The sequence below is a fragment of the Rhodoferax saidenbachensis genome, assembly GCF_001955715.1.
Lineage (GTDB): Bacteria > Pseudomonadota > Gammaproteobacteria > Burkholderiales > Burkholderiaceae_C > Allorhodoferax > Allorhodoferax saidenbachensis.
Genome location: NZ_CP019239.1, coordinates 54,260 through 165,625 on the forward strand (window position 1 = coordinate 54,260; position 111,366 = coordinate 165,625).

Consider the following 111,366-nt stretch of genomic DNA (forward strand, 5'->3'; position numbering starts at 1 on the left):
GGATCACGCTGCAGACCACACCGCGCCACTACCCGTTCTGAGTGCGGCGCGCTAGTTTGCTATTAAAACAATAGCTTCTTACGCACAACCCATGCGGGATAGAGCCCGGCTTGACACTTAAACCGGGTGCAGACGGGCGCTGGCCCACAGCACCTGGTCGACTACGGCCTGGGCGCTGTGGCGATGGGCGTCGGACTTCAGCGCGCCCTGTTCGTCAAAGGCGTCACCGGCGCGGCCCAGTGCGAATTGCTTGGGGCAGATCCAGCACTGCAGGTTTTGCAGCAGCGGGTTCAGGTGGCTCAGCGAACGCAGTCCACCCAGCGCACCGGGCGAAGCACTCAACAGGCCCACCACTTTGCCGGCAAACGGATCACGACCGCCCCAGACTGGGTGGCCCTTGACCGGGCTGCTGGCCCAGTCGATCGTGTTTTTCAACAGGCCGGTGTAGCTGCCGTTGTACTCGGGCGAGACGATGATCCAGGCCGGGTGCGCGTCCATGATGTCCTTGAGGCGCATCACGTCAGGCGGTGTGCCCGTCGCTTCCAGGTCGGCGTTGTACAGCGGAATGTCCAGCGTGGACAGCTCCAGATGCGTCACGTCCGCACCGGCGGCACGGGCCAGATCGGCGGTGGCGTGGGCCAGGCGGCGGTTGAAGGAATTCTGGCGGGTGCTGCCTGCGAAGATGAGTAATTTGGTCATGTGTCTATTGTCACCAAGATGGGCCATGGCGTCTCGTTCTCCCGCAGCAGGCGTGGGGTGTGCGTTTTGCTCCGTGTCCCCCGCCCGCTGCGCGGGCTCCTCCTTTACCTGCGCAAAACGCACACCCCACGCCTGCCGCTCGAAGCTTTTTTGCACAGGGGAGAGCCAACCCATTGCTGGATTCAGTGGATGGGGTGTTCTGCAAAGTGAGGTAAAGGAGGAGCCCGAAGGGCGGGGGACACGAACGGCGCAGAGCACCCCGTCCACTGAATCCCGAAGCAACGCAGCCCAACAAAACCGGAGCGTGCCAAAAAATCAGGCACCCGGTAAAATCACTGCCTTCCCCCTCACTTGGCGCACACCTTCTGTCTTTGGTGCGCCTGAATAGAACACCATGCTGTATCCAGAACAATTCGATGTCATCGTCGTTGGCGGTGGCCATGCCGGAACCGAGGCCGCGTTGGCCGCGGCCCGCATGGGCTGCAAGACCCTGCTGCTCTCGCACAACATCGAGACGCTGGGCCAGATGAGCTGCAACCCATCCATCGGTGGCATTGGCAAGGGCCACTTGGTCAAAGAGGTGGACGCCATGGGCGGTGCGATGGCGCTGGCCACCGACGAGGCAGGCATCCAGTTTCGTATTCTCAATTCCAGCAAGGGCCCGGCCGTGCGCGCCACGCGGGCGCAGGCCGACCGGGTTTTGTACAAGGCGGCCATCCGCCGCATGCTGGAGAACCAGCCCAACCTGTCTCTGTTTCAGCAGGCCGTGGACGACCTGATGATTGAGGGCGACCGTGTGGTCGGCGCCGTGACCCAAGTAGGCATCCAGTTCCGCGCCAAGACCGTGGTGCTGACCGCGGGCACCTTCCTCGACGGCAAGATCTATGTGGGCCTGAACAACTACGCGGCGGGCAGGGCAGGGGACCCGCCTGCAGTTTCATTGAGCGCACGTCTCAAGGAACTCAAGCTGCCGCAAGGCCGCCTGAAGACCGGCACACCACCGCGTCTCGATGGCCGCACGATTGATTTCAGCAAACTGCAAGAGCAACCCGGTGATGGCGTGGCCGGTGGCATGAGCCCGGTGATGCCGGTATTCAGCTTCATGGGCCGGCTGGACATGCACCCGCAGCAGATGCCCTGCTGGATCACGCACACCAACGAGCGCACGCACGACATCATCCGCAGCGGCTTCGACCGCAGCCCCATGTTCACCGGCAAGATCGAGGGCGTGGGCCCGCGCTACTGCCCCAGCGTGGAAGATAAGATCAACCGCTTTGCGGACAAGGACAGCCACCAGATTTTCCTGGAGCCCGAAGGCCTGACGACCCACGAGTACTACCCCAACGGCATCTCCACCAGCCTGCCGTTCGACGTGCAGTACGACCTGGTGCGCAGCATGACCGGGCTGGAAAACGCCCACATCCTGCGCCCGGGTTACGCCATCGAGTACGACTACTTTGACCCGCGCAGTCTGAAGAGCAGCTTTGAGACACGCCAGATTGGCGGCCTGTTCTTTGCCGGACAGATCAATGGCACCACCGGTTACGAGGAGGCTGCGGCCCAGGGCATGTTCGCCGGTATCAATGCCGCACTGCAGGCCGGTGCCAAAACCCAATGGACCGGTGACACCTGGATGCCCGGCCGGGACGAGGCCTACCTGGGCGTGCTGGTCGACGACCTGATCACCAAGGGCGTGACCGAGCCGTATCGCATGTTCACCAGCCGGGCAGAGTTCCGCCTGCAACTGCGCGAAGACAATGCCGACGCCCGCCTGACCGAAACCGGCCGCAAGCTGGGTCTGGTGGACGACGCCCGCTGGGACGCTTTCTGCCGCAAGCGCGATGCTGTTTCACGTGAAACAGAACGCCTGCGCAGCATCTGGGTGAACCCCAACAACCTGCCGGCCACCGAGTCCGAGCGCGTGCTGGGCAAGGCGATTGAGCACGAATACAACCTGGGGGATCTGCTGCGTCGCCCAGATGTCGACTACGCCGGGCTGATGTCGCTGGACGGTGGCAAGTACGCGAACCGCGATTTGCCTGCCCCTGTTTCACGTGAAACACCGGATGCAGCCGTCCTGGCGCAAGACGTGTTTGTTGCGTCGGTGATCGAGCAGGTGGAGATTGCCGCCAAGTACTCGGGCTACATCACCCGTCAGAAAGACGAAGTTGAGCGCTCCGCCCATTACGAAAACCTGCGTCTGCCGGCTGAGCTGGACTACATGCAGGTCTCGGCCCTGAGTATCGAGGCCCGCCAGCGCCTGAACAAATACCGCCCCGAAACCCTGGGCCAGGCCTCGCGCCTGTCGGGCATCACGCCCGCCACCATCTCGCTGCTGTTGATCCACCTGAAGAAGGGCAACTTCCGCGGCTTCGCCGATAAGTTGGCCGACAAGGCCGAGGCTGCTGCGGAGCTGTCCGCGTGACGCGCCCGTTGCAGGCGGAGTTGCAGCGCGGCTTGGGGCAACTGGGCCTGGCGCCGACCGAGGCCCAGGTGCAGCAACTGCTGGATTATCTGGACTTGATCCAGAAATGGACCAAGGTCTACAACCTGACGGCGGTGCGCGACCCGGCCGAAATGCTGACGCACCATTTGCTGGACAGTCTGGCGGTGATCGCGCCACTGCGTCGGCAGATTGCCGAGTTGGGCTTGCTGTCTGCCGAGAGTTCGGCGCTGCGTCTGCTGGATGTGGGTTCCGGTGCTGGTCTGCCCGGCGCGGTGATCGCCATTTGCTGCCCGGACATCACGGTGCATTGCGTGGACACCGTTGCCAAAAAGGCGGCGTTTATCCAGCAGGTGGCGGCGAGCCTGAAGCTGCCGAATCTGCGCGGCATCCATGCGCGGGTGGAAAACTTGACGGACAAATACCAGGTCGTCAGCTCCCGCGCCTTTGCTTCCCTGGTGGACTTCACCACCTGGTCAGTCGGGGCGTTGGCAGAGCAGGGCATCTGGATGGGGATGAAGGGCAAAAACCCGGTGGACGAGATGGCTGCCTTGCCGTCTTCGGTGTCGGTGTTTCACGTGGAACAACTGGCAGTGCCGGGGCTGGATGCGGAGCGGTGCATTGTTTGGATGCGCCGGGCAGAGCTCCCCTGATTGCCTGGGTTGCTTCTGGCTCAGGCGTGTCGGGCACTCTTTCCCGTACGTGTCCCCCGCGCCGTGAGGGCGCTCTTCCTTAACCTCCCGGAAAAGAGCACCCAACCCACCTGGTCCCATGAGGTGTTGGCGTACCGATGTCTTGGCCCCCTTTACCTTGCCACTCTCTAGCAGCAGGTGTGGGGTGTGCGTTTTGCGTAGGTAAAAGGAGGAGCCCGCAAAGCGGGCGGGGGACACGGAGCAAAACGTGCACCTCGCAGCTGGTGCGAGTCAGCGCGGTGTCTTAAAAACCGCACGTCCCAAAAAGACCAAAAAGTCGGGCCAAAAATCCAACGTAAACTCAACTCCTTCCCCTGAAAGAAATTCACCATGCTCGGCGTCACCGATTACGGCACTTTTGTCATCACCATCATCGTGTTTCTGGCCATTCCCGGCCCGGGCAATCTGGCCTTGGTGACTTCCACCAGCAAGGGTGGAATCACGGGCGGGCTGGCGGCTACGCTGGGTGTGATCTTGGGTGATCAGGTGCTGATGTGGTCGGCCGTGGCCGGAGTTGCCGCGCTCTTGGCCGCCTACCCCGATGCCTTCCATGCCGTGCAGTGGGCCGGTGCGGCTTACCTTGCGTACCTGGGTTTCAGGATGCTGACCGCCAAACCCGGCGCGGCGCCCGTGCTCAACATCAAGGCCGGGCACTACCTGCGCCAGGCCATGGTTATCACCTTGCTCAACCCCAAGGCCATTTTGTTTTACATGGCCTTCTTCCCGCTGTTTGTCGATCCCGCGCGCCAGCAAGGTCTGGTGACCTATGCCTTCATGGCGGCCACGATTGCCTTCCTGACTTTTCTGTATGGCCTGGGCGCGACCCTGCTCACGCACTACCTGGCCGAGCGCATGCGCGCCAATCCCAAGATCGGTCGCGTGCTCGAAAAAGTCGCCGGCCTGTTCCTGATTGGCTTTGGCATTCGCCTTGCGATCTCCCGCTAAATCTCTCCGTCTTCCGTTCCCCAGTCTCCTCACGTAAAGCGCGTTATGGCCAAAATTTTCTGTGTTGCCAACCAAAAGGGTGGGGTGGGTAAAACCACCACCACGGTCAATCTGGCGGCGGGCTTGGCCAAAGTGGGCCAGCGTGTATTGATGATTGACCTGGACCCACAAGGCAATGCCACCATGGGTTCGGGTGTGGACAAACGCAAGCTGGAACTCACGGTGTATGACGTGTTGCTGGAGTCCGCATCGATTACCGAAGCGCGCGCCCAGAGCGACAAGCTCAAGGAGGCTGGCTGCAGCTACGACATCCTGGGCGCCAACCGCGAACTGGCGGGTGCCGAAGTGGAGCTGGTGGAAGTGGAGCGGCGTGAGAAGCGTCTCAAGCTGGCCATCGCCGCCGTAGACCATGAGTACGACTTTGTGCTGATCGACTGCCCGCCGTCACTCTCGATGCTCACACTCAACGGCCTGTGCTGCGCGCACGGCGTGATCGTGCCCATGCAGTGTGAGTACTTTGCACTCGAAGGTCTGACCGATCTGGTCAACACCATCAAGCAGGTCAAGGCCAACCTCAACGACGACTTGCAGATCATCGGCTTGCTGCGCGTGATGTTCGACCCGCGCATCACCTTGCAACAGCAGGTCAGCGACCAGCTCAAGGCGCACTTTGGTGACAAGGTGTTCGACTCGGTAATCCCGCGCAATGTGCGTCTGGCCGAGGCGCCCAGTTATGGGCTGCCGGGCGTGGCATTTGACCCCAACTCCAAAGGCGCCCAGGCCTTCATCACCTTCGCCCAGGAGATGGTGGATCGTATCAAGGCCATGTAGGTTTTATAAGCCAAATAGGCCTGTAGCCTCCGTCAATATTGTGCAAGCTGCTCCTGAATTCATAGCAAAATGGTCTCTCCTGTACCCACTGTCCTGATCTTGCCCGGCTGGCAAAACTCCGGTGACGCCCACTGGCAAAGCCGCTGGGAGGCGCTGTATGGCTACACGCGTGTGCAGCAGCACGACTGGATGCAGCCGCTGCGTGGTGACTGGATGGCACAGCTCGAAGAATATGTACTGGCCGCCCCCACGCCCGTGGTGCTGGTGGCGCACAGCCTGGGCTGCATGCTCACCGCCGCGTGGGCAGAGCACTCGCAAAACACCCACAAGGTGCAGGCCGCATTTTTGGTGGCGCCCGGTGACCCGGAGCGTGAAGAGTTGCGCGCGGCATTGAAAAGCTGGTCGCCGGTGGTGAAGCAGCGCTTGCCATTCACATCGCAATTGTTCGGCAGCACCAACGACCCGTATTGCAGCTTCGCGCGTGCGCAGGAGTTTGCAACGGCTTGGGGCGCCGAATTTGTGGATTACGGCGCGTGCGGACACATCAATGGTGAGTCCGGCTTGGGCGACTGGCCCGATGGCCACGACAGATTGCAGGCGCTGATCGCACGGGCGATCTGAGCCACAGAGTTTTTAAGGAAAAGAATGATGGTCACGAAGAAACCCAAGGGACTGGGCATGGGATTGGAGGCGCTGTTGGGCCCCAAGGTCAAGGACGCGCCCGCTGCCGATGCGACGCCTGCCAACCCCGGCCTGCCCAGCACGCTGCTGCTGAGCGACATGGTGGCCGGTGTCTACCAGCCGCGCACCCGCATGGACGAGGGCGCACTGTACGAGCTGGCTGAGAGCATCAAGGCGCAAGGCATCATGCAGCCCATCCTGGTGCGCCAGCTTTCCGACGTGGATGCTGCCAAGCACCGCGACGGCAATTCCAAACGCCCGGTCTATGAAATCATTGCCGGCGAACGCCGCTTTCGCGCTGCCAAGCTGGCCGGCCTGGACAGCGTGCCGGTGCTGGTGCGCGACGTGCCCAACGAGGCCGCCGCCGCGATGGCGCTTATCGAAAATATCCAGCGCGAAGACCTCAACCCGCTGGAAGAAGCGCAGGGCCTGCAACGCCTGATCAAGGAATTCGGCCTGACGCACGAAACCGCCGCCCAGGCCGTAGGCCGTTCGCGCAGCGCCGCATCCAACTTGCTGCGTTTGCTGAACCTGGCCGACCCGGTGCAGACCATGCTGATGGCGGGTGATCTGGACATGGGCCACGCGCGTGCACTGCTGGCGCTGGACCGCGCCACACAGATCACCGCTGCCAACCAGATCGCCACCAAGAAGATGTCGGTGCGCGAAGCCGAAAGTTTGGTCAAGAAGCTCAGCGCCGAGTTCTCGCTGACACCGCAAAAGCCGACCAAGGAAAAGTCCCGCGACCTCAAACGCGTGGAAGAAGAGCTGTCGGACCTGCTCATGGCGCAGGTCGAAGTGCTGGTAAAAAAACGCGTCAAGCGCCATGGCCGCGTCGAAGAAATGGGCGAGGTGGTGATCCAGTTCGGCTCCCTCGACGAACTCAATGGGCTGATCGAGCGGCTCTCGCCCGGCACAAGTCGCTGAACTGTGCGCCCCCACGCTCCACCGCTGCGCGGGTCGCTGCCCCCCAGGGGGGCTAACCCGCCTTGGGGCGGCCCGGCGGCGGGTTGTGCCCTTAGACGCTATACAAGTGATAGCTGTTTGCGCACATTCCATAAGGGTTTGAGGTCAAAATGGCATTAAACCCTGTGCAAAAAATCCTGCAAAACTGGCCGCTACCCGCCGTGGTGGCCTGGCTGGCCTGCTGGCTGGTGTTTCGCCTGGCCACGGCGCAGGGCGCGGACCTGGCTCTTGCGCTCGGTCTGGCCAGTGGTCTGGGCGTGTTGCTGAGCCTGTGGGGCAATAGCTGGTGGCGGCGCCTGTTCATCGCAGCGGGTTTCCCGCTCTCGCTGGTACTGTCTTCTCCCACGCTGGCCCAATTGCCGGCCTGGGGTTGGCTGATTCCGCTGGGCTTGTTGCTGCTGGTCTACCCGATCAACGCCTGGCGCGACGCGCCGCTGTTTCCTACGCCGCTGCATGCGCTGGACGCCTTGCCCGCGCAGGCGCCGCTACCGACTGGCGCGCGGATCCTCGATGCCGGATGTGGTCTGGGCCACGGCCTGCAGGCCTTGCGCCGTGTTTATCCGCAGGCACAACTCCACGGGCTCGAATGGAGCTGGCCGCTGCGCGCGTGGTGTGCGCTGCGTTGCCCCTGGGCGCGTGTGCGCCAGGGCGATATCTGGCAGGCCGACTGGTCGGCCTACGACATGGTCTACCTGTTCCAGCGCCCCGAGAGCATGGCGCGTGCGGCCGAGAAGGCGCGCGCCGAGCTGCGCCCCGGTGCCTGGCTGGTGAGTCTGGAATTCGAGGCCACCATGCTGGCGCCCACGGCGCAATTGCTCGCCGGGCCGCAGCGCCCGCTCTGGGTGTACCAGGTGCCGCTGACGCCGCGATAGGCATTAATTCCGGAAAAGCCGCTCTTGGTCGCCACCGCGCGCAACAAACGGGACGCCACAGTCTGCCGGTGGCAAAATGCTGCGGATTACCAGTCGCCCTTGGGCGCGACTGCAGGAGATAAGCATGGATTCTGAATTTTCCCAATCGTCGCTGGATGTCGCGGAGTCGCTGCACGCGAACCGGGTGATTGTGTTTGCCCTGGCCACACTGGCCGAGCTGCGCGAGTCCGACACCGAGAGCCATATCCTGCGCGTCCAGCACTACGTGCGCGTGCTGGCCAACAAGCTCGGTCCCCACCCCAGTTACGCCGCGCTGCTGACGCCGGACTACATTGAAAGCCTGTGCCGCAGTGTGCCCATGTACGACATGGGCTCGGTGGGCATACCGGACCGCATTTTGCTCAAGCCCGGACGCCTCACGCCCGAAGAAGTAGCCATCATGCGCACCCACACCACCCTAGGGTATGAGTCGATCGTGCGCGCCGAAAAGACGCTGGGCCGGGCCTCGCCGTTGTTGACGATTGCCAAAGAGATCACGCGCTCGCACCAGGAAAAGTGGGATGGCAGCGGTTACCCCCAAGGCCTCTCGGAAGGTCAAATTCCGGTGTCCGCCCGCATCGTGGCGCTGGCCGATGTGTACGACGCGCTGATCAGCAACAAGGTCTACAAGGACGGCGTGCCGCATGACAAAGCAGTACAGATCATCTTCAGCGAACGGGGCACCCATTTCGACCCCGACATCGTCGATGCCTTCATTGAAATCCACGAAGAGTTCGCGGCCATCGCCCAGCGTTATGCCGACACCGATGCCGACATGCAGCAGAAGATCGAATACATGGCCAATGCGATTGCCGAAGTCGCGGTGCTCTAGGCGCATTGCGCGCGGCGCTAGCCCTGCGTACCGGGGAATAGCGCTATCGGTTTGGCCGGCGGAGTTTTGGCCGGTGCTTCGTTGGGGAAGGGGCTTGCGAGCGGAACCTCTTCCACAGGCGGAAACGCGGGGATAGCGCTTTCGCGGTTGTTCACGGTGTCCAGCAGCGCCAAGCCTGCGGTATGGACCCATTCCCGCACCTGCGTCTCAAAGCGGCCGCCGCTGGGCATAAAGTTGGCGGGCAGGCGTGCGTAGACCGCGTAGTTCAGGCTTCTGCCCCTGTCCCGGCGTGCGCTGAGGCGGATGGCGGCATGGGCGTTTGGCATCTCCTTCGCATAGGGGGTGAGCCCGCCAAAAATGGTTTGTATGTTTTTTTGCGGCTGGCTTGCCGCCGATGCAATCCAATTCCGGAATCCACTGGCATACCACTGCCCCTCAGCGCAGGCACTGGCGATGCTGGTGGCTTCGGTGCCGAGGTTGTCCACGATGGGAAACTGCTTGTTGGGGCAATACTCGCCCAGCCAGCGCACGGGGGTGGAGTCCGGCGTAAACCCCACCAGCATGGCGGCAATGCCGTTGCCCGCATCCGTGCTTTTCAGGGTCAGGGTGACCGAACCGGTGGTGGGTGGCGACATCTCGGCCCGGCCCCCGGTCAGCCCCAGGGCCTCGTCGTTGCGCGACACCACTAGCCAATGGCCTTGCGGCAAGGGCAGCGGCTTGATGAATGCACCAATCCGGATGCCCTTGCCGTCCAGCAGCGTGCCGGCCTGGATAGCGTTGTAGTCCACCTGCGCCTGGCAGCTGCCAGTCGCCACCAGTACGCCCAGGCCCACGCAGGCCGCAATGTTGTGTCTCATCCCTGAACTCCTCTTTGTCATAGTGCTCTGCGGCACCGTGAAAGCATAGCAGTGCGATCAGGCCCAGGCCATCTCCCATTCGGGTGAAAACAGGCGGCCTAGCGCAGGTGGCGAATCCAGAGGACCAGCACCACCAGCGCGGCGCTGAGGTGCAGGGCACTCCACAGCAAGTAGCGGCGGCGCAGGGATTGGGGTGACAGCGGCGAGAGCAGGAACAGCCGCCCGTCCTGCGGTGCGCGCAGAACATGCACGCCGGGTTGCTGGCGGATGGCGCGGTGCTCCTGCTCCACCATGCGTGTGGCCAGGCGGCGCGCCAGCTCCCACTCCTTGAGGTCAATTTCTCCGTCGTGGTTCAGGTCGAATCGGCGGTGCAGCGCCGCCGGGTCCTTTTTCCAGGTGTTGAGCAGCGCGCCCACATCGTCGCGCAGACTCAGGGCGGAGTTCACGCCGCCCTCGGTGCGGAACTCGCCCAGCACGTACAGCGTGCGCCCGGCATGCAGCAGTTCTTCCACATGTTTATGGTCGTTGCGCACGCGGGTGGTCACCTCGGCGCCCATCACCTCTGCATGGTCCGGGTCCACGGTGCACTGGCCGGTGCTATCGGTGATGTCAAAGGTGGCGTCGCTGGTGCCGCTTTCCACCTCCCGCCATTCCTTCTCGTCGTTGTCGCGGGCGTAGATGCGGTAGCGGTACCAGATGCAGGGGGTGTTGGTCAGTGGGCTGGTAATCAGCTGCGTGACTGTGGCGCGCCCCTGCAGTTCCACATAACCCTGCGCGGCGGACCCGATGCGGGAGGTAGCGATATCGGCAATGGCGCGGGCCCGACGCAGCGCGGCCGCCCAGGCCAGCAGCGCCACGGCCACCAGACCTGCCACGCACCATTGCTGCGTGCGCCCTGGGCCGGCGTGCAGTGCCATGCCTGCCAGTGTGGCGTAGGCACCGGTCAGCAGGCCATTGGCACTTTGGCTGCGCAGCCAGCGCAGGCCCTGTACTTGGAGATCCACAGTCGCGTGTTGCAGACGGGAGCAGGGCTTAGCCCTTGAAGCGCGCGCCGATGTCGACGTCCTGCACTTCCTCAGCGGCAAACTTCAGCAGCGCAAAGTCCTTGAAGTTGAAAAAGCGCGCCACCAGCACGCCGGGGAACTGCTCGATGGCCACGTTGTTGATGTTGACGGATTCGTTGTAGAACTCGCGCCGGTCGGCAATGGCGTTCTCCAGCCCGCTGATGCGCGACTGCAGGTGCAGGAACTGCTCGTTGGCTTTCAGGTCGGGGTAGTTTTCGGCCAGCGCAAACAGTTGGCCCAGTCCGCTGCGCAGCGCGCTTTCGGCGGCGCCCAGTGCGCCCACGTTCTGCGCTTCGCGCGCCGATGACACGCGTGAACGCGCCTGGATGACCTTTTCCAGCGTCTCCTGCTCGTGCTGCATGTACTGCTTGCAGGTGTCCACCAGCTTGGGAAGTTCGTCGTGGCGCTGCTTGAGCAACACGTCGATATTGGCCCAGGCTTTGCCCACCGCGTTTTTCACGGTGACCAGGCTGTTGTAGACGGTGACCAGGTAGACCACCAGCACACCCAAGACAATCCAGAAGACCAGACCCATACGTTTACTCCCTTGAAGTTGAGATGTTTCTCTCGCAGTCCGCACTGTAAAGCACGCCCGTTTGCTGGCAAGACTTGCTGCAGATTTACTGTAAAAACGTGCCCCGGCCCTTATGTGGTGTGCGCAAGCAGCTATGTAATTTATAGCGAAAAGATCTTGCCGGGGTTCAGGATGTTGTCCGGGTCCAGCGCGCGCTTTAGCGTGCGCATCATGTCCACCGCACCGTTGCCAGTTTCTTCCAGCAGGAAGCCTTGCTTGTGCAGGCCCACACCGTGTTCGCCCGTGCAGGTGCCGCCCAGTTGGAGCGCGCGCTGTACCAGTTGCGTGTTGAGCCGCTCGGCGGTTTCCCGTTCCTCGGGGTTGTCAGGGTCTATCAGGTAGCCCATGTGGAAGTTGCCGTCACCCACGTGGCCGACCAGGAAGTAGGGGATGCCGGCTTCCTGCGCTTCGGTCACGGAGTCTAAGAGCGCGTCGGCCAGGTGCGAGATCGGCACGCAGGTGTCGGTGGTGATGGCCTTGCAGCCGGGGCGCGACTGCACGCCGGCAAAGTAGGCGTTGTGCCGTGCGGTCCACAGCTTGGTCCGCTCTTCGGGTGTCTCGGCCCACTCGAACGTCTGGCCGCCGAATTCGGCGGCAATCTCCTGCACGGTTTCCACCTGCTCTTTCACGCCAGCGGGCGAACCGTGGAACTCCATGAGCAACATGGCCCCTTCGCGCAGCGTGAGTTTGGAGTGCGCGTTGACCATGCGGATGGTGTTGGCGTCCAGCAGCTCACAGCGCGCAATCGGCACGCCCAGCTGGATCAGCTGGATGGTGGTGTTCACCGCGTCGGCCAGGCTGCCGAACGAGCAGGTGGCCGCCATCACGGCTTCGGGCAGCGGGTAGAGCTTGACGGTGACCTCGGTGATCACGCCCAGCGTGCCCTCAGAGCCCACCATCAGGCGTGTGAGGTCGTAACCCGCGCTGCTTTTCTTGGCGCGTGTGCCGGTGCGGATGATGTCGCCACTGGCCGTGACCACTTCCAGTGCCAGCACGTTCTCGCGCATGGTGCCGTAACGCACGGCATTCGTGCCGCTGGCGCGTGTGGCGCTCATGCCGCCAATGGTGGCGTCGGCGCCCGGGTCAATCGGGAAGAACAGGCCGGTGGATTTGACCGCTTCGTTGAGCTGTTTGCGGGTCACGCCGGGTTGCACGGTGACCGTAAGGTCGTCAGACTGGATGGACAACACTTGGTTCATGCGGCTCACATCCAAGCTGATGCCGCCTTGCACGGCCAGCAGATGCCCTTCGAGCGAGGAGCCCACACCAAACGGAATCACTGGCACTTTGTACTGCGCGCAGAGTTTCACCGCATCGGCCACATCCTGCGTGCTCTGCGCAAACACCACCGCGGACGGTGGCGGCACGGTGAAGGCAGACTCATCGCGCCCATGCTGTTCCCGCACGGCCATGGCGGCGGAGAACTGGTCGCCAAAGCGGGTCTTCAGGGCATCCAGCAGGGCTTGCGGCACGGTGCGCAGTGTGATCTGGGGCAACAAATGGTTCAGTGAGGCGGGGGCGTTCATGGGGTGGGGGTGTTCCTGGTGAAAGCAGCGCCTATCTAGGCGCGGACCGGATTGATCAGCGGCCACTTGGCCGTCTGGGGGTTGCGAAAACCGCATTCGGTGTAGGCACGGCGCAAGCTGCCGTCCTGCACCCGCGCGGCCAACGCGGGAAAAATTTTGTCAGCAATCTGGCGGCCTGCCGGGGTGTGGGCAGCGGCCAGATGCCGCGAGCCGATCAGCGCCACCGACACGCCCTTGACGGGCACCAGGGTGTTGCCTTCGTGGACCAGCTCCAGCGACGGCTTGGCAGGAAAGGGCGCCAGCAGCAGGTCAGCGCGGCGATTCGCCACCATCAGCACCATCTGGTTCCAGGTCTTCACGTCCATCACCTGTTTGAGGCCTAGCTTGCCCAGCGTATTCCAGTCGGCCGTCCAGGCGCTGTTGGACACCACCGTGAGGTCCTTGAGCTGCGCCCGTTTGCGCACGGCCAGCGCCGCCTGGTTGCCCGGTGCGGTGTACATGCCGACGACAAACTCGCCGTTGGCCAGCAGCGCGCTGGAGCGGGTGATGGTGGTACCGGCCTGTGCCAGGTCCAGTTGCCAGGCACTGGTGCCCAGTGCATCGACGCGGCCCGCGCTGAGTTCGATCAGCAGGCGTTCGTAACTGTCAATGCGCACCAACTCCACTGCCAGCGCGGGCAGAGCGCGGTGCATTTCGCGCAACAGAAAGGCCAGCTCCATCACATCCCGCCGCGCATGCGGGCCACGAAAGTGCTGCAACGTGGCGACATCGCGGCCCTCCAGAAAACGCGGCAGGTCGTCGGCCACGTCACCCGGCACGGCAATGCGGGCGATGCTCAGAGCGGCATGTGCCATCAGGGGGCTGGCCAGCGCGACCGCCATGCCGCCCAGCACCTGTCTGCGGGGTAGCATGGGTGGGGTGGCTTGGGGAAGGCGGGAGGAGCCCGGAGGCAACAGGGTCATAAATGGGAAGGGTGTTTCAAACCGTCAATAATCCCATTTTGATCCAAGGACGCCGCCATGGGAAACCGCCTGACACAAATTGCCACCCGCACCGGGGACAACGGCACCACCGGCCTGGGGGACAACACACGCGTGTCCAAAGACAGCCTGCGTGTGCACGCCATGGGGGAGGTGGATGAACTCAACTCCCACATTGGTGTGTTGCTATGCGAAGCCATGCCCGTTGGCGTGGCCGCAGTGCTGGTGGAAGTGCAGCACCAGCTCTTCAATCTGGGCGGCGAGCTGTCCATCCCCGGGTACGAGCTGCTCAAGCCTGAGGCGGTGCTGGCGCTCGACGAGGCCCTGGCCGACTACAACGCCGACTTGCCGCGCCTGCAGGAGTTCATATTGCCCGCCGGCACACGCGCCGCGTCGTTGGCCCATGTGTGCCGCACCGTAGCGCGCCGCGCCGAACGCGCCGTGGTGGCATTGGAGGGCCAGGAAACGTTGAAAGACACGCCGCGCCAGTACCTCAACCGCCTGTCGGACCTGATGTTTGTGCTGGCCCGCGTGCTCAACCGCCACCGCACCGATGGTTCGGTGGGTGACGACGTGTACTGGAAGAGCGAGAGATTGCTATCAAATAAGTAGCTGCTTGCGCATAACCCATGCGGGCTGCGGGCTGTTTTCTCTTGTATTTAAGCTCTGCGCCTGAATTGGGCGGCCTTGCGTCGGCACATGGCCGCAGGCATGGGAAGCCGTCACATCGCGCCGAAATACATACGATTCTTCGGTTCTAGGTATAAATCCTAGGTAAACAATGCAAATAAATACCGGATTGAACAATCCGCGTATTAGTTTTACATGAGGGTTTCACTATCTTCATGGTGTCAGTGTCTGCACAAGAAAGGCATTGAACAAGGCATTCGATTCCATAACCAAAGACACCAGGAGACTATCGATGAAATTCAGAACCCGTGTTGCCGTCGCCGCAGCGCTCGCAGCATCGTTGTGCGGACAGTCGCAAGCCGCGACCGAGCTCGTGATTGCCACCGTGAACAACGGCCACATGATCGAAATGCAGAAGCTCAGCAAGAACTTCGAAACCGCCAATCCCGACATCAAACTCAAGTGGGTGACGCTGGAAGAAGGCGTGCTGCGCCAGCGCGTCACCACCGACATCGCCACCAAGGGCGGCCAGTTCGATGTGATGACCATCGGCATGTACGAAACCCCCATCTGGGGCAAGAAGGGTTGGCTGCAAGAACTCAAGACCGACGCCAAGTACGACGCGGACGACCTGCTGCCCGCCATGCGCAACGGCCTGTCGGTGGACGGCAAGATGTTTGCCGTGCCCTTCTACGGCGAATCCTCCATGCTGATGTACCGCAAGGACCTGGCTGACAAGGCCGGCATCAAAGTGGCCGACAAGCCCACCTGGACCGAGGTCAAGGAACTGGCGTCCAAGATCCACGACCCGAAGAACGGCGTCTACGGCATCTGCCTGCGCGGCAAACCGGGTTGGGGTGACAACATGGCCTTCCTGACGACGCTGGTCAACACCAATGGCGGCCAGTGGTTTGACATGAACTGGAAACCCCAACTGGAAAGCAAGCCCTGGAAGGACTCCATCAACTTCTACGTGGACCTGCTGAAAAACTACGGCCCACCCGGCTCCTCGGCCAACAGCTTCAATGAAATCCTGGCGCTGTACAACGAAGGCAAGTGCGGCATGTGGATTGACGCCACCATTGCAGCGTCTTTCATCACCGACCCCAAGCAGTCCAAGGTGGCTGACAAAGTGGCGTTTGCACAAGCACCGACTGCCGTGACCCCCAAGGGTGCCAACTGGCTGTGGGCCTGGGCGCTGGCCATTCCATCGGGCTCCAAGAAAGTGGACGCTGCGACCAAGTTCGTGACCTGGGCGACATCGAAGGAATACATCGAGCTGGTGGCCAAGACCAATGGCTGGGCCCACGTGCCCACCGGTACCCGCAAGAGCACCTACGCCAATCCTGAGTTCACCAAGGCGGCCAAGTTTGCTGCGGCTGAAAAAGCCGCCATCGATTCGGCCAACCCGAACGACAGCACCTTGCCCAAGAGCCCGTATGTCGGTGTGCAGTTCGCTGCCATCCCCGAGTTCCAGGCGATTGGTGCGACCGTGGGCCAACAGATGAGCGCTGCGCTGGCTGGCAAGTCCACGGTGGACGCAGCCCTGAAGGCTTCGCAAGTGGCGGCTGACCGTGAAATGAAGAAGGCTGGCTACTACAAGTAGTCGTCCGACCAAGACAAGCAAGCATCTCTCTCCGGTCGCTTGACTTTAGGCGCGCGAGGCAACTCGCGCGCCCTTTTCCGCAAATTTGCCCGCGAGGCTCTCCATGAACCGCTTCATACCCCGTGCCCTCATGGCACCGGCCGTCATCTCACTCTTCCTGTGGATGATCGTGCCCCTGGTGATGACCATCTACTTCTCGCTGATCCGCTACAACTTGATGCAGCCGGACCAGACGGGGTTCATTGGCCTAGAGAACTTCGAATACTTCATGACCGACCCGTCCTTTGGCACGGCTGTCATGAACACCCTGTTGCTGCTGGGCAGCGTGATCCTCATCACCGTGGTGCTGGGCACGTTGCTGGCATTGTTGATTGACGAACCGTTTCCGGGCCGTGGCCTGGTGCGCATTCTGTTGATCTCTCCCTTCTTCGTCATGCCCACGGTCAATGCGCTGTTGTGGAAACACATGATGATGAATCCCATCTACGGCGTGCTGGCGCAGGTCTGGATCTTCTTTGGCGGTACGCCGGTGGACTGGCTCACCGACTTCCCGCTCTTCAGCGTCATCGTCATCGTGTCCTGGCAGTGGCTGCCGTTTGCCACGCTGATCTTCATCACGTCGCTGCAAAGCATGAACCGCGAGCAGCTCGAAGCCTCGCGCATGGACGGCGCCAATTACCTGCAGCAGCTGCGTTACCTGTACCTGCCGCATCTGGCGCGTTCGGTGGCCATCGTGGTGATGATCGAAATGATCTTCCTGCTCAGCGTGTTTGCCGAGATCTACACCACCACCGGTGGCGGACCAGGTGATGCGAGTACCAATGTGGCCTTCCTGATCTTCAAGCAGGCGCTGCTGAATTTCGACGCCGGTGTGGCCTCGGCCGGTGCCCTGTTTGCCGTGGTGCTGGCCAACATCGCGGCGGTCTTCCTGATTCGCATGGTCGGCAAGAACCTGGATAAGTGAGCACATTCCCATGACACAACGCAAAACTTTCTCCTGGCTGTTCTGGCTGCGCACGCTCACGGCCTGGGGCGTGACCTTTCTGCTGTTCTTCCCGCTGGGCTGGCTGGTGCTCACCGCGTTCAAGACCGAGTTGCAAGCCATCTCGGTGCCGCCGCTGGTGTTCTTCACCCCCACGCTGGAGAACTTCGAGATCGTGCAGGAGCGCAGTGACTACATGCTCTACGCCACCAACTCGCTGATCACCAGCGTGGCCTCCACCATCCTGGGGCTGGCACTGGCGTTTCCCGCGGCTTACGCCATGGCTTTCTTCAAAGGCAAATACACCAAGGACATCCTGATGTGGATGTTGTCCACCAAGATGATGCCGGCCGTGGGCGCGCTGGTGCCGGTCTACGTGATGGCGCAGACCAGCGGCCTGCTGGACACGCGCACCGGCTTGGTCATCGTGTTCACGCTGTCCAACCTGCCCATCATGGTGTGGATGTTGTACTCCTACTTGAAGGAGATTCCGGCCGAAATCCTGGAAGCCTCGCGCATGGACGGTGCCACGCTGTGGAACGAGTTCCGCTACGTGCTGTTGCCACTCACCATGGGCGGCCTGGCCTCCACCGGCCTGCTCACGCTGGTGCTGAGCTGGAACGAGGCCTTCTGGTCCCTCAACCTGAGTGCTGCCAAGGCTGGCACGCTGGCCACGCTGATCGCCTCCTACTCCAGCCCTGAAGGTCTGTTCTGGGCCAAGTTGTCGGCGGCCTCCTTCATGGCCATCGCACCCATCGTGGTGTTTGGCTGGTTCAGCCAGAAACAACTGGTGCAAGGCCTGACCTTCGGCGCAGTGAAGTAAATACATCCATCAAGAGAGAGACAAATCCCATGGCATACCTTCAACTGCAGGGCATCGAAAAAGAGTTTGGCAATGTGCGCGTGATTCGCGGCATTGACCTTGAAATCAGGCAGGGTGAGTTCATCGTTTTTGTCGGCCCCTCCGGCTGCGGAAAGTCGACGCTGTTGCGTCTGATCGCCGGGCTGGAAGAGACCAGCGCCGGCACCCTGATGCTGGACGGCCGCGACATCACACACCAGCCCTCCAGCAAGCGCGATCTGGCCATGGTGTTCCAGAGTTATGCGCTGTACCCGCACATGAGCGTGTTTGAGAACATGAGCTTCGCGCTCAAGCTGGCCAAGGTCGACCCGGCCATCATCAAGGACAAGGTCGATCGCGCGGCGAAGATCCTCAACCTGACGAACTACCTGGAGCGCACACCCAAAGAACTGTCGGGTGGGCAGCGCCAACGTGTCGCCATTGGCCGCGCCATCGTGCGTGCACCCAAGGTGTTTTTGTTTGACGAGCCGCTGTCCAACCTGGACGCGGCATTGCGTGGCCAAACGCGCATCGAGATTGCCAAGCTGCACCGCGACCTGGGTGCCACCACCATCTACGTCACCCACGATCAGGTCGAGGCCATGACGCTGGCCGACCGCGTCGTGGTGTTGCGTGACGGCCAGATTGAACAGGTGGGCACACCGCTGGAGTTGTATGACCGCCCGGCCAACCAGTTTGTGGCCCAGTTCATCGGTACGCCGCAGATGAATGTGGTGCCTGTCAGCGAACTCCCGGGGCTGGATGCGCAGTTTGGCCTGCCGGTCGCAGCCGGTGGCGCCATCGGCTTGCGCCCGGAAAACATCACGCTCTGCGCAGCAGCCCAGGGGCAGTTCCAGGGCAAGGTGGAACTGGTCGAGGCCCTGGGCGCAGAGACGCTGGTTTACATCGGGACTACACACGGTGCACAACTGGTAGTCCGCCAAACCGAGCGCACGGATTTGCAGGTTGGCGCTGCCGTGGGCGTGCAACTGGACGTTGACGCCGCCCACCTGTTTGACGCGCAGGGACGCATCACCCGCACCGGCAAAGCCCGCGCGGTATTGGCGAACTGACACATCCATATTCTGATTTCCGGATTTCCATTTCATGCAAGTTGCAGCACCTCCCTTTGTCATGCTCCATCTGGGGCTGGGTTCTTTTCACCGCGCGCACCAGGCGCTGTATCTGCACCAGCTGCAGCAAGCGGGTGACCGCAGCTGGGTGCTGGCGGGCGGCAACATCCGCCCCGACATGGCCGACACCATGGCAGCGCTCATCCAGCAGAACGGCGCCTACACACTGGAAACCGTCACGCCCCAGGGCGAGCGCACCTACACGCGCATCACGTCCATCCAGACCGTGGTGCCGCACGATCCCGCGCTCTCCGGCCTGGTGCAATTGGGCGCGGATGCGAATACCCGCATCATCTCGTTCACGGTGACCGAGGCGGGCTATTACCTCGATGCCCAGGATCGGCTGGACCTCGATTTTGTTGATCTGCAGGCGGATGTGCAGGCGCTCAAGGCGGGTGGCGCAGGCAGCACCATTTACGGCGCGCTCACTGCCATCCTGCGTGCCCGCATGCAGGCCCAGGCGGGCGCAGTGACGCTGCTCAACTGCGACAACCTGCGCCACAACGGCGACCGTTCGCGCAGCGGCCTGCTGCAGTTCATTGAACTGCTGGGTGACACCGCGCTGCTGGCCTGGGTGCAGACCCATACGAGCAGCCCCAACGCCATGGTCGACCGCATCACGCCCCGGCCCACGCCCGATGTGCGCGCGCGGGTCCTGGCCGCCACCGGCGTAGACGATGCCGCTGCGCTGATGGGTGAGAGCTTCATCCAGTGGGTCATCGAAGACCGCTTTGTCGCCGGGCGTCCGGCGTGGGAGCGGGTGGGCGTGGAGATGGTGGACTCGGTGCAGGCGTATGAAGAGGCCAAGATCCGCCTTCTCAACGCCACACACAGCTGCATCGCCTGGGCCGGCACGCTGGTCGGCTACACCTATATCCACGAAGGTACGCAGGACGCGCGCATCCGCCGGATGGCGTTTGACTATGTGACGGATGACGTCATTCCCGTGCTGGACACACCAGAGCACCCCAGCCCGATCAACCTGGCGCAGTACCGCGATGTGGTGCTGGACCGTTTTGGCAACCCGGCCATTGCCGACACCAACCAGCGTGTGGCCATGGACGGCTTTTCCAAGATACCCGGCTTCATCGCGCCGACCATCCGCGAGCGGCTGGCGCACGGTGACTCCATCGCCAGTGTGGCGATGCTGCCGGCGCTCTTTCTGGCCTACTTGCAGCGCTGGCACACGGGGCAAATCCACTACACCTACCAGGACCAGGCCATGGACCCAGCCGTGGCGCACGCCATCTGTGAGGCCGCAGACCCGGTGGCGGCGTTCTGTGCTGACGCAACCCTGTGGGGCCCGCTGGCCAACCACCCGCGCCTGGTCGCCGCTTTGCGTACTGCGTCTGCGCGGGTCGCCCAATTCGTGAAGGATGCTGCCCCATGAGCACCCGCCTGAAAGACAAACACGCCGTGCTGACGGGTGCCGCCGGTGGCATTGGCCTGGCCGTGGCGCAAGCCTACCTGCGCGAAGGCGCACGCTGCACAGTGGCCGACATCGGTTCCCAGGCCACGCCGGAGCTGGCGGCGCTGCTGGCCGAGTACCCTGCGCAACTGCAGTACCTGCCTACCGATGTCACCCGCATGGTGGACATCGATGCGTTGGTGGCCCAGGCCAGCCAGCGCTTTGGCTCCATCACCACGCTGTTCAACAACGCGGCGATCTTCGACATGGCGCCGCTGCTGGAAAGCCACGAGGCCATGTACGACAAGCTATTCGCGGTCAACGTCAAGGGCGCGTTTTTTGCGATGCAAAAGGTGCTGGCGCACATGGTGGCGGGCGGCGTGAAGGGTGGGGCGATCATCAATATGGCGTCGCAGGCCGGGCGCCGCGGTGAGGCCTTGGTGTCGCACTACTGTGCCAGCAAGGCGGCAGTCATCAGCTACACCCAGAGTGCCGCATTGGCGATGGCGCCGCACGCCATCCGCGTCAACGCCATCGCTCCCGGCGTGATCGCCACGCCGATGTGGAAGAACGTGGACGCCCTGTTTGCCAAATTTGAGAACCTGCCACTGGGTGAGAAACAAAAGCGGGTGGGCGAGGCCGTGCCGCTGGGCTATATGGGCAGCCCTGGCGACATTTGCGGCGCCGCGGTATTCTTGGCCAGTGAAGAGGCGTCGTACATCACTGCGCAGACCCTGAATGTGGATGGCGGCAATGTGATGTCCTGACGGCGCCTGCAGCAACCTGAGAATTAAACCGAACACCATGGCCGCGAAACCGCGTCAGCTCAAGCCCGAGCTGGAACACGACTACAGCCGCTCCCCCGAGCTGGGTTATGAGCGCCCGGAAGAGGTGGGCATCATCCGCTGCCTGTCGCACGGCTTCCCTACGCCGCTGGCACGCTGGCACTACCACGACGAATACGAACTGCACCTGATCACCACGACATCGGGCAAGGCCTTTGTCGGCGACTGGATTGGCCAGTTCCAGCCCGGCCATCTGGTGCTGACGGGTCCGCGCTTGCCGCACAACTGGGTCAGCATGGACCTGCCCGAGGGCGGTGTGCCCGAGCGTGACCTGGTGATCCAGTTCCCGCACGCACCGATTGAAGAAAGCAGCCGCCACGTGCCCGAGTTGCGCGCCGTGTTGCCGCTGCTGGAGCGGGCCAAACATGGCATCGAATTTTTTGACCTGTTTCCCCAGGCGCTGGACTACTGGCACGGCATCAAGGCGGCGCAGGGGCTGGCCCGCTTCGGCATCTTCTGCGAATTTCTGGGTGCGCTGGCAGAGTGCAACGACTACCGGTTGTTGTCGAACGCACAGATTCAAAGCATAGACAACGACGACCAACTGGACCAGATCAACGCCATCCTGAGCCGCATTACCGACAACATGGGCGAGACGCTGTCGGCGGCCGACCTGGCGCGGGAACTGGGCATGAACGAGAGCCGGTTTTCGCGCTTCTTCCGCCGCGCTACCGGCAATACCTTCACCGACTTTGTGAACCATGTCCGTGTCAACCGGGCCTGCCAGTTGCTGATGGAGTCAGACCGGCAAATTACCAACATCGGCTACGAAGTGGGCTTCAACAACATCGCCAACTTCAACCGCCGCTTTCTGGACATCAAGGGCATGACCCCACGCGAATACCGCCGCCAGGTGGCCAACCGCTTTGGCCTGAAACACTGAATATGACCGCACCGTTTTCCACCCGCACCGTCCGCGTCGCCATTGCCGGCGAAGCCCTGATTGATCTGATCATGCGTCCCGATGGCGCGTACGAGCCTTGCCTGGGGGGCGCTTTGTACAACCTGTCCCGGGCGCTGTCGCGGCAAGGGGTGGGCGTGGTGTACCTCAACCCGCTGTCATCGGACCGTTTTGGACGCGCGCTGGCCCAGCAGTTGCATGACGACGGCGTGCACCTGGCCCATGAGGCACTGGTGCAGCAGGTCACCTCTCTTGCGGTGGTCAGCCTCAACGCATCCGGCCACCCCGATTACGCTTTCTACCGCGAAGGGGTTGCCGACCGGCAGGTCAGCGCAGAGGGTCTCAACCACGCTTGCGCACTGCAACCCGATCTGCAAATCATCTGCACCGGCGCACTGGCGCTGGACGCGCGTGATGCCGACGTCTATGTGCCGTGGCTGCAGGCCCAGCGGCAGGCCGGGCACTGCGTGGTGGTCGATGCCAACATGCGGCCCTCGGTCATGCCGGACCTAGCGGCCTACCGGGCCCAGGTGCAAATGGCGCTGATGGAGGCGCACATCATCAAGGTCAGTGACGAAGATTTGTCCTGGTTGGGTTATGCCAGCACCGACGCGTTGGCCAGCGCCCGCGAACTGCTGGACCGCTCCAACGCATCTCTGTTGGCCTTGACATTGGGTGCCGACGGCGCATGGCTGCTGACGCGGGACGGCCAGTGGTCCGGAAAAGAGGCACAGGCCTTGTCGGTGGTGGACACGGTGGGCGCAGGCGACAGTTTCCTGGCGGGGCTGCTTGCGGCGCTGCTGGATTCTGCGGGCCCAGTCGGGTTGCTGCACGGGCTGGACGCAAACCGCTGCACGGGCGTGCTGCGCCACGCGCTGTCCAGCGCCAGCCTGTGTGTGCAGCAGCGTGGCTGCGTGCCGCCCAGTTGGGATGAAACCCTCGCCTGGTCGCAGGCGCATCCGGCAGTCACTGCCGCGTCTGCGCCATAGCGGTTTAGCGCGGTGCCAGGATGGCCATGGTGATGCGCGACACGCAGGTCAGATCACCCGCTTCGTTGCGCATATCAATCTGCCAGACATGGGTGGTGCGGCCGATGTGGACTGCACGCGCGGTTCCGGTCACCCAGCCGCTGGTGGCGCTGCGCAAGTGGTTGGCGTTGATGTCCAGCCCGACCGCGCTGTAACCCTCTGGGCACGCGCAGTAGGCGCCGTTGGAACCCAGGGTTTCCGCCAACACGACAGACACACCGCCATGTAGCAGGCCGTAGGGCTGGCGCGTGCGCGCGTCTACCGGAACACGGGCCGTGATGGTGTCATCGCCGACTTCGAGAAATTCGATGCCCAGATGGCTGGTGGCGGTGTCTTTGGCGAAGGCGGTGAGCGCCTCTACCGAGATGGGTTTTTTCCAGATACGCATGGTGCCTTGGGTCCTGTGATGTGGGTCTGGGTCTGACTATAAACAAAGCCGTACGCTTATGTTGGTGATGAGGGCCTGTGTCAATATGTGGGTTCGGACAACACACAGACTCCCTTGGGGAAACCGCATGGAACACAACGTATCCCTTATCACTACGATTGCCGCAGGCTTTGGCATGGCGCTGATATTGGGCTTTGTGGCCGAGCGCATGAAGATACCTGCGCTGGTGGGTTATTTGGTGGCCGGCATCCTCATCGGCCCGGCCACGCCGGGTTTTGTGGCCGACGTGCAAATTGCCGCGCAGCTGTCCGAGATCGGCGTGATGCTGCTGATGTTTGGCGTGGGCCTGCATTTCTCGCTCAATGACCTGCTTTCGGTCAAGCGCATCGCATTGCCGGGGGCGGTGCTGCAGATGGGGGTGGCCACCGCATTGGGCATGGCCATGGCCTGGTACATGGGCTGGAGCCTGGGCAGTGGTTTGATCTTTGGCCTGTCGCTCTCCTGTGCCAGCACCGTGGTGCTGCTCAAGGCGCTGGAGTCGCGCGGGGTGCTGGACTCCATGAACGGCAAGATTGCTGTGGGCTGGCTGGTGGTGGAAGACCTGGCCTGCGTGCTGGTGCTGGTGCTCATGCCGCCGTTGGCGGGTGTGCTCGGCGCTAACGCGGCCGACGCGAGCAGCAGCAACGGGCTGTGGCTCACGATTGGCAAGACCCTGCTGCAGGTGTCGGCCTTTATCGCACTGATGTTGGTGGTGGGGCGGCGTGTGTTGCCCTGGCTGCTGTGGCAGGTGGCGCGCACCGGGTCACGCGAGCTGTTCACCTTGTCGGTGGTGGCCACGGCCATTGGGGTTGCCTATGGTGCATCGGCGCTGTTCAGCGTCTCGTTTGCGCTGGGCGCCTTTTTTGCGGGCACCATGATGCGTGAGTCCGAGTTGAGCCACCGCGCGGCGCAGGAGTCGCTGCCGTTGCGCGATGCGTTCTCGGTGCTGTTCTTTGTTTCGGTAGGCATGTTGTTTGACCCCGCCATCCTGTTGAAGCAGCCATTGCAGGTGCTCGGCGTGGTGGCCATCATCATGCTGGGCAAGGCACTGGCCGCCATGGGGCTGGTGATTGCGCTGCGTTACCCGCTCAACACCGCGCTCACGGTGGCTGCCAGTCTGGCGCAGATCGGCGAGTTCTCTTTCATTTTGGCGGGCCTGGGCCTGTCGCTGGGGCTGTTGCCGCCCGAAGGTGTGAGCTTGGTGCTGGCCGGCGCGCTGATTTCCATTGCGCTGAACTCGGTGCTGTTTGCGGCGGTGGAGCCGCTGCGGCGCTGGGTGCTGAAGCATTCGGACTTTGCCCGGCGCCTGGAGCAGCGCCAGGATCCCTACGCCGAACTGCCCATGAGCACCGAGCGCAAGTACCTGCAGGGGCAAGTGGTGCTGGTGGGTTACGGCCGGGTGGGCCGGCGCATTGCCCACGCGCTGGAAGCACGGGCCATTCCCTACGTGGTGGCCGAGCAAAACCGCGAGCTGGTGGAAGACCTGCGCCGTGCCGGCAAGGCTGCGGTGTCGGGCAACGCGGCCGACCCCGCGGTGTTGATCCAGGCCCACATTGCCCACGCGGCCATGCTGGTGGTGGCCACACACGACCCGTTGAATTTCCGCCAGATGGTGAGCACCGCGCGTGCGCTCAACCCCGGCATTGAAGTCGTGTTGCGCACCCACACAGAAGACGAAACCCAGTTGCTGCGCAACGACGACATAGGGGCTGTCTTTTACCGCGAAGAAGAACTGGCCAACGCCATGACCCGCCATGTGTTGCAGCGCTTTGCGCCCGAGGGCGTACACGCCTGATTGGCGGTTGCGGGTGCCTGCAGCGCAGGGACGTTACCCGTACAAACCCCACTGCTGGACTGGCACGGAACTCGCTAGTATTTGCCCATAAGTTGACCGATTGGTTAACTTATGGGCTTACCATGCCGGGCGCCAACCCCAATTTGGTGCGCCCTGCTCCAACCCATCTCTGTGCCCATGAACTCCACTGTCGTGTCCAGCCCTGCCGCCACTTCCAGCACCGCCCCGCCACCGCGTCTTGCCGTGGAAGTGCGCAACGCCAGCGTGGTCTACCAGACGGCCGATTCGCCGGTGCATGCGCTCAGTGACATTGACCTGAACATTGGCGAAGGCGAATTTGTCTCGCTGATCGGCCCCTCGGGCTGCGGCAAGACCACGCTGATGCGGGTGATTGCCGACCTGGAAAAAATCAGCGCAGGCGAGGTACTCGTCAACGGCGTCACGCCGCACGATGCACGCCTGGCGCGGGCCTATGGTTATGTGTTCCAGGCCCCTGCGCTTTTTCCCTGGCGCAATGTGCTGGCCAATGTGACGCTGCCGCTGCAGATCCAAGGCAAAGGCAGGGCCGAGGCCAAAGCCACTGCACTGGAGCATCTGGCGCGTGTGGGCCTGACCGGTTTTGAAGGCAAGTACCCCTGGCAGCTCTCGGGCGGCATGCAGCAGCGTGTGTCGATTGCGCGCGCGCTGTCGTTCGAGCCCAAGATTCTGATGATGGACGAGCCCTTTGGCGCGCTCGACGAAATCACGCGCGACCGGCTCAATGAACAGTTGCAAGAGCTCTGGCAGCGTGAGCGCCGCACCGTGGTGTTTGTCACCCACTCCATCGCCGAAGCGGTCTACCTCTCCACCAAGATCGTGGTCATGTCGCCGCGCCCGGGCCGCATCGTCAAGGTGATCGACTCGCCTTTGCCCAATGAGCGCCATCTGGGCCTGCGCGACACGCCTGCCTTCATGGAGCTGGCCCACGAAGTCCGCGAAGCCCTGGCGGATGGCCACCATGGCTGAAGTGAAAAAGAGTTTGCTGCAACGCGCCGCGCACGACTGGCTGCCAGTCGTTGTCGTGTTGCTGGCCGTTGTCATCGCCTGGTACGGGGCGGCCTGGGCGCTGAATGCGCCGGGCGCCATCGAGCGTGTGCTGGATGAAGAAGCTGGCTACACGCAGAGGGAGCTGTTTGAAGCCACCATGACCATGGAGCGCCCGCTGATGCCCGCGCCGCACCAGGTGGCCATGGATTTTTACGAGAGCCTGACCGAGTGGCCGGTGGACTCGCCACGCAACCTGATTTACCACGTCGTGGTCACGGGCCAGTCAACGCTGCTGGGCTTTGTCCTGGGCACGGCACTCGGCCTGCTGCTGTCGGTGCTGATCGTGCACAGCCGAACGCTGGACAAGGCGCTGTTGCCCTGGATCGTCGCTTCGCAAACCGTGCCCGTGCTGGCGATTGCGCCCATCGTGCTGGTGGTGCTGGGCAGTCTGGGGTTTTCGGGCACCGCGCCCAAGGCATTTATCGCCATGTATCTGTGCTTCTTTCCGGTCACCGTGGCCATGGTGCAGGGTCTGCGTTCGCCGCAGAAGATTGAGACCGAGATGATGCACACCTACGCCGCAAACCGCTGGCAGTCGCTGTGGTTGCTGCGCTTGCCGGCGGCCTTGCCCTTCCTCTTCCCTGCGCTGCGCGTCGGTGTGGCGGCGGGTCTGGTGGGGGCCATGGTGGCCGAGCTGCCCACCGGTGCGCAGGCCGGTCTGGGCGCGCGCCTGCTCACCGGTTCGTACTATGGCCAAACCACCCAAATCTGGTCCGCATTGGTCATGTCTGCCCTGCTGGGGCTGGCTTTGACCGGCATCGTGGCGGGTGTGGAGCGGATGGTGCTGCGCAGCAGGGGGGCGAAATGAGCGAAACAGCCGCAATCGACGCAGTCGCTGGTGCGACGGGTGTTGCCCCATGGTTCTGGCCTGGCCTGGTTCTCCTCGCCCTGGTGGCCGGTTACAGCGTGTACCGGATGGCGGCCGTCAACGGCAGCCGCTGGGTGGGCATGGCGACGGCGGCGCTGTTTGGCGTGTGGGTGGTGGTGTTCTGGGAAATCCTGGTGCGCGCACTCGATGTGCCGCGCGTGCTGCTGCCCGCACCCAGCCTGGTCATTGGCTCCCTGTTCGACAACGCGCCCAAACTGTGGGGCGACTTTGTGCAGACCGTGGGCAAGGCCGTGCTGATCGGTTGGGCGCTGGGCTGTGGCCTGGGGTTTGCCGTGGCGGTGGCGATTGACCGCATGCCCTTCTTGCAGCGCGGCCTGCTGCCCGTGGCGTCGCTGACCAGCGCGATCCCGCTGGTCGGTGTGGCGCCGATTGCGGTGATGTGGTTTGGCTTTGAGTGGCCGTCCAAAGCCGCCGTGGTGGTGCTGATGACCTTCTTCCCCATGCTGGTGTCCACCCTGGCCGGTCTGCAGGCCGCGGGCAAGCTGGAGCGCGAGCTGATGTACAGCTATGCCGCCAGTTACCCGCGCACGTTGCTGGCGCTGCGTCTGCCTGCAGCGCTGCCGTTCATCTTTGGCGCGCTCAAGGTCAATGCCACGCTGGCGCTGATCGGGGCCATCGTGGCCGAATTTTTTGGCTCCCCCACCTCGGGGCTGGGCTTTCGCATTTCCACCGAAGCGGCGCGCATGAACATGCCGCTGGTGTGGGCCGCCATTGTGGTGGCGGCCGTGACTGGTTCACTGGCCTACGCCCTGTTAGTTGCTTTGGAGCGCCGGGCGGCGTTCTGGCATCCCTCGGTGCGCGAAGGGTGAGCCCGCGCTGCTATGTGTATTTTCATTAACCCCTAGAAGGAGCTTTCCATGATTCGTTCTTCCCAGTTCACCAAGGGCCTGTTGGCCTTGGCGATGGCTGCTGCCGGCTTTGGTGCTATGGCGGCTGACAAGGTCACCGTGCAGCTCAAGTGGGTGCCCCAGGCCCAGTTTGCCGGCTACTACATGGCTGCGGCCAAGGGCTTCTACAAGGATGCCGATCTGGACGTGACCATCAAGCCCGGTGGCCCCGACATTGCCCCTACACAGGTGATTGCCGGCAAGCAGGCCGACATCGTGGTGGACTGGATGCCCTCGGCCTTGGCCGCGCGTGAAGCGGGTGTGCCGCTGGTCAACGTGGCCCAGGTGTTCAACCAGTCCGGCCTGATGCTGACCTGCAAAAAGGCCAGCGGCGTGGCCAGCCCCAAAGACTTCAAGGGCAAGACCCTGGGCGTCTGGTTTGGCGGCAACGAATACCCCTTCCTCAACTGGATGAGCAAGCTCGGTCTGAAGACCGACTCCGACATCAAGATCCTCAAGCAGGGCTTCAACGTCGACCCACTGCTGCAAAACCAGGCCGCCTGTATTTCCACCATGATTTACAACGAGTACTGGCAAGTGGTGGACGCGGGCGTGAAGGAAAAAGACCTGGTCACTTTCTTCTATGAAAAAGAAGGCGTGGCCACGCTGGAAGATGGTCTGTATGTGCTCGAAGCCAACCTGAAAGACCCCGCCTTTGTTGCCAAGATGGGCAAGTTCCTGAAGGCCACGCTCAAGGGCTGGGACGCTGCCGTCAAAGACCCTGAAGCTGCTGCCAAAGCCGTCGTGGCCGCCGACACCTCCGGCAGCGCCAGCATGAAGGTGCAGAAGCGCCAGATGGAAAATGTGGCCAAGCTGATCACCAACGCCGGTACCAAGAAGATTGGTTACCTGGAACCTGCAGCCTACGAGCGCACCGTGAAGGTCCTGCTGGCCGGCGGCAGTGACCCCGTGATCAAGAAAGATCCGGGCAAGGCCGCGTATTCCCACGCCATCTGGGAAGCGGCGCAGAAGTAACTGAATAATTGGCGACATGAACAAAGTTGCCGATGCTTCCAAGGGCCTCATTCGCCAGACGAATGAGGCCCTGATTCTTTCCGCGGCCGAAAAGGTGTTTGCGCGCGCCGGATTTGCCGGTGCCACCATGGCCGCGATTGCCGAGGGCAGCGGTCTGCCCAAGGCCAATCTGCATTACTACTTTGGCTCCAAGGACGTGCTGTACCGCGAGGTGTTGGCACGCATCCTCAATGACTGGCTGGTGCCGACCCATGGCATCACGCAGGACGCCGATCCGCGCGCGGCGCTGGAGCAGTACATTCGCGCGAAGATGGCGTTGTCCGCCCAGCGGCCCGATGGCTCCAAGGTGTTTGCCAACGAACTGCTGCACGGCGCCCCCGTGGTCAAGGCCCTGCTGGCCACCGAGCTGCGCCGCCTGATCCGCGAGAAGGCCGCCGTGGTGCAGGCCTGGGTGGAAGCCGGGCGCATGGCGCCGGTGGATGGCATACACCTGTTCTTCACCATCTGGGCGGCCACGCAAACCTATGCTGACTTTGACGTCCAGGTGGGCGCGGTGCTGGGGCGCGAGACGCTCACCGCCAAAGACCATGCGCGCGCGACCGAACATGTGGTGTCGCTGATCCTTAGGGGTTGTGGCTTATAGATTAAGGCCGCATCCGGCGTCACAATCCGGGGACTTTGCATCCCCGGAGCTTTTTTGCAGTTACCCCATCGCCGTCTGTTGCACACCTTGCTTGCCGCCTGTCTGGCTGGCCCCGCATGGTTGTGGGCCCAGCCTCAGGTGTTCACGCTGACGGCGCCGCAGACGGGTAACACGAACCGCATTCCCTTCAACCAGGCGGTGCTGACGCTGGCATTGGAGAAGACGCGTGCGGCGGAGGGTGACTACCGCATCGCGTTCACGCCGCGCATGAACACCGCGCGTGCGCTGGAAGAGGCCAAGCGCAAAAACTACCCCAACCTGCTGGTGCTCACCACCTTCCAGAATGCGTTGCTGGACGCGGGGCTGGACTATGTGCGTTTCCCGGTGGATCTGGGGTTCACGGGTTATCGCATCTGTTTTGTCTCGCCCCAGGCGCGCGATGCAGTCGCCAAAGCCACCAGCCTGGAGCAGTTGCGCCAGTTCAGCGTGGGCCAGGGCATCGGCTGGGCAGATGTGGGGATCCTGCGCTACAACCAGTTCAAGGTGGTCGAGGTGCCGCTCAAGGACAGCCTGTTCCGCATGGTGGCGCTGGGCCGCGTGGACCTGTTTTGCCGTGGCATGGACGAACTGGAGCCCGAGTACGTGGCGAACAAGTCGTTGCCGGGTTTGGACTATGACCGCTCGTTTGCACTGTCGTACAAACTGCCGCGTTTTTTCCTGGGCCACCAGAGCAATGCGGATGCGCTCAAACGCGTCACCCGTGGGCTGTTGCTGGCCTACAAGGACGGGTCGCTCAAAACTTTGCACCTGCGCTACTTTGGCAGTGCGCTCCAATTTGCCAAGCTGCCCCAGCGGCGCCTGGTGAAGCTGGAGACCCCGAACATCGACCGCATCGATTTTGACTACCAGCGCTACTACCTGGACCCGTTTGCCAAGCCTTGACCACCGGATTGATGCATCAAAGTGGCCTCTAGCCCTCGTGGAATATGCGCAAACAGCTATGAAAACAGGAGCATCTGAGGCTGCTGGGCGCGTTCCACCCGGTTGCGTCCGCCCTGTTTGGCGGCGTAACAGGCGCTGTCGATGCGGGTGTAGGTGGCGTCCGGCGTGCCGTCGCGGTGGGGCAGCACCTCGCCTACACCAAAGCTGGCTGTCATGGTGTGGATCTGGCCTTCCAGCGTGCAGGGCGAGGTTTGCAGCAAGGCCCGGAATCCTTCGGCCATGGCGTGGGCCTCGTCGACCGTAGTGTCGGGCAGCAGCACCACAAACTCTTCACCGCCCACCCGCGCCACAAAGTCGTTGGCACGGCGGAAGTAAGAACGCAACAGGCCTGCAATATGGCGAAGGCAGGCATCACCGGCCAGGTGGCCGCGGGTGTCGTTGATCAGTTTGAAGTGGTCGATATCCATCACGATCAGCGACAGGGACTCCTTGCGGCGGCTGTGCTGGTTCCAGGTAGCGGTGTAGACGGACTCGTAGGCGCGCCGGTTTGCCAGCAGGGTCAGTGCATCGGTGCGGGCCAACACGTCGTTATTGGCCTGGCTCACGATCAGCGCATGTTCCAGCCGGATCTGCGCCTCGTATTCCTTGCAGTAGTTGCGGCCCGACATGCCGGCCCATAGCCAGATGATCATGTAGGCGTAGACCAGGGTGCGCAACTCCGGCACCAGCGGCAGCCATACCAGTACAAACGGCGCCAGCAGCAACAGCAGCAGGTAGGCCTGCAGCCGCGCACTCACCGTGAACGCAATGCAGGCAGCCGCCGTGTAGACCCCGCCGGCCATGACCACCACCACAACAACCGTATTGGCCCAGCCCTGCTCCACCCCCATCAACGCGACCAGGGCAGACCACAGGCCGTAGCCGGTGTAGATCAGGGCCCATTGGCGGCGGTACCAACGGGTGAACTGCGCGTCGTCGGCAGACTTAGCGGGCAAACGGTTGCGCCAGCGCAGCCACCACAGCAGTGTGAACGCTGCCGCAGCAGCGCCCAACAGGAGGGACGTGAGCGGCGTGAACTGGCCGACCAGCCACAGGGCCACACAGGTTACGACGTAAAACGCCGGGCCCACCAGCGCGCGCCGGTACAGGTCCGAGCAGGTACGCCAGCGCCAGTACGCCGCATATTCAGGAACGGTCTCTCCTGGAGACCAGTAGATCAAATCCACGGAGCGGCTTCGGTGGTGCGGGAGTGCATTGCAATGAGGATAGGGGGAAGTGCATGGCCTGCCTATCCCCCATTCGGGTGATTTATCAGTGGCACACGCGTTACCATTGCACCCCATGAAAACTACCTACATTTTTGGCGCGATCCTGGCCTGCAGTGTTGCCGGAACCCTGATCGGCGCACGCGCCACCAAAACCGCTCTGCTGGTCGTGACCGGTGTGCTTTCCGGCTACGGCCTGTTCCGCATGTTGGGCTGATAGACAACGAGATAACCATGACCGACACCACCACACCCCGCCCCGAACTGCCCGACCATCTGTCTGCCGACCCGCGCAGCCCGCACCACATCGCTGCTGTGTTTGAACACGACATCGGCATCCGCTTCAACGACAAGGAACGCTCGGACGTCGAGGAGTACTGCATCAGCGAAGGCTGGGTCAAGGTACCGGCGGGCAAGACCCTGGACCGCAAGGGCAAGCCGCTGTTGCTCAAACTCAAGGGCAAGGTTGAAGCGTTTTACCGCTGACCCTTCCCCCTCATAGAGAAAGGCCCGTAAGGGCCTTTCTCTTTATGGTGCGACGAAGACCCGAGCCTTGCGCGGCGTGAGCACCACCACTTCGCCTTCTTGGAGTGCCAGAGCGGCAAATTCCTGGGCGCCGATTTGCGCTTCGATGATGTCGCCACTGCCGGCCGCCGCCGTGTCCTGTGGCAACAACTCCAGACGTGCAATGGGCCCCACCACAATGGCACGCACCAGCTTGGCAGGAATGCCGCGGGACTGGTCGGTGCCGGCTTTGTAGCGCTGCACATCCAGGTCGTGTGGGCGCACATAGGCGAAAGCCTTGGAGTCTTGCGTGGTGGCGTGTTCGGGCGTCGCCAGACGCACGCCGTATTGCGCTTCACCAATCAGCATTTCACCTTCGTGCGCACGGCCATGGAACAGATTCACATCGCCCAGGAAGCCGTAGACAAAGGGGCTGGCGGGGTGGTCCCACACCTGCTGGGGCGAACCGATCTGTTCAACCTGTCCTGCATTCATGAGCACTACGCGATCGGCCACTTCGAGGGCTTCTTCCTGGTCGTGGGTCACAAAGATACTGGTGACGTGCAGGTCGTCGTGCAGACGGCGCAACCAGCGGCGCAGCTCCTTGCGCACCTTGGCATCCAGCGCGCCAAAGGGTTCGTCCAGCAGCAGCACCTTGGGCTCCACGGCCAGGGCGCGCGCCAATGCAATGCGCTGGCGCTGGCCACCGGAGAGTTGCGCGGGGTAGCGGTCCGACAGCCAGTCCAGTTGCACCAGGCCCAGCAGCTCATGCACCTTCTGCTTGATGACCGTCTCGCTGGGGCGACTGGCGCGCGGCTTCATGCGCAGGCCAAAGGCCACGTTGTCAAACACGGTCATGTGCCGGAACAGCGCGTAATGCTGGAACACAAAACCCACATTGCGCTCACGCACATGCACGTCGGTGGTGTCTTCGCCGCTGAACAGGATGTTGCCCTGGTCGGCGGTTTCCAGTCCGGCGATGATGCGCAAAAGGGTGGTCTTGCCGCAGCCCGAAGGGCCCAGCAGGGCGACCAGTTCACCGGACTCGATGTCCAGGCTCACATCGCGCAGGGCCTTGAAGGTGCCGAAGTCTTTGTTGACGTTGCGGATTGCAATGCTCATGGTGCTTTTCTCGAAATAGGGGCGCTTACGCCAGCGGGCGCTCGGGTGGGAGTTCGGCGGCGGCCTTCTGGTCGCGCTCAAACTGCCATTCCACAAAGGACTTGATGACCAGGGTGACCAGTGCCAGCAGGGCCAGCAGCGAAGCAATGGCAAACGCGGCGACCGACTGGTATTCGTTGTACAGAATTTCCACGTGCAGGGGCATGGTGTTGGTCTGGCCGCGGATGTGGCCCGACACGACCGACACCGCGCCAAACTCACCCATGGCGCGTGCGTTACACAAAATCACGCCGTAGATCAGGCCCCACTTGATGTTGGGCAGCGTGACGTGCCAGAAGGTCTGCCAGCCGGTGGCGCCCAGCACCTGCGCGGCCTGCTCTTCTTCGGTGCCTTGCGCCTGCATCAGCGGGATCAGCTCGCGCGCGATGAAGGGAAAAGTCACAAAGATGGTGGCCAACACAATGCCTGGCACGGCAAACACGATCTTGATGTCGTGCGCCTGCAGCCAGGGCCCCATCCAGCCGTGCGCGCCAAACAGCAGCACGTAGATCAGGCCTGCGACGACGGGAGACACCGAAAACGGCAGATCCACCAGCGTGGTGAGGAAGGCCTTGCCACGGAACTCGTATTTGGCAATGGCCCAGGCCGCGGCCACGCCAAACACCAGGTTCAGCGGCACCGCAATGGCGGCGGTAATGAGGGTCAGGCGGATGGCGCTCCAGGCGTCGGGTTCCTTGAAGGCTTCAAAGAACGCATCGGCGCCCTTGCGCAGCGCTTCGGTAAACACCGCTGCCAGTGGCAGCACCAGAAACAAAAAGATAAACGCCAGTGCGATGCCTATCAGCGTCCACTTGACCCAGGTCGGCTCGGTGGTGCCAGCCTTTGCGCGGCGGATGGTACGGGAGTTACTCATGGTCAGGATCCCGAACGCTTGCGTTGCCAAGACTGCAGCCCATTGATGACCAGCAGCATGAAGAAGGAGGCCAGCAACATCACGGTAGCCACCGCAGTGGCGCCGGCGTAGTCGTACTGCTCCAGCTTGCCGATGATGATGAGGGGCGTGATTTCAGACAGCATGGGCATGTTGCCGGCGATAAAGATGACGGAGCCGTATTCACCCACGCCACGTGCAAACGCCATGGCAAAGCCGGTGAGCAGGGCAGGGCCGATGGTGGGGAAGATGACAAAGCGAAAGGTCTGCCAGCGCGTAGCACCCAGGCAGGTGGCGGCTTCTTCGAGTTCTTTCTCGGCGTCTTCCAGCACGGGCTGTACGGTGCGCACCACAAACGGCAGGCCAATGAAGATGAGGGCAATCACCACACCATTGCGGTTGAAGGCGAGCTGGATGCCGTAGGGCTCCAGCAGGCTGCCGATCCAGCCGTTGCTGGCGAGGAGGGCGGTGAGCGAAATGCCGGCCACGGCGGTGGGCAGCGCAAAGGGCAGGTCCACCAGCGCGTCGATGATCTTTTTGCCGGGGAACTGGTAGCGCACCAGCACCCACGCCACCAGCAGGCCAAACACGGCGTTGACAACGGCCGCCAGGAACGAGGCGCCAAAGGTGAGCTGGTAAGACGCGATGACGCGCGGGCTGGATACCGCGGCGACAAACTGGTCCCAGGTCAGCGTGAAGGTTTTGAACACCAGTGCCGACAGGGGGATCAGCACGATCAGGCTCAGGTAAAACAGCGTGAACCCGAGCGTAAGCTTGAAGCCAGGCAACACCCGTTTGGCCGGGCGTTTGGCAACAGAAGGGGCAGCAGGGCTGTGCGGCCCCGCTGCCGAAACAGCAGCTGTCATTTACTTGACCGTGTAGAGCTTGTCGAACTGGCCACCGTCGTTGAAGTGGACTTTTTGTGCCTCAGAGAAGGAGCCAAAGTAGTCTTCCACGCGAAACAGGCTGATCGGCTTGAACACGTTGCTGTACTTCTTCAGGATGGCCTGGTTGGTCGGGCGGATGGCGTGCTTGGCGGCAATTTCCTGGCCTTCTTCGGAGTAGAGAAAGTTCAGGTAGGCCTTGGCTTGTTCGGCAGTGCCCTTTTTGGCCACGGTGCGCTCCACCACGGCCACGGGGTTTTCAGCCACCACGGAGCTGCTGGGATGCACGGCGTCGACCTTGCCGGCGCCGAACTCGTTGTCCACGCTCACCACTTCGGATTCAAACGTGATCAGCACGTCGCCAATATTGCGTTGCAGGAAGATGGTGGTCGCATCGCGGCCACCCTTGGCCAGCACGGGCACGTTTTTGTAGAGCTTGGTCACATAGTCCAATGCCTGGGCGTCACTGCCGCCCTTCTTGCGCACTTGGCCCCAGGCCGCCAGATAGGCCAGACGCCCGTTGCCGCCCGTCTTGGGGTTCACGACCACCACTTGCACGCCGGGTTTGATCAGATCGTCCCAGTCCTTGATGCCCTTGGGATTGCCATTGCGTACCAGGAACAGCATGGTGGAGCTGGTGGGGGCGGCATTGTTGGGGAATTTCTTGGCCCAGTCCTTGGCCACCACACCGGTGCTGGCCAAAAAGTCCACATCGGTGGTGGTGTTCATGGTCACGACGTCGGCGTCCAGGCCATCGTTCACGGCCCGTGCCTGGGCGCTGGAACCCGCGTGGGACTGGTCAATCTTGATGTCCTTGCCCGTGGTTTTCTTGTAATTGGCGATAAAAGCGGTGTTGATGTCCTTGTAGAACTCACGTGCCACGTCATACGAAACGTTCAGCAGCGTGGTCTGGGCTGCTACCAAATTGCTAGCTGTCAGCGCAAATGTGGCAAGGGCTAGAGTGGCTTTTTGCTTGAAATTCATCGGGTGCTCCAGAGCGGGTGTGGGGAGGCGTCACAAGACACAGAACCGCGATTTTGAGGAACTACCCATCAAACCACAACGAATACTTCGTTGTTTGTATATGCGGCATTCCGTCTAAGCGGCGCCTAATTCTCGGCTTTCGCGGCAGAACGGCTCAAAGTCCAATGCAGTCCCAGCCCGGCCGAGGTGCCGGTGGACTGCTGGTAGAGCGGGCTGGCCGCGTTGGCCGAGCCTGCATAACTCTCGGCCCGCACATAGGCAAACACCCGCACATCGGGGCCCAGGCGACGCGACGCATTCAATGTGAGCCGCGTGGCAATCAGACCGGCCTGGGCCGTGTAAGCGGGGCGCTGCGGCGTGGCCAGGTCGGCGGGCACGCCATAAAAGTACTGGTTGAGCCGGCTGTCGCCCAGCACCAGGCTGGCATTGGTGGACAGGCTCCAGCCTGCGCCCACATCGCGCACCTCGTAGCTCAGTTCCGGTTCCATCGCAAAGCCCTGGGTGCGCACGCCGTTGTTGATCTCCAGCACCGTGCGCAGCGGTAGCTCGTAGCGCAGGCGGCTGCCCGGCGTGGGACGCGCCAGCGTGCCCTTGAGTCGCGGCCCAAACTCGATCAGCGTGCCCAGGTCCGACATGCCCTGGCGGGCCGGGATGTCCTGCGAGCTGGCCGGCAGCGACGCGGCAAAGCCGATGTCCAGTTCAGTGTCGTCGGTGTGCAGCAGGCGTGCGCCCACGCCGCCCCGGTCGGAGCGGAACACCTCGCCCCGGTAAACCAGTGTCGGCAGCACCAACGCACGCGTGCTGCGTTCGCTGGACGCCGGGTAGGCCGGGCTGGACAAGGCGCCGGCGAATAGGCCCACCTCCCACAGTGGCAGGCCTTGTTCCTGTGCCTGGGCGGACAGCGCCAGGCTGCTGCCCAGCACCACTACCGCGGCCCACGCCGCGCTGCGCAGGTGCCGCGTGCCAGGTCTGGCGTGCATCAGCGCACCAGGCGCACGGCAGCGATGGCCACCCAGCCCAGGACAAAGTTGGCAAGCACCAATGTGTGGATTTGCCCCGCTGCCTTGGCGGCCAACGGCCATTCAGCCGCCGCTACGGCACGTTGAAACTTGCGAAAACCGGCAAAGTAGATGTGACCAAAGACCAGCATCATGGTGATGCCCAGCACCAGCATCAGGTTCCAGCCCAGAGGCACACTGCCCACGCCGCTGGCCAGCTTGCTGGCCTTGAAGGCGGCGGTGTAGAGGTGCGTTCCGCTGAAGAACAGTGCCGCAATGGCAATCAGCACGATGGCAAAAAACCGGCGCCACACCTCACCCATGAGGCGCGCACGGGGCTGGGCCTCCATCAGTGCCATGGCGGCCGGGCGCAGGGCCAGCAGCATGAAGGTCATGCCCCCCATCCACACGATGCCTGCAACCAGGTGAATGAGTTTGGCGATGTCGTACATAAAACCCTTTTGGCAGCGTTTAAAAGAAGGAGCAGGCCCGGATTGTCGGCTCAAGTGAAGAGCTGGTCGCGCGCCGCGGTGGTAATGGCCACCACACATGGGTGGGTAATGCGCCGTTCCACCGATACGGCAAAGAACTCTTCCACCAGTTCGTCGCTGCGGCCAATCACCTCCACACCAAACTGCTCCGCAATATCGTCCTCCATGACAGAGGGCGCCATGAACACGCCGCGCCCTTTGCGGCCAAAGGCGTTCATCAGCGCACCGTCGTCAAACTCGCCAATGGTTCTGGGGTGAATCTGGTGGTGGCTGAGCCAGCCTTCCCACTGCTGGCGCACCGAAGCTTGGGCACCCTGCAACAACATGGGTGCGCCATTCAGACAGGCCGGAAACGGCCCTTTCAGTTGTGCCTTGAGCCCCGGCGTGCAGAAAAAACTCATGGGGCTGCGCCCCAGCGAATGGTTAAAGGCCTTGACGCTGATGCGCTTGGACATGGGCTCGTCGGCAATCACCAGGTCCAACTGGTTCAGCGCCAGCTTGGCCAGCAGGTCGGGGAACTTGCCCTCGCTGCAAATCATGCGCACCGGGGTCGTTACCTCCAGCGCTGGCTCCAGCAGCCGGTAGGCCAATGACTTGGTGACCGAGTCGGCGACGCCCACCTTGAAGTCCAGCACCTTGTGTGCGCCATGTTGTTGGCGCACAGCTTCTTCCAGCTCGATCCCCAAGCTGAAGATCTGGTCGGCATAACCCAGCGCCAGGCGGCCATCTTCGGTCAGTTCCAGGTGGCGCCCACTCTTGCGAAACAGCTTGCGACCCAACCATTCCTCCAGCAATTTGATCTGTCCCGATAGGGTTTGTGGTGTTGTGTGTAACTGCTCACCTGCGCGCATGATCCCGCCCGCCTTGGCTGTAACCCAAAAATAGTGCAGGTGTTTGAAGTTCATGGCATCTCCAGTCTGGGTACAAACACTTCGATTTAATCGAAGTGAGAAAGTAAAAAATACGAATTTACACGAAGCATAACTTTTCCTACAGTGCAAGTCTCACCTTAAGGAGAGTAGCTATGCGACTCAGTACCCGCGGCAGATTTGCCATCATTGCCATGATCGACCTGGCCCTGCGTGCGCCGGACCAGCCGGTGCCACTGCAGGATCTGGCCCTGCGCCACCGGATTTCCCTGTCGTACCTAGAACAGGTGTTTGCCAAGCTGCGCCAGGCCGGTCTGGTGGACAGCACACGCGGCCCCGGCGGCGGTTACGCGCTGGGCTACCGTGGCGACGCCATTACCGTGGCAGACATCATTGGTGCGATTGAAGACGATGAGTTGGAAGCCGGCCCGCCCCAGACCGATGGCACCCAGGACATGACACGTGACCTGTGGAACGCTTTGCACAACGCGGTCGTTGCACACATGCAGACCATCAGCCTGCGCAGCCTAGCGGCCGAACAGCAGGCCAAGGGTTTTCAGGTGCAGGAACGCAAGCCCAGCAAGAAGGGCGTGTTGCAAAAGCCCAAGGTCAAGCCCGTGCACACCACGGCGCCCAACTCGGTGTTTGCGCTGGCACAGTCGCTGGGTTTGCGCACCAGCAGTTAAGTGCCAAACCGGGCTCTGGCCCGCACGGAGTATGCGCAGGCAGCTACTAATTCAATAGCTGTCCTGCTGCGGGGGTGGACGGAATGCCGCGTGCACGCTTTGAAACACCCGCCCTTGCAGGCGCTGGCCCAGGGGCGTGGACTGCAGGCGGTCCATCACCGGGCCTTTCACTTCGGCCAGCTCCAGCGTGATACCGCGCCGGGACAAGCTTTGTTCCATGGCGGTCAACACCCCCAGTGCCGTGGTGTCGATCTGGTTCACGGCCGAACACACCACCAACACCCGGCGCACTGTGGCATCGGCACGCAGCAAATCTTCAATGCGGTCTTCCAGTGCCGTAGCATTGGCAAAAAACAGGCTTTCGTCCACCCGCAGCGCCAGCAGGCCTGGCACGGTTTCCACCGCATGGCGCGCCACATTGCGGAAATGCTCGGTGCCGGGGACCCGACCCACCACCGCCATGTGCGGGCGGCTGCTGCGCCACACCAACACGCCCAGCGACAGGGCCACGCCCATCAGAATGCCCACCTCCACCCCCATGGTGATCACGCCCAGAGCTGTGGCCATCAGCGAGAGGGCATCGGCCCGGTCGTAGTGCCAGGCTTCTCTCAAGGTTTCAAAGTCCACCAGCGACACCACCGCCACGATGATGGTGGCGGCCAGCACGGCGTGGGGCAGGTAGTAGAAAGCGCCGGTCATGAACGCAATCACCACCGCCATCAGCGCAGCGGACACCACCCCCGCCAGCGGGGTGTGGGCGCCCGCGGCAAAGTTGACCACCGAGCGGGCGAAACCACCGGTGACCGGATAACCACCCGACAAGGCGCTGACCACATTGGCAGCGCCCAGGCCCAGCAGTTCCTTGTCGGGGGCGATGCGTTGCTGGCGTTTGAGGGCCAGGGACTGCGCCACCGACACACTCTCCACAAAACCGACCAGCGAGATCAGCAAGGCAGGCAGCCACAGCTGGCCCAACGTAGTGAAGCCGGGCAAGGCCAGCCCCAGATGTGGCAGGCCTTGTGGCACCACACCGACGACGCTGACCTGGGCAGACATATCCAGCCGCAGCCACGCCACCACCGCGGTCGACACCATTACCGCCGCCATGGGCGCAAGTTTGGCCAGAATGTCCGCCGTTTTGGCAGTGACGCCCACAGCGATCAACCAGCGTGCGAGGTAGCGCCGCGCGACGATCAGAAACACCAGACTCCCCAGCCCCAGGGCCAAGGTGGCCACATTGGTTTTCGGCAACGCATGGGCCAAACCCACCAGCGTGTCCCAGGTAGAGCCCGATGGCGCACGCACGCCCAGCACATGCTTGAGCTGCCCCATCGCGATGACCACCGCAGAGCCGGTGATGAAGCCACTGATCACGGGATGGCTCAGAAAGTACGCGAGAAAGCCCAGGCGCAGCGCGCCAAATACCAGAAGCATCACGCCCGATAACAGCGAGAGTTGTACGGCCAATGCGGCGTATTCCACCGTGCCCGCCGTCGCCAGGGGAGCCAGCGCACTGGCTGTCATGAGTGACGCCACAGCCACCGGCCCCACGGCCAGCGTCATGCTGGAGCCCAGCAGGGCATAGGCCACGATGGGCAGGATGCTCGCGTACAGCCCCACTTCGGGCGGCAACCCCGCCAGCAAGGCATAGGCCAGGCTTTGCGGAATCAGCATGACCGTGACGATCAGCCCCGCGGTCAAGTCACCGGCCAGCCACGCCTTTTGGTAGTGGCGCAGCCACAGGGGCAACGACGCTGCGAGTGAGAAAGTGCGTGCGGTCATGGGGTGCTTGGCAGCGGGTGATCAGGCCAACTGGGCCAGCGCGTACAGCTGCGCAGAGCGTGCGCCCGAGCGGCAGAACGCCAGCACCGGCTGCGGCGCGGCCTGCAGTGCAGCCCGCATCGCCACCGCCTGTTCGGACGTAATGGCGCCGCTGACCACGGGCAGGTAGACGTAGTGCAGGCCCTGGGCCTGCGCTGCGGCAGCGAGGGACTGGCTCTGGGGCTGGTCAGGGCCACCCTCGCCATCGGGGCGGTTGTTGATCACGGTTTTGAACCCTTGGGCGGCGGCATCGGCCATCTGCTGCACGGTCAGTTGTGCGGCGACTGCGAAGCCGGGGGCCATGGTTTGGACAGGGATAGGCATGTCAGTGGGCGCCTGCCGATTGACGCGCTTGCTTGCGCTCGATGATTTCAAACACCGCCATACCCACCAGCATGGCGGCCACAAAGGCGGCTGCCTTGGGTTGGCCTGCACCCAGTGACACGATGGCCGGGCCGGGGCAAAAACCGGCTAGGCCCCATCCCGCACCAAACAACAGGCTGCCGCCGATCAGGCGTTTGTCGATCACGGCCGACGTTGGCAAATGCATGGCACCGCCCAAGAAACTGGTGGTGCGTTTTTTGGCCATGGCAAAGGCACCCAGCCCTACCAGAATGCCGCCGCCCATGACAAAGGCCAGCGACGGGTCCCAAGTACCGGCCAGGTCCAGAAAGCCCAGCACCTTACTGGGGTCGGTCATGCCTGCCAGGATCAGGCCCACACCAAACAGCAGGCCCACGAAAAATTCAGTCACACGGTGTTGCATATCAATGCTCCTCGGATAGGGGGAAGTCAGCGCTTAGGCGAACACGTGGCGCATGACAAAAACAATGGCAAAACCCGCACCCATAAAGGCCAGCGTGGCTGCCAGCGAACGGGGTGACAGGCGCGACAGACCGCAAATGCCATGGCCGCTGGTGCAGCCCGAGCCATAACGTGTGCCCACACCGACCAACAGGCCGGCCAGCACCACGGTGCCCCAGCCTGCATCGATCGTGGCGGGCACGGGGCCCGCCACCAGCAGGTACAACACGGGCGCGGTCAACATGCCCAGCACAAAGGCAATGCGCCAGCCGGTGTCGCCCGCCTTGGGGCGCCCGATGTGTCCCATGAGGCCGCCCACAATGCCGCTGATGCCCAGAATGCGGCCGTTGGCCAGGATGAAAAGGGCCGAAGCCAGCCCCAGCAGAATGCCGCCGGCCAGCGAGGCCCAAGGCGTGAAATGGTTCCAGTCAATGGTCATGGTGTTGCTCCTTGCGCTCTATTCAGGGTGCGCAGAATTGCGCGTACAGCACTTCCATGACCGCCAAGGCCTGGGGACTGGCGACGCAGTAGTAAATGTTTTTGCCTTCACGGCGGGTGCTGACCAGGCCCTCTTCACGCAGTACGCCGAGCTGCTGCGACAGCGTGGGCTGGGATATGCCCACCAGCGCTTCGAGTTCCCCCACGTTTTTCTCGCCCAGGCTCAACTGGCACAGCAGCAGCAGGCGGTCGGGGTTGGACAGCGTCTTCATCAGGCGGCAGGCGGCATCGGCAGACTGGCGCAGTACGGCCAGATCCAGGGCGGGTGCGGGCAATGGGGACGGTTCGGCAAGCATGGGCGGGCTCCAGTTCAGTGGGAAGCCCATAGTTTATTGACAGACAATATATATGTCAATAAACTATCTGAATTGAAATTGAAACAACGCCCTTTACAAGGAGTTTTCCATGACAGCCGCTGGCCCAGCCATCCCTTTCCCCTTGCCTGCCCCCCAGGTGAAAGCCTTCTTTGACCCCGCCACCTGGACCGTCAGTTATGTGGTGTACGACCACGATGGCGGCCACTGCGCCATCGTCGACGCGGTGCTGGACTATGACCCGAAGTCTGGCCGCACCAGCACCACGTCGGCCGACGCCGTTGCGGCTTTTGTCCAGGAGAAGGCGCTGACTGTGCAGTGGATTCTGGAAACCCACGCCCACGCCGACCACCTGTCTGCAGCCCACTACCTGCGCAAACACCTGGGCGGCCAGATCGCCATTGGTGCGGCTATCACCGATGTGCAAAACGTGTTCAAGGGCATCTTCAACCTGGAGCCCGCGTTCCATCCCGACGGCAGCCAGTTTGACCATCTGTTCCATCCCGATGAAAGCTTTGCCATTGGCGAACTCCGCGCCCAGGCACTCGCCGTGCCCGGCCACACGCCCGCGTGTATGGCGTACCAGGTCAGCGACGTTGTGTTTGTGGGTGACACCCTGTTCATGCCTGACGTGGGCACCGCGCGCTGTGACTTCCCTGGCGGCGACGCGCCCACGCTGTATGCCAGCGTGCGCAAGCTGCTGAGCCTGCCGGGTGATACCCGCCTTTACATGTGCCACGACTATCCGCCCGATGCACGCGAACCCGCGTGGGAAAGCACCGTGGCCGAGCAGCGCGCCAGCAACATCCACATCCGTGACGGCGTGTCCGAAGCGGCTTTTGTCTCTATGCGCCGCAAGCGCGACGCGGGGCTGGCCATGCCCAACCTGATCCTGCCCGCGGTGCAGATCAACATCCGCGCCGGCGAGATGCCGCCCCCCGAGGCCAATGGCGTGGCTTACCTCAAGGTGCCTCTCAACGCGTTGTAGGCGAACTTACAAGCCAAAACAGGTACTAGCCCGCATGGGGATTGCGCAAGCAGCTATCAAACTGATAGTGAATCCAGGGCGCCTGTCGGGGACGCGTGGGCCGAGGGGTTCACCAGCGACTGCAATAGCGCCAGCCCCAGCGGCCAATGGCCAAAGCCGGTTTCCACATTGATGTGGCCGGCGTTTTGCAGGCGCACAAACTCGCTGCCCCATGCGCGCGCATAGGCGCCTGCGGTGCGTACTGGGCAAAACGGGTCATTGCTGCTGGCCACCAGAATACTGCGGTACGGCAGAGGCTGGTAGGGCACGGGCGCAAAGTCGGCCAGCACACCGCGCCGCTCGGGGTCGGCCGGGGCCACCAGCAATGCGCCCGCAATGCGCGCTGCTGTTTCATCGGGCAAGTGGGTGGTAGCGATGCAGCCCAGGCTGTGCGCCGCAATCACCACTGGGCCCGGTTGTTCCAGGATGGTGCGGCTGATGGACGCAATCCACGCCTTGCGCGACGGGGTGATCCAGTCGTCCTGCTGCACGCGCACGGCATTTGGCCACTGCTCCGCCCACAGGCTTTGCCAGTGGCCGGGGCCGGAATCGCGCCAGCCGGGAACAATGATCAGGGTAGACATGCGGCCGATTCTCGGCACGATGACTGCAAACCCCAACGAATACTTTGTTGTTTGTTTATGTCGGAATGAGCTGAGAGCCCGTTCAGGCGTTAACCGCGCTGCAACTGGCGACCCAGCCGCTCAAAGAAGCTGTCCACCGTGATCGCCAGCAGGCCCGTGAGCACGGCGCCCTGCAGCACATAGGCCGTATTGAAGCCCGAGAGGCCAATGATGATGGGCGCACCCAGGTTTTGCGCACCCACGGTGGAGGCAATCGCGGCGGTGCCGATGTTGATGGTGACTGAACTGCGCACGCCCGCAAGGATGATGGGCGCGGCCAGCGGCAACTCCACTTGCCAGAAAATCTGCCGCGCATTCAGGCCCAGACCACGCGCTGCATCCAATGTGGCCGCCGGCGTCAGCGCAAACCCGGCCAGTACGCCTTGCAGCATGGGCAGCAGACCGTACAACGCCAATGCCAGCAGCACCGGCTTTTCGCCAAAACCCATGAGCGGAACGGCCAGCGCCAACACGGCAATCGGCGGAAATGTCTGCCCCATGGACACCAGCGACTCCAGCGCCGGACGAAATGCCAGCCCCCGGGCCCGTGTGACCCAGGTGCCCGCAGCAAACGCCACCGCAAATGCAGCCGTGCTGGACACCAACACCATCTGCACATGGGCCCACAGCAAGCTCCAGAACGGCGCCTGTTGGTACATCGGGCGCTCCTGTTGCGGAAACACGGCGTGGAACAGCGGCTCCAGCGCTGGCAGTCCCAAGCTCAGGGCCACCAGCAGCGCAGCCAGTAGCAAGGGCACGGCATAAGCCGAACGCCAATGTTTCATGGCTGCGGGTCCAGCAGGTCGGCGAAGTGCAGCACACCCACCGCTGCGCCAGCGTCGTCGACTACCGGCAAGGATGCGCGGCCTTGCACCACAAAGGCCGATACGGCCTCGCGCAAATTCAGGTCTGCGGCAATCGGTTCACCGCTCGTCTGGTCCGGGCCGCGCATTTTTTGCCGCACGGTACCCAGTGCCAGGCGCTTGAGTCCCCGTTCCGCGCGGCCCAGAAAGTCGGTGACGAAATCATTGGTTGGTCGCGTCAGCAACTCCAGGGGCGTGCCCTGCTGCACCACCCGCCCGGCGTTGAACACCACCATGCGGTCAGCCAGGTACAGCGCCTCATCAATGTCGTGCGTGACCAGCACAATGGTCTTGCCCGAGAGTTGGTGGATGCGCATGAGTTCGCGCTGCAGGTCGACACGCGTCACCGGGTCCAGCGCGCCAAAGGGTTCGTCCATCAGCAGAATTTCGGGGTCACCTGCCAGCGCCCGTGCCACACCCACGCGCTGTTGCTGGCCTCCCGACAGTTCGTTGGGGTAGCGCCGTGCAAACTGCGGATCGAGTTGCAGCAGCGCCAGCAGTTCGACCACGCGCGCGCGCACTTTGTCCTCGGGCCAGCCCAGCAGGCGCGGCACCGTGCCAATGTTTTTTTCCACCGTCCAATGTGGAAACAGCCCCACCGACTGGATGGCATACCCCATGCGGCGGCGCAGGGCCTCTGGCGGGAGTGTGCGGATGTCCTGCCCGCCCAGCAGAATTTGGCCCTGGTCGCACTCGACCAGGCGGTTAAGCATGCGCAGCGTGGTGGACTTGCCCGAACCCGAGGGGCCCACCAACACCACCAGCTCACCGGTGGCGATGTGCAGGCTCAGGTCTTGCACCGCAGGGTGTGCACCATAGTTTTTGGAAACGGCTTTCAGTTCAATCATCAGTTTCTTACCGGTTGCCGGACCACCAGGTCCAGCGCCATGAACAGGGCCTGCGCCAGCCAGGCCAACACCACGATGGGAACGACGGCCAGCAACACCAGATCCAGTGCGCTGCTGAACAAGCCCTCAAACATCAGCGACCCCAGCCCGCCTGCACCAATCAGCGCTGCCACAGCCGTCAGGCCAATGGTTTGCACCAGCATCACCTTGAGCCCTGCCAGCACCACGGGCAGCGCCAGAGGTAGCTCGATCTGCCACAGCAGTTGCGCTCTGGACAGGCCCATAGCCAGCGCCGACTCGCGGATGTCCGCAGGAATATGCCCCAGCCCCGCGTGCACACTGCGCACCAGCGGCAGCAGCGAATACAGCGTCAGCGCCAGCACGGCAGGGGCCATACCCACTCCGTGGATGCCCCAGGCCGGCAGCAGCGGAATGAGCGCACCCAGCCAGGCCAGCAAGGCCATCAACACACCAAACAGCGCAATCGAGGGAATGGTCTGCACCATGTTCAGCAACGGGAAAATGCGCTGGCTCCACACCGGCGTGCGGTGCACCCATACGCCGAGCGGCAGGCCGGTGCAAACGGTCAGCAGCACGGTGTAGCCTATGATGCGCAGATGCTGCGCCAGCGCACGCCAGAAGTCTTCGTCACGCGCGGCGTATTCCTTGAGTGTGGAGAGACTGTCGAGCAGGCCACTGGCCAGCAGGCCCACGGTGCCCAGCAGCACCAGCGCCCACCACACCACCTTGTGTACCAGGCGGGCCTGTAACTGCCGCAGCACTTCGTGGGCCAGCAGCCACATCACCAGAACGACCACCCAGAAACCGCTGCCCAGCGCAGTGCGGCCCAAGCCCTGCGTCACCACATCGAGCTCTTGCGCGCGTGCGCCGGCCAGCAGCAAAAAACAAAAGAACAGGGTGGCCAGGGCCGACAGTGCGCTCCACAGGGGCAAGCGCCCCAGTTGGGGCCACAGGCAGGCCAATGCAAGTAAGGCTGTGGCCACTCCGGTGGCCAGCCACCACGGGGCCGACGCGTGGGCTCCCAGCGTGGCCAGCGTTACGCCCTGACCGCTGAGCAGGCGGTTGGGCGCCTCGCCCAGAAAAGGCAGCCATACCAATACTGCCACGCCCAGGAGGAGTAGCGCAGGCAACGACAGCGTCGCGGGTCGACGCAGCATGGGCAGGCGCTTATCTCTTGATGAAACCCTTGCTCTTCAAATAGTCGGCGGCCACCTTCTTCGCATCCTTGCCCTCCAGCGCAATTTGCGCGTTGAGGGTCTGTAGCGTCACGCCGTCCAGAGAGCGAAACACGGGTGCCAGCAGTTCGCGAATTTTGGGGTTCTTGGCCAGCACGTCGTCGCGGATGATGGGCGCGGGTGCGTACACCGGCTGGATGCCTTTGGGGTCATCCAGAATGACCAGGCCGAGCGCCGCCACCGGGCCGTCCGTGCCATAGGCCATGGCGCCGTTCACGCCCGAGGTGTTCTCGGCCGCGGCCTTGATGGTGACCGAGGTGTCACCACCGGCCAGCGCCAGCAACTGGTCCTGACCCAGCTTGAAACCATAGGCTGTCTGAAAAGCCGGCAGGGCGTCGGCGCGCTCAATGAATTCTGCCGAAGCCGCGAGCTTGAACTTGCCGCCACCGGCTACCCAGCGGCCCAGGTCGTCCAGTGTCTTGAGCTTGTTGGCAGTGGCCACATCCTTGCGCACCGCGATGGCCCACGTATTGTTGGCGGGTGAAGCCTCCAGCCAGGTGATCTTGTTTTTGCCGTCGAGCTGCTTCACCAGGTCAAAGCCGCCTTTGGCGCTTTTCCAGGCCGGGTTTTTCTCATCAGAGAAGAAGAAAGCACCGTTGCCGGTGTACTCGGGGTAGATGTCAATCTCGCCGGCCACGATGGCGCTGCGCACGATCTTGGTGTTGCCCAGGCGCACCTTGTTGTCGGTCTTGATGCCGTTCGCCTCCAGCACTTGCACAATGATGTTGCCCAAGAGCGCACCCTCCGTGTCAATCTTGGAGGCCACGCGCACGGGTGCGGTCTGCGCCCAGGTGGTGGGTGCCAATGCAGCCAATGCCAGAGCGGCCAGGGTGAGAGTGCGGCGCGTGCGTAGATAAGTCATGCGGATTCCTTGAACGGGTATGAAGCAACCCGCACGCACGGTACCCTGAATCGGGAAACCCTTCAAGTCGCCCTGGAAAGCGTTTGGATACCATCAAGGACATGCAGTCTTTCCTTCAGCGCCTTCAACACGGCAACCCCCGCAGCATTACCGCCATGCTGCTGGCAGTCATGCTGTTCTCCGTCATGGATTCCCTCATCAAGGCGTTGTCCACCCACTACCCACCCTTGCAGGTTGCGGCCATGCGCGGAGCGCTCACGTTGCCGCTGATAGCACTGTGGATTCAGCTGCGCGGTGCCTGGGGCGAGGTGTGGCGTGCCCGCTGGCCGCTGCACTTTCTGCGCGGTGCGCTGGTCATCACCATGCTGGTGTTGTTTACCTACGGGGTGCGGCACCTGCCGCTGACCAATGCCTACACCATCATGTTCTTTGCGCCGCTGCTCATCACGCTATTGGCATGGCCGGTGCTGGGTGAACGTGTGCCGCGCGCGCACTGGTGGGCCATCATCGGTGGTCTGGTTGGCGTGCTCGTGGCGTTACGTCCCAGCGCCGAGGGCTTTGCCAGTTGGGCGGGGCTGGCCGTGCTGGGCTGTGCCGTGTGTTACGCCGTGTCGGCCGTCGTCACGCGGCTGTGCAGTCGCACGGACTCCAAGGACAGCCTGGTGCTGTGGGTCATGGTGATCCTTGCCGTGGGCGCAGGGGCCATGGCCATCCCGCAATGGCGGCCGTTGCAGGCGGATCACCTCTGGTTTTGGTTGGGGCTGGCGGCCTCGGGTTTTGGTGCGCAGTTGGCCATTACCGAGGCGTTTCGCCATGGCCAGGCCAGCGCCGTGGCACCGTTTGAATACACCGCACTGGGCTGGAGCCTGGGGATCGACTGGGTTGTCTGGCAGGTGCTGCCGGATAGCTATACCCTGCTGGGCGCAGCCATCGTCGTGGGCAGCGGTCTCTATGTGTTGCGCCACGAGCAGGTGCACGCAACGGCGGAACATCCCTGAGTCGGTTGCGTACATGCCTTGCCGCTGCTCTGTAGGGCAATTTATGCGTCAAATCGTGCTCTAGCCCGCATTTAGACTGCGCAAGCAGCTATCAAATATATAGTGATTGGCGCGTTCAGAAGGGTGCGTCCCCGAGGATGGTGGCGCGGTGCATCACGCGGCGGTGCGGCAGGTAGTCGGCGGTGGCGTAGTGCTGGGTCAGGCGGTTGTCCCAAAAGGCTAGGTCGTACTGCTTCCAGCGCCAGCGCACGGTGAATTCAGGCTTGGCCAGGTGCACGCGCAGAAAGGCCAGCAGCGCATCACTCTCTGCCTTGGCCAGGTCTACGATACGGCTGGTAAAGCCCTCGTTCACAAACAGGCCGTGTTTGCCGCTGACCGGGTGGGTACGCACCACGGGGTGCGTTACCTCGGGCGACTTAGCCACCGCGGCTTCCCAGGTCTTGCGTTCTTCGGGCGTGCGCGCATACCGCCAGGCCGGGAAGGACTGCACAAAGCTGTGCTCGGCCCGCAGCGGGTCTAGAAACCGGCGCAGGGGTTCAGACAGCGCTTCATACGCTGCAATGCCGCTGGCCCACAGGGTGTCGCCCCCGTGCGGCGGCAACACGCGCGCCGACAGGATGGCGCCCAGCGGCGGCGTCTTGATGAAGGTCACATCGGTGTGCCAGTTGTCGTTGTCGGGCGGGTTGTCGTTGTGCGTGTCCAGCACGATGATTTCGCTCGCCTCCGGGTGCTGCGGGTACACCGGGTGGATGTGCAGCTCGCCAAAGGCGCGCGCCAAGTCGCGCTGTTGCACCGGCGTGACGGGCTGGTTTTCAAAGAACAACACGTGGTGCTGCAGCAGGGCTGTCTGCAAGGTGTCGCGGTCGGTGTTGCGTAGGGGTTCGGTCAGGTCAATGTTGCTGACCAGGGCGCCGATGGCAGGGCCCAGGGGGCGGATGTCGAGTGTCATGCGGGCGAGTGAGGGCAGGAGAAGCAGATGGGCCCAAGGCTATAACGCGGCGCACATTTCTCTTGCGCGTTATTCGCATTAGCTATTTCAAATTCATTCGACGACACGCAGCGCGTATATCAATACGCTCCATTCCAGACCCCCATGGGCTGTCTATCTGTTCTACGCAACCAAGGAATCGGACCAATGAAACTCACCAAAAGACTCTTCACCGCCGCCATCGGCGCTACCCTGCTGGCCGGTGCCAGCCTGGGTTTTGCCGCTGACAAAAAAGTCGTCATCGGTTACCAGACCGATGCGCTGCCTTCGTCGGTCGCCATTGCCAACGGTGACTTCGCCAAGGCCACGGGTTACCAGATTGACTTTCGCAAGTTCAACTCCGGCGCAGACGTGTTTGCCGCCATCGCGTCGGGTGACGTGCAGATCGGCTACGTGGGCTCCAGCCCTTACGCTGCTGCCACTTCCCGCGGTCTGGATGTGAAGGCCTTCTACCTGGCCTCCATCTCCGGCACCGATGAAGCACTCGTGGTGCGCAACGGCTCCGGCATCAACTCGCTCAAAGACCTCAAGGGCAAGAAGCTGGCCGCTGCCCCGGTCTCTACCGACCACTACCAATTGCTGGCACTGATCAAGAGCCAGGGCCTGACCGAAAAAGACGTGCAGGTGTTTGCCATTCCCCAACCTGAAATCGTGGCCGCCTACAACCGTGGTGACCTGGACGGTGGTTTTGTATGGGACCCGGCGCTGACCGAGCTGAAGAAAAACGGCAAGGTGCTGATCACATCCAAGGAAGTTGCTGAAAAAGGCGCGCCTACGTTCAGCGCCTGGGTGGCCACCGGCGCCTTCGCCAAAGAGAACCCAGCCTTCCTGAAAGCCTACGCCGGCGTGATCGAGAAGTACTCGAACTCGTTCGTGAAGGACAAGGCCGCCTGGGGACCCGATAGCGAGAACGCCAAGACCCTGGCCAAACTGCTGGGCGGTACACCGGCCGACTTCTCCGCAGCGCTCAAAAACCTGAACCTGGTGCCCCTGAACGTGCAAGCGTCGGACGCCTGGTTGGGTGGTGGCGAGAAATCGGGCGTGGCCCGCATCCTCAAGGAAACCGCCGCCTTCCTGAAAGAGCAAAAGAAGATCTCTGACGTGCTGCCCAGCTACGCAGCGTTTGTGACCACCTCGGCGATCACTGGCCCCGTGGTTGCACAGAAGTAAGAAAAGTAAGTAGAGACTATGCTCAGCGTCAAACAAGCCAGTGTCTACTTTGCCGGGCGGGATGGCCGCCCCGTGCAGGCACTGGACCGCGTCTCCCTCGACATTCCGGACCGCGGTTTTGTGGTGGCGCTGGGCACCTCGGGTTGTGGCAAGTCCACGTTGCTCAACGCGATGGCGGGTTTTCTGCCGTTGTCCGAGGGCAGCATCACGCTCAATGGGCGCCCTATTGAAAAGCCCGGTGCCGACCGCGGCGTCGTGTTCCAGAAAGACAGCTTGCTGCCCTGGAAAACCGTTGCCGAAAACGTGGCGCTGGGCCTGAAGTTTGCCGGCGCCAGCCGCGCCGAGCAGCGCGACCGCGCGCTGGAGCTGCTGCAGCTCGTCGGCCTGCAAGACTTTGCCAATGCAGCACCGTATGAACTGTCAGGCGGCATGCGCCAGCGCGTGGGCCTGGCCCGTGCGCTCGCTCCCGATCCCGACATCCTGTTGATGGACGAGCCCTTTGGCGCGCTCGACAGCATGACCCGCGAGCAAATGCAGGAGCTGCTGGTCTCGGTCTGGCACCGCACCGGCAAGCAGGTGTTCTTCATCACCCACTCGATTGAAGAGGCGCTGTTCTTGGGTACCCAGCTCATCGTCATGTCACCGCGGCCCGGCCGCATCGTGGCGCGGTTCGATCTGGACTTTGTCAACACCTTCGCGCGTGACGGTGATGCCCGTGCCATCAAGACCGCGCCGCAGTTTGCCCACCTGCGCGAGGAGATTCGCGCCATCGTCCACAACAACGAACACCACAGCGAACACCAGGAGGCCACCGCATGAGCGACCTTGCTATTTTGGGAACTGTCCTCCCACACTCTTCAGAATTTCCTGCCCGCCAGGCGGTGGCGCCACGCATTGTGAAGATGCGCAGCTTCGGCATTGGCGAAAAGTCCACCGTCACCATCAGCGTGGCCACGGGTGCCGCCTTGCTGCTGCTGTGGTGGCTGATCACCCAGGCCAGCCTGGTACCCAAACTGTTTTTGCCCACGCCGGCTGAAGTGCTGTCGCTGGGTGTGGAGATCTTCCGCGAGGGGTATGCCAACGCCACGCTGTGGGAGCATGTGTCCGCCAGCCTGGGGCGTATTTTGTCGGCCGCCGTGATTGCGGTGGTGCTGGGCATCCCCGTGGGCCTGCTGATGGGCCTGAGCCGCTGGGCCAAGGGCATCTTCTCCACGCCCATCGAGTTTTACTGGCCGTTGCCACCCCTGGCCTACCTGCCGCTCATGATCATCTGGCTGGGTATTGGCGAGACCTCCAAGATCGCGCTGCTCGCGCTGGCCATGTTTGCGCCCGTTGTGCTGTCGGCCCAGGCCGGCGTGCGCTCGCTGCCGCAGGAGCGCGTGAACGCGGCCCTGTCACTGGGCGCCACGCGCTGGCAGCTGTTCAAGGACATTGTGCTGCCCTCGGCCCTGCCCGAAATCCTCACCGGCATCCGCATCGCGCTGGCCGTAGGCTGGAGCACGCTGGTCGCGGCCGAGCTGATCGCCGCCACGCGCGGCATTGGTTACATGGTCATGTCGGCTTCGCACTTCCTCGCCACCGATGCGGTGTTTGTCGGTATCGTCATCATTGCGGCGTGTGCCTTTGCCTTTTCCTTCAGCATGCGTTTGCTGGAAGGTTGGCTGGTCCCCTGGAAGGGCAAGCAGTGAGCGCATGTCTGTGATGCAGGCCAACCAGTGGTGGTTGGCTGCGGCGATTGTCTGTGAAGTGATTGCGACCAGTGCGCTCAAGGCCTCCGATGGCCTGCAGCACTGGCGCCCCGCGGTGCTCGTGGTGGCAGGCTACGTCTGCGCTTTCTACGCGCTGGCGCAGGCCTTGCGCACCATCCCCGTCGGCGTGGCCTACGCCATCTGGTCGGGCGTAGGCATCGTCATGGTCTCGCTGATTGGCTACTGGCTGTTCAAGCAACGCCTGGGCACGGGTGAACTCGCCGGCATCGCCCTGATCGCCGCGGGTGTGATCGTGTTACAGATCGCCGCCTAACGCGGCGCCGATGCGTCACCAGGCCCAGAGCAGCACGCGGTGAGCCAGGCGTGCCGGCCGTGGCACGGCCAATGCACGCCGCACCCCATGCACCGGTGTGTGTGATGTGATGCGCCGCCCAAAGCGGCTGGTGGACACCAGGTTCCAGGATCCGGAGGTCACCGCCAGCACCCGCAGCAGGTTGCGCTGGATATCGTCGGCACTGGACAACTCGGGCGGGTACATGGGGTTTCTCCCTGCGCTCAGACCATCTGCGCCGGCAGTAGCAACAGGCGCACCGCCACGGCGGACAGTGCCACCCACAACACGGCTGCGCCCAGCGCCACCAGCAGCTCGCGCGGGCTGAAAGGGCCATCCTGGTTCAGCCCGACGAAATCATGTTCTTGCATGTAGCACCCCTTGCATTCTTGTTGTGGATGCCTGCATTGTGCGAAGCGGGGGCGCAAAGGGGAAGGAAGGAAACGGTACTACCTAGTGCGGAAAACGTTTAAGGCTTAGAGGCATGGGATGCGTGCAATCGATCCAAAGCAGACATCGCTAGACTAGTCACTTATGCCGATTCGAATTTCTGCACCCAGCGTCCAGTCTCTGAAGGTTCAGCCACTCGCGCGTGGGAACGTCCTTAGTCACGCAACTGCAACGGTAGCGAAGCTGATCGGCGGTGAACCCTACTTGTTAACGAATCGCCACGTGGTAACTGGGCGAGACAATGTGACTGGGGAATGTCTTGACAAGAATGCCGCCCTTCCAGACACACTGCGGGTTCATTTCTGGGCGCGCGGCCTATCGCATCAAGAGACTGTAGATATCCCGCTATATCTCGAAGGAAGGACGGACGATCAAGCTACTAGAACCTGGATCGAGCACCCCAGCTATATGCATAGTGCTGACGTGGTTGCATTGCACCTCCAAGTGCCTGCCGAAATAGAACTGATGCCGTATGTGCTTGACACGAGCATCGCGGAGGATCTAATCGAACCAAGCGATCACGTTCAAGTTATTGGCTTTCCGCTATCGGATAAAAATTCCTCACCTTTTGGGATATGGGTAGCAGGTTTTGTCGCAAGTGAGCCAGAGCTCAATCATCTCAATGCCCCATATTTCTTGATTGACTGCCGTGCGCGCAAAGGCCAAAGCGGCTCACCGGTTATCGTCGCCACTGGCGGTCACGGCCAGATGAAGCGAAAAGACGAGCGTCACTTCAACATCGCTTCGATCCACTTACTCGGTCTGTACAGTGGTCGCTTGGGCTCCGACACAGATCTAGGAATGGTCTGGAAGGCGTGGCTGTTGCGCGAGCTCTTGACATATGCACACACCGTGCGCGCGCAATCCTAAAATATCCGTTTTTGGTCCAAAAAGGTCATTTCAGTCCCGACGGCACATAAAGCGCGCGGCGAATCGTGGGGCGGAGACAGTCCGTTGCAAGTCGGCTCCAGTGCCCCAGTCAAGCTGCCACGTGGCATTTATGGGTTAAGGACCTCTTGAACCCAGTCATCCCAATTTGCGGCACCCAGGTCATCCTCGACGACGCCAGGATGAGCTGCAACCCACCAGTCTTTGATTTCAAGGTATTCCTGATGGGACACAGAGAAGGGCCGCCAGGCGCCCATTAGGTTGTCTTGGTCGCAGGGGTCATTGCCCGCGGCAAAGAACTCATTGAGAAAACCATGAGGAGGGAAGACCTTCGAAGCCCCAACGACACCAAAAATGCCAAAACGAACCGCCTCATTGGCGGTGAGAACTTCCATTGCAGAAAGAACAAATGCCGTCATGTCTACTCTCAAAGTGGATACCTACGTTTTTCTTGCGCGAGATGCCATCTCAGCGGCAATTCTGCCTTTCACGCATTACCTTCCTTCCCAATGAACTCAGGAATTAGCCGAACGTGACGCCTGGGGTGGAAGCGTTGTAGGGGGCTCCCTTACTGGAATGGGGTTTTCCAATGGCGGCGGTGCGTCCTGAGGCTGTGGCGGTTCAGGGATATCTGGTGGCAATGGCACAGGTCCTAGTGGCTCGGGCCAAGTATTGGCTGTGTGTTCGTTCAGGCAAATACCGTACGTCGTCATCATGGTGTCCTCCTAGCGAAAGCTATTTCCAAGGCTAGACGAGTAGAGGGAAATCATCCGTGCGATTGCATACGTTTAAAGAAGGAGTCTGAAGGACTATTGCAAGGTGAGACAAAGCACCCCTGAATTGAAATCGCTGATAACTATCATTTGCCAGTGCCGGCAAATGCCCCCAAGCAGAACAACCCCGACCGGGGGAGTTCTCAACAATCCGTCTACTCCCCGCAGTGAACACGGCGCCAGCCCTGAGGCACCGGCGCCTGTTCAGGCCTCCAGAGGTGACGCGCTGGCCAGCGTCTGCGCCACCACCTCACGCGTCAGCGTAGGTACAAAAGTCTCGATGAAACTGTAGGCATACCCCCGCAGCCAGGCACCGCGGCGCAGCCCCAGACGCGTCACATTCACCTGGAACAGGTGGCCGGCGTCCAGGATGCGCAGGTTCTTGTCGCGGTCGGCGTCCAGCGCCACCGACGCCACAATGCCCACGCCCATGCCCAGCTCCACATAGGTCTTGATCACGTCGGCGTCCATGGCTGTCAGCACCACTTCGGGTTGCAGGTCATGCGCGGCAAAGGCGTTGTCAATGTGCGAGCGCCCGGTGTAGCCCAGCTCGTACGTGATGATGGGGTACTGCGCGAGCTGCTGCAATGTCACTGGCTCCTGCTGGTCCAACAGCGGGTGGCCCGGTGGCACCACGATGCTGTGGGTCCAGCGGTAGCAGGGCAGGGTGACCAACTGTGCGTAGTCGGCCAACGCTTCGGTGGCCACACCAATGTCGGCCTCACCGGAGAGCAGCATGGCCGCCACCTGTTTGGGCGAGCCCTGGTGCAGGTGCAGCGTGACCTTGGGAAACTTGTCGCGAAAGTCCTTCACCACATGCGGCAGCGCATACCGTGCCTGCGAGTGGGTGGCCGCCACGGAGAGTTGCCCCTCCATCTGCGTGCTGTAGTCCTGGCCTGCACGTTTGAGGTTCTCCGCATCCAGCAGCAGGCGCTCCACGATGGGCAGCAGGTCCTTGCCGGGCGGCGTGAGGCCGGTGAGCCGTTTGCCGGCGCGGACAAAGATGTCCACGCCCAGCTCCTCTTCCAGTTCACGGATCTGTCGGCTCACGCCGGGTTGCGAGGTGTGCAGCATCAAGGCCACCTCGGTCAGGTTGAAGCCGCACCGTACGGTTTCCCGCACGGAGCGCAGTTGTTGGAAGTTCATGCCTGATTACGCTATGGTTTCGATAGCTGCTTGCGCAATATCCGCCTGGGCTACAGGCCGTTTTGTTATAGAAATAGGGGCTGCGGGGTGCGCCGGGTGCCTCAGAAACCGGTGAGTACCGCACCCTTGAATTCAGCCAGCACGAACTTGCGCACTTCTTCCGACTGGTAAGCCTTCACCAGCTTGGCCACCCAGGGCTTGTCCTTGTCCTGGTCGCGGATGGCGATCAGGTTCACGTAGGGGCTCTTGGCGCTTTCCTGGGCGATGGAGTCCTTGCCCGGTACCAGGCCGGCCTGCAGCGCGAAATTGGTGTTGATGGCCGAGGCGTCCAGGTCGTCCAGCGAACGGGCCAGTTGGGCGGCTTCCAGTTCCACAAACTTCAGCTTCTTGGGGTTGTCGATCACGTCCAGCGGTGTGGCTTTCAGGCCAGCTTCGGGTTTGAGCTTGATCAGGCCCTTGTCCTGCAGCACCAGCAACACGCGCCCGCCATTGGTCGGGTCATTCGGGATGCCGAACTTGGCACCTTCCTTCAGATCTTCGAGTTTCTTGACTTTCTTGGAGTACAGGCCGATGGGGAAGTTGACGGTGTAACCCACGGACTGGATCTTGTAGCCGCGGTCCTTGATCTGCTGGTCCAGGAAAGGTTTGTGCTGGTAGCTGTTGGCGTCCAGGTCACCGGCGGCCAAAGCGGCGTTGGGCTGGATGTAGTCGCTGAACTCGACAATCTGGATCTTCAGGCCGTCTTTCTCGGCGATCTTTTTCACCTGTTCAAAAATCTGCGCGTGGGGGCCGGCGGTCACGCCGATCTTCAGCGGCTTGTCCTGGGCCATGGCGGGTGCCAGTGCGGCGGACAACACCACGGCGGCGATGGATTGCAATGCGAAACGTTTGTTCATTGGGAACTCCTTGTTGAAGAAAGATTGAATTGGAATTAGCGGTGGCTCAGATGGCGCACCAGGCGGTCGCCCGCGCTTTGCACCGCCTGGACAAACACGATGAGCAGCAGCACCACGGCCGCCATCACCTCGGGCAGAAAACGCTGGTAGCCGTAACGGATACCCAGGTCACCCAGACCGCCGCCGCCAATGGCGCCGGCCATGGCCGAGTACCCGGTGAGACTCACAAAGGTGACGGTCAGCGCCGCCACGATGCCCGGCAGTGCCTCGGGCAACAACACCTTGCCGACGATCTGCGAGGTGGTGGCACCCATGGCCTGGGCCGCTTCCACCAGGCCGTTGTCGACCTCGCGCAGCGCGGTCTCCACCAGCCGCGCCACAAACGGGCCGGCGGCCAGCGTGAGTGGCACCACGGCCGCAGCCGTGCCGATGGACGAACCCGTGATGAACCGTGTGAACGGAATCACTGCGACCAGCAGGATGATGAAAGGTGTGGAGCGCACCGCGTTGATCACGACGCCGACCACGCGGTTGGCCGCATGGTTCTGCAGCACACCGCCGGTGTCGGTCAGGCGCAGGTACACGCCCAGCGGAACGCCGATGGCGGCGCCCAGCGTGCCCGAGATGCCCACCATCACCAGCGTTTCCCAAAACGACTGGACAAACATTTCCAGCAGCGCCTGGCTGAAGGTTTCAAACATGGGACACCTCCTGCACCAGCACACCGGCCTGGCGCAGGTGCGCCACGGTGGATGCCAGTTGATCCTGCGCACCGCGTGCCAGCACGGCCAGCGTGCCAAACGGGCGGCCGCCCACTTCGTCAATCTGCCCGTGCAGCAGGTTCAGGTCCACTCCAAAGCGGCGCACCACATCCGACAGCAGCGGTTTGTCCGAGTCAGCCCCGGCAAACACCAGACGCAACAGCGTGGCCTGGCTGGCGGGTACACCGCCGAGCAGCGCACGCACGCGGTCCAGCACCACGGCCGGCAGCTCCTGCGGCACCACATCGTCGAGCAGGCTGCGGGTGGTCTCGTGTTGCGGGCGGCTGAACACGTCGAGAGTGTCGCCCTGTTCCACGATACGGCCCGCGTCGATCACGGCGACCTGGTTGGCAATCTGTTTGATGACCTGCATCTGGTGCGTGATCAGCACCACGGTCAGGCCCAGCTCACGCTGCACTTCGCGCAACAGCGCGAGGATGGAGCGTGTGGTTTCCGGGTCCAGCGACGAGGTCGCTTCGTCCGACAACAACACCTTGGGGCGGCTGGCCAGCGCACGGGCAATGCCCACGCGCTGTTTTTGCCCGCCGCTGATCTGCGCTGGGTAACGGTTGCGCAGGGCCGACAGGCCCACCAGGGCCAGCAGCGGCTCCACACGCGCGACGATCTCGGCGCGGCGCAGGCCTTCGAGTTCCAGCGGCAGCGCCACGTTGTCAAACACCGTGCGCGAGGACAAGAGGTTGAAATGCTGGAACACCATACCGATGTCGCGGCGCGCAGCGCGCAGCGCCGTGGGGTCCAGTGCGGTGAGTTCGCGTCCGTCGACCCGCACCGTGCCGGAGGCCGGGCGGTTCAGCAGGTTGATGGTGCGCACCAGGGAGCTCTTGCCCGCACCACTGCGGCCAATCACACCAAAAATCTGACCGCGCGGCACCGACAGGTCGATGCCGCGCAGCGCCTCCACCGGGCCTTGTGGGCCGGCGTAGGTTTGCACAATGCCTTGAAGTTCAATCACAGGGGATGAGGCTCCGTCTTAGAGCTTGGCAATAGACACTTCGGTGGACTTGACCAGTGCCACCACGTCGGAGCCAACCACCAGTTGCAGGTCGTCCACAGAGCGTGTGGTGATGACGGATGTGACGATGCCCCATGGGGTTTCCACATCGACTTCGGAGACCACGTCACCGCGGATGATTTCGCGTACTTTTCCCTTGAATTGGTTGCGTACGTTGATGGCTTGAATGGACATGATTTCTCCTTGAAAGGTCCGTTGAAAAATAGAACTTTGTTGAACCGCTATTTCCGTTCGGGCTGAGCCTGTCGAAGCCTTGTGCAAGTCCCTGATGGGCAGGGGCTGCGTTTCGACAGGCTCAACGCGAACGGATGTATTCGGCATGGTTTAAATAGCCCAGCGCAGCGCGTGGCCTGCGACAGCGGGCCAATGGGTGTCGTTGGCAGGTTCTTCGGCGGCAGGGCGTTGCAGCACGCGGTCCAGGATGCGTTTCTCGATGGCGGCAAACGCGGCATCACCGCGTGCCCGGGGGCGCGGCAGGCGGATGCGTTCGTCCAGCGCAATCTTGCCGTCTTCGATCAGCACCACGCGGTCGGCCAGCGCCACGGCTTCCTGCACGTCGTGGGTCACCAAGAGTGCGGTGAAACCTTTGTGCAGCCAGAGGTCTTCAATGAGGGCGTGCATCTCGATGCGGGTCAGCGCATCCAGCGCGCCCAGCGGTTCGTCCAGCAGCAGCAAATGCGGGTTGTGCACCAGCGCACGCGCCAGTGCCACACGCTGGCGCTGTCCGCCCGACAGGCGTGCGGGCCACTCGTCCAGGCGTTCACCCAGACCCACCTGGCCCAGCACCTTGGCCGCGGCGGCGCGGGCGTTGGTCTGCAGGCCCAGTGCCACGTTTTCGACCACGCGTTTCCACGGCAGCAGGCGCGCTTCCTGGAACATGATGCGGGTGTCATCGCGCAGCCCGTCCAGCGTTTCACCGTCGATCTGCAGCGTGCCGGCCGTGGCGGTTTCCAGCCCGGCCACCAGGCGCAAGAGCGTGCTCTTGCCGCAGCCGCTGCGCCCCACGATGGCGACAAACTCGCCCGGCTCGATGTGCAGCTGCGTGTTGTGCAGCACGGTGCGCGCACCGTAGCGTTTGGTCAGACCCTGCACTTGCAGGCTCACGCCTTGTGCGGTGGAGGTGGGTGTTTTAGTGGTCAAAAGTGGCTCCTGCCCTTGTGGGGTGTGCGCAAACAGCTATGAATTTGGTAGCAAAAATGGTGTGTCGCTCAGAGCGCCTTCTGGTAACCGGGGTGCCAGCGCAGCCAGTACTGCTCCAGAGCGCGGGCAAACAGGTCGGCCAGCTTGCCCAGTAGCGCGTACAGCAGGATGCCCACCAGCACGATGTCGGTTTGCAGGAACTCGCGGGCGTTCATGGTCATGTAACCAATGCCGGACTGCGCCGAGATGGTTTCCGCCACGATCAGGATCACCCACATCAGCCCCAGCGAAAACCGCAGGCCCACCAGGATGCTGGACAGCGCGCCCGGCAAAATGATCTGGCGGTACAACTGCCAGCGCGACAGGCCATAGGTGCGGCCCATCTCGATGAGCTGCGGGTCCACATTGCGGATGCCGTGGAAGGTGTTGAGGTAGATCGGGAAGAACACCGACACCGCGATCAGGAACAGCTTGGCCGACTCGTCAATGCCAAACCACAAAATCACCAACGGGATCATCGCCAGCGCGGGCACGTTGCGCACCATCTGGATGGTGGAGTCCAGCAGCGTTTCAAACACCCGCACCGAACCGGTCAGCAGACCGAGCAACAAACCCAGCCCGCCACCAATGGCTAGGCCCGTAAGTGCGCGCCCGGCGCTCACCTTCACATGGGTCCACAACTCGCCGGATTCGGCCAGTGTCCACGCCGCAGTGGCCACGTCCAGCGGCGCGGGCAACACGCGGCTGGAGAGCCAGCCGCGCGAGGCGGAGAGTTGCCACAGCGCAATCAGCGCCAGCGGCACCAGCCACGGTAGCAGGCGCTGGCCGACGGCGCGCAGGAAGCGCTGTATCGGTTCCGCAGGCAGGGAGAACAGCGGGAACAACGGCAAGAAGCCGTAACCCGGGGTTTCAATCACGTCCAGTTGGGGCGTGGGGGAGGCTTCGTGGGGTGTGCGGGTCATACGGTTTGGCTCTGTGAGTCGTCGGGTTCGAGAAATTCCAGCCCGTTGCCCGCTGGGTCCTGTACATAAAAGCGCAGGTGGCCTGGCAGCGGGCGGCTTTCGTCCAGCGTGTAACCGGCGTCCAGCAGCCGGTTGCGCAGGCCGGGCAGGCCCACCACTTCCAGCGCCAGGTGCGACACCGGCGACGTGGGGTGTGCGCTGTCGTCGGGCACCAGGTCAATGCGCTGGTCGCCCGCCAGAAACCGCAGCGCCTGGCGCTGCGGGTGGGGCAACTCCAGCAGCCCCAGCAAGCCGTTATAGAAATCGCGTACGGCCTGCTGCGCCACGCGGCCCAGCGGCAACTGCACATGGTGGATCGCGTGGATGGTCATGGTCTTCAGCTCTGCGAAACCTTGGGCACGAAGTTGTTGGCCACCACTTCGCCAAACGGGCCCAGCACGTTGCCACCGGTGAGCTTCTCTTGCGTGTCTATCGACAGCAGCGGGAACACCAGTTCGGCAAAACGGTAGGCTTCTTCCAGGTGCGGGTAGCCCGACAGCACAAAGGTGTCCAGGCCCAGCGCCGCGTACTCTTCAATACGTGCGGCCACGTTTTGCGGCGAGCCCACCAGCGCTGTGCCGGCACCGCCACGCACCAGGCCCACGCCCGCCCACAGGTTGGGGCTGATCTCCAGCGATGCGCGGTCGCGCCGATACGTCGACGGGCCGCCCCTAGACGTGAGCGCCCCCTCGGGGGGCAGCGAGGACACGCCAGTGCCGAGCGTGGGGGCGATGCCCTTGCCGGAGCCATGCAGCGCGGCCATGCGGCGCTGGCCTTCGGAGTCCATCTTGGCGAAAGCGCTCTGCGCGCGGATCACCGTGTCGTCGTCCAGGCGGCTGATCAGGTCGTCCGCGGCGGCCCAGGCTTTTTCCTCGGTCTCGCGCACGATCACATGCAGGCGGATGCCGAAGCTCACCGTGCGGCCGCGTTTGGCAGCGCGCTCGCGCACATCAGCTACTTTCTTCGCCACATCAGCGGGTGGTTCGCCCCAGGTCAGGTAGGTCTCGACCTGTTCGGCGGCCAGCTCGTGGGCAGCCTCGGACGAGCCACCAAAGTACACCGGCGGGTGCGGCTCTTGCAGCGACGGGTAGAGCAACTTGGCACCCTTGACGGAGAGGTGTTTGCCCTCAAAGTCATAGGCTTCGCCGGTATGGCTGCGCGTAATGATTTCGCGCCAGATGCGGATGAACTCGGCGCTTTGTTCGTAGCGCTCTGCGTGGTCCAGGAACACTCCGTCGCCTTCCAGTTCTGCCTTGTCGCCGCCAGTCACCAGGTTCACCAGCAGGCGCCCGCCCGAGAGGCGGTCAAAGGTGGCCGCCATGCGTGCCGCCAGCGCGGGCTGGTGCAGGCCGGGGCGCACCGCCACCAAAAATTTCAGGCGCGTGGTCACGGGCAGCAGGCTGGAAGCGACCACCCAGGGGTCTTCGCAGGAACGGCCGGTGGGGATGAGTACACCTTCGTAACCCAGGCTGTCGGCCGCTTGCGCGATCTGCTTGAGGTAGTTGTGGTCGACCGTGCGTGCACCTTCAGCGGTGCCCAGGTAACGGCTGTCGCCGTGGGTGGGGATGAACCAGAAAATTTTCATGATGAAAGCACTCAGGGTTTGACGGGGATGGTTGTGGTCGTGGTGCGCACCGACGGCGGTTGCCAGACGATTTGCGACACCCGCACGGGTTTGGGGATCAGGCCCAGGCCGTGGAAGGCGTCTGCCACACGCTGCTGGTCGGCAATCGTGTTGGCACCCAGCAGGCCCACGGGCGAGCGCGGGCGGCGTTGCAGAAACAGGCTCACCACACCCGCGTCCAGGCCGCTGAAATCGGCAATCAGCTTGATCGCTTCTGGCCGGTGCTCTTGCGCAAAACGGTCGGCGTTGGTGAGTTCTTCAAACAGCGCGGTTATGGCTTCGGGGTGCTGCGTGGCAAACGGTTTGGAGGCCAGGTAAAACGAGTTGTTGCCCGACAGGCCGCGCCCGGTGGCCAGTGCGCGTGGCTGGATGGCCAGCTCGGTGGCGGCGTAAAACGGGTCCCAGATGGCCCAGGCGTCCACACTCTGGCGTTCAAACGCGGCGCGCGCATCGGCGGGGGCCAGGTAGATGGGGGTGATGTCACTCCACTTCAGGTTGGCCTTCTCCAGCGCACGCACCACCAGGTAGTGCGCACTCGACCCCTTTTGCACGGCAACCTTCTTGCCCTTGAGGTCGGCCAGGGTGCGCAGTGGCGAGTCCTTGAGCACCAGGATGGCGGAGCTGTCGGGCTTGGGTGGCTCTGCGCCCACGTAGACCAGGTCCTTGTCGGCAGCCTGGGCGAAGACGGGCGGGGCGTCACCGGTCAAGCCAAACTCCAGCGCACCGACGGCCAGGGCTTCGAGCAACTGCGGCCCGGCGGGAAACTCGATCCAGCTCACCTTGGTTTGTGGGAAGCGTTTTTCCAGCGCGCCCTGCTGTTTGAGGATCACCAGGTTGGCGGCCGACTTTTGGTAACCAATGCGCAGCAGCTCGGGCGCCTTGCCGCTGCCGGCAGACTGGGCCCAGGCGCTGCCGCCGGTGATGGGGCCGGACAGACTCCAGGCGCCTGCCGTCACCGCCAGCAACTGCAGCAGCGAACGGCGACCGGCGTTCAAGGAGCGCTGTGCCAATCCCACCGTTCGGGCTGAGCTCGGCCTGTCCTGAGCTTGTCGAAGGGTCGAAGCCTTCGCGAAATACTTGGCGTGCAAGGGCTGCGTTTCGACAAGCTCAACGCGAACGGAGGTGTTTGATAGCGCTTCAGTAGGAGGGACAGGGCGTGCCATCAGGTGTGCTCCTTAGCCCAGGTCCACCGGTGCGGCGTGCAGCAGGTTAAGTTTTCGGGGGATCAGCTTGAGTTCGAAGAAGGTGTCGGCAATCACCTGCTGCTCGGCCAGGATGTCGCGGGTGACCACGGACGTGCCGTAGGCCGCGCGGTTGACGTACAGCTCGGTCACCTCCTTGCTCAGTCCCAGCACGGCGGAGAGCTCTGTGGCGGCGGCCGCCTTATTTTTGGAGACCCAGGTGTCGATGGCGTTGATTTCTTCGATGGCGATCTTCAGCACGTCGGGATTCTTGGTGGCGAAGTCGCGCGAGGTGAAGTAATACTGCCGGTTGTTCACAACACCAGAAGCGTCGGCCAGAAGGCGGGCGTCCAGCGTTTTTTGTGCGGCGGCGAGGAACGGGTCCCAGATGATCCATGCGTCGACGGCGCCTTTTTCAAACGCGGCGCGCGCGTCGGCTGGTGCCAGGAAGATGGACTGCACGTCGCTGTATTTCAGGCCGTTTTTCTCCAGCAGCTTGACGAGGAAGTACTGCACGTTGGAGCCCTTGTTGTAGGCCACGCGTTTGCCTTTGAGGTCGGCCACGGTCTTGATGGCCGAGTCCTTGGGCACCACGATGGCTTCGAGCTTCGGCCGTGGCACGGTGGCGCCGGCGTAGACCAGCGGTGCACCTGCGGCCTGGGCAAAGATGGGGGGCGCTTCGCCCACGTCACCAAAGTCGATGGAGCCGACGTTGAGCGCTTCGAGCTGCACCGGGCCGGCATTGAACTCGGTCCAGGTCACGTTCACGCCCAGCGGGGCCAGGCGCTTTTCGAGTGTGCCGCGGCCCTTCAGGATGGACAGCCAGCCTTTTTGGTTACCGATGCGCAGCGTGCGCTGGGCGCTTTGTGCGAAGACACTGCCCGTGCCCAACAGGGCAGTCGAGGCAGCGGCGGTGGCCAACAACTGGCGGCGGTTCAGGGCAGTTTTCAGGGTCATCGCAAGGTCTTTCAGGGGTGCGCAGACAAGGCTTCTCCCTTGCCGCATGCGCGGGTTCAAAAAATGAGGAGCGGGAAATGGAGGCCAGCGCCGCTTCGGGCGGCACCGGGGAGGGAGCGGTTTAGACGCTACATCGCACTTGCGAAAAATGCACCGGTGCAAACCGTCCGGCGTGGGCCAGTGCGGGTTGCAGGGTTTCGGTCACGATGCCGTGCACCGCTTCGTCCAGCCGTGCGCCAATGGCGGCATCCACGTGGTAGCTGCCTTCGGGCGACAGGGTGACCTGCGCGTCGGTGGCGTAGATGCCGGAGAGGATGTGCTTGGAGCCCAGTGCCTGCAGCACCGGGCGCAACGCATAGTCCAGCGCCAGCATGTGGTGTGGGCTGCCACCTGTGGCCAGCGGCAACACCGTCTTGCCCTTGAACGCGTCTTGCGGCAACACGTCCAGAAACACTTTGAGCACGCCGCTGTAGGCTGCCTTGTACACCGGCGTGGCCACCACGATCACCTGGGCCTGTGCCACCTGGCCAATGGCCTGGCTGATGGAGCGGTGGCCAAAGTCGGCCAGCAAGAGCGCCTGGGGAGACAGATCGCGCACCCGCAGCCGGTCCACCAGGGCGCCGCGGGTTTGCAGGCGCTGGCCTGCCGCTTCCAGTAGCGCTGCGGTACGCGAGCGCTCGGAAGGGCTACCGGCAATCAGGAGGACAGACATCTGGGGGCTTTCTTTTTGCTATGGAAACAGGAGCTGCTTGCGCATATCCCATAAGGGCTGAAGGTCGATTTGTTGTTGAATTCCGTTCGCGTTGAGCTTGTCGAAACGCAGCGCCTGCCAATCGAAGGTGGTTAGAGGCCCTTCGACAGGCTCAGGGCGAACGGAGCTGTCTTACTTCTTGGTGTAGATCTGGTCAAAGCTGCCGCCGTCGGCAAAGTGTTCCTTGTCCGCCTTGTCCCAGCCGCCAAAGGCCTGGTCGATGGTGAACAGGTTGATCTTGGGGAACTGCTTGGCGTACTTGGCTTGTGCCTTGGCCGAGATGGCGGGGCGGTAGAAGTTCTTGCCAGCGATGTCCTGGCCTTCTTCGGTGTACAGGTACTCCAGGTAGGCGGTGGCGACAGTGCGTGTGCCCTTCTTGTCTACGTTCTTGTCGACCACGGCCACAGCGGGTTCGGCCAGGATGGAGAGGGACGGTGCGACCACGTCAAACTTGGCGCCGAATTCCTTTTCCAGCAAATAGGCTTCGTTTTCCCAGGCGATCAGCACATCGCCCTGGTTGCGCTGGGCAAAGGTGATGGTGGAGCCGCGTGCGCCAGTGTCCAGAATCGGCACGTTGGCAAACAGCTTGGCCACGAATTCCTTGGCCTTGGCGTCAGAGCCGAACTTGCGCTTGGCAAATTCCCAGGCTGCCAGGTAGTTCCAGCGGGCGCCGCCAGAGGTCTTGGGGTTGGGCGTGATGACCTTGATGTCGGGGCGGATCAGGTCATCCCAGTCCTTGATTTTCTTGGGGTTGCCTTCACGCACGGCCAACACGATGGTGGAGGTATAGGGCGAAGAGTTGTGGGGCAGGCGTTTTTGCCAGTCGGTGTTGATCCAGCCACCGTTGCGCGCCACGGCGTCGGTGTCACCGGCCAGTGCCAGTGTGGCCACGTCAGCGTCCAGGCCGTCAATGATGGAGCGGGCCTGTTTGCCGGATCCACCGTGGCTTTGCTTGATGGTCACGTCCTGGCCGGTCTTGGCTTTCCAATGTTTGGCGAACGCGGCGTTGAATTCGACATACAGCTCGCGCGTCGGGTCGTACGACACGTTAAGCAACTCAACCGGCTTGGGCTGTGCACCGGCGACCAGCGCGGTGCTGGCCAGGGCGGCGGCAAGGGCAAACTTCAAAAGAGGGCGGCGGTGGGCCATGGTCAACTCCAGAAAAAACACACGCAATATCGCGATGGGTTGGATTCTGGAAGTTGGTCGTTAAAACTGGAACTACTGTTTTATCAGTTCTAAATTACTTAAACATCTTTAAAGGGGTTGGCCGGGAAGAGGTAATCGGAGATCGTCATCGAATCCGTCAAGAATGAATATGGATGGAATGCCTGCCGGGCGCGACGACATGGATGACGAAAGCTAGGTTCTTTCCTAAATGTGCAGACTGCAACTTAGGAAGGAGACGTCGAGCCTTTCTGCGTAATGTCGATAGCCAGAATGGGAAAGGTGTGTGCATAAACGATGTTTTGCCTGTCAGACTTTCGCTCATGAAAGTCGAAATACCGCCCCTCAGCGAAGTCTCCAAGTTTGTCGAGAGCTTGCAACGGAATGCGCTTGGTGCATCGCTGCTGATCTTGTTGATCCTTTCTGTGGGACTGGTGGTTTATGTTTGGCGTTGGGCGCCGCTTGGATGAGCGTTTTCAAAGTTGGCCGTGGGAATGAAGCCAGACCGTGTCCCTGAGCGAACCCGTTCGCGTTGAGCTTGTCGAAACGCAGTTCTTGCAAATCGTAGGTGTGTTGAAGGCTTCGACAGGCTCAGCCCGAACGGAATAGTGGTTCTGTATAGCCCTAAGCCCCCGCAGCCGCCTTCCCCACCACCCCCTTCCGATACTCATCCGGCGTAGTCCCCATCAGCTTCTTGAACATGCTGATAAAGGCCGACGCACTGCCGTAGCCCAAATCCAGCGCAATCGTTTCCACGGTCTGACCGGCTTCCAAGAGTGGCATGGCGCGCACCACGCGCAGGCGTTGGCGCCATTCGGCGAGCGACATGCCCAGGTCGCGCTGGCAGCGGCGGGTGAGGGTGCGTTCGGTGGTGTGTACGGCGTGGGCCAGTTCGGGCAGGGCGCGGTTGTCGCCAGGGTTGGTCTGCAGCAGGCGCAGCACGGCAGCCAGTTGCGGGTCTTCCGAGCTGGGCAGGTAGCTGCCCGCGCGCGGTGAAACGGCCAACTGGTCCAGCAGCACCTGCAGCAGGCGGGCATCTTCTTCCCCGTTGGGGGCGCCGGTGGGCAGTTGGCGCAGGTGTTCCAGCAGGGCGCGCACCAGGGGGCTAACGGTCAGCGCGCAGGGCGTGGCGGGCAGGGCGCCGCACAGCGGGCGGCTCACATAGAGCGAGCAGTGGTGTGCCTCCTTGCGGTTCAGGCCCACGTGCTGCAGGTCGGGCGGCAGCCACAGGCCGTACTGCGGCGGGGCGAGAAAGTGGTGCTCGGCCACCTTGACCTCCATCACGCCGCTGAAGGAATACACAAACTCGCCCCAGGCGTGCTGGTGCAGCGGGTAGACGCCTTCGGCTGGCACGTGCGCGCTGCGGAACATCAGGGGCGCGGGCAGGCTGGGGCTGGAGATGGGTATTTCCAGTTTGGGGCGCAGGATGGGCATGGCAGCGGTGGCGTTTGGCGGCTTTGGTGGATGGCTTGTCTGGTTTGCACTATATCCATGAAAGCAGCCAAATCAATAATGGCTGCCCTCCCGCCACTTCCTCAGGACCGCACCGCATGGACACCCGCAAAGCCCTCGACTCCCAGGCCATTGGCTGCATGCTGGTGCTGTGCGCGTTGTGGGCCCTGCAGCAGGTGACGCTCAAGGCCACGGCGCAAGACATTGCGCCCATCTTCCTGATCGGCCTGCGCTCCGGCGTGGCCGCGTTTCTGGTCTGGCTGGTGATGCTGTGGCGCGGTGAGCGCCTGGGCCTGCACGATGGCAGCTGGCGCCCCGGCCTGCTGGTGGGCCTGCTGTTCGGGCTGGAGTTCATGCTGGTGGGCGAAGGGCTGCGCCACACCAGTGCCTCACATATGGTGGTTTTCCTTTACACCGCGCCCATCTTCGCGGCGCTGGGTCTGCACTGGCGCCTGCCGGCCGAGCGGCTGGGCGTGGTGCAGTGGCTGGGCATCGCGTTGGCGTTTGGTGGTATCACCATGGCCTTCTTCGGCCGCACCCAGCCCACGGCGCCTGCGCCGGGCAATATGTTGTGGGGCGACTTTTTGGGTCTGCTGGGCGGCATGGCCTGGGGCGCCACCACCATGGTGGTGCGCTGTTCGCGCCTGTCCAGCGCGCCGGCCACACAAACGCTGCTGTACCAACTGGTCTGCGCCTGCGTGCTGCTGCTAGGCGCCGCGCTGTTCACCGGCCAAACCAACATCCACTTCACCCCCCAGGTCTGGGCCAACCTGGCTTTCCACACGCTGGTGGTGTCGTTCGCAAGTTTTCTGGTCTGGTTCTGGCTGCTGCGCCACTACCTGGCGTCACGCCTGGGCGTGTTCTCGTTCATGACGCCGCTGTTCGGCATTGTCTTTGGCGCGTGGTTCCTGGACGAGCCGATTGAAATGAGCTTTGTGCTGGGCGCGGTCCCGGTGTTGTTCGGGATTGTGCTGGTCAGTGGCGGCGCCTCGGTGACGCAATGGTGGGCGCGGTTGCGGCTGCAGATGGGTTGAGGCGACAGCGCGTTCAATGACGCATGCGCAGCGCGGGACGCCGTGCTTCAGGACCCCGCATCGCGACTTGGCCCGATCATCGAGGGTGTAGCTACTATCAAATTTATAGTGGCTTGCGCAGATGACATAAGGGCTGGGGGCCAATTTGGCATATGAACCAACCCCTGGGGCCAAACGCATTAAAGTACGCTGGTGTTCGGCAAATGCAATGCCACCCCCGCCCCGGGGTGGCCGTGAAGGCAGAAATCTATGATCCCAGCACCCATCCCCAGCAACGAGGACGACCGCCTTGCGGCGCTGCGTGAGCTGCTGATTCTGAACACGCCGCCGGAGCAGCGGTTTGACCGCATCGTGGCATTTGCGGCGCAGGAGTTTGATGTGCCGCAGGCGTTGATCTCGCTGGTGGACGCGGACCGGCTGTGGTTCAAAGCCAAAGTCGGGTTGGATATTGAAGAGAGCACGCGCAGCGATTCGTTTTGCGCCCACGCCATTCTGGTGGACGAACCCACCGTGGTGCTGGACGCCCGGATGGACCCCCGGTTTGCCGACAACCCCAATGTGATCACGGGGGCCAATATCCGCTTTTATGCGGGGGCGCCGCTCACGCTGCCCTCGGGGCAAAACGTGGGCACGCTGTGTGTGTTTGACCAGCAGCCCCACGAGGTGGATGACGTGGCCCTGGCGGTGCTGAGCGTGCTGCGTGATCTGGTGGTGGAAGAACTGTTGCGCAAAAAGGCCCTGGCATGACGGCGCCGCACAGCGAGCCACAGCGCGATATCCTGGTGGTGGAGCAGGCCGCCATGGTGGGCAGCATCATCGTGTCCACCGCGCGCCAGCTGAATATGCCGAACGTGCGCCTGGCCACCAGCATCCGCGGGGCGCAGCAGTTGCTGGAGCAACATGCCTTTAGCGGCCTGATTGCCTCGTTGAATGACGAAGCCCCGGCGCTGGAAATGATTCAGAACCTGCGCGATGGCCAGTACCGCACAGCAGCCAACGTCCCCTTGGCCGTGACGGCCACCGCGTGCGGCGTCGATCTGGCAAATTCCCTGCGTGGCTTTCTGGTGCGCCGCGTCTTGCTCAAGCCGTTCAAGGTGCGCGACGTGATCCTGACCATCCGCTTGTTGCAAGACGGCCCCCAGGAGAAACAGGCCGCTTAGGCAGCAGGCCTGTGCTGCATGAAAAGGGGCCCCGCAGGGCCCCTTTTCATGTACGCCTTGGCCGGCTTAAGCGGCGGGTGTGTCGGCCTTGCTGGCCGCCGCCAGCGCCTGGCGTTTGCTGCGGGCGCGGATGTTGAGGGCTTCCACCCCCAGCGAGAAGGCCATGGCCGCGTAGATATATCCCTTGGGGACGTGCTGGTCAAAGGCTTCGGCGGTCAGCGCCATGCCCACCATCACCAGAAACGCCAGGGCCAACACCTTGACGGACGGGTGGCGGTCTACAAACTCGCCAATCGGCTTGGCGGCCACCAGCATCACACCGACCGAGGCCACCACGGCAGCCACCATCACGCTGATCTGGTCGACCATGCCCACGGCGGTGATGACCGAGTCCAGCGAGAACACGATGTCGATGATGGCGATCTGACCAATGATGGCCCAGAACAGCTTTTGGCCCGCGGCCTTGACGGCGGCCGTGTCGGTGACGGGGGCGGCATCTTGCTCACGCGCTTCCACTTCGACAAAAATTTCGTGCGAGGCCTTGTACAGCAGGAACAGGCCGCCGAGCAGCAGCACCAGGTCACGCCCGCTGAAGCCGTGGTTGGCCACGCTGAACAGGTCGGTGGTCAGGCTCATCACCCAGCTCAGCGAGAACAGCAGCAGCAGGCGCGAGACCATGGCAAAACCCAGGCCCAGGCGGCGCGCCTTGTCACGCATTTCCTGCGGCAGGCGGCCGACCAGGATGGAGATGAAGATGATGTTGTCTATGCCCAGGACGATTTCCAGGGCGGTGAGCATCGCAAAAGCGATCCACACATTGGGGTCAAGAAGGAATTCCATGCGGTTCTTTTTGGATGAATAGAACCGCGAATGCTAGGGCTTATGGCCCTTTTGTGAAACCCCCGCCAGAAGGCGGCCCCAGGGTTCCCGGGGGGAATGCAGTTGCGCTTAAGGCCTTGTGGCCTTAAGCGTTTTGCTTAACGCTGGAAAACCACCGCTTCGAGTTCCAACGCTCGGATGCGCTCGGCGGCGGTGTCAGCGTCCAGCCGGTTTTCAAACGGGCCCACGCGCACGGCGGTGAGCTTGCCTTTGGTCTTGGACTTGATCTCCTGCGTGTAGGCGGTCAGCCCCGCGCCGGTGAGTTTGCGCACGGCGTTGTGGGCATTGGTGGGCACGGCAAACAGTCCCACATTGATGTGAAAGCCCGCCGCCATGCTGGCGGCTGATGCGTGGGTGGAGAGTTGGGGTTTAGCCTTGGCCATCGCCGGCATGGGAGCGGGCATGGGTGTGGGGGATGGCAGAGCCGGTTGTGCGGGGCTGGCGGGGGCCAGCGGCGCAGTTTCCATGGGTGCCGCGGGGCGCGTGGGGGCGGTACTGGCTTCTGCCGGTGCGGCTTCAGCAACCGGGGCCGATGCGGCGGGCGCGGGCACCACGGCTTGTGCCTCGGCCACGGGTTTGCCCTCGGCGTCTATCTCTTGCACCACTTCCGCGGGGGCGGACGGGTTCATCATGGACGCAGCGGTCATGCCGATGGCAACCGCAACTACCAAAGCCGGAGTGATCATGGTTTAGCCCTTCAAGCCAACAAACACATTCTGTACGTCGTCGTTCCCGTCGATGCCGGCCAAAAAGGCTTCCACCTCTTCGAGTTGCTCGGCGCTCAAGTTGGCCGGGTCCACCGGGTTCTTGGCCTTGTAACCCAGCTTGGCCGACAGCACGGTAAAGCCATGGGCGGGCAGCGCGCGGCTCACCAGGTCCAGGTCGCCCGGGTCGGTCCAGAACAGCGTGTTGCCCTCTTCCTCACCCGCTTCAAAGTCCTGTGCGCCAGCCTCGATGGCGGCCACTTCGGCGTCGGCACCTGGGGCGGCGGGTTCGGCCTCAATCATGCCCAGGTGGTCAAAGTCCCACGACACGGAGCCGGAGGTGCCGAGCTGCCCTTTGCGGAACAACACCCGCATCTCGGGCGCGGTGCGCTTCACGTTGTCGGTCAGGCATTCCACCATCACCGCCACCTGGTGAGGCGCAAAACCTTCGTAAATCACATGCTCAAAGTGCACCGCCTCGCTGCCGATGCCCGCGCCCTTCTTGATGGCGCGCTCCAGCGTGTCCTTGGGCATGGACACCTTGCGGGCCTGCTCCAGTACCAAGCGCAGCTTGGAGTTACCTGCCGGGTCAGCGCCGGCGCGTGCCGCCACCATGATGTCTTTGGCCAGTCGGCCAAACAGCTTGCCCCTGGCATTGGCCGCCAATTCCTTGCCTTTTGCTTTCCACTGCGCGCCCATGTCGAATCTTCCTTGTATCTGTGTAGCGCTCGCGGGCGCTGGACTGTATGGGGGGTGATTTTGGCATGGGCTTGCACAGGACCCAAGTAAAAGCGTGTGATTTGCTATGAAATCAGGAGCTTTTTGCGCATACCCCACAAGGGCCCGAGGCCAATTTGGCTTGAAAACGGGCGGTTTGCGCGTTCCTGTGGCCCGTCCGTCCCCGGGCTTCTATTTCTTCTTGGTGGCCTGCAGCCCTTGGGTAATGGTCTCAATCCGCTGTGCAATTTCGGTCATTTCTGCTTGAATGACCGCCATGCGCGCTGGGTCGGCAGGCGCTGGTTTGCCCTCGGGGAAGACCGACTCCATGGCCAGCGACTCCTCCATCAGCTCTGTCATGCGTTGGGCTTCTTTCAGCAGGGGCAGGCGCGGATCGGTGGCGGGCAGGCGGGCCAATGCGAGTTCATCCCGCACTTTGCGCATCATGGGTGCATACACGGTGCGGCTGCGCTCGTCCGACTCGCGTTCAGACAGCTCGCCCGCCTTCACCTGCTGTGCTTCGGTCTGCAGGGCCGTGAACGTCTTGCCAAAGGACTGCATCCCTTGCGCAAACAGCAGCATCCCGCGCTGGTCCACCTGCGCTGCAGGTGCCAATGTCGCCACGCCAATGGTTGCCCCCGCTGCGATGGCCAGGCCGATGGTGGCGCGGCGGGTGTAGCTGCGCACGTATTTGTCCAGGTCAAAACGCCCTGGAAGCACGTAGGCCAGCAAACACCCGGCGACCAGCCCGCCCACGTGGGCGGCGTTGTCGATGCCCTGTTTGCCAAAACCCTGGGCCAGGGCGTACAGGATGAAGAAGGCCAGGCTGCCCAGCGTCTGTTTGCCCATGGTTTTGGGCAGTTGTTTGTGGTGCTGCACCAGCGCCACCAGCAGTGCACCGGTAATGCCGAATACCGCGCCAGACGCGCCCACCGAAACGGCACTTTGCGCCGCAAAATGCAGGCTCAAGGCACTGCCCACCAGGCCAGAGCCCAGGTAGATCAGCGCAAACAGGCGGTGGCCGTAAATGCGCTCCACCGCCACACCGGCGCTGTACAACCCCAGCATGTTCAGCGCCACGTGCATGAACCCGCTGTGCAGAAACATGGCGCTGGCCATGCGCCACCATTGCCCGCGCTGCACCTCCGATGCGGCATTGCCACCCCAGCGCAGCAGCAAGTCGCTGGGCGTCCCCGCAAAAGCGCCTCCGTAGTTCAGCATGGCGATCCAGACCAGGGCGTTGATGGCGATCAGGCCATAGGTCAGCCACGGTATCGGGGCAAAGGATTTCAGCCGCTCCTGGTAGGCGCGTTCCTCTGCAATCTGGTTGTCCAGGGCCTGCAGCACCTGGCCGGGGCGGCTGTTCTTGTGGATGTGCTGCTGGACCAACTGGAGCAGCCTTTCCTGCGCGGCGTCATCCAGCGCAGACAGCACCAGCGAAGGGCGCAAGGGGTTGCGGCCGGTCAGGAAGCTGCGCTTGTCGGCAAGCCCTGCGGTGGGGTGCAGCAGCAGTTGCAGGACCGGGGCGTTTTGCACACGGGTGACGGAGGCGCTGGCGATGGCATCCCAGCGGTAGTGTTTGGTTTTCCCGTTGAAAACGGGGGACGCAATGCCTGCCTCATCCAGCGTAGCCAGCACCTTGCCGCTGTGCATCTGTTTGCGCAGGAACCAGTCCATGAGTGCCAACACGCCGAGCGTGATGGCGGCAACCCATAGCAGGACCCCGACGCTTTTGGTGCCCGGTATCGCGATGAGTATCGAGATGGCGCCGCCCACCCAAAGCCACAAACGGGTCTTGCCTATCAGGCTGCTTTTGGAGGAATAAAAAAGCTCTGCGGACTGTACCGTCATCTGACCTGATTCCATACGGTTCCTGTGGAGATGGGTTGCTAAATTGACAGGACGAGTCTAGGTGCGTGTGCGGGCGTCGGGTATCCCCCATCCGGGTGATTCTGAATGGGGAGTAACCCTCGGGCGCCCCCGCAAAAATTGCTATCTTTTTTCATGCACTGGTGCCTAGAATCTTTGGCGTCGTTGCGCTGCCTGCCCGAATCTATCGACAAGAAAGAAGGTGACACCATGTCTCTCTCTGACTACAAGATCTCGACCAAGCTGATACTGGCCTTCATTCTGGTATCCCTCATCGGTGCGGCGCTGGGTCTGTTTGCCATACGCAACATGAACGTGCTCAACGATGCCGACACCGCCCTCTACGAGAAGGAAACCCTGGGCCTCTCGCTGGTCAAAGAGGCCAACGTGCAGCGGTATGCGGCCGTGGTCGCGCTGCGCGACGCCATCATCGCCACCAATTTAGGCGCACGCAACGGCGCGCTCCAGCGCATCACCGCAGGGCGCGCCAAGAGCCTGGAACTCATGGCGCAGGCGCGTGAAAAAGCCAGCGACCCCGACACCCTGGCCGCTTTTGCCAAGGTGGAAGAAGCCTGGAAGGCCGACGAGCAGGCACTCACAGGCATCCTCAAACTGCTGACCAGTTCAGAAATACAAGTGGACTCCCCGGTGCTGGAGTTCCTGGGCGCCAGCGTGGTGCAGCCCAGCATCAAGGTCGGGACGGCCATGACCGACCTGACCAAGGTGTTTGAGGAGAACGCCCACCGTGTGTCCGACAACAACTCCGCGATCTACGAAACCAGCCGCAATGTCACGCTGGGCCTGATCGTGGTGTGTGTGCTAATCGGCGTGGGGCTGGGCGTGGTTATCAGCCGCAGCGTCACGCAGCCGCTGAACGTGGCCATGGACACCGCCCGTGCGGTGGCCGAAGGCGACTTGTCGCGCCCCATCAGTGCGCAGGGCAAGGACGAAGTGGCCCAGCTGCTGCAAACCCTGTCCTCCATGCAGGACAGCCTGGTCCAAGTCGTGTCCGCCGTGCGCACCGGGTCCGAGTCGGTGTCCACCGCCAGTTCCGAGATCGCCCAGGGCAACCAGGACCTGAGCGCGCGCACCGAAAGCCAGGCCAGCGCGCTGGAAGAAACCGCCGCCAGCATGGAAGAGCTGTCCTCCACCGTAAAGCAAAACGCGGACAACGCACGCCAGGCCAACCAGCTCGCACAAAGCGCCTCCACCGTGGCGGTGGAAGGCGGCGCTGTGGTGTCGCAGGTGGTGGACACCATGAAGGGCATCAGCGACAGCTCCAAACGCATTGCCGACATCATCAACGTGATCGACGGCATCGCCTTCCAGACCAACATCCTCGCGCTGAACGCGGCGGTAGAAGCGGCCCGCGCCGGTGAGCAGGCCGTGGTTTTGCGGTGGTGGCGTCGGAAGTGCGCAGCCTGGCCGGCCGCAGCGCCGAGGCGGCCAAGGAAATCAAAACCCTGATCGACGACAGCGTAAGCCGTGTGGACCAGGGCACTGCGCTGGTGGACAAGGCGGGCAGCACCATGAACGAGGTGGTCACCAGCATCCGCCGCGTGACCGACATCATGGCCGAGATCAGCGCCGCCAGTAACGAGCAGAGCGCGGGTGTGTCGCAAGTGGGCGAAGCCGTCACCCAGATGGACCAGGCCACCCAGCAAAACGCCGCGCTGGTGGAAGAAATGGCCGCCGCCGCCAGCAGCCTCAGCGGCCAGGCCCGCGAGCTGGTGCAGGCGGTGTCGGTTTTCAAGCTGCGCTAGGACGGTGCAGGGCTGCAGATTTGCTATCAAATCAGTAGCTGATTGCGCAGATTCATCGGGGGCTGGGGGCCGATTTGGCACCTAAAATCGGGGTATGACTGACGCAAACACCACCACCACCATCGCCACGCACAGTGGCAGCTTCCACGCCGACGACGTTTTTGGCGTCGGCATTTTGATGGGTGTGTTCCCATCCCACACCCTCATCCGCACGCGCAAACAGGAGCTCATTGAAACCGCCGACTTTGTGGTCGACGTGGGCGGCACCTGGGACGCCGCCACCGGCCGGTTCGACCACCACCAGCGCGGCTTTGACGGCGCGCGCCCCGCGCACGAGGTGGATGGCACAACCATCCCCGGCGTGGGCTACGCCAGCGCGGGTCTGGTGTGGACGGCGCATGGCACAGCCTACGTCAAAGCCTGGTCCAGCGCGCAGGGCCACACGCTGGACGCGCAAGCGGTAGAAGACATCGTGCGCTCCATCGACCACTCGCTGGTGCAGTACCTCGACATCGTGGACACCGGCCAGGGCGATGTGTCGCCCGGCATCTTTGGCCTCTCTAGCCTGATCGCCCAGCTCAACACCCACTGGATGGAAGAAAAAGGCATGGGCCAGGACACCAAGGCCCAACTGCAAGAAACGCGTTTTCGCGAAGCCATCGCCATCACGCGCAAGTTTCTGGACCACGCCATCAGCAAAAAGGTCGCGCAGATCAGCGCCGTGGACACCGTGCGCGCCGCACCCCGTCTGGTCGGTGGCCGCGTGTTGCACCTGCAAGAGGGTGGCATGCCCTGGACCCGTGTGGTGGTGGACGAAATGCCCGAGGTCATGTTTGTGATCTACCCCGACTCCGACGGTGACCAGTACCAGATCAAGACCGTGCCGGTAGAGCCCGGCTCGTTCACCGCGCGTATGGATTTGCCCCAGAGCTGGGCCGGCCTGCGCAACGAAGAGCTGGCCACCGTGACCGGCGTGGCCGACAGCGTGTTTTGTCACCTGAACCTGTTTATCGGTGGTGCGCGCAGCTTTGAGGGCGCCGTGCGTTTGGCCGAGCTGGCGCTGGCGCCGCAGGCGGCAGGCAGCGCCTGATGCAGGGCGCCACCCGGCCTACATCGCTCCAGCAAGTCCGCGCCGCCGTCCAAGCCAACCTGGTCCCGGGGCTGGTGCTCTGGTGCGGGCTGGCCGTGTTGCTCATGGCCTATGCCTGGAGCCCGGCGGTACAAGCGGGCCTGGCGCAATGGGGCGCGGTCAAACGGGCCTGGGGCTATCCGTTCTCCTTCGCCTCGTATGTGGTGTTTGCCGTGCTGGTGCCCGAGGCCCTGAGCCATGTGGTGCTTAAACAGCGCTGGACCCGTGGCACCTGGGGTTACCTGTTCTACGCCACGCTGGTGTTTGGATGCATCGGCATTTCAGTGGACATGCTGTACGCGCTGCAGGTCCAGCTTTTTGGGGAGGGCAGCGACGTACGCACTATTGGCAAAAAAATGCTGTTCGACCAGTTCGTCTATTCGCCCGTGTCGAACTACGTAATGGTGGTGGCATTCGCCTGGCGCGAAGGGGCTTTTAGCGCTAGCACCCTGCGCCGCCTGGTGTCTGCCGACTACTTCAGCCGCCACTACCTGCCCGTGCTCATCGCCGTGTGGTGCGTGTGGATACCCGGCGTGCTGGTTATCTACTTCATGCCCACGGCGCTGCAGTTCCCGGTGGCCAACATCATCCTGAGTTTCTGGGTGCTGATCTTCAAGTTCATGCGCAAGGGCTAGGCGCTATTGAAGCGGTCCGTTCGGGTTGCGCTTGGCCTGTCCTGGGCTTGCCGAATGGGCGAAACGCAGGCTTCGACAGGCTCAGCCCGAACGGACAGATTCGCCGAGGATTGCGTTAATTGCTCCTAAATCAGGAGCTGCTTGCGCAGTATCCACAGGGGCTACAGGTCAATTTGGCATAAATTCTTGCTGCTGGGCCACAAACCCGTCAAATGCCGCCAGCAGCGGTTCCCAGCGCGCGGCGTCGCCTTCCAGTTGCGCCAGCGCTGCGCAGGTGGCCTCCAGCGTGGAGAGCTGCCCGGGCTTGTGGGCCTTGCGAATGGCGTAGCGCGGCGCGGGTACTTCTTCCAAATTGAGACGTGGCAAACGCTGCAGCGCAGGGCTCACGTGCAGCATCTTGCGGCTCTTGCGCCAGGTGGCGTCCAACACCACCAGTCGCACTTTGTGTGGATCGCTGAGTTGCGCGGCGTCCAGCGGCTCCGGCGCCGCGTGGCCTTCGTAGCCTGTGGGCGGGTACAGCAACACGGTGTAACGCGGTTCTGGCATCAGAGTCTGTAACGCGGTGTCGTCAAACACTTCCCCCACCACCAAACGGCTGCCCGGCAGGCTCAGGTGCAACAGGCGCGCGCTGTTCTTGGCATGGTGTTGTTCTAGCGGGTGCTGCAGGATCAGCACGTCACAGGCGGGCGGCGTGGGCGTGACAAAGCCGCAAATGCAGGCGGATTGCGGGCGCAAGCAGTGGGGGCAGGTGGGGCGTTGCATACGCAGGCAAAGCGTTTCACCGTGCCCGGGTCAGCGCGCTGCTTCCATGGCGGTGTGGATCTGCAGCAGCATGGGCGCAGCATCCAGGTAGTCCAGCCCAATGGGGTACATGCCGGACGCTGTGCGCAGCACCAGACTGGGGAAGCCGTTGATGGGCGCTTGGCGCGCAAAGGCCAACTCCTCTTGCAACGCTGCTTCAACGGTCGCACCCGATACCTCGGCGGCAAAGGCCTCGGCGTCCAGCCCCATGCTTTGGGCAATCTCCACCAGCGTGCTGATGTCTGACGGGTTTTGGGCTTGCAGGTAATAAGCCTCTTGAATTCCAACAATCATGGCCTCTTCGGATTCCGGCGCCAGTCGTTTCGCGGCCAGTACCGCGCGGCAGGCGTTGTAGGTGGAGCGCCTGGGCGTGCAGTTTTGCCAGAAATCAAAATTGAACGGCGTGCCCGGCACCCGCGCTTGAATCATCTGCCAGACGGACTGCAGCTTGGCGCGCATGGCCGGCTCCATGGGCACATCACTGTCCGGCGCCAACCCGCCCACCACGCGCCGCACCGGCAAGTCAGCCGGTAGCTGCGCACGCAGCTGTTGCCACGTCGGACGAAACGCCCAGCACCAGCTGCACATGGGGTCGTGGAAATGGAGGAGCTCCATAGGCGCGGTTGAAGTCATGCAGGCATTGAAGCACACCACTGCCGCACGCGCAGCCCCGCGTTAGCTCTGCAACGCACCGGTGGCGCGGTCCCAATACGGCGGCGTGCCAATCGCCTGTTTCAGGTGTTGGATAAACAGCTGCGCCTTGGCCGAGTGCGAGCGGCCCTTGAGCCGCACGGCATGGATGGCCGGTGCCTGGCTGGTGGTTGCCGCAGCCGCCGCAGCAGCGGCCACCGAGTCGGGGAACAGATTGACCAGCTCGCCCGCCGCCACCTTTTTGTAGACCAGCCAACTGGCCAGGTGCGCCACCCCCAGCCCGGCCGCGGCGGCCTCCAGCAGCGCGTCCACATCGCCACTGCGAAAGCGCCCGTGCACTGCCAGCGGTCTGCCCTGGTTCACACCCGGAAAAGTCCACAGGCCGGTGGGGCTGGAGGGCAGGCACAGGCAGCTGTGGTGCAGCAAGTCTTCGGGCTTGGCCGGGCGGCCGTGCGCCTGGAGGTAGGCGGGGCTGGCACAGGCCACACGCAGCATGGGCGCCAGGCGGGTGGCCAGCAGGTCGCTATCGGGCAGTGCGCCAATACGGATGGCCACGTCGGCCCGCTGCGCAGCCAGGTCCACCCAGTGGTCGCTGAGCTGCAAGTCCAGCTCAATCAGCGGGTACTGCTGCATGAACGACGCCACGGTGGGTGCGATGTGCATCCGCCAAAAGACCGACGGCGCGGTGATGGACAGCAGGCCACGCGGCTCGGCCTGTGCGTCCAGCAGCGCGGCCTTGGCATCCACCATTTCCGACACGATGAGCTGCGCCCGCGGCAAAAACTGCTCGCCCGCATCGGTGAGCAGCAGGCGGCGCGAGCTGCGCTGAAACAGCGCCACGCCCAGCGATTGCTCCAGCGCATCCACCTGCCGCGACACCGACGACACCGCTACGTTGTGCAGCTTGGCCGCAGCGGAAAACGTGCCCGCCTTGTGCACGTCGAGAAAGGCCTGGATGTTGTCGAGCATGGGTTGGCTGCCTCGCGTAGTTAGCGAATAACGCAAAGAACATTAGCTTTGCGGGTGATTGTTGTGATTGTCGCTAAAAAACACAATCCACTCCGTCACCAACCTTTGAGAAAGCGACACCCCATGTTGAAGTTCTACTACCACCCCTCGCCCAACCCGGCCAAGGTGGCTTTGTTTCTGGAAGAGTCCGGCCTGCCTTACACGCTGGTGCCGGTGGACGTTCGCAAGGGCGAGCAGCACCTGCCCGCGTACCTGGCCATCAACCCGAACGGCAAAACGCCCGCGCTGGTAGATGGCGATGCGGTCGTCTTTGACAGCAACGCCATCCTGCTTTACCTGGCCGTCAAGACCGGCAAGTTCTTGCCGCGCAATGTGCCTGAGGTACGGTCCCAGATGTATTCGTGGCTCATGTTTGTGGCCACCGGCATTGGGCCCTTCTCGGGCCAGGCCGTGCACTTCCGCCACTTCGCCCCCGAGCCCAAGGCCTACGCCCAACAGCGTTACGACTTTGAAGCCTGGCGCCACTGGCGCATCGTCAACGCGCATCTGGCCACCCGCACCTGGATGGTGGGCGAGGAATTCACCATCGTCGATATGGCGCTGTGGGCCTGGGCGCGCGCCGTGCCCTTTGTGCTGGGCGAAGCGGCTTGGGCCGAGTTGCCGCATGTGAAGCGTTTCCTGGACCAGGTCAGCGCCCGACCAGCCGCAGTGCGTGCCGAGGCTCTGGCCGAGGCCCATGCCTTCAAAGCCGAGATGGACCAAGCCGCCATGGACGCGATGTACCCCCATACCCAATCAACCCCCGTCTAAATTTTTAAACCGAAAGCGCACCATGACACCATTCACTACTTCCAAACTCGTTCGCAGCCTCACCCTGGCTGCATTGATGGCTACTCCACTGCTGGGCGCTGGCCTGGCCCATGCCGATGGTGTGTCTGCCCAAGGCATCACCTTCACTGCTGAGCAGGCCTACCCCGAAGGCATTGCCTGGCACCCCGCGCAAAAAGTGTTCTTTGTCAGCTCCGTGCACACCGGCACGATTGGCAAGGTCAGCCTGCAGGGCGTGTACACACCGTTCATTCAGGACGACAAACTGATTGCCAGCGTGGGGCTTGTATTGGATACCAAACGCAACCTGCTGTGGGTTGCCGTGGCCGACCTGGGCGCCTCCACCCGCAGCAGCGCCGCCACGGCCTACAAGCTGGCCGCCGTGGCCGCGTATGACGCGACCACTGGCGAGCGCCGTGCGTACCACGACCTCAGCAACCTGGTGCAAGGCGGCCACATGGCCAACGACCTGGCGGTGGACGCGGCGGGCAATGTCTACATCACCGACAGCTTCTCTCCAGTGATCTACCGCATTGACACCAAGGGCCACGCCAGCGTGTTTGCACAGAGTGATCTGTTCAAGGGCGAAGGCTTCAACCTCAACGGCATCGTGGCGCACCCGGACGGCTACCTGCTGGTCAACAAATACAACAGCGGCGAGATCTACCGCATCAGCACCCGCAACGGTGCCGACATCCAGCGCGTGAACCTGCCCGAAGCGGTGAAGGGCGCTGATGGCATGCTGCTGCGCGACAAGACCCACTTGGTCGTCGTGCAAAACGCGGGCAACGACCAGGTGGTAGAGCTGGTGTCTACAGACGGCTGGAAATCCGCCACGCTGCAACCCGCACGCAAGACGGCCTACTCATTCCCCACCACGGCCACGCAAGTGGGTAAAGACGTCTATGTGATGAACTCACGCCTGGACACTTTGCTGACCAAAGATGCGCCCAAGGTGAGCGAGTACCTGTTGCAGAAGTATTGAGGGTTTGGGCCAGCCCGCGGGGCTGGTCGCAGTCTCACTCCGCCATGTAGTCCTGCAACCCCAGCAGCAGCGCGTCAAACGTCACCTTGCAGCGCGGGTTGTGGCGCAGGTCTTCGTGCATGGTGAGCCAGGTCTCCAGACTTAGCGGAATGCTGCCGGGCAATACATGCACCAGGTTGGGGTCGCGCGCCGCCAGGTTCACCTGGCATACGCCAATGCCGCAGCCCGCGCGGATCAGAGCCAGTTGTGCCATGTCGCTGTCGGTGCGCACGGCAAAGTTGTCGCGGTTCCATAGCGGGAATTGCTTGCGCGCCGCGCGCACGAACGGTGTCTCTTCGTCAAAACCAATCAGCGCGTACTTTGGCAGGTCCGCCAGTGAGGCCGGCGTGCCATGTTTGTGCAGGTAGTCCTTGTGTGCGTGCAGGCCCAATCGCACCGCGCCTATGTGCCGGGCAATCAACTGTTCCTGTTTGGGCTGCGTCATGCGCACGGCGATGTCGGCCTCGCGCTGCAGCAGGTCCTGCACGCGGCTGGTCAGCACCAGCTCCACTTTCAGGCCCGGGTGCGCGTCTTGCAGTTGCGCCAGGATGGGTGGCAACACCTCTTGTCCGATCACCTCACTCGCGGTTACGCGCACCGTGCCTTTGATACCCGAGCCCTGGCTCTCTGCCGCCCGCTTCAGTGCGGCGGCAGAGCTGCTCATGGCCTGGGCAAACGGCTGCAGCGCCAGCGCCGCTTCGGTGGGCAGCAGCCCCGTTTGCGAGCGGGTGAACAGCGTCACGCCCAGCGCCTTTTCCAGCGCGTCCACATGCCGCCCCACGGTGGGCTGGGCAATGCCCATGGCACGCGCCGCACCAGAGAGCGAACCCTCTTCCAGCACGCCCAAATACGAGCGGTAAAGCTCCCAGCCAATCTCGGTGGTGTTGTCGGTAGTCATACAGAAATGTATAGCTGCTCAGACATGTTGGTCAATTGCTTAATAGCCGCGCCGGTTCCAAACTTCATCCATCGCAACACTTTTTTCAAGGAGCTTAGAGATGAACAGCAACACAACAGCATTGGTATTGGGCGCCACCGGTGGCATCGGCGGCGAAGTAGCACGGCAACTGCGCGACGCAGGCTGGACGGTGCGCGCACTGCGCCGCGGTGGGGAGCAGCAGGTGGAGCGGCGCGACGGCATGGTCTGGCTGCGCGGCGACGCGATGAACCGCGACGACGTGCTGGCCGCAGCGCAGGGCTGCTCCGTCATCGTGCACGCCGTTAACCCACCCGGCTACCTGCGCTGGAGCGAGCTGGTGCTGCCCATGCTGGACAGCACCATCGCCGCCGCGCAGGCCCAGGGCGCCACCATCGTGCTGCCCGGCACGGTCTACAACTACGGCCCCAGCGCCTTCCCCACATTGCGTGAAGACTCGCCGCAAGAGCCAATCACCCGCAAAGGCGTTATTCGTGTGCAAATGGAAGAGCGCCTGCAGGCGGCCAGCAGCCGGGGGTGCAAAGTGATCGTGGTGCGCGCCGGTGATTTCTTTGGCCCCAAGCCGGGCAACAGCTGGTTCTCGCAAGGGCTGGTCAAACCGGGCCTGCCCGTTAAAGCCATCAGCGTGCCCAACGCACCCGGCGTAGGCCACCAGTGGTCTTACTTGCCCGACGTGGCCCGCACCATGGTGGAGCTGGTGCAACGCCGCGAAACCCTGGAGCCCTTCGCCGCCTTTCACATGGCCGGGTATTGGGATGCCGACGGCACACAGATTGCCGCAGCCATCAGCCGCGTCGTCGTCAAGCGTGGTGGTGCCCAGCCCAAGGTCAGCGCCTTCCCCTGGTGGTTGATGGCACTGATCGCGCCCTTTGTGCCCACCGTACGTGAGCTGCGCGAGATGCGCTACCTGTGGACCACACGCGTGGAGATGCGCAACGCCAACCTGGTTGCAGTGCTGGGGCATGAGCCACATACGCCGCTGGACGATGCGGTGGAAGCGGCATTGGAGGGGATGGGGTGCTTGGCGGTGCCTTCGCTGGGTGCGATACAAGCCGCTTAGACAGCGGGAGGCCAGACGCCTTGCAGGTTGGTGCGCAAGTCGTCCAGAAAGGCCTGGCAGGCCGATGAGAGCGAGCGGCCTTTTTTGGTGACGATGTACACATCGCGCGAAACCTTGGGCCGGTTCAGGGGTTTGATGACCAGCTCGCGGTAGGGTGAAAACCGGGCGTAGGCCGAAGGCATGATGCTGGGGGCCAAGCCGCTGGCGGACATCCACAACCCGGTGGACAGAAACGAAATTTCGTTCACCACCTGCAGCGAGACCCCGGCCGTGGCCGCCGCCACGTCCACCAGCTGGCGCACGCCGTAGCCAGGCCGCCCTGCAATCACGGGGTGGCCTTCCAGATCGCGCCAGCGCAATGTTTTGATACCGGCCAACGCATGGTCGGGTGCACACACCAGACACAGGCTGTCGCGCATCAGGGTTTCCAGCTCCAGCTCGCCACCCGAGCGTTCCGGGGTGCCGATGCCAAAGTCCACATGCTCGCCCAGCACCCGCGATGAAAACTGTTCGGGCGCGCAGTCGTCCACTACCACCTGCACATCGGGATATTTCTGGCCGAAGCTGCGAATGGCGCCCGGCAGCAGCATGCCCGCCAGCGTGGGCGTGATGGCCAGACACACCCGGCCGCTGCGCAGGCCACTGAGGTCGCCGAACGCGGCCCCGAGCGAGTCCACGTCGCGCAGGATGCGCTCTGCCACCGCCAGCATGTCGTTGGCCGCCTGGGTGGGCTGCAGCGAACGTGTGGTGCGGTCAAACAAGCGGGTCTGCAGCCCCTCTTCGAGCTGACGGATCAGCACGCTGATGGCCGACTGCGTCACAAACAATTGCTCCGCCGCCGCGCTGAGCTTGCGCAGGCGGTACACCGCCAAAAAGGCACGCAATTGCCGCAGCGTGGGTGAAAACGTGTGGGTGGGTGTATTCATTCGCAAAAATCATAATTCATTCGTAATTTATCGATTTACAAATTAATGCGCTTGCTCTCCAATGAACGCATAAAACAACAGGAGACAACGCTTTGACGCCCCAACTACGCCCCTACAAACGCATCGCCACAGAAGAAGGCTGGGCCACGCCTGAACTGATGAAGATGTACGTCAAGATCCTGGAGACGCGCTCCATCAACGATCCGGGCTTCTACAGCCTCTGGGGATTTTTTGGCCAGAGCCAGACGCCCCGCGCGCAGGATTTGTTCAACCGCATTCAGGACATGGGCGAGCGCCGCCTGGGCGACATGGACGCCACCGGCATCGACATGCAGTTGCTGTTGCTCACCTCCCCCGGCGTGCAGGTGTTTGATGCCGCCACCGCCAACGCACTGGCCATATCCACCAACGACCAGTTGGCTGCCACCATCCGCCAGCACCCCACGCGCTTTGCCGGGCTGGCCGCGGTAGCGCCGCAAGACCCGCGGGCTGCAGCAAAAGAGCTGGAGCGCGCAGTGCAAAAGCTGGGCCTCAAAGGCGCAGTGATCAACTCCCACACGCAGGGCGAATACCTGGACGACGAAAAGTTCTGGGACATCTTTGCTGCTGCCGAAGCGCTGGATGTGCCGGTCTACATCCACCCCAACACACCATCGCCACAGATGGTGGAGCCCTTCCTTTCGCGCTGCCTCGACGCGGCCATTTATGGCTTCCAGGCCGAAACCGGTCTGCACGCGCTACGCCTGATCGTCAGCGGTGTGTTTGACCGTTTCCCCAATCTCAAAATCGTGCTGGGCCACTTGGGCGAAGGATTGCCTTTCTGGCTGTACCGCATTGACTTCATGCATGCGGGCATCGTGCGCTCCAACCGCAGTGAGGGCGTGAAGCCCCTGAAGAAAAAACCCAGCGACTACCTGCGTGAAAACTTCTACTACACCACCAGCGGCATGCCCTGGGAGCCGTCGGTCACGTTTGTGCAGCAGCAAATGGGCTACGACCGTCTGATGTACGCCATGGACTACCCCTACCAGTACGTGGCCGAGGAGGTCACCGCCATGGACAACCTGCCTCTGAGCGAGGCGCAGAAAAAAATGTTCTTCCAGACCAATGCCGAGCGCATATTCAAGCTGTGAACACCGGAGACCACTGCACCATGAACACCACACGCAACCCATTGATCGCCTGCGTTGTCGGGCTCGCCATCGCAGCCTTCGGCAACGCAGCATTGGCCCAGACTGCCCCCTGGCCCACCAAGCCTATCCGCCTGGTGGTGACTTTTCCGGCGGGCGGCAGCAGCGATGCCGCTGCCCGCATCGTGGCCCCCAAACTGGCGGAACGTTTGGGCCAGGCCGTCATTGTGGACAACAAACCTGGCGCTGGTGGTGGCATAGGGCTGGACATCGTGGCCAAGTCGCCTGCGGATGGCTACACCATTGTGTTGGCTTCTGCCGGGGGGCTCACGGCCAACCCGTCGCTCTATCCCAACCTGCCCTACAACCCGACGCGCGACTTTGCGCCCATCACGCTGTTTGGCACCAGCCCGTTTGTGCTGGTGGCCAACCCGTCGCTACCTGCCAACAACGCCAAGGAAGTGATCGCCCTTGCCAAGACCCAGGTAGGCAAGCTCAGTTATGCGTCTGGCGGCAGCGGCACCGCCATGCACTTGTCGGGCGAACTGCTCAAGTCCATCTCCGGCAGCTACATCCTGCACGTACCCTACCGTGGCACTGCGCCCGCCGTGATGGCGGTCATGTCGGGTGAAACATCCCTGGCGATTGCCGACATTGCGTCTATCCAGCCCTTGCTCAAGTCGGGCCGGTTCAAAGTGATCGGGGTATTGGGCAAAGAGCGCTCCGCACTGGCCCCGGACATGCCCACGCTGGCCGAAAGCGGCGTGCCTGGCTACGACTCGTCTGGGTGGTTTGGCATTTTGGCCCCGGCCGGTACACCGCCTGCGGTGCTGACACGCCTGAACACCGAGATAACCGCCGTGTTGCGCCTGCCTGAAATCCGCGAGCGTTTTGCGGCGGCGGCTCTGGAGCCATTGCCGTCCACCCCCGACTACATGGCGCAACTGATGCGCACCGAGGCGGTCAAGTGGGCCAAGGTGATCAAGGATTCGGGCGCCAAGGTGGATTGATCACCGGCGCGGCCTGCACCACGGTGGCTATGGTGCGGGGCCGCGAATCACCGGAACACTTCGCTGTCTTCCACTGGCCGCCCCACTAGGGGTAATGCAGGTTGACATGGCCACTTGCGCTCCTTGTAATGGCCTGAGTTCAAGGTGTTGAACCGTGTCAATCATTCAAACAAAGGGGACAGATATGGGCTCTAAAGTTAAACGCATTGTGGTGGGTGGCTTGCTGGTGCTGGCTACAGGTGGCGCGTTCGCGCAAGCATCTGGTTTGACGCGCACCCTGGTGGGCAAAGCAGACGTATCCGTCCCTGGCCGTGAGGCCGTGGTTGCGCGGGTGGACGTTGCGCCGGGCGGCGTGGCCGGCTGGCACACCCATCCCGGCGATGAAATCAGCTACGTGCTGGAAGGCGAAGCAACCCTTCTGGTTGCAGGCCAGGCGCCCCGCAAAGTCGTGGCTGGCGAATCGTTTGTCGTGCCTGCTGGCATAGTGCACAACGCCATGAACCACGGTGCCACGCCAACCAAACTGGTCGGGGTTTATGTGGTCGAGAAGGGCCAGCCACTGGCTAGCGCTGCGGCTGAGCCAAAGTAGATTCGTGTGAGCCGCCCGCTGGTGGCTCACCTCCGCAGCGACCGGCCTTTATGTGGAAGCCTTAGCGCCTTGATTTCTGCGGCGCCTTAGCCTCACCACCATGTAGGCAACGACGGCAAGGTTCCCAACCAACACCAAACCGTTGATGGCCGTGGTGTGCGCTACCAAGTGGCTCAGCTCCAGAGGCAGATAGACCGCGCCCGATACCGCAGCCAGCCACTCGGCCCACGCTTTGTCGCGCCAGAGGCCGTACGCTTCCGTCAACCGTATGGCCGAATAACCCCAGGCCAACAGCACGACCTGGCGCAAGTTCGCGTTCTGCAGCGCGCTGATGTCATCCAGCAGCATCTGCGGAAAACGCGCGTCCGGGTTTACATGCAAATGGCCCATCAGCGCATAGGCGATGGCGCGCACATCGTGGTGTACCAAGCTCAGCAGGCCGAGGCTGGCTGCGATCGCAGCCAAGCCTTTCAGCGCCTCAAACAGCGCGATGGCGTGGAGGGTGTTGTTCCTATACGTGGGGGTGCGTGACGGGCTCATACGTTTGTAATGTACGGGCCAGTTCGGCCTTGCCAACTATCGGCAACCAAGCAGTCCGCTGGTAGTTGCCACTAATTGGAGGGTGGTTTTGGCTGCCAGTAGCGACTTGCCCCACTAGGCAAATGTGCGAGCACGCTCTCAAAGGCATCCGCATCGACATGTTTGCGAAGGGCGGAAGCGACCGAGGCCACCGCGTCAGGTGGCGAGAAGTTGTGGCGTGTACGAATGCTACAGACGTCCGCAAGCCAGTCGGCGGGCTCTCCAAATGGCAGGGCGGCCTTCTCAGGGTCCCAGTCCTCGATGAAAAGCGCGCGAATCATCGGAGGGAGAACGGCAGCGAAAGCAACTACTTGGGTCACCTGCAAGCGCCAACGAAATGCGTGCAATACCCCGACGACCATGTTCCAAGCCATATTCGTTGTGGGAAGGCTTGCGCAGTCGCGAGCGTCAACCATAAAACGTTCGAATTGGAGCGTTGGATTTTGATATTCAAATGGCAGCGTCACGGTCACGATTCTAAATGTCAAGAGATAGTCTGGTTTGCATACCAGAGGCTTGATTCGATGGCCTGTTACGTCGCATACCTGTCGTCGACTTCCAGCCCACTATGCGGCTGATACAGTTTTCGAATTTGGAAAGTTGAAATAAAACAGCTCCTGATTTGCTACCAAATCAGGAGCTGCTCGCGCAATGAATACGGAGGCTAGAGGCCGAAAAACTTCACACTCCCCCCCCTGCGGCCAGTCAAACCACCCCAGCCCTCTCCAACATCGCATGCAACAACACATTGCAGCCCGCTGTGATGTGCTCCGGCTTCGCGTCCTCAATCTCGTTGTGGCTGATACCGTCTTTGCAGGGGATTAAGATCATGCCGGCGGGGACTATCAAGCCACCCGGAACTGTCCCACCGTTTGCGACAGCGCCACGGCCTGTTGACTCAGTGACTGCGCTGCGGCCAGTGCTTCTTCTACCAGTGCTGCGTTCTGCTGCGTACCCTGGTCCATCTGCGCGATGGCCTGGTTCACCTGGGCGATACCGGCGCTTTGCTCGGCGCTGGCGGCGCTGATTTCGGCCACCATGGTGGTGACACTCTTCACGCCGTCGACCACTTCGCGCATGGTGGAACCCGCTTGCTCCACGAGCTGGGTGCCCACGCCGACCTTGGCCACGGAGTCGTCGATCAGTCCCTTGATTTCTTTGGCGGCGGCGGCGCTGCGTCCGGCCAGGCTGCGCACTTCACTGGCGACCACAGCAAAGCCGCGGCCTTGCTCACCGGCACGCGCGGCTTCTACCGCGGCATTGAGCGCCAGGATGTTGGTTTGAAAGGCAATGCCATCGATCACACTGATGATGTCCACGATCTTGCGGGAAGACTCGTTGATGGAGCCCATGGTGCCCACCACCTGTTGCACCACTTCGCCGCCGCGCATGGCCATGTTGGAGGTGGCGCGTGCCAGTTCGTCGGCCTGGCGTGCGTTGGCCGCGTTCTGTTGCACCGTGGAGGTGAGCTCTTCCATCGAGGATGCGGTTTCTTCCAGCGCACTGGCCTGCGATTCGGTGCGGGCCGAGAGGTTGCCATTGCCGGCGGCGATCTCAGCCGAGGCGGTGTTGATGGACTCGGTGCTGTCACGCACCTGTGTCACCAGACGCGCCAGGTTGTCGCGCATGGCGCGGATGGCGTGCAGGATGCTCGTGGTATCGCCGGGCAAGGTGTGTACTTCCACCGCCAGATTGCCTTCGGCGATCTGGGTCACCACCTCGGCCGCGTACTGCGGTTCGCCGCCGAGCTGCTTCACCAGCGTGCGCAGCATCTGCCAAGCCATCACGGTCAGGACAAGCATCAGCACCCCGCCAATGGACAACAGGATGGCGGTATTGCGCCAGAAGGTCTGCTCAATGTCGTCCACGTAGTCGCCAAACCCGATGATCCAGTCCCAGGGTTCGAACTTGATGATGGCGTAGAGCTTGTCTACCGGTTCCTTGGCGCCGGGGCGGGTGCCAGGCGCCGTGACGGTGCCAATGGTTTTTCCCTGCAGCGCCGCGCGGTAACGCACGCCAGCTTCCTTGCCGCCTTTTTCATCGACGATGCCGATGCGTTTGGGGTTGGGGTGCACGTAGTTCACATCGTTGGTGAAGCCGCGCACGAAGAAGTATTTGTCCTTGTCGACGAAGCTGCCGATGTTGCGTTTGGCTTCCTTCTGTGCCTCTTCGCGTGACAGGGTGCCACTCTTTTCCTGCTCATGGGCTTTTTGCGCGGCAGCGTGGGCCAGCAGCACCAGATTGGAAAGTTGCGCGGTTCGCTCGTTCATCATGGAGCGGTAAAGGGTGGTCAACGCCACGGCGGACAGTACGACCAATCCCAGTAACGTGGCAGCACACAGCCAGAGGATTCGGGTCTTGAGTTTCATGGGAAAGCCTTCTTAGAAATCTGGGGTAAAGAGTATCCAAACGACACCCTGAGTATCCCCGCGCAATCCCCTTCAGACCCTGCGCAGGGTCCATTTATGACGAATCTGTGACAAAAATCCATGCGGACGGCCATGGATCGGGGAGGGCGGCGCGTTCGGTTGCACCGCTCCGGGGTCAGGTCCCAGCGCGCTCCAACATCGCATGCAACAACACATTGCATCCCGCCGTAATGTGCTCCGGTTTTGCGTCTTCAATCTCGTTGTGGCTGATGCCTTCTTTGCAGGCGGGGCAGTACGTCGCGTGTTTCAGGCAATTCAGTGCGATTCCAGCGTGCGGTACTTGGCCTCATGTAGTTTGAATGCTTATCCGGTATCCGTTCACCATCGCGTGCTTGAGTTTCTCGAGCCTTTGTGCTCGAATGGGCCGTCGTCGCTTGCGGTCCAATGAGGAGCTACATACGTTATGGATCAGCTTTCCAACCTGTCCGTCGCCAAGCGCCTGGTGCTTGGTTTTTTCTTAGTATTGCTCCTGTCAATGGGGGTGATCGGCCTAAGTATTTTTCGGCTCAATGCCGTGGCCGATGCCACGGCCAAAATGATGGATGATCCGATCTCAACTGAGCGGGTGCTGGGCGACTGGTACCGCAATGTCCGGGCTTCGATTACGCGCGCAACGGCTATTGCCCGCAGCAGCGATCCCGCCTTGGTTGATTTTTTCAAGGAAGAGCAAGCGCTCTCCACAAAAACCTCTGGCGAATATTACAAGCTCATTCAGGATCAGATGGATACACCGGAAGAAAAAGCGGTGATCGCCAAAATGGATGAGTTTCGCAGTGCCTATCTGGAAGCGCGCAATGTAATCCTTGCCTTGAAGAAAGAAGGCAAGGCGGATGAGGCCAACAAAGTTCTGGATGAACAGCTCGTCCCGAGGACCAAGTCGTATGTGCAGCAAATCGAAATCCTGCTGAAGGTCCAGCGCGACCAAGTTGATCAACTCGCCAAGGAGATCCAGGCCAATCGCAAATCCAGCAGCCAGCTGCTCCTGTTACTGGGCTTCATCGGCTTTGCATTGAGTGCACTCATCACCTGGTTTCTGGCCGGCTCCATTACCAAGCCTTTGGCTCGGGCCACCCAGGTCGCCCAGCGGGTTGCATCTGGTGACCTGAGTACCCCCATCCCGGCACACGGCAGAGATGAAGTGGGCCTCCTCCTGGAAGCCTTGCAGGCGATGCAAGGCAGCCTCGTCAACGTGGTCACCAGCGTGCGCCAAGGCTCGGAATCCGTGGCCACAGCCAGCGCCGAAATTGCCCAAGGCAACAACGATCTGTCGGCGCGCACCGAACACCAGGCCAGCGCTCTGGAGCAGACAGCGGCTTCCATGGAAGAACTTGGCTCAACGGTTAAACAGAATGCAGACTCTGCACGCAGCGCCAATCAACTTGCCATGCGCGCCTCCAGCGTGGCAATCCAAGGCGGCGAAGTCGTGGGCGAAGTGGTGGAAACCATGAAAGGCATCAACGAATCCAGCCGCAAGATCAATGACATCATCAGCGTCATTGACGGTATTGCTTTTCAGACCAACATCCTGGCCCTCAATGCTGCGGTTGAGGCCGCCCGAGCCGGTGAACAGGGGCGCGGATTTGCCGTGGTGGCCTCGGAAGTTCGCAGTCTGGCCGGCAGAAGCGCTGAAGCGGCCAAAGAAATTAAAACGCTCATTGGCACCAGCGTTGAACGGGTGGAACGAGGAACCGCACTTGTGGACAGAGCAGGCCAGACCATGACCGAGGTGGTCAGCGCCATCAAGCGGGTAAGCGACATCGTGGGCGAGATCAGTGCCGCCAGTAGTGAGCAGAGTTCCGGTGTCTCCCAGGTTGGAGAGGCCATCACACAAATGGACCAAACCACACAGCAAAATGCGGCGCTGGTAGAGGAAATGGCAGCCGCGGCTTCCAGCCTGAAAACTCAGGCTCAGGACTTAGTGCAAGTAGTCGCTGTGTTCAAACTCAACGCAACAAACCGGGGAGAGGTATCAACCTCTTTTCGAGAAATCAAAAGACTTACATAGGAGTCACCCATATGTTGCTGAAGCGCCTTAGGCCTGTGATAGCCGGATTTTTTTTAGCATTGTCTGTGGGCAACCTTCACCCCCAAAACGCATTGAAAGTTGAGTGCTACGAATCCATGCCCCGCTATTATCTTGATGAAGACGGCAAGGTGAGGGGTCTTGGCGTTGACTTGATCCAATACGTCAATTCGAAATCACAGTACAAACTGGTCTATCCAGAAACGGTTATTCCTCTGGCTCGGGTTGAGAGCCATCTCAGTGATGGTTACATCAACGCTATTTTTGGCCTGGGCAAAACAGATGTTCGCCAAAAGAACATGATCGTAGGGGAGAGCCTGTTCGATCAGAATTTGATGGCAGTGGTTAGATTGGACGATAAAGTTGATTTCAAAACGCTCAAGGACTTGGTTGCGCTGGGCGATCAGGGTATCGTTTTGGCAGTCAGAGTGTCTTCAATGACAGAACAGTTGAAGAAAATTCCTGGACTAAAAGTTGACGATGGCGCCTATAGTTATGAGCAAACTTTGAGAAAGCTGCTTGCTTCACGCGGAAGAATCGCCATCTATAACGACATCAATGCAGGGTTCATCGTCAAGAATTCGGAGTTTTCTGGAAAAGTAAAAATACTCAGTCTAGACCTTTCACAAGAGCCACAGGCACTTCAGGCGCTACCCCAGCATGTGATGTTCTCCAAGACTACAGACCGGGCGGCTATTGACGAAATCAATCGTGTCATCGCCACCGGAAAGAAGAATGGCGACATCAAGAAAATTTTGGACAAGTATCGTTTCTAGTGATCCCGGCCATTTTCTCGCTGAACATGTTATCAATAAAAGTAACTACCCAGGTCGCTATCAAATAGTGAGCGACAGTCCGCAGTAATGCAAACTCCATCAAGTCTGAGTCAGCTAAGTCATGCCGAGTAGGACGCATTGATGTTGTTGCTGCAGGAGCAGATAGCGATGCTGCAAGAGGCCGTCAAGCAAGTGCAATCGGATTCAAATCAGCTTCACGGCAAGCATCAAGTTGTGGCCAGAAGATGCTCGGCGGTTGTGGGGCATTGTTTGCATGAGCAAATCGTCGTCGAAGCGAAATCGATAAATGTTCATCGTTGTTCTGCTTAAATGACCTTGGCCTAAGCCATATCAAACCACCTTCGCCCGCTCCAACATCGCATGCAACAACACATTGCACCCCGCAGTGATGTGCTCCGGCTTTGCATCCTCAATCTCGTTGTGGCTGATGCCGTCTTTGCAGGGGATGAAGATCATGCCGGCGGGGGCCAGTTTGGCCATGTACACCGCGTCGTGGCCGGCGCCTGATACGGCGGGCATGTTGGAGTAGCCCAGCTTCTTGGCAGCGCGGCCCACGGCGTCCACGCAGTTGTCGTGGAAGGCAATCGCGTTGTAGCTGGACACCATTTCAATCTTGACATCCACGCCGTGCTCCTGGCCCACCTTGGCGGCAAAGGCTTTCACCTCGTCGGCCATCTGGTCCACCAGCGCGTCGGTGGCGTTGCGCAGATCTATGCTGAACTTCACGCGGCCGGGGATGACGTTGCGGCTGTTGGGGAACACCTGCACCATGCCCACGGTGCCGCGGCCATGCGGAGGGTGGCGGTGCGCCGCGGCCACCACGTCTTGCATGATGCGCGTGGCGGCCAAGAGCGCGTCTTTGCGCAGCGCCATGGGCGTGGGGCCGGCGTGGGCTTCCATGCCGGTCACGGTGCAGTCAAACCAGCGGATACCCAGCACGCCGCTGACCACGCCAATGGTCACGTCGTTGTCTTCCAGCACCGGGCCTTGTTCGATATGCGTCTCAAAGTACGCGCCAATTGGGTGGTCACCGGGTTCCTGCGTGCCGATGTAGCCGATGCGCTCCAGCTCGCCCTTGACGCTCTTGCCTTCGGTGTCCGTCGCCGCATACGCATGCTCCAGCGTGAAGGCCTTGGCAAACACGCCCGAGCCCATCATCACCGGCACAAAACGCGAGCCTTCTTCATTGGTCCAGAAAGCCACTTCGATGGGCGCTTCGGTTTCAATGCCCAGGTCGTTCAACGTGCGCACGACTTCAATACCAGCCAGCACGCCGTAGTTGCCATCGAACTTGCCGCCGGTGGGCTGGGTGTCGATGTGGCTGCCGGTCATGATGGGCGGCAGGCTGTTGTTGCGCCCGGCGCGGCGCATGAAGCCGTTGCCGATCTTGTCGATGGTGATGGTCATGCCAGCCTCTTTGGCCCAGCCCAGCACCAGGTCGCGACCCTGTTTGTCCAGATCGGTCAGCGTCAGGCGGCACACGCCGCCCTTGGGTGTGGCGCCGATTTTTGCCAGCTCCATGAGCGAGGCCCAGAGGCGCTCGCCGTTGATGCGGACCTTGTCGATGTCGATGGTGGTGGCTGCAGTCATGGTGTGCTCCGGTTTTTGCGTTCGCCCTGAGTTTGTCGAAGGGTTGCAAGGCTTCGACAGGCTCAGCCCGAACGGGTTTGGGTTGTGTGTGAACGGTGGGTTTGAGCGCGAACAGGTGGTGGCTTGAACGGATGCGTGGCTTAGCGTTTGACTGCGCTGGGTGCCAGCGTTTCCGCGCGCAGCTTGTTCGCCGCAAAGTTGTCGCTGAACGCGGGGCGTTTGATGTAGCGGCCCTTGCCTTTGACGGCGCGCAGGTCGCCTTGGACAAACACCAGCTCACCTTGGCTTATGGTGTGGCTGGGGATGCCTTTGACCGTGCGGCCTTCGAAGATGTTGAAGTCGCCTTTGCTGTGTTGCGTCTTGACCGACAGGGTCTTGGTGCCTGCCGGGTCCCACACCACCAAGTCGGCATCAGCGCCCACGGAGACGCTGCCTTTTTGTGGGTAGATGTTGAACAGCTTGGCAGTGTTGGCGGAGGTGACGGCGACAAACTCCGACGGTGTCAGCCGCCCGGTGTTGACGCCTTCGTCCCAGATCACGGCCAGGCGCTCTTCCACGCCGCCGCAGCCGTTGGGGATCTTGCTGAAGTCGTCTTTGCCCGCGGCTTTTTGTGCGGCGCAGAAGGTGCAGTGGTCGGTGGCGGTGGTGTGCAGGTTGCCCGATTGCAGACCTTTCCACAAAAATTCACTATTGCCCTTGGGGCGGAAGGGAGGGCTCATTACGTGGGCGGCGGCGGTGGCAAAGTCCGGGTGGCGGTAGACGCTGTCGTCCAGCACCAGGTGGCCGGCCAGCACTTCGCCATACACACGCTGGCCGCGCGCACGGGCGCGGGCAATGGCTTCAGCGGACTCAATGCAGCTCACGTGCACCACATAGATCGGCACGTTCAGCACGTCGGCAATCGCAATGGCGCGGTTGGCGGCTTCGGCTTCGACCATGGGCGGGCGCGACAGTGGGTGGCCTTCGGGGCCTTTGATGCCCATGTCGGACACGGTCTTTTGCAGCAAGTAGACCAGCTCGCCGTTCTCGGCGTGCACGGTGGGCATGGCGCCCAGTTCCAGCGAACGCTTGAAGCTGTTCACCAGGGTTTCGTCGTCGCACATGATGGCGTTTTTGTAGGCCATGAAGTGCTTGAAGCTGTTGACGCCCTCGTCCTTGACCAGCGTGCCCATGTCCTGGCGCACCTGTTCGCTCCACCAGGTGATGGCGACGTGGAAGGAATAGTCCGACGCCGACTTCTCGGCCCAGCCGCGCCATTTCTTGTACGCGTCCAGGATGTTCTCTTGCGGGTCGGGGATGACGAAGTCGATGATGGTGGTGTTGCCACCGGCCAGGCCGGCTGCCGTGCCGGTGTAGAAGTCGTCCATGGTGGTGGTGCCCATGAACGGCAACTGCATGTGGGTGTGCGGGTCGATGCCGCCGGGCATGACGTACTGGCCGCCGGCGTCCACCGTCGTCGCGCCCGCAGGTGCGGTGAGGTTCTCACCCACGGCGACGATCTTGCCGTCTTGCGTCAGCACGTCGGCGCGGAAGGCGCGGTCGGCGTTCACCACGGTGCCGCCTTTGATCAGAATGCTTGTCATATTCGCTCCTAAATTAATAGCTGCTTGCGCAGGTTGTATAAGGGCTAGAGGCCTTTTTATGCATAAAACCCGCTCAGGCGGCCTGGCGCATGGGATTGTTCGGGTGGGTCGTCCAGTCCGCATGTTTATCGCTCACAAGCCGGCCAGTGCGCAAGTCTTTTTCGCCAACCGGTACGTCGCGCAGGGTGATGGTGTCTGGCACGGGGCAGACGGTCACGCACAGGTTGCAGCCCACGCATTCGTCTTCCATCACTTCAAAATGGCGCTTGCCGTCTTTCTGGAAGGTGATGGCCTGGTGGCTGGTGTCTTCGCAGGCAATGTGGCAGCGGCCGCACTGGATGCAGCTGTCCTGGTTGATGACGGCCTTGCTGATGTGGTTCAGGTTCAGGTAGCGCCAGTCGCTCACGGTGGGGATGGCCTTGCCGACGATTTGGTCCACGCTGGTAAAGCCCATCTCGTCCATGTAGTTCGACAGGCCGTCGCTCATTTCCTGCACGATCTTGAAGCCGTAGACCATGGCGGCGGTACACACCTGCACCGTGCCCGAGCCCAGCGCGATGAAGTCCAGCGCGTCCCGCCAGTTGCCAATGCCGCCGATACCGCTGATGGGCAGACCGGCGGTTTGTGGGTCACGCGCAATCTCGGCCACCATGTTCAGCGCGATGGGCTTGACCGCCGGGCCGCAGTAGCCGCCGTGGCTGCCCTTGCCACCGGTGGAGGGCGACATGGTCAGTGTGTACGGGTCCACGCCCATGATGGAGTTGATGGTGTTGATGAGGCTCACTGCATCGGCGCCACCGGCTTTGGCAGCACGCGCCGGGTTGCGAATGTCGGTGATGTTGGGCGTGAGTTTCACGATGACGGGCAGCTTGCTGTACTGCTTGCACCACTCGGTCACCATTTGGATGTACTCAGGCACCTGGCCCACGGCGGCACCCATGCCGCGTTCGCTCATGCCGTGCGGGCAGCCGAAGTTCAGCTCAATCGCATCCGCGCCGGTGTCTTCCACGCGGGGCAAGATGGCCTTCCAACTTTTCTCTTCACACGGCACCATGAGCGAGACGACCATCGCGCGGTCGGCCCAGTTGCGCTTCACCTCGGTGATCTCGCGCAGGTTGAGCTCCAGGTCGCGGTCGGTGATGAGTTCGATGTTGTTGAAGCCCATCAGGCGCCGGTCGCTGGACAGCAGGGCGCCGTAGCGGGGGCCGTTCACATTGACGACCGGTGGTCCGGCTTCGCCCAGCGTCTTCCAGACCACACCGCCCCAGCCGGCTTCAAAGGCGCGGTTGACGTTGTAGGCCTTGTCGGTGGGCGGGGCGGAGGCCAGCCAGAAGGGGTTGGGGCTCTTGACCCCGGCGAAGGTGGTTGCGAGATTGGCCATGGTCTTATTTCCCCATCAGTTGTGCGTGGATTGCGAGCGCCGACTGTTTGCCGTGCTCCACCGCCTCTACCGTCAAGTCCAGCCCGCCCGCGCGGCAGTCGCCACCGGCCCAGACGCCGCTCAAATTGGTTTGCCCTTCGGCGTCGGTGGCTATGCGGCCGCCTTGCAGCGTGAGGCCCACATGGGCCAAGAGCGGATTGCCCAGCGTCTGGCCAATGGCCTTGAGCACCATGTCGGCTTCCAGCGTGACGGTGTCGCCGGTGGGCGCAGGTTTGCCGTTCACCAACGCCTGGCGTGCAAATTTCACGCCCGTCACATGGCCGGCGCTGCCCAGCAGCTCGGCCGGGGCCAGCCAGTGGTGGATGGTGACGCCATTGGTCTGCGCCCATTCCTGTTCGGCCACCGATGCGGACATGGTTTCTACACCGCGGCGGTAGACCATGTGCACTTCTTCCGCGCCCAGCAGCTTGCTTTGCACGGCGGCATCCACGGCCGTCATGCCACCGCCGATGACCACGACACGGCGGCCAATGGGCAGGGTGGAGAGGTCTTCGGTCTGGCGCAGCGTGGCGATGAACTGGATGGCGTCCTGCACGCCAGTCAATGTTTCACCGGCCACGCCAAGCTGGTGCGTATTGGCCAGGCCCATTCCCAGAAACAGTGCGTCGTAGTTGTTGCGCAGGGTTTCGAACTGTTCGGTGGTTTCCAGCTTCCAGCCCTTGCGGATCTCGATGCCGCCGATGTCCAGCAGCCATTGCACTTCGGCCTGCGCAAAGTCGTCGGGCGTCTTGTAGCTGGCCAGGCCGTATTCGTTGAGGCCACCGGCCTTGGGCCGTGCGTCAAACACCACCACGTTGTGGCCCTGGCGCGCCAGCGTGTAGGCACAGGCCAGACCGGCGGGGCCGGCGCCGACCACGGCGATCTTTTTGCCGGTGGCGGGTGCGCGGGTGAAGATCTGCGGCTTGTCACTTTCCATCAGCGCGTCGACCGCAAAGCGCTGCAGGCGGCCAATGGCGACGGGGCGGTCTTCCTGCGTGTTGCGCACGCAGACGGCTTCGCACAGGTTTTCGGTCGGACAGACCCGGGCGCACATGCCACCCAGCGGGTTGCTATCCAGAATGGTGCGCGCCGAGCCACGCAGGTTGCCGTCGCCAATGCGTTTGATGAACGAGGGCACATCAATGCTGGTGGGGCAGGCTGTGGCGCAGGGCGCATCAAAACAGTACAGGCAGCGCTCGGCTTCCAAGAGCGCCTGCGAGGGCGTGAGCCTGGGCGTAGCGTCGCCAAAGGCCTTGGCATAGGCTTCGGTACTCAGGCGCCCGGAGCGGACATCGGGTTGGGGTGAGGTGGACACGCGAGCACTCCTATAAAGGTGCAACTATCAAAAATCTGACCGTTTAGTCAGCTTCTTGTCTGCATGCTAGCAATCCACGTGCCACCGTGTAACTAGGGGTTTGCACCGGGTCCCCCGCGCCGCCGGGGTGCGCGCATGCGTAAAAAAAATGCTGGGGGCGCTGCAGGAAACGCCACTGGGCACAGGCGAATCGCCGGATTCGTGGGGGTGTTTGACGGGTTCTTGCGCTGGAGCAAGCCGGGGGAGACTTTGCCAGTCTATGCTGGGCCATTGGTATCCTCGTTTCCATACCAGGCACATACAAAGGACAGATGATGAGCGACAAACCGGCGGCCCTTCCCCATATCAAAGTGCTGGACCTGTCCCGCGTTCTGGCCGGCCCCTGGTGCACCCAGATGCTGGCCGACCTGGGCGCCGATGTGGTCAAGGTGGAGCGGCCCGGCGAGGGCGACGACACGCGCCACTGGGGCCCGCCGTTCCTCAAGGACGCCGAAGGCAACGACACCACCCACGCCAGCTATTTCACGGCCTGCAACCGCAACAAGCGCTCCATCACCATCGACATTGCCAAGCCCGAAGGCCAGGCGCTGATTCGCCAGATGGCGGCGCAGAGCGACATCCTGGTGGAGAACTTCAAGGTCGGTGGCCTGGCGCATTACGGGCTGGATTACGAGAGCCTGAAAGCCATCAACCCGCGTTTGATTTACTGCTCCATCACCGGCTTTGGCCAGACCGGCCCCTATGCCGAACGCGCGGGTTACGACCTGATGATCCAGGCCATGAGCGGCATGATGAGCATCACCGGCCGACCCGACGGCACACCGGGCGGTGGGCCGCAGCGCGCGGGCGTGGCCATCACCGATGTGTTCACGGGCATCTACGCCACCAGCGCCATCCTGGCCGCCCTCGAAGTGCGCCACCGCACCGGCGTGGGCCAGCACATCGACATGGCGCTGCTGGATGTTGGCATGGCCATCCTCGCCAATCAGGCGGCGGGTTTTCTCAACACCGGCAAAGTGCCGCAACGCCAGGGCAACAGCCACCCCAGCCTGGCGCCGTACCAGGACGTCGCCACCGCCGATGGCTCCATGCTGCTGGCGATTGGCAATGACGGGCAGTTCGCGCGTTTCAGCGCAGCGGCCGGCCACCCCGAGTGGGCGCAGGACGCGCGGTTTGCCACCATGGTGGAGCGCAACCGCCACCGCGCGGCGCTGATTCCGATGATTGAAGACGCCACGCGCACGCGCACCACGGCAGCGTGGATCACGCTGCTGGAAGACAAGGCCGTGCCCTGTGGCCCCATCAACGACATTGGCCAGGCCTTTGCCGATCCGCAGGTGCAAGCCCGTGGTTTGGTGCAAAAACAGGCTGTAGCCCCCGCCAACAGTGCGCAAACAGCTATTGAATCCATAGCAACGGTGGCCAGCCCGCTGCGCCTGCAGGACACGCCACCCGTGCTGCACCGCGCGCCCCCGGCGCTGGGTGAGCACACCGACGAAGTGCTGGCCGGGCTGGGGCTGGACGCCGCAGCCATTGCGGCTTTGCACCAAGCGGGCGTGGTGTAGTCCGGCCGCAGCTAGTGCAGCTTGCACTTGGCCAGATCGGAGCCTTGGTCCAGTACGAAGGTCTTGAACGCTTCATTCACGCCCGTCAGGTTGGAGTCGCGGCGGTGTAGCAGGCACCAGTCCAGCATTTTGGGCATGTCCTGCAGGTTCAGTACCGCCATACGACCGGCCTCCAGCTCAATCTGAAAGGTGTGGGCCGACAAAAAGCTGATACCCATGCCGGCCATCACCGCCTGTTTGATGGTCTCGTTGCCCGACAGCTCCATGGACACCTTGACCTGCAGCGACTGGGCTTGCAACAGGTGCTCAAAAAACTGCCGCGTGGCTGAGCCCGGCTCGCGGAAGATAAAGGGTTCGTCACGCAGCGCATCCCAGTGGATGCGGCGCTTTTTCGCCAAGGGGTGGTCGGCGGCGGCGACGACGCAGTGCGGGTGCTGCGCAAATGTCTCTGCCGCCACGTCGGCCTCGGACGGCGGGTAGCCGGCAATCGCCACATCCAACTGGTGCTCCTGCAGCATGCCCAGAATCTTGTCGCGCCTATCCACCGTGAGCTTGAACTTCACACCGGGCCATTTCTGGGCAAAGGCCATCAACAACGCCGGTGCGAAATAGTGGGCCGTGGGCACCACACCCAGGTGCAGCAGCCCGCCGCCGCCCTCTGTCACGTGAAAAGCCGCTACCGCTTCTTCGGCAATGTGCACCTGGTTCAGGATGCGGCGCGTCTGGCGCAGCATTTCTTCGCCGGCCTGGCTCAGCGTGACGCGTTTGCCGGTTTTCACCAGCAGCTGCAGGCCCAGCTCGGCTTCGAGCTGCTGCACCTGCATGGACACCGCCGGCTGCGTCAGGCTCATGTGCTCCGCCGCACGCGAATAGCTCAGGTGCGTGGCGACGGCTTCGAACAGGCGCAGTTGGCGCAAGGTCAGGTTTTTCATGGACAGTTCCTGGTGGCCCATGCGGGATATCCCTGAGGGCGGCCTGATGCACATCCCCCTCGGTGGGGGGCTTTTTGTCGGTGTTTTCCCTAGCTCTTTGCGCCCGCGCCGACATGACGCCGCAGGGATGCTGAGGCATTGGCAAAGCAGTTTTCAATTTTAGCCATGCATCAGTAAAGCTGATGAATTTCATAAAAAAGTATGTGTTGCCCCTATCGTTGCCTCTCTCTACAGTCGGCCTCAATCTTTCGCCAACCCCACCTCCATGACCACACCGACTCCTCCACTGGCCTTCCCGCGTTGGGATGCCGACCGTGCCGCCACCCTGGACGCCGCGCAACTGCTGCTGTACCGCTCCAACCTGCTGGGCTCCGACCTGCGCATCACCAACTACGGCGGCGGCAACACCTCCGCCAAGATCACCCAAAAAGACCCGCTCACCGGCCAGGACGTGCAGGTGCTGTGGGTCAAGGGTTCAGGCGGCGACGTCGGCTCCATGAAGCTGGACGGCTTCTCCACGCTGTACATGGACAAGCTGCTGGCGCTGCAAGGCATTTACCGCGGCCCCGAGCATGAAGACGAGATGGTGGGCTACCTGCCGCATTGCACCTTCAACCTCAACCCGCGCGCCGCCAGCATCGACACCCCGCTGCATGCCTACCTGCCCTTTGCGCATGTGGACCATATGCACCCTGACGCGGTGATCGCCATCGCCGCCATGGCTGACAGCGAGAAGCTCACCCAGCAAATCTTTGACGGCACCGTGGGCTGGCTGCCCTGGCGCAAGCCCGGTTTCGAGCTGGGCCTGATGCTGCAGCGCTACCAGGCGGCCCACCCCGGCCAGCGTGGCCTGGTGCTGGCAGGCCACGGCCTGTTCACCTGGGGCGACGATGCCCGCGCCTGTTATGAAAACACCGTGGGCGTGATTGCCCATGCGCAGGACTGGTTGAGCCGCGAACGCGTGGCACGCAAGGCTGTCAGCTTTGGCGGGGAAGCCCGCAAGTCGCTGGCCACCGCAGAGCAAGACGCCACACTGGCACGGGTGCTGCCCGTGCTGCGCGGTCTGGCCTCCAAGAGCGGCCACAAGCTGCTGCACGTGGACCGCCAGGCCACGGTGATGGAATTCGTCAACAGCCGCGATCTGGCACCGCTGGCGGCGCTGGGCACGTCGTGCCCCGACCACTTCTTGCGCACCAAGATTCGCCCGCTGATCGTGGAAGAAGCGGTCTACACACTGCAGGGTGCGGAACTGGTCAAGGCGCTGGAAGACAAGCTGGTGGCTTACCGCGCCGACTACACCGCTTATTACGAGCGCTGCAAGCGCGCCAACAGCCCGGCCATCCGCGATGCCAATCCGGTCATCATCCTGCTGCCCGGCATCGGCATGGTGTCCATTGCCAAAGACAAGGCTACGGCGCGTATTGCCGGCGAGTTCTATGTCAACGCCATCAACGTGATGCGTGACGCCAACGCCATCAACACCTATGTCGGCCTGCCCGAGCAGGAGGCGTTTGACATCGAATACTGGCTGCTCGAAGAAGCCAAGCTGCAGCGCATGCCCAAGCCCAAACCCCTGGTCGGCAAGGTGGCCCTGGTCACCGGTGGCGCCGGTGGCATCGGCCAGGCGATTGCCCGGCGCATGCTGGCCGAAGGCGCCTGCGTGGTGCTGGCCGATATCGACCAGACCGCGCTGGATGCGGTGACGGCCGATCTGGCCAAAGCCCATGGCAAAGACCATGTGCGCGGCGTGCACTGTGATGTGACCAGCGAAGCCAGCGTGATCGCTACCTACCACCGTGCAGCGCTGGAGTTTTGCGGTGTGGACATTCTGGTCAGCAACGCTGGTATTGCGTCCGCCGCACCGCTGGAAGACACCAGCCTGGAACTATGGAACCGCAACCAGAGCATTCTGGCCACGGGTTATTTCCTGGTGGGCCGTGAAGCGTTCCGTCTGATGAAGGCGCAGGGCGCGGGCGGCAGCATTGTGGTGATTGCCAGCAAAAACGGCATGGTCGCCAGCAACCAGGCCACCGCCTACTGCGCTGCCAAGGCCGCAGAAATTCAACTGAGCCGCAGCTTTGCACTTGAAGGCGCGCCGCTGGGTATACGCTCCAACGTGGTGAACCCCGACGCGGTGATCCGTGGCTCCAAGATCTGGACCGGCAAGTGGAGTGAAGAGCGCGCTGCGGCCAACAAGATTGGCGAGCAGGACCTAGAAGCGTTTTATCGCGACCGTTCCATGCTCAAGCGCAGCGTCTTCCCCGAAGACATTGCAGAGGCCACGTATTTCTTTGCCGCAGAGCAGCTCAGTGCCAAGAGCACCGGCAATATCCTGAATGTGGACGCCGGCAACCTGGCCGCCTTCACCCGATAAAAACAAGTGCCGCAGGGCACGAGGAGACACGATGACATTGATAGACGCGGGCCTGATCCAGGACCATAACAACAGCCAGTTGCGCCACGCGGCCAACGACTACGAGCATCTGGGCGAACAACTGGCGCGGCGCAACATCGACATCGATGTGGTGCGCAAAAAAGTGGCGGCCTTTGGTGTGGCCATCCCCAGCTGGGGCGTGGGCACGGGCGGCACCCGCTTTGCGCGCTTCCCCGGCCTGGGTGAGCCGCGCAATGTGTTTGACAAGCTGCAGGACTGCGGCGTGATCCAGCAACTGGCGTGCGCCACGCCCACCGTGTCTTTGCACATCCCCTGGGACAAGACCAGCGACTGGAAAGCCCTGCGTGAGACCGCGACCCGCTACGGCTTGGGCTTTGACGCCATCAACTCCAACACGTTTTCTGACCAGAGCGGCCAGGCGCACAGCTACAAGTTCGGCAGCCTGACCCACGGTGACGCCGGCACCCGCGCGCAGGCCGTGGCGCACAACATTGAATGCATTGAGATCGGCCAACAGATCGGCAGCAAGGCGCTGACGGTGTGGATTGGCGACGGCAGCAACTTCCCTGGCCAGCAGCATTTCCGCCGCGCCTTTGACCGCTACCTGGAAAGCGCGCGCGAGATTTACGCCGCCCTGCCGGGCGACTGGCGCATGTTTCTGGAGCACAAGATTTGCGAGCCCGCGTTTTACAGCACCGTCATCCAGGACTGGGGTTCCAGCTATCTGGCCGCCAGCGCACTGGGGCCCAAGGCGCAGTGTCTGGTGGATCTGGGCCACCACGCGCCCAATGTGAACATTGAAATGATCGTGGCGCGCCTGATTGCTGCGGGCAAACTGGCAGGCTTCCATTTCAACGACAGCAAGTACGGTGACGACGATCTGGATGCTGGCAGCGTTGCGCCGTATCGCCTGTTCCTGGTGTTCAACGAGCTGGTGGCGGCCGCGCATGAAAAGGTGGCCGGGTTCGACCCAGCCTACATGCTGGACCAGAGCCATAACGTGACCGACCCCATCGAGAGCCTGATGACCAGCGCCGCCCAGGTGCAGCGCAGTTATGCGCAAGCCCTGATCGTGGACCGCACGGCGCTGGATGCCGCGCAGGATGCCAACGACGCTCTCTTGGCCACCCAGGCGCTCAAGCGCGGGTTTGAAACCGACGTCACCCCCATCCTGCAGCGCGTGCGCCTGGATGCGGGTGGTGCCATCGACCCGGTTGGCGCCTACCGCGCCAGCGCTTACCGCCAACGTGTGGCCAAAGACCGCCCGGTCGTCATCGGCGGTGGCGGCGGCATTGTTTGAAGGTGCCTGCATGGGCAAGCACCACATCCCCATCGAATCCGGCAGGTGCACAACCGGTTGTGCAACGGGTATCGAGACCGGCCCTCGGGCCATGCATGTTTAATTAAAAATCTGGAGACACACATGAAGAAACAACTGAAGACACTGCTGGCCGTTGCCTTGAGCGCCGCCCTGGTGAGCCCTGTGATGGCCGCTGACAAGATTGCCCTGGTGGTCAAGAGCCTGGGCAATGGGTTCTTTGATGCCGCCAACCAGGGTGCCCAGGAAGCCGCCAAAGAGCTCAAGAACGTCGAAGTCATCTATACCGGCCCCGCCAAAGCGACTGCCGAAGGCCAGATTGAAATCGTCAACTCGCTGATCGCGCAAAAAGTGTCCGCCATCGTGATCTCCGCCAACGACCCCGACGCGCTGGCCCCCTCGCTCAAGCGCGCTATGGAGCGTGGTATCAAAGTCATCTCGTTTGATTCCGGCGTGCGCAAAGACGGCCGCATGATGCACCTGAACCCCTCCAGCAATCCGCTGATCGGCGAGAAGCTGGTGAAGATGACCCAACAGGCGATTGGTGACAACGGCGAAGTCGCCATTCTGTCCGCCACTGCCCAGGCCACCAATCAGAACATCTGGATTGAAGAAGCCAAGAAGGTCCTGGCCCAGCCGGCCTACAAGGGCCTCAAGCTGGTGAGCGTGGTCTACGGTGATGACCAGACCGACAAGAGCTACCGCGAAGCCCAGGGCCTGTTCAAGAGCTACCCCAACCTGAAGGCCATCATTGCGCCCACCACCGTGGGTGTGGCTGCTGCCGCCAAGGCCGTGCAGGATGAGAAGAAGGTCGGATCCATCTATGTGACCGGCCTGGGTCTGCCGTCCGAAATGGCGGGTCACGTCAAGAGCGGCGCGGTCAAGTCCTTTGCGATCTGGAACCCCATCGACCTGGGCTACTCCTCCATCATGGCGGCAAGCCAGTTCATCTCCGGCAAGGTCACTGGCAAGGCGGGCGACAAGGTGTCCCTGGGCCGTGTCGGTACCGTCACGCTGGATGCGAATGGCGAAGCGGCGATGTCTGAGCCCTTCACCTACGACGCCAGCAACGTGGAGAAGTTCGCCAAGTTCTTCTGATGGGGTTGTGGGGTACCCGTTGGGCCTGCGTTACTTCGGGACACAGGCCGACGGGGTACCCAGCTCCGTTCGTGTCCCCCGGACTGGGCGGAGCCCAGCCCTCCTCCTTTACCTCACTGCGCTGAGCACCCCATCGTCCTGCGTCCGCAAGCCATGTTGGCGCACCACGGCTATTCAGTCATTGCGTACCAACAGCCTTGGCTGCCGATGACAGTGGGGTGGATGTTTCCGGTAGGTAAAGGAGGAGCCCGTAGGGCGGGGGACACGGACGGAAACAGCTACCCCGCTGGCAGCGGCGTACACACGATCCGTGCGAGCATGGCGGTATTTTTTTGGAAACTGGAACCCTTTGATGTCTGATGTGTTGCTGAGTCTGCGTGGGGTGGCCAAGAGTTATGGCGCCACCCGTGCCCTGCGCGGGGTTGACCTGGAGCTACGCGCCGGTGAAGTGCTAGCGCTGGTAGGCGAGAACGGTGCCGGCAAATCCACACTGGTGAAGATGTTGACTGGTGTGGTGCCCATGGAAGAGGGCGCGATTCAATTACAAGGTGTGCCACAGCGCTTTACCAGCGCGCAAGACTCGCAGGCCGCCGGCATTCTGGCCGTGCACCAGGAAACGGTGATGTTCGAAGAACTCAGCGTGGCCGAGAATATTTTTGTGGGCCGTCATCTCATGCGCGGTCCGTTTGTGAACTGGGCCGCGATGAACGCGCAGGCCCAGACCGGGCTGACGGATATCGGTGCGCGCTTTACCGCGACGACTCTCGTCAAGGACCTGAGCCTGGCCGAGCGCCATCTGGTGGAAATTGCGCGCGCGCTCTCGCAAAAGGCGCTGGTGGTGATTCTGGATGAGCCCACAGCAGCTCTGTCGCAGGCCGAGATTCGTGACTTCTACGGCATCGTGCGCAAGTTGCGTGACCAGGGCGTGGGTGTCATTTTCATCACCCACAAGTTCGACGAAATTTTTGCGTTGGCGGACCGTTATCTGGTCTTGCGCGACGGCGCGGCTGTCGGCACCGGCGCCATTGCAGACGCCACCGAACAAGAGTTGGTACGCCTGATGGCAGGCCGCGCCATCGACCAGATCTACCCGCAGATTGACTCCGTGCCGGGTGAGGTGGTGCTGTCGGTGAAAAACCTGTCGCACCCCACCGAATTCAAGGACTTGCAGTTTGATTTGCGGCGCGGTGAAATTCTGGGTTTCTACGGCCTGATCGGCTCGGGCCGCAGTGAGGCCATGCTGGCCATCATGGGTCTGAACCCGCAGGCCACGGGTGACTTCCGGGTCATGGGCCACAAGCTGGATGCGAAGCGCCCCGGCGATGCGATCGCGGCCGGCATCGCTTACGTGCCCGAAGAGCGCCAGCGCCAGGGCGGCATCTTGAGTTTCTCGGTGCAGGACAACATCAGCCTGGCCGGCCTGTCGCGCTTTGCCACCGGCCCGTGGCTGTCGGCGATCAAGGAGTCGGGGCTGTGCCAGCGCATGATCGAGCGGCTGCGCATCAAGACCCAGTCGCCGCACACGCCGCTGTCGGGCTTGTCGGGCGGCAACCAGCAAAAGGTGGTGATTGCCAAGTGGCTGGGGCTGGACCCGAAGATCGTGATTCTGGACGAGCCCACCAAGGGCATTGACGTGGGTGCCAAGCAGGCGGTGTACCAATTGATTGCCGAGATGGTGAAAGAGGGGCTGGCGGTGATTCTGATTTCTTCCGAGTTGCCCGAGGTCATGCACCTGGCGCACCGCGTCATCGTGATGCGCAGGGGCCTGCAGGTCGCCGAGTTTGCCAAAGGCAATCTGCATGCTGAGAACATCGTTGCTGCGGCGTCGGGGCTCAATGCCACGCCCAGCGATGCGGTACTGGAGGCACTCGCCGCATGAAACCGATTTTGCAAATACGCCGTGAGTGGCTGCTGCTGGCCATCATTGTGGTGATCGTGCTGGCCGTGGGCGCCAGAGCGCCGGTGTTCCTGACCTGGCGCAATGGCATGGACATTGCCAACGACTCGGCCATTCTGGCGATTCTGGTGATGGGGCAAATGCTGGTGTTGCTGACACGCGGCATCGACCTCTCCGTGGCCTCCAACCTCGCGCTGACCGGCATGGCCTGTGCGCTGATGGGGCGGGCCTTCCCGGGCGTGCACATCGTGGTGCTGATTGCCATGGCGCTGGCCGTGGGCGCGCTGCTGGGCAGCCTGAACGGCTGGCTGATCACCGGCTTCAACCTGCCACCCATCGTGGTGACGCTGGGCACCCTGTCGGCCTACCGTGGCGCCATTTTTGTGGCCAGCAAGGGCGCCTGGATTTCGGACCAGGACATCCATGTCGGCATCAAAGGCCTGCCGCGCGAGGTCTGGCTGGGCTTGCCGGCGCTGGTGTGGTTTGCACTGGTGGTGCTGGCCCTGAGCGCCGTGTTCCTGAAGCTGCGCAAGGAAGGCCGCGAGATTTACGCGCTGGGTGGCAACCCCAACGCCGCCACCTATGTCGGCATCAATGTGCCGGCACGTTTGCGCCTGGTCTACACGCTGTCGGGCATGCTGGCTGGCTTGGCCGGTTTGTTGTGGGTGGGGCGCTATTCCATTGCCTATACCGAGCTGGCGGCGGGTTATGAACTCACCGTGGTGGCAGCCTGTGTGATTGGTGGTGTGAGCATCGGCGGTGGTGTCGGCTCGGTGCTCGGTGCTGCGCTGGGCGTGTTGTTTATCGGCGTGGTCAACGGCGCGCTGCCGGTGATCCAGGTCTCGCCGTTCTGGCAGCAGGCCATCTCGGGCGCCGTCATCTTGATCTCCGTGGCGGTAAATGCGCGCTCGGAGCGGCGCGCTGGCCGGCAGATACTGGAACGGCAAGGAGCAGCGGTATGAAAGCGTGGAACACCTGGGAGCGCGTGCTGCTGGCACTGCTGGTTTTGCTGTTGGTGGTGTTTGGTATTTACCAGCCCGGCTTCATGAGCGCGGAGACATTGGCAGACAGCACCTTCAACTTCAGCGAAAAGGGCCTGCTCGCACTGGCCATTGCGCTGTTGATCGTCTGCGGTGAAATTGATTTGTCCATCGCTGCAATCCTGGCGCTCTGTTCGCTGGCCATGGGCTACAGCATGCGGGCCGGCTTCGGGCCCTGGGGCATTACGGCGGCTGGATTGCTGACCGGTGCACTGGCCGGCGCGGTGAATGGCGTGCTGGTCACGCGTTACAAGCTGCCGTCCATCGTGGTCACCATTGGCACGCTGTCGCTGTACCGCGGGCTGGCGCTGGTTGCATTGGGCGACCAGTCCATCTCGGGTTATCCGGAAGTCTTCTCCACGTTGGGCAACTCCTACCTGGGTGAAGTCATCGGTGTGCGTTGGCTCATCATCCCCATCGAGTTCGTGCTGCTGATGGTATTTGCACTGGCGGTGGGCCTGTTCCTGCACCGCACCGTCATGGGC

At 62.5% G+C, this 111,366-nt stretch carries 117 protein-coding genes and 2 pseudogenes (2 of these 119 only partly in view); 58 read left to right on the forward strand and 61 right to left on the reverse strand.

The annotated features are described in order from the left end of the window. On the forward strand, positions 1–41 hold the 3' portion of the coding sequence (locus RS694_RS00290; protein ID WP_029706321.1) for an aldehyde dehydrogenase. Its footprint begins 1,414 nt before the window's first position; only the last 41 of its 1,455 coding nucleotides appear in the window; its start codon lies off the left edge, out of view; its stop codon occupies positions 39–41. Positions 42–117: 76 nt separating this feature from the next. On the opposite strand, the gene RS694_RS00295 is transcribed toward RS694_RS00290, so the two are convergent. Beyond that, positions 118–699, reverse strand: a complete 582-nt coding sequence (locus RS694_RS00295; RefSeq protein WP_029706322.1) for an NADPH-dependent FMN reductase — start codon at positions 697–699, stop codon at positions 118–120. Positions 700–1,093: 394 nt separating this feature from the next. Between RS694_RS00295 and mnmG the strand changes: the two genes are divergently transcribed. The 8 genes from mnmG (at position 1,094) to RS694_RS00335 (ending at position 9,000) form a co-directional block, all read left to right on the forward strand. Then, the gene (gene mnmG, locus RS694_RS00300) at positions 1,094–3,124 is read left to right on the forward strand and encodes a tRNA uridine-5-carboxymethylaminomethyl(34) synthesis enzyme MnmG (protein ID WP_029706324.1); all 2,031 of its coding nucleotides are present in this window, start codon (positions 1,094–1,096) and stop codon (positions 3,122–3,124) included. Beyond that, positions 3,121–3,795: a 16S rRNA (guanine(527)-N(7))-methyltransferase RsmG gene (rsmG, locus tag RS694_RS00305; protein WP_029706325.1), complete on the forward strand. Its 675-nt coding sequence runs from the start codon at positions 3,121–3,123 to the stop codon at positions 3,793–3,795. The genes mnmG and rsmG overlap by 4 nt, the downstream gene beginning before the upstream one ends. A gap of 369 nt (positions 3,796–4,164) precedes the next feature. After that, the gene (locus RS694_RS00310) at positions 4,165–4,779 is read left to right on the forward strand and encodes a LysE family transporter (protein WP_029706326.1); all 615 of its coding nucleotides are present in this window, start codon (positions 4,165–4,167) and stop codon (positions 4,777–4,779) included. Positions 4,780–4,824: 45 nt separating this feature from the next. Beyond that, complete coding sequence (locus RS694_RS00315) at positions 4,825–5,610, forward strand: ParA family protein (RefSeq protein WP_076069188.1); 786 nt, start codon at positions 4,825–4,827, stop codon at positions 5,608–5,610. A 69-nt stretch (positions 5,611–5,679) separates the two neighbouring features. Continuing rightward, positions 5,680–6,231: an RBBP9/YdeN family alpha/beta hydrolase gene (locus RS694_RS00320; RefSeq protein WP_029706328.1), complete on the forward strand. Its 552-nt coding sequence runs from the start codon at positions 5,680–5,682 to the stop codon at positions 6,229–6,231. A 27-nt stretch (positions 6,232–6,258) separates the two neighbouring features. Beyond that, entirely contained in the window at positions 6,259–7,218 is a 960-nt protein-coding gene (locus RS694_RS00325; protein WP_029706330.1) for a ParB/RepB/Spo0J family partition protein, read from the forward strand. 149 nt (positions 7,219–7,367) lie between these two features. Next, complete coding sequence (locus RS694_RS00330) at positions 7,368–8,129, forward strand: class I SAM-dependent methyltransferase (RefSeq protein ID WP_029706333.1); 762 nt, start codon at positions 7,368–7,370, stop codon at positions 8,127–8,129. A 124-nt stretch (positions 8,130–8,253) separates the two neighbouring features. Next, a complete protein-coding gene (locus tag RS694_RS00335; protein WP_029706334.1) occupies positions 8,254–9,000 on the forward strand; it encodes an HD-GYP domain-containing protein in 747 nt (248 codons plus the stop codon). Positions 9,001–9,017: 17 nt separating this feature from the next. On the opposite strand, the gene RS694_RS00340 is transcribed toward RS694_RS00335, so the two are convergent. The 5 genes from RS694_RS00340 to RS694_RS00360 form a co-directional block, all read right to left on the reverse strand. Beyond that, positions 9,018–9,857: a hypothetical protein gene (locus tag RS694_RS00340; RefSeq protein WP_029706336.1), complete on the reverse strand. Its 840-nt coding sequence runs from the start codon at positions 9,855–9,857 to the stop codon at positions 9,018–9,020. Between the two features lie 98 nt (positions 9,858–9,955). Continuing rightward, positions 9,956–10,861, reverse strand: coding sequence for a hypothetical protein (locus RS694_RS00345; RefSeq protein WP_051391727.1), 906 nt, complete (start codon positions 10,859–10,861; stop codon positions 9,956–9,958). Positions 10,862–10,889: 28 nt separating this feature from the next. Beyond that, positions 10,890–11,456 carry a LemA family protein gene (locus tag RS694_RS00350; RefSeq protein WP_029706338.1) on the reverse strand — a complete coding sequence of 189 codons (567 nt, stop codon included), beginning with the start codon at positions 11,454–11,456 and terminating at the stop codon, positions 10,890–10,892. A gap of 140 nt (positions 11,457–11,596) precedes the next feature. Continuing rightward, positions 11,597–13,021 (reverse strand): FAD-binding oxidoreductase, encoded by a 1,425-nt coding sequence (locus tag RS694_RS00355; protein ID WP_029706339.1) that lies wholly within the window; start codon positions 13,019–13,021, stop codon positions 11,597–11,599. 35 nt (positions 13,022–13,056) lie between these two features. Then, entirely contained in the window at positions 13,057–13,932 is an 876-nt protein-coding gene (locus tag RS694_RS00360; protein ID WP_029706340.1) for a type 2 periplasmic-binding domain-containing protein, read from the reverse strand. Between the two features lie 108 nt (positions 13,933–14,040). Between RS694_RS00360 and RS694_RS00365 the strand changes: the two genes are divergently transcribed. The 9 genes from RS694_RS00365 to RS694_RS00405 all read left to right on the forward strand — a co-directional run bounded on the left by RS694_RS00365 (position 14,041) and on the right by RS694_RS00405 (position 23,336). Beyond that, positions 14,041–14,613 carry a cob(I)yrinic acid a,c-diamide adenosyltransferase gene (locus RS694_RS00365; RefSeq protein ID WP_029706341.1) on the forward strand — a complete coding sequence of 191 codons (573 nt, stop codon included), beginning with the start codon at positions 14,041–14,043 and terminating at the stop codon, positions 14,611–14,613. Between the two features lie 310 nt (positions 14,614–14,923). Then, positions 14,924–16,237: an ABC transporter substrate-binding protein gene (locus RS694_RS00370; protein ID WP_029706342.1), complete on the forward strand. Its 1,314-nt coding sequence runs from the start codon at positions 14,924–14,926 to the stop codon at positions 16,235–16,237. A gap of 103 nt (positions 16,238–16,340) precedes the next feature. Then, the gene (locus RS694_RS00375; protein WP_029706344.1) at positions 16,341–17,201 is read left to right on the forward strand and encodes a carbohydrate ABC transporter permease; all 861 of its coding nucleotides are present in this window, start codon (positions 16,341–16,343) and stop codon (positions 17,199–17,201) included. 10 nt (positions 17,202–17,211) lie between these two features. Then, on the forward strand, positions 17,212–18,042 hold the full coding sequence (locus RS694_RS00380) for a carbohydrate ABC transporter permease (protein WP_029706347.1): 831 nt from the start codon (positions 17,212–17,214) through the stop codon (positions 18,040–18,042). 29 nt (positions 18,043–18,071) lie between these two features. After that, on the forward strand, positions 18,072–19,133 hold the full coding sequence (locus RS694_RS00385; RefSeq protein ID WP_029706348.1) for an ABC transporter ATP-binding protein: 1,062 nt from the start codon (positions 18,072–18,074) through the stop codon (positions 19,131–19,133). 34 nt (positions 19,134–19,167) lie between these two features. Further along, the gene (gene dalD, locus RS694_RS00390; RefSeq protein ID WP_029706349.1) at positions 19,168–20,583 is read left to right on the forward strand and encodes a D-arabinitol 4-dehydrogenase; all 1,416 of its coding nucleotides are present in this window, start codon (positions 19,168–19,170) and stop codon (positions 20,581–20,583) included. Beyond that, a complete protein-coding gene (locus RS694_RS00395) occupies positions 20,580–21,368 on the forward strand; it encodes an L-iditol 2-dehydrogenase (protein WP_029706350.1) in 789 nt (262 codons plus the stop codon). The genes dalD and RS694_RS00395 overlap by 4 nt, the downstream gene beginning before the upstream one ends. Positions 21,369–21,405: 37 nt before the next feature. After that, positions 21,406–22,329: an AraC family transcriptional regulator gene (locus RS694_RS00400; protein WP_029706352.1), complete on the forward strand. Its 924-nt coding sequence runs from the start codon at positions 21,406–21,408 to the stop codon at positions 22,327–22,329. A gap of 2 nt (positions 22,330–22,331) precedes the next feature. Continuing rightward, positions 22,332–23,336 (forward strand): PfkB family carbohydrate kinase, encoded by a 1,005-nt coding sequence (locus RS694_RS00405; protein ID WP_037246676.1) that lies wholly within the window; start codon positions 22,332–22,334, stop codon positions 23,334–23,336. 4 nt (positions 23,337–23,340) lie between these two features. On the opposite strand, the gene RS694_RS00410 is transcribed toward RS694_RS00405, so the two are convergent. Then, on the reverse strand, positions 23,341–23,763 hold the full coding sequence (locus RS694_RS00410) for a hotdog fold thioesterase (RefSeq protein ID WP_029706355.1): 423 nt from the start codon (positions 23,761–23,763) through the stop codon (positions 23,341–23,343). Positions 23,764–23,890: 127 nt separating this feature from the next. Between RS694_RS00410 and RS694_RS00415 the strand changes: the two genes are divergently transcribed. The 7 genes from RS694_RS00415 to RS694_RS00445 all read left to right on the forward strand — a co-directional run bounded on the left by RS694_RS00415 (position 23,891) and on the right by RS694_RS00445 (position 31,019). After that, the gene (locus RS694_RS00415) at positions 23,891–25,597 is read left to right on the forward strand and encodes a cation:proton antiporter domain-containing protein (RefSeq protein ID WP_029706356.1); all 1,707 of its coding nucleotides are present in this window, start codon (positions 23,891–23,893) and stop codon (positions 25,595–25,597) included. A 177-nt stretch (positions 25,598–25,774) separates the two neighbouring features. Beyond that, the gene (locus RS694_RS00420) at positions 25,775–26,602 is read left to right on the forward strand and encodes an ABC transporter ATP-binding protein (protein WP_029706358.1); all 828 of its coding nucleotides are present in this window, start codon (positions 25,775–25,777) and stop codon (positions 26,600–26,602) included. Continuing rightward, a complete protein-coding gene (locus RS694_RS00425; protein WP_051391733.1) occupies positions 26,595–27,491 on the forward strand; it encodes an ABC transporter permease in 897 nt (298 codons plus the stop codon). The genes RS694_RS00420 and RS694_RS00425 overlap by 8 nt, the downstream gene beginning before the upstream one ends. After that, entirely contained in the window at positions 27,488–28,381 is an 894-nt protein-coding gene (locus RS694_RS00430) for an ABC transporter permease (protein WP_081708552.1), read from the forward strand. The genes RS694_RS00425 and RS694_RS00430 overlap by 4 nt, the downstream gene beginning before the upstream one ends. Positions 28,382–28,429: 48 nt before the next feature. Continuing rightward, entirely contained in the window at positions 28,430–29,434 is a 1,005-nt protein-coding gene (locus RS694_RS00435; protein ID WP_029706361.1) for an ABC transporter substrate-binding protein, read from the forward strand. Positions 29,435–29,450: 16 nt separating this feature from the next. Beyond that, positions 29,451–30,077, forward strand: a complete 627-nt coding sequence (locus RS694_RS00440; protein ID WP_029706363.1) for a TetR/AcrR family transcriptional regulator — start codon at positions 29,451–29,453, stop codon at positions 30,075–30,077. A 54-nt stretch (positions 30,078–30,131) separates the two neighbouring features. Beyond that, a complete protein-coding gene (locus RS694_RS00445) occupies positions 30,132–31,019 on the forward strand; it encodes a type 2 periplasmic-binding domain-containing protein (protein ID WP_156876157.1) in 888 nt (295 codons plus the stop codon). Positions 31,020–31,075: 56 nt separating this feature from the next. Here RS694_RS00445 and RS694_RS00450 read toward each other — a convergent pair whose 3' ends face one another. Continuing rightward, positions 31,076–32,245, reverse strand: a complete 1,170-nt coding sequence (locus RS694_RS00450; protein ID WP_051391728.1) for a GGDEF domain-containing protein — start codon at positions 32,243–32,245, stop codon at positions 31,076–31,078. Between the two features lie 115 nt (positions 32,246–32,360). On the opposite strand from RS694_RS00450, the gene RS694_RS20330 reads away from it, so the two are divergent. Both RS694_RS20330 and RS694_RS00455 read left to right on the forward strand, forming a co-directional pair. Then, complete coding sequence (locus RS694_RS20330) at positions 32,361–32,501, forward strand: hypothetical protein (protein ID WP_156876158.1); 141 nt, start codon at positions 32,361–32,363, stop codon at positions 32,499–32,501. Between the two features lie 17 nt (positions 32,502–32,518). Beyond that, a complete protein-coding gene (locus RS694_RS00455) occupies positions 32,519–32,770 on the forward strand; it encodes a DUF3297 family protein (RefSeq protein ID WP_029706366.1) in 252 nt (83 codons plus the stop codon). A gap of 42 nt (positions 32,771–32,812) precedes the next feature. Here the strand turns inward: RS694_RS00455 and RS694_RS00460 are convergent, their stop codons facing one another. The 7 genes from RS694_RS00460 to nhaR form a co-directional block, all read right to left on the reverse strand. Further along, positions 32,813–33,910 (reverse strand): sulfate/molybdate ABC transporter ATP-binding protein, encoded by a 1,098-nt coding sequence (locus RS694_RS00460; RefSeq protein WP_029706368.1) that lies wholly within the window; start codon positions 33,908–33,910, stop codon positions 32,813–32,815. A 25-nt stretch (positions 33,911–33,935) separates the two neighbouring features. Then, complete coding sequence (gene cysW, locus RS694_RS00465; RefSeq protein WP_029706369.1) at positions 33,936–34,823, reverse strand: sulfate ABC transporter permease subunit CysW; 888 nt, start codon at positions 34,821–34,823, stop codon at positions 33,936–33,938. Between the two features lie 2 nt (positions 34,824–34,825). Then, positions 34,826–35,707, reverse strand: coding sequence for a sulfate ABC transporter permease subunit CysT (gene cysT, locus RS694_RS00470; protein WP_029706370.1), 882 nt, complete (start codon positions 35,705–35,707; stop codon positions 34,826–34,828). Continuing rightward, positions 35,708–36,709: a sulfate ABC transporter substrate-binding protein gene (locus RS694_RS00475; RefSeq protein WP_029706371.1), complete on the reverse strand. Its 1,002-nt coding sequence runs from the start codon at positions 36,707–36,709 to the stop codon at positions 35,708–35,710. Positions 36,710–36,834: 125 nt separating this feature from the next. Then, a complete protein-coding gene (locus RS694_RS00480) occupies positions 36,835–37,689 on the reverse strand; it encodes a MipA/OmpV family protein (RefSeq protein ID WP_081708554.1) in 855 nt (284 codons plus the stop codon). After that, positions 37,689–38,159 carry a CopD family protein gene (locus RS694_RS00485; RefSeq protein ID WP_029706373.1) on the reverse strand — a complete coding sequence of 157 codons (471 nt, stop codon included), beginning with the start codon at positions 38,157–38,159 and terminating at the stop codon, positions 37,689–37,691. The genes RS694_RS00480 and RS694_RS00485 overlap by 1 nt, the downstream gene beginning before the upstream one ends. Before the next feature lie 50 nt (positions 38,160–38,209). Beyond that, entirely contained in the window at positions 38,210–39,103 is an 894-nt protein-coding gene (gene nhaR / locus RS694_RS00490; protein ID WP_029706374.1) for a transcriptional activator NhaR, read from the reverse strand. A gap of 119 nt (positions 39,104–39,222) precedes the next feature. Here nhaR and RS694_RS00495 point away from each other — a divergent pair, with 119 nt between their 5' ends. Continuing rightward, positions 39,223–39,753 carry an Rrf2 family transcriptional regulator gene (locus RS694_RS00495; protein WP_029706376.1) on the forward strand — a complete coding sequence of 177 codons (531 nt, stop codon included), beginning with the start codon at positions 39,223–39,225 and terminating at the stop codon, positions 39,751–39,753. A 51-nt stretch (positions 39,754–39,804) separates the two neighbouring features. On the opposite strand, the gene RS694_RS00500 is transcribed toward RS694_RS00495, so the two are convergent. Genes RS694_RS00500 through RS694_RS00520 form a run of 5 tightly spaced genes read right to left on the reverse strand, consistent with a single transcriptional unit; the run spans position 39,805 to position 43,172 of the window. Next, on the reverse strand, positions 39,805–41,535 hold the full coding sequence (locus RS694_RS00500; RefSeq protein WP_029706378.1) for a SulP family inorganic anion transporter: 1,731 nt from the start codon (positions 41,533–41,535) through the stop codon (positions 39,805–39,807). A gap of 21 nt (positions 41,536–41,556) precedes the next feature. After that, entirely contained in the window at positions 41,557–41,898 is a 342-nt protein-coding gene (locus RS694_RS00505) for a protein tyrosine phosphatase family protein (protein ID WP_029706379.1), read from the reverse strand. 1 nt (position 41,899) lies between these two features. Further along, the gene (locus RS694_RS00510) at positions 41,900–42,340 is read right to left on the reverse strand and encodes a YeeE/YedE family protein (protein WP_029706380.1); all 441 of its coding nucleotides are present in this window, start codon (positions 42,338–42,340) and stop codon (positions 41,900–41,902) included. Positions 42,341–42,373: 33 nt separating this feature from the next. Then, positions 42,374–42,817: a YeeE/YedE family protein gene (locus tag RS694_RS00515; protein ID WP_029706381.1), complete on the reverse strand. Its 444-nt coding sequence runs from the start codon at positions 42,815–42,817 to the stop codon at positions 42,374–42,376. A 22-nt stretch (positions 42,818–42,839) separates the two neighbouring features. Further along, entirely contained in the window at positions 42,840–43,172 is a 333-nt protein-coding gene (locus RS694_RS00520; RefSeq protein WP_029706382.1) for an ArsR/SmtB family transcription factor, read from the reverse strand. A 109-nt stretch (positions 43,173–43,281) separates the two neighbouring features. Here RS694_RS00520 and RS694_RS00525 point away from each other — a divergent pair, with 109 nt between their 5' ends. Further along, entirely contained in the window at positions 43,282–44,178 is an 897-nt protein-coding gene (locus RS694_RS00525; protein WP_051391729.1) for an MBL fold metallo-hydrolase, read from the forward strand. A gap of 56 nt (positions 44,179–44,234) precedes the next feature. On the opposite strand, the gene RS694_RS00530 is transcribed toward RS694_RS00525, so the two are convergent. The 5 genes from RS694_RS00530 to osmF all read right to left on the reverse strand — a co-directional run bounded on the left by RS694_RS00530 (position 44,235) and on the right by osmF (position 48,669). Next, positions 44,235–44,801 (reverse strand): RBBP9/YdeN family alpha/beta hydrolase, encoded by a 567-nt coding sequence (locus RS694_RS00530; protein ID WP_029706384.1) that lies wholly within the window; start codon positions 44,799–44,801, stop codon positions 44,235–44,237. An 89-nt stretch (positions 44,802–44,890) separates the two neighbouring features. Beyond that, the gene (locus RS694_RS00535) at positions 44,891–45,625 is read right to left on the reverse strand and encodes an ABC transporter permease (RefSeq protein ID WP_029706385.1); all 735 of its coding nucleotides are present in this window, start codon (positions 45,623–45,625) and stop codon (positions 44,891–44,893) included. Next, positions 45,622–46,551 (reverse strand): ABC transporter ATP-binding protein, encoded by a 930-nt coding sequence (locus tag RS694_RS00540; RefSeq protein ID WP_029706386.1) that lies wholly within the window; start codon positions 46,549–46,551, stop codon positions 45,622–45,624. The genes RS694_RS00535 and RS694_RS00540 overlap by 4 nt, the downstream gene beginning before the upstream one ends. Continuing rightward, positions 46,551–47,729: an ABC transporter permease gene (locus RS694_RS00545; protein WP_037246683.1), complete on the reverse strand. Its 1,179-nt coding sequence runs from the start codon at positions 47,727–47,729 to the stop codon at positions 46,551–46,553. Before RS694_RS00545 ends, RS694_RS00540 begins: the two co-directional genes overlap by 1 nt. A gap of 10 nt (positions 47,730–47,739) precedes the next feature. Continuing rightward, on the reverse strand, positions 47,740–48,669 hold the full coding sequence (gene osmF, locus RS694_RS00550; RefSeq protein WP_029706388.1) for a glycine betaine ABC transporter substrate-binding protein OsmF: 930 nt from the start codon (positions 48,667–48,669) through the stop codon (positions 47,740–47,742). A gap of 101 nt (positions 48,670–48,770) precedes the next feature. Here osmF and RS694_RS00555 point away from each other — a divergent pair, with 101 nt between their 5' ends. Further along, positions 48,771–49,667: a DMT family transporter gene (locus tag RS694_RS00555; protein ID WP_029706389.1), complete on the forward strand. Its 897-nt coding sequence runs from the start codon at positions 48,771–48,773 to the stop codon at positions 49,665–49,667. A gap of 115 nt (positions 49,668–49,782) precedes the next feature. On the opposite strand, the gene tauD is transcribed toward RS694_RS00555, so the two are convergent. Then, positions 49,783–50,616, reverse strand: a complete 834-nt coding sequence (gene tauD, locus RS694_RS00560; protein ID WP_029706390.1) for a taurine dioxygenase — start codon at positions 50,614–50,616, stop codon at positions 49,783–49,785. 186 nt (positions 50,617–50,802) lie between these two features. Between tauD and tauA the strand changes: the two genes are divergently transcribed. From tauA to RS694_RS00580, 4 genes are read left to right on the forward strand one after another with little or no spacing between them, the layout of a single operon-like run. Further along, entirely contained in the window at positions 50,803–51,825 is a 1,023-nt protein-coding gene (gene tauA, locus RS694_RS00565) for a taurine ABC transporter substrate-binding protein (protein WP_029706391.1), read from the forward strand. Positions 51,826–51,843: 18 nt separating this feature from the next. After that, entirely contained in the window at positions 51,844–52,644 is an 801-nt protein-coding gene (locus RS694_RS00570; protein WP_029706392.1) for a taurine ABC transporter ATP-binding protein, read from the forward strand. Further along, positions 52,641–53,513: an ABC transporter permease subunit gene (locus tag RS694_RS00575; RefSeq protein WP_029706393.1), complete on the forward strand. Its 873-nt coding sequence runs from the start codon at positions 52,641–52,643 to the stop codon at positions 53,511–53,513. The genes RS694_RS00570 and RS694_RS00575 overlap by 4 nt, the downstream gene beginning before the upstream one ends. Before the next feature lie 4 nt (positions 53,514–53,517). Further along, positions 53,518–53,847, forward strand: a complete 330-nt coding sequence (locus RS694_RS00580; protein WP_029706394.1) for a DMT family transporter — start codon at positions 53,518–53,520, stop codon at positions 53,845–53,847. A 15-nt stretch (positions 53,848–53,862) separates the two neighbouring features. Here RS694_RS00580 and RS694_RS00585 read toward each other — a convergent pair whose 3' ends face one another. Then, positions 53,863–54,072 carry a hypothetical protein gene (locus RS694_RS00585; protein ID WP_029706395.1) on the reverse strand — a complete coding sequence of 70 codons (210 nt, stop codon included), beginning with the start codon at positions 54,070–54,072 and terminating at the stop codon, positions 53,863–53,865. Positions 54,073–54,089: 17 nt separating this feature from the next. After that, positions 54,090–54,236, reverse strand: coding sequence for a hypothetical protein (locus RS694_RS20335; protein ID WP_156876159.1), 147 nt, complete (start codon positions 54,234–54,236; stop codon positions 54,090–54,092). A 163-nt stretch (positions 54,237–54,399) separates the two neighbouring features. Between RS694_RS20335 and RS694_RS00590 the strand changes: the two genes are divergently transcribed. Next, positions 54,400–55,185: a trypsin-like peptidase domain-containing protein gene (locus RS694_RS00590; protein ID WP_029706396.1), complete on the forward strand. Its 786-nt coding sequence runs from the start codon at positions 54,400–54,402 to the stop codon at positions 55,183–55,185. A 128-nt stretch (positions 55,186–55,313) separates the two neighbouring features. Here RS694_RS00590 and RS694_RS00595 read toward each other — a convergent pair whose 3' ends face one another. The 14 genes from RS694_RS00595 to RS694_RS00660 all read right to left on the reverse strand — a co-directional run bounded on the left by RS694_RS00595 (position 55,314) and on the right by RS694_RS00660 (position 67,615). Beyond that, positions 55,314–55,622: a hypothetical protein gene (locus tag RS694_RS00595; RefSeq protein ID WP_029706397.1), complete on the reverse strand. Its 309-nt coding sequence runs from the start codon at positions 55,620–55,622 to the stop codon at positions 55,314–55,316. 558 nt (positions 55,623–56,180) lie between these two features. Beyond that, positions 56,181–57,122, reverse strand: coding sequence for a CysB family HTH-type transcriptional regulator (locus RS694_RS00600; protein WP_029706398.1), 942 nt, complete (start codon positions 57,120–57,122; stop codon positions 56,181–56,183). Positions 57,123–57,223: 101 nt separating this feature from the next. Next, a complete protein-coding gene (locus RS694_RS00605) occupies positions 57,224–58,018 on the reverse strand; it encodes a MetQ/NlpA family ABC transporter substrate-binding protein (protein WP_029706399.1) in 795 nt (264 codons plus the stop codon). A gap of 35 nt (positions 58,019–58,053) precedes the next feature. Then, positions 58,054–58,719, reverse strand: coding sequence for a methionine ABC transporter permease (locus tag RS694_RS00610; RefSeq protein WP_029706400.1), 666 nt, complete (start codon positions 58,717–58,719; stop codon positions 58,054–58,056). Next, complete coding sequence (locus tag RS694_RS00615) at positions 58,712–59,752, reverse strand: methionine ABC transporter ATP-binding protein (RefSeq protein WP_029706401.1); 1,041 nt, start codon at positions 59,750–59,752, stop codon at positions 58,712–58,714. Before RS694_RS00615 ends, RS694_RS00610 begins: the two co-directional genes overlap by 8 nt. Before the next feature lie 18 nt (positions 59,753–59,770). Next, a complete protein-coding gene (locus RS694_RS00620; protein WP_029706402.1) occupies positions 59,771–59,986 on the reverse strand; it encodes a TOBE domain-containing protein in 216 nt (71 codons plus the stop codon). A 150-nt stretch (positions 59,987–60,136) separates the two neighbouring features. Then, positions 60,137–60,952: an ATP-binding cassette domain-containing protein gene (locus RS694_RS00625; RefSeq protein WP_029706403.1), complete on the reverse strand. Its 816-nt coding sequence runs from the start codon at positions 60,950–60,952 to the stop codon at positions 60,137–60,139. Positions 60,953–61,020: 68 nt separating this feature from the next. After that, on the reverse strand, positions 61,021–61,914 hold the full coding sequence (ssuC, locus tag RS694_RS00630; RefSeq protein ID WP_037246687.1) for an aliphatic sulfonate ABC transporter permease SsuC: 894 nt from the start codon (positions 61,912–61,914) through the stop codon (positions 61,021–61,023). Beyond that, on the reverse strand, positions 61,911–62,285 hold the full coding sequence (locus RS694_RS00635) for a VOC family protein (protein WP_029706405.1): 375 nt from the start codon (positions 62,283–62,285) through the stop codon (positions 61,911–61,913). Before RS694_RS00635 ends, ssuC begins: the two co-directional genes overlap by 4 nt. A gap of 5 nt (positions 62,286–62,290) precedes the next feature. Beyond that, a complete protein-coding gene (locus tag RS694_RS00640) occupies positions 62,291–63,538 on the reverse strand; it encodes an FMNH2-dependent alkanesulfonate monooxygenase (RefSeq protein ID WP_029706406.1) in 1,248 nt (415 codons plus the stop codon). 11 nt (positions 63,539–63,549) lie between these two features. Next, positions 63,550–64,572 carry a sulfonate ABC transporter substrate-binding protein gene (locus tag RS694_RS00645; RefSeq protein WP_276324423.1) on the reverse strand — a complete coding sequence of 341 codons (1,023 nt, stop codon included), beginning with the start codon at positions 64,570–64,572 and terminating at the stop codon, positions 63,550–63,552. 180 nt (positions 64,573–64,752) lie between these two features. Continuing rightward, positions 64,753–65,715: a sulfonate ABC transporter substrate-binding protein gene (locus tag RS694_RS00650; RefSeq protein ID WP_029706408.1), complete on the reverse strand. Its 963-nt coding sequence runs from the start codon at positions 65,713–65,715 to the stop codon at positions 64,753–64,755. A 121-nt stretch (positions 65,716–65,836) separates the two neighbouring features. Beyond that, positions 65,837–66,427 (reverse strand): NADPH-dependent FMN reductase, encoded by a 591-nt coding sequence (gene ssuE, locus RS694_RS00655; RefSeq protein WP_029706409.1) that lies wholly within the window; start codon positions 66,425–66,427, stop codon positions 65,837–65,839. A 171-nt stretch (positions 66,428–66,598) separates the two neighbouring features. Continuing rightward, on the reverse strand, positions 66,599–67,615 hold the full coding sequence (locus RS694_RS00660) for a sulfate ABC transporter substrate-binding protein (protein WP_029706410.1): 1,017 nt from the start codon (positions 67,613–67,615) through the stop codon (positions 66,599–66,601). Positions 67,616–67,956: 341 nt separating this feature from the next. On the opposite strand from RS694_RS00660, the gene RS694_RS20630 reads away from it, so the two are divergent. Beyond that, positions 67,957–68,103: a hypothetical protein gene (locus RS694_RS20630; protein ID WP_156876160.1), complete on the forward strand. Its 147-nt coding sequence runs from the start codon at positions 67,957–67,959 to the stop codon at positions 68,101–68,103. Between the two features lie 154 nt (positions 68,104–68,257). Here the strand turns inward: RS694_RS20630 and RS694_RS00665 are convergent, their stop codons facing one another. Continuing rightward, positions 68,258–69,067 carry an AraC family transcriptional regulator gene (locus tag RS694_RS00665; RefSeq protein WP_076069194.1) on the reverse strand — a complete coding sequence of 270 codons (810 nt, stop codon included), beginning with the start codon at positions 69,065–69,067 and terminating at the stop codon, positions 68,258–68,260. A gap of 116 nt (positions 69,068–69,183) precedes the next feature. Here RS694_RS00665 and RS694_RS00670 point away from each other — a divergent pair, with 116 nt between their 5' ends. The 3 genes from RS694_RS00670 (at position 69,184) to RS694_RS00680 (ending at position 71,279) form a co-directional block, all read left to right on the forward strand. After that, on the forward strand, positions 69,184–70,119 hold the full coding sequence (locus tag RS694_RS00670) for a DMT family transporter (protein ID WP_029706412.1): 936 nt from the start codon (positions 69,184–69,186) through the stop codon (positions 70,117–70,119). Between the two features lie 249 nt (positions 70,120–70,368). Beyond that, a complete protein-coding gene (locus RS694_RS00675; protein WP_051391731.1) occupies positions 70,369–70,866 on the forward strand; it encodes a GAF domain-containing protein in 498 nt (165 codons plus the stop codon). Next, complete coding sequence (locus tag RS694_RS00680) at positions 70,863–71,279, forward strand: response regulator (RefSeq protein ID WP_029706415.1); 417 nt, start codon at positions 70,863–70,865, stop codon at positions 71,277–71,279. The genes RS694_RS00675 and RS694_RS00680 overlap by 4 nt, the downstream gene beginning before the upstream one ends. A 66-nt stretch (positions 71,280–71,345) precedes the next feature. Here the strand turns inward: RS694_RS00680 and RS694_RS00685 are convergent, their stop codons facing one another. From RS694_RS00685 to RS694_RS00700, 4 genes are all read right to left on the reverse strand, one after another. Next, a complete protein-coding gene (locus tag RS694_RS00685; RefSeq protein WP_029706416.1) occupies positions 71,346–72,119 on the reverse strand; it encodes a TerC family protein in 774 nt (257 codons plus the stop codon). A 137-nt stretch (positions 72,120–72,256) separates the two neighbouring features. Next, positions 72,257–72,844 carry an SPOR domain-containing protein gene (locus RS694_RS00690; protein ID WP_076069197.1) on the reverse strand — a complete coding sequence of 196 codons (588 nt, stop codon included), beginning with the start codon at positions 72,842–72,844 and terminating at the stop codon, positions 72,257–72,259. Between the two features lie 3 nt (positions 72,845–72,847). After that, complete coding sequence (locus RS694_RS00695; RefSeq protein ID WP_029708024.1) at positions 72,848–73,561, reverse strand: YebC/PmpR family DNA-binding transcriptional regulator; 714 nt, start codon at positions 73,559–73,561, stop codon at positions 72,848–72,850. A gap of 210 nt (positions 73,562–73,771) precedes the next feature. Continuing rightward, positions 73,772–75,430: a rhomboid family intramembrane serine protease gene (locus RS694_RS00700; protein ID WP_051391909.1), complete on the reverse strand. Its 1,659-nt coding sequence runs from the start codon at positions 75,428–75,430 to the stop codon at positions 73,772–73,774. Positions 75,431–75,658: 228 nt separating this feature from the next. Here RS694_RS00700 and RS694_RS20940 point away from each other — a divergent pair. The 3 genes and pseudogenes from RS694_RS20940 to RS694_RS00720 all read left to right on the forward strand — a co-directional run bounded on the left by RS694_RS20940 (position 75,659) and on the right by RS694_RS00720 (position 78,975). Beyond that, positions 75,659–77,211: pseudogene (locus RS694_RS20940) on the forward strand (methyl-accepting chemotaxis protein). A gap of 94 nt (positions 77,212–77,305) precedes the next feature. Next, a complete protein-coding gene (locus RS694_RS00715) occupies positions 77,306–78,301 on the forward strand; it encodes an MYG1 family protein (protein ID WP_029708021.1) in 996 nt (331 codons plus the stop codon). Next, positions 78,301–78,975, forward strand: a complete 675-nt coding sequence (locus RS694_RS00720; protein WP_051391906.1) for a hypothetical protein — start codon at positions 78,301–78,303, stop codon at positions 78,973–78,975. The genes RS694_RS00715 and RS694_RS00720 overlap by 1 nt, the downstream gene beginning before the upstream one ends. Before the next feature lie 168 nt (positions 78,976–79,143). Here RS694_RS00720 and RS694_RS00725 read toward each other — a convergent pair whose 3' ends face one another. The 3 genes from RS694_RS00725 to RS694_RS00735 are packed head-to-tail and all read right to left on the reverse strand — an operon-like array spanning position 79,144 to position 81,396. Further along, positions 79,144–79,737, reverse strand: a complete 594-nt coding sequence (locus RS694_RS00725) for a tRNA-uridine aminocarboxypropyltransferase (RefSeq protein ID WP_029708019.1) — start codon at positions 79,735–79,737, stop codon at positions 79,144–79,146. Positions 79,738–79,767: 30 nt separating this feature from the next. Next, on the reverse strand, positions 79,768–80,391 hold the full coding sequence (locus RS694_RS00730) for a DsbA family protein (protein ID WP_051391905.1): 624 nt from the start codon (positions 80,389–80,391) through the stop codon (positions 79,768–79,770). Positions 80,392–80,451: 60 nt separating this feature from the next. Further along, entirely contained in the window at positions 80,452–81,396 is a 945-nt protein-coding gene (locus RS694_RS00735) for a LysR family transcriptional regulator (protein ID WP_029708016.1), read from the reverse strand. 123 nt (positions 81,397–81,519) lie between these two features. Between RS694_RS00735 and RS694_RS00740 the strand changes: the two genes are divergently transcribed. Beyond that, a complete protein-coding gene (locus RS694_RS00740; protein WP_029708015.1) occupies positions 81,520–82,206 on the forward strand; it encodes a glutathione S-transferase family protein in 687 nt (228 codons plus the stop codon). A gap of 22 nt (positions 82,207–82,228) precedes the next feature. Continuing rightward, complete coding sequence (locus tag RS694_RS00745; protein ID WP_083664550.1) at positions 82,229–83,209, forward strand: hypothetical protein; 981 nt, start codon at positions 82,229–82,231, stop codon at positions 83,207–83,209. Between the two features lie 34 nt (positions 83,210–83,243). Here the strand turns inward: RS694_RS00745 and RS694_RS00750 are convergent, their stop codons facing one another. Continuing rightward, positions 83,244–84,146 carry a LysR family transcriptional regulator gene (locus tag RS694_RS00750; RefSeq protein ID WP_029708012.1) on the reverse strand — a complete coding sequence of 301 codons (903 nt, stop codon included), beginning with the start codon at positions 84,144–84,146 and terminating at the stop codon, positions 83,244–83,246. Positions 84,147–84,246: 100 nt separating this feature from the next. Here RS694_RS00750 and RS694_RS00755 point away from each other — a divergent pair, with 100 nt between their 5' ends. Next, positions 84,247–85,245 carry an NAD-dependent epimerase/dehydratase family protein gene (locus tag RS694_RS00755; protein WP_029708010.1) on the forward strand — a complete coding sequence of 333 codons (999 nt, stop codon included), beginning with the start codon at positions 84,247–84,249 and terminating at the stop codon, positions 85,243–85,245. Here the strand turns inward: RS694_RS00755 and RS694_RS00760 are convergent. Then, positions 85,242–86,171, reverse strand: coding sequence for a LysR family transcriptional regulator (locus tag RS694_RS00760; protein ID WP_029708008.1), 930 nt, complete (start codon positions 86,169–86,171; stop codon positions 85,242–85,244). The genes RS694_RS00755 and RS694_RS00760 overlap by 4 nt on opposite strands. Before the next feature lie 92 nt (positions 86,172–86,263). On the opposite strand from RS694_RS00760, the gene RS694_RS00765 reads away from it, so the two are divergent. The 3 genes from RS694_RS00765 (at position 86,264) to RS694_RS00775 (ending at position 88,900) form a co-directional block, all read left to right on the forward strand. Next, the gene (locus RS694_RS00765) at positions 86,264–87,304 is read left to right on the forward strand and encodes an amidohydrolase family protein (protein ID WP_029708007.1); all 1,041 of its coding nucleotides are present in this window, start codon (positions 86,264–86,266) and stop codon (positions 87,302–87,304) included. A 20-nt stretch (positions 87,305–87,324) separates the two neighbouring features. Then, positions 87,325–88,311: a Bug family tripartite tricarboxylate transporter substrate binding protein gene (locus RS694_RS00770; protein WP_029708006.1), complete on the forward strand. Its 987-nt coding sequence runs from the start codon at positions 87,325–87,327 to the stop codon at positions 88,309–88,311. A 184-nt stretch (positions 88,312–88,495) separates the two neighbouring features. Then, positions 88,496–88,900 carry a cupin domain-containing protein gene (locus RS694_RS00775; protein ID WP_029708005.1) on the forward strand — a complete coding sequence of 135 codons (405 nt, stop codon included), beginning with the start codon at positions 88,496–88,498 and terminating at the stop codon, positions 88,898–88,900. A 48-nt stretch (positions 88,901–88,948) separates the two neighbouring features. On the opposite strand, the gene RS694_RS00780 is transcribed toward RS694_RS00775, so the two are convergent. The 4 genes and pseudogenes from RS694_RS00780 to RS694_RS00790 form a co-directional block, all read right to left on the reverse strand. Continuing rightward, entirely contained in the window at positions 88,949–89,440 is a 492-nt protein-coding gene (locus RS694_RS00780) for a DUF2127 domain-containing protein (protein ID WP_029708004.1), read from the reverse strand. Between the two features lie 71 nt (positions 89,441–89,511). After that, a complete protein-coding gene (locus RS694_RS00785; protein ID WP_037247427.1) occupies positions 89,512–89,946 on the reverse strand; it encodes a DUF2267 domain-containing protein in 435 nt (144 codons plus the stop codon). 238 nt (positions 89,947–90,184) lie between these two features. Beyond that, positions 90,185–90,322 (reverse strand): annotated as a pseudogene (locus tag RS694_RS20345) (Zn-dependent hydrolase); the annotation flags it as partial. Between the two features lie 2 nt (positions 90,323–90,324). Further along, positions 90,325–91,848 carry a methyl-accepting chemotaxis protein gene (locus RS694_RS00790; RefSeq protein WP_076069202.1) on the reverse strand — a complete coding sequence of 508 codons (1,524 nt, stop codon included), beginning with the start codon at positions 91,846–91,848 and terminating at the stop codon, positions 90,325–90,327. A 463-nt stretch (positions 91,849–92,311) separates the two neighbouring features. Here RS694_RS00790 and RS694_RS00795 point away from each other — a divergent pair, with 463 nt between their 5' ends. From RS694_RS00795 to RS694_RS20350, 3 genes are all read left to right on the forward strand, one after another. Then, positions 92,312–93,913, forward strand: a complete 1,602-nt coding sequence (locus RS694_RS00795) for a methyl-accepting chemotaxis protein (protein ID WP_029708001.1) — start codon at positions 92,312–92,314, stop codon at positions 93,911–93,913. 11 nt (positions 93,914–93,924) lie between these two features. Then, a complete protein-coding gene (locus RS694_RS00800) occupies positions 93,925–94,707 on the forward strand; it encodes a substrate-binding periplasmic protein (RefSeq protein ID WP_029708000.1) in 783 nt (260 codons plus the stop codon). Positions 94,708–94,848: 141 nt separating this feature from the next. Beyond that, complete coding sequence (locus RS694_RS20350) at positions 94,849–95,037, forward strand: hypothetical protein (RefSeq protein WP_152528826.1); 189 nt, start codon at positions 94,849–94,851, stop codon at positions 95,035–95,037. Positions 95,038–95,058: 21 nt separating this feature from the next. Here RS694_RS20350 and RS694_RS00805 read toward each other — a convergent pair whose 3' ends face one another. From RS694_RS00805 to RS694_RS00820, 4 genes are all read right to left on the reverse strand, one after another. Next, positions 95,059–96,318, reverse strand: a complete 1,260-nt coding sequence (locus RS694_RS00805) for a Zn-dependent hydrolase (RefSeq protein WP_029707999.1) — start codon at positions 96,316–96,318, stop codon at positions 95,059–95,061. Positions 96,319–96,458: 140 nt separating this feature from the next. Further along, entirely contained in the window at positions 96,459–97,901 is a 1,443-nt protein-coding gene (gene hydA, locus RS694_RS00810) for a dihydropyrimidinase (protein WP_029707998.1), read from the reverse strand. Positions 97,902–97,974: 73 nt separating this feature from the next. Next, positions 97,975–99,282, reverse strand: a complete 1,308-nt coding sequence (gene preA, locus RS694_RS00815) for an NAD-dependent dihydropyrimidine dehydrogenase subunit PreA (protein ID WP_029707996.1) — start codon at positions 99,280–99,282, stop codon at positions 97,975–97,977. Positions 99,283–99,286: 4 nt separating this feature from the next. Continuing rightward, entirely contained in the window at positions 99,287–100,636 is a 1,350-nt protein-coding gene (locus RS694_RS00820) for an NAD(P)-dependent oxidoreductase (protein WP_029707994.1), read from the reverse strand. A gap of 311 nt (positions 100,637–100,947) precedes the next feature. On the opposite strand from RS694_RS00820, the gene RS694_RS00825 reads away from it, so the two are divergent. Next, positions 100,948–102,201, forward strand: coding sequence for a CaiB/BaiF CoA transferase family protein (locus RS694_RS00825; RefSeq protein WP_029707993.1), 1,254 nt, complete (start codon positions 100,948–100,950; stop codon positions 102,199–102,201). Between the two features lie 11 nt (positions 102,202–102,212). Here RS694_RS00825 and RS694_RS00830 read toward each other — a convergent pair whose 3' ends face one another. Continuing rightward, positions 102,213–103,133 (reverse strand): LysR family transcriptional regulator, encoded by a 921-nt coding sequence (locus RS694_RS00830; RefSeq protein ID WP_081708641.1) that lies wholly within the window; start codon positions 103,131–103,133, stop codon positions 102,213–102,215. Between the two features lie 265 nt (positions 103,134–103,398). Between RS694_RS00830 and RS694_RS00835 the strand changes: the two genes are divergently transcribed. The 6 genes from RS694_RS00835 to RS694_RS00860 all read left to right on the forward strand — a co-directional run. Continuing rightward, entirely contained in the window at positions 103,399–105,507 is a 2,109-nt protein-coding gene (locus RS694_RS00835; RefSeq protein ID WP_029707990.1) for a bifunctional rhamnulose-1-phosphate aldolase/short-chain dehydrogenase, read from the forward strand. A 31-nt stretch (positions 105,508–105,538) separates the two neighbouring features. Next, on the forward strand, positions 105,539–106,828 hold the full coding sequence (gene rhaI / locus RS694_RS00840) for an L-rhamnose catabolism isomerase (RefSeq protein ID WP_029707989.1): 1,290 nt from the start codon (positions 105,539–105,541) through the stop codon (positions 106,826–106,828). A gap of 123 nt (positions 106,829–106,951) precedes the next feature. Beyond that, positions 106,952–107,944, forward strand: a complete 993-nt coding sequence (gene rhaS, locus RS694_RS00845; RefSeq protein ID WP_029707988.1) for a rhamnose ABC transporter substrate-binding protein — start codon at positions 106,952–106,954, stop codon at positions 107,942–107,944. Positions 107,945–108,296: 352 nt separating this feature from the next. Beyond that, positions 108,297–109,823 carry a sugar ABC transporter ATP-binding protein gene (locus RS694_RS00850; RefSeq protein WP_029707987.1) on the forward strand — a complete coding sequence of 509 codons (1,527 nt, stop codon included), beginning with the start codon at positions 108,297–108,299 and terminating at the stop codon, positions 109,821–109,823. Next, complete coding sequence (locus RS694_RS00855) at positions 109,820–110,803, forward strand: ABC transporter permease (RefSeq protein WP_029707985.1); 984 nt, start codon at positions 109,820–109,822, stop codon at positions 110,801–110,803. Before RS694_RS00850 ends, RS694_RS00855 begins: the two co-directional genes overlap by 4 nt. After that, positions 110,800–111,366 carry the 5' portion of an ABC transporter permease gene (locus tag RS694_RS00860; RefSeq protein ID WP_029707983.1) on the forward strand. Its footprint extends 396 nt past the window's final position, so only the first 567 of its 963 coding nucleotides appear in the window; it begins with the start codon at positions 110,800–110,802; the stop codon falls past the right edge of the window. The genes RS694_RS00855 and RS694_RS00860 overlap by 4 nt, the downstream gene beginning before the upstream one ends.

Coding starts and splice junctions, on each gene's coding strand:
- RS694_RS00295 (WP_029706322.1), bottom strand. CDS start 699: ATGACCAAATTACTCATCTTCGCAGGCAGCACCCGCCAGAATTCCTTC.
- mnmG (WP_029706324.1), top strand. CDS start 1,094: ATGCTGTATCCAGAACAATTCGATGTCATCGTCGTTGGCGGTGGCCAT.
- RS694_RS00310 (WP_029706326.1), top strand. CDS start 4,165: ATGCTCGGCGTCACCGATTACGGCACTTTTGTCATCACCATCATCGTG.
- RS694_RS00315 (WP_076069188.1), top strand. CDS start 4,825: ATGGCCAAAATTTTCTGTGTTGCCAACCAAAAGGGTGGGGTGGGTAAA.
- RS694_RS00320 (WP_029706328.1), top strand. CDS start 5,680: ATGGTCTCTCCTGTACCCACTGTCCTGATCTTGCCCGGCTGGCAAAAC.
- RS694_RS00325 (WP_029706330.1), top strand. CDS start 6,259: ATGGTCACGAAGAAACCCAAGGGACTGGGCATGGGATTGGAGGCGCTG.
- RS694_RS00330 (WP_029706333.1), top strand. CDS start 7,368: ATGGCATTAAACCCTGTGCAAAAAATCCTGCAAAACTGGCCGCTACCC.
- RS694_RS00335 (WP_029706334.1), top strand. CDS start 8,254: ATGGATTCTGAATTTTCCCAATCGTCGCTGGATGTCGCGGAGTCGCTG.
- RS694_RS00340 (WP_029706336.1), bottom strand. CDS start 9,857: ATGAGACACAACATTGCGGCCTGCGTGGGCCTGGGCGTACTGGTGGCG.
- RS694_RS00350 (WP_029706338.1), bottom strand. CDS start 11,456: ATGGGTCTGGTCTTCTGGATTGTCTTGGGTGTGCTGGTGGTCTACCTG.
- RS694_RS00355 (WP_029706339.1), bottom strand. CDS start 13,021: ATGAACGCCCCCGCCTCACTGAACCATTTGTTGCCCCAGATCACACTG.
- RS694_RS00360 (WP_029706340.1), bottom strand. CDS start 13,932: ATGCTACCCCGCAGACAGGTGCTGGGCGGCATGGCGGTCGCGCTGGCC.
- RS694_RS00365 (WP_029706341.1), top strand. CDS start 14,041: ATGGGAAACCGCCTGACACAAATTGCCACCCGCACCGGGGACAACGGC.
- RS694_RS00370 (WP_029706342.1), top strand. CDS start 14,924: ATGAAATTCAGAACCCGTGTTGCCGTCGCCGCAGCGCTCGCAGCATCG.
- RS694_RS00375 (WP_029706344.1), top strand. CDS start 16,341: ATGAACCGCTTCATACCCCGTGCCCTCATGGCACCGGCCGTCATCTCA.
- RS694_RS00380 (WP_029706347.1), top strand. CDS start 17,212: ATGACACAACGCAAAACTTTCTCCTGGCTGTTCTGGCTGCGCACGCTC.
- RS694_RS00385 (WP_029706348.1), top strand. CDS start 18,072: ATGGCATACCTTCAACTGCAGGGCATCGAAAAAGAGTTTGGCAATGTG.
- dalD (WP_029706349.1), top strand. CDS start 19,168: ATGCAAGTTGCAGCACCTCCCTTTGTCATGCTCCATCTGGGGCTGGGT.
- RS694_RS00395 (WP_029706350.1), top strand. CDS start 20,580: ATGAGCACCCGCCTGAAAGACAAACACGCCGTGCTGACGGGTGCCGCC.
- RS694_RS00400 (WP_029706352.1), top strand. CDS start 21,406: ATGGCCGCGAAACCGCGTCAGCTCAAGCCCGAGCTGGAACACGACTAC.
- RS694_RS00405 (WP_037246676.1), top strand. CDS start 22,332: ATGACCGCACCGTTTTCCACCCGCACCGTCCGCGTCGCCATTGCCGGC.
- RS694_RS00410 (WP_029706355.1), bottom strand. CDS start 23,763: ATGCGTATCTGGAAAAAACCCATCTCGGTAGAGGCGCTCACCGCCTTC.
- RS694_RS00415 (WP_029706356.1), top strand. CDS start 23,891: ATGGAACACAACGTATCCCTTATCACTACGATTGCCGCAGGCTTTGGC.
- RS694_RS00420 (WP_029706358.1), top strand. CDS start 25,775: ATGAACTCCACTGTCGTGTCCAGCCCTGCCGCCACTTCCAGCACCGCC.
- RS694_RS00425 (WP_051391733.1), top strand. CDS start 26,595: ATGGCTGAAGTGAAAAAGAGTTTGCTGCAACGCGCCGCGCACGACTGG.
- RS694_RS00430 (WP_081708552.1), top strand. CDS start 27,488: ATGAGCGAAACAGCCGCAATCGACGCAGTCGCTGGTGCGACGGGTGTT.
- RS694_RS00435 (WP_029706361.1), top strand. CDS start 28,430: ATGATTCGTTCTTCCCAGTTCACCAAGGGCCTGTTGGCCTTGGCGATG.
- RS694_RS00440 (WP_029706363.1), top strand. CDS start 29,451: ATGAACAAAGTTGCCGATGCTTCCAAGGGCCTCATTCGCCAGACGAAT.
- RS694_RS20330 (WP_156876158.1), top strand. CDS start 32,361: ATGAAAACTACCTACATTTTTGGCGCGATCCTGGCCTGCAGTGTTGCC.
- RS694_RS00455 (WP_029706366.1), top strand. CDS start 32,519: ATGACCGACACCACCACACCCCGCCCCGAACTGCCCGACCATCTGTCT.
- RS694_RS00460 (WP_029706368.1), bottom strand. CDS start 33,910: ATGAGCATTGCAATCCGCAACGTCAACAAAGACTTCGGCACCTTCAAG.
- cysW (WP_029706369.1), bottom strand. CDS start 34,823: ATGAGTAACTCCCGTACCATCCGCCGCGCAAAGGCTGGCACCACCGAG.
- cysT (WP_029706370.1), bottom strand. CDS start 35,707: ATGACAGCTGCTGTTTCGGCAGCGGGGCCGCACAGCCCTGCTGCCCCT.
- RS694_RS00475 (WP_029706371.1), bottom strand. CDS start 36,709: ATGAATTTCAAGCAAAAAGCCACTCTAGCCCTTGCCACATTTGCGCTG.
- RS694_RS00480 (WP_081708554.1), bottom strand. CDS start 37,689: ATGCACGCCAGACCTGGCACGCGGCACCTGCGCAGCGCGGCGTGGGCC.
- RS694_RS00485 (WP_029706373.1), bottom strand. CDS start 38,159: ATGTACGACATCGCCAAACTCATTCACCTGGTTGCAGGCATCGTGTGG.
- nhaR (WP_029706374.1), bottom strand. CDS start 39,103: ATGAACTTCAAACACCTGCACTATTTTTGGGTTACAGCCAAGGCGGGC.
- RS694_RS00495 (WP_029706376.1), top strand. CDS start 39,223: ATGCGACTCAGTACCCGCGGCAGATTTGCCATCATTGCCATGATCGAC.
- RS694_RS00500 (WP_029706378.1), bottom strand. CDS start 41,535: ATGACCGCACGCACTTTCTCACTCGCAGCGTCGTTGCCCCTGTGGCTG.
- RS694_RS00505 (WP_029706379.1), bottom strand. CDS start 41,898: ATGCCTATCCCTGTCCAAACCATGGCCCCCGGCTTCGCAGTCGCCGCA.
- RS694_RS00510 (WP_029706380.1), bottom strand. CDS start 42,340: ATGCAACACCGTGTGACTGAATTTTTCGTGGGCCTGCTGTTTGGTGTG.
- RS694_RS00515 (WP_029706381.1), bottom strand. CDS start 42,817: ATGACCATTGACTGGAACCATTTCACGCCTTGGGCCTCGCTGGCCGGC.
- RS694_RS00520 (WP_029706382.1), bottom strand. CDS start 43,172: ATGCTTGCCGAACCGTCCCCATTGCCCGCACCCGCCCTGGATCTGGCC.
- RS694_RS00525 (WP_051391729.1), top strand. CDS start 43,282: ATGACAGCCGCTGGCCCAGCCATCCCTTTCCCCTTGCCTGCCCCCCAG.
- RS694_RS00530 (WP_029706384.1), bottom strand. CDS start 44,801: ATGTCTACCCTGATCATTGTTCCCGGCTGGCGCGATTCCGGCCCCGGC.
- RS694_RS00535 (WP_029706385.1), bottom strand. CDS start 45,625: ATGAAACATTGGCGTTCGGCTTATGCCGTGCCCTTGCTACTGGCTGCG.
- RS694_RS00540 (WP_029706386.1), bottom strand. CDS start 46,551: ATGATTGAACTGAAAGCCGTTTCCAAAAACTATGGTGCACACCCTGCG.
- RS694_RS00545 (WP_037246683.1), bottom strand. CDS start 47,729: ATGCTGCGTCGACCCGCGACGCTGTCGTTGCCTGCGCTACTCCTCCTG.
- osmF (WP_029706388.1), bottom strand. CDS start 48,669: ATGACTTATCTACGCACGCGCCGCACTCTCACCCTGGCCGCTCTGGCA.
- RS694_RS00555 (WP_029706389.1), top strand. CDS start 48,771: ATGCAGTCTTTCCTTCAGCGCCTTCAACACGGCAACCCCCGCAGCATT.
- tauD (WP_029706390.1), bottom strand. CDS start 50,616: ATGACACTCGACATCCGCCCCCTGGGCCCTGCCATCGGCGCCCTGGTC.
- tauA (WP_029706391.1), top strand. CDS start 50,803: ATGAAACTCACCAAAAGACTCTTCACCGCCGCCATCGGCGCTACCCTG.
- RS694_RS00570 (WP_029706392.1), top strand. CDS start 51,844: ATGCTCAGCGTCAAACAAGCCAGTGTCTACTTTGCCGGGCGGGATGGC.
- RS694_RS00575 (WP_029706393.1), top strand. CDS start 52,641: ATGAGCGACCTTGCTATTTTGGGAACTGTCCTCCCACACTCTTCAGAA.
- RS694_RS00580 (WP_029706394.1), top strand. CDS start 53,518: ATGTCTGTGATGCAGGCCAACCAGTGGTGGTTGGCTGCGGCGATTGTC.
- RS694_RS00585 (WP_029706395.1), bottom strand. CDS start 54,072: ATGTACCCGCCCGAGTTGTCCAGTGCCGACGATATCCAGCGCAACCTG.
- RS694_RS20335 (WP_156876159.1), bottom strand. CDS start 54,236: ATGCAAGAACATGATTTCGTCGGGCTGAACCAGGATGGCCCTTTCAGC.
- RS694_RS00590 (WP_029706396.1), top strand. CDS start 54,400: ATGCCGATTCGAATTTCTGCACCCAGCGTCCAGTCTCTGAAGGTTCAG.
- RS694_RS00595 (WP_029706397.1), bottom strand. CDS start 55,622: ATGACGGCATTTGTTCTTTCTGCAATGGAAGTTCTCACCGCCAATGAG.
- RS694_RS00600 (WP_029706398.1), bottom strand. CDS start 57,122: ATGAACTTCCAACAACTGCGCTCCGTGCGGGAAACCGTACGGTGCGGC.
- RS694_RS00605 (WP_029706399.1), bottom strand. CDS start 58,018: ATGAACAAACGTTTCGCATTGCAATCCATCGCCGCCGTGGTGTTGTCC.
- RS694_RS00610 (WP_029706400.1), bottom strand. CDS start 58,719: ATGTTTGAAACCTTCAGCCAGGCGCTGCTGGAAATGTTTGTCCAGTCG.
- RS694_RS00620 (WP_029706402.1), bottom strand. CDS start 59,986: ATGTCCATTCAAGCCATCAACGTACGCAACCAATTCAAGGGAAAAGTA.
- ssuC (WP_037246687.1), bottom strand. CDS start 61,914: ATGACCCGCACACCCCACGAAGCCTCCCCCACGCCCCAACTGGACGTG.
- RS694_RS00635 (WP_029706405.1), bottom strand. CDS start 62,285: ATGACCATCCACGCGATCCACCATGTGCAGTTGCCGCTGGGCCGCGTG.
- RS694_RS00640 (WP_029706406.1), bottom strand. CDS start 63,538: ATGAAAATTTTCTGGTTCATCCCCACCCACGGCGACAGCCGTTACCTG.
- RS694_RS00650 (WP_029706408.1), bottom strand. CDS start 65,715: ATGACCCTGAAAACTGCCCTGAACCGCCGCCAGTTGTTGGCCACCGCC.
- ssuE (WP_029706409.1), bottom strand. CDS start 66,427: ATGTCTGTCCTCCTGATTGCCGGTAGCCCTTCCGAGCGCTCGCGTACC.
- RS694_RS00660 (WP_029706410.1), bottom strand. CDS start 67,615: ATGGCCCACCGCCGCCCTCTTTTGAAGTTTGCCCTTGCCGCCGCCCTG.
- RS694_RS20630 (WP_156876160.1), top strand. CDS start 67,957: ATGAAAGTCGAAATACCGCCCCTCAGCGAAGTCTCCAAGTTTGTCGAG.
- RS694_RS00665 (WP_076069194.1), bottom strand. CDS start 69,067: ATGCCCATCCTGCGCCCCAAACTGGAAATACCCATCTCCAGCCCCAGC.
- RS694_RS00670 (WP_029706412.1), top strand. CDS start 69,184: ATGGACACCCGCAAAGCCCTCGACTCCCAGGCCATTGGCTGCATGCTG.
- RS694_RS00675 (WP_051391731.1), top strand. CDS start 70,369: ATGATCCCAGCACCCATCCCCAGCAACGAGGACGACCGCCTTGCGGCG.
- RS694_RS00680 (WP_029706415.1), top strand. CDS start 70,863: ATGACGGCGCCGCACAGCGAGCCACAGCGCGATATCCTGGTGGTGGAG.
- RS694_RS00685 (WP_029706416.1), bottom strand. CDS start 72,119: ATGGAATTCCTTCTTGACCCCAATGTGTGGATCGCTTTTGCGATGCTC.
- RS694_RS00690 (WP_076069197.1), bottom strand. CDS start 72,844: ATGATCACTCCGGCTTTGGTAGTTGCGGTTGCCATCGGCATGACCGCT.
- RS694_RS00695 (WP_029708024.1), bottom strand. CDS start 73,561: ATGGGCGCGCAGTGGAAAGCAAAAGGCAAGGAATTGGCGGCCAATGCC.
- RS694_RS00700 (WP_051391909.1), bottom strand. CDS start 75,430: ATGACGGTACAGTCCGCAGAGCTTTTTTATTCCTCCAAAAGCAGCCTG.
- RS694_RS00715 (WP_029708021.1), top strand. CDS start 77,306: ATGACTGACGCAAACACCACCACCACCATCGCCACGCACAGTGGCAGC.
- RS694_RS00720 (WP_051391906.1), top strand. CDS start 78,301: ATGCAGGGCGCCACCCGGCCTACATCGCTCCAGCAAGTCCGCGCCGCC.
- RS694_RS00725 (WP_029708019.1), bottom strand. CDS start 79,737: ATGCAACGCCCCACCTGCCCCCACTGCTTGCGCCCGCAATCCGCCTGC.
- RS694_RS00730 (WP_051391905.1), bottom strand. CDS start 80,391: ATGGAGCTCCTCCATTTCCACGACCCCATGTGCAGCTGGTGCTGGGCG.
- RS694_RS00735 (WP_029708016.1), bottom strand. CDS start 81,396: ATGCTCGACAACATCCAGGCCTTTCTCGACGTGCACAAGGCGGGCACG.
- RS694_RS00740 (WP_029708015.1), top strand. CDS start 81,520: ATGTTGAAGTTCTACTACCACCCCTCGCCCAACCCGGCCAAGGTGGCT.
- RS694_RS00745 (WP_083664550.1), top strand. CDS start 82,229: ATGACACCATTCACTACTTCCAAACTCGTTCGCAGCCTCACCCTGGCT.
- RS694_RS00750 (WP_029708012.1), bottom strand. CDS start 84,146: ATGACTACCGACAACACCACCGAGATTGGCTGGGAGCTTTACCGCTCG.
- RS694_RS00755 (WP_029708010.1), top strand. CDS start 84,247: ATGAACAGCAACACAACAGCATTGGTATTGGGCGCCACCGGTGGCATC.
- RS694_RS00760 (WP_029708008.1), bottom strand. CDS start 86,171: ATGAATACACCCACCCACACGTTTTCACCCACGCTGCGGCAATTGCGT.
- RS694_RS00770 (WP_029708006.1), top strand. CDS start 87,325: ATGAACACCACACGCAACCCATTGATCGCCTGCGTTGTCGGGCTCGCC.
- RS694_RS00775 (WP_029708005.1), top strand. CDS start 88,496: ATGGGCTCTAAAGTTAAACGCATTGTGGTGGGTGGCTTGCTGGTGCTG.
- RS694_RS00780 (WP_029708004.1), bottom strand. CDS start 89,440: ATGAGCCCGTCACGCACCCCCACGTATAGGAACAACACCCTCCACGCC.
- RS694_RS00790 (WP_076069202.1), bottom strand. CDS start 91,848: ATGAAACTCAAGACCCGAATCCTCTGGCTGTGTGCTGCCACGTTACTG.
- RS694_RS00795 (WP_029708001.1), top strand. CDS start 92,312: ATGGATCAGCTTTCCAACCTGTCCGTCGCCAAGCGCCTGGTGCTTGGT.
- RS694_RS00800 (WP_029708000.1), top strand. CDS start 93,925: ATGTTGCTGAAGCGCCTTAGGCCTGTGATAGCCGGATTTTTTTTAGCA.
- RS694_RS20350 (WP_152528826.1), top strand. CDS start 94,849: ATGTTGTTGCTGCAGGAGCAGATAGCGATGCTGCAAGAGGCCGTCAAG.
- RS694_RS00805 (WP_029707999.1), bottom strand. CDS start 96,318: ATGACTGCAGCCACCACCATCGACATCGACAAGGTCCGCATCAACGGC.
- hydA (WP_029707998.1), bottom strand. CDS start 97,901: ATGACAAGCATTCTGATCAAAGGCGGCACCGTGGTGAACGCCGACCGC.
- preA (WP_029707996.1), bottom strand. CDS start 99,282: ATGGCCAATCTCGCAACCACCTTCGCCGGGGTCAAGAGCCCCAACCCC.
- RS694_RS00825 (WP_029707993.1), top strand. CDS start 100,948: ATGATGAGCGACAAACCGGCGGCCCTTCCCCATATCAAAGTGCTGGAC.
- RS694_RS00830 (WP_081708641.1), bottom strand. CDS start 103,133: ATGAAAAACCTGACCTTGCGCCAACTGCGCCTGTTCGAAGCCGTCGCC.
- RS694_RS00835 (WP_029707990.1), top strand. CDS start 103,399: ATGACCACACCGACTCCTCCACTGGCCTTCCCGCGTTGGGATGCCGAC.
- rhaI (WP_029707989.1), top strand. CDS start 105,539: ATGACATTGATAGACGCGGGCCTGATCCAGGACCATAACAACAGCCAG.
- rhaS (WP_029707988.1), top strand. CDS start 106,952: ATGAAGAAACAACTGAAGACACTGCTGGCCGTTGCCTTGAGCGCCGCC.
- RS694_RS00850 (WP_029707987.1), top strand. CDS start 108,297: ATGTCTGATGTGTTGCTGAGTCTGCGTGGGGTGGCCAAGAGTTATGGC.
- RS694_RS00855 (WP_029707985.1), top strand. CDS start 109,820: ATGAAACCGATTTTGCAAATACGCCGTGAGTGGCTGCTGCTGGCCATC.